Raw genomic sequence first — 115,343 nt, forward strand, 5'->3', positions numbered from 1 at the left:
ACTCGGCCCACGTCCGGTCCGGGTCCTCGGCGATGTGCAGCAGCGGCGTCTCGGCCTCCGGCATCATCGTCCAGCCCTCGGTGCCGTACTCCACCAGCCGCTCCTTGTAGTACGCCTCCAGCTCCGGCAGATGGGCGCTCGGGAAGAACGGCAGGCCGAGGCGGGCCGCGCGGCGGGCGGCAGCCCGGGAGGAGCCGCCGACCAGCAGCAGCGGGTGCGGCGTGGTGCCGGGGCGCGGGGTGACCCGCACGGTACGGCCCCGGTAGTCGAACTCCTCACCGGTCCACGCCTTCAGCAGCGTCTCCAGGAGTTCGTCCTGGATCCGGCCGCGGCGGCGGAAGTCGATCCCCGCGCGGGCGTACTCCTCGGGGCGGTAGCCGATGCCGGCCACCGTGACCAGCCGGCCGCCGCTGAGCAGGTCGAGGACCGCGATGTCCTCGGCCAGGCGCAGCGGGTCGTGCAGCGGCCCGATCACCGCCGAGACGGTCACCGCGACGGTCCGGGTCGCCCCGAAGACCGCGCCCGCGAAGGCGAAGGGCGACGGCAGCCAGTTGTCGTCGACGCCGTGGTGCTCCTCGGTCTGCACGGTGGTCACCCCGTGCCGGTCCGCGTAGGCGGCCATCTCCACGGCCGCCCGGTAGCGGGCGCCGAGCGAGGCGGGGGTGGCGCCGGGCTCGACCAGGTTGAAACGCACGACCGTGACGGGCATGGCGGGTCCCCCTTCGGACGGTGGCTGCGGAGCAGGACCGTAGCTGACGGAGCGTCAGACGGCCAGAGGCGCGGACCCGCGGCGCCCCGAGGGAAAACGGTCGCCCCAGGGGTACGGCACAACTGGGCCCGTCGGGGGCCATGGCCGATACTGGTCGGGTTATGGAAACCGTCATCCTTGCTGTAGTCATCGCCGTGGTCGTCCTCGGCGCGATCGGCGGGCTCGTCGTCGGCAGCCGTCGCAAGCGGCCGCTGCCCCCGCCCCCGCCCACCGCGCCCGACATCACCGCCCCTCCGGCCGAGCCGCACGTCGGCGACGAGGCCGAGGAGCCGAGCGACGAGTCCCGTCGGACGATAGAGGAGGTCGGCCTCCCGGACGGCTCGGCCCCCGTCGTCGTCGAGGAGCCGCCCACCGAAGCGCCCCCGATCGAGATCCCGGAGCCCGCGGCCGGCCGTCTCGTCCGGCTGCGCAGCCGCCTCTCCCGCTCCCAGAACGCCCTCGGTCAGGGGCTGCTCACGCTGCTGTCGCGCGAGCACCTCGACGAGGACACCTGGGAGGAGATCGAGGACACCCTGCTCACCGCCGACGTCGGTGTGCTGCCCACCCAGGAGCTGGTCGACAACCTGCGCGAACGCGTCAAGGTGCTCGGCACCCGCACCCCCGAGGAACTGCGCGCCCTGCTGCGCGAGGAACTGCTCAAGCTGGTCGGCACCGACGTCGACCGCGCCGTGCGCACCGAGCCCGAGGGCCGCACGCCCGGCATCGTGATGGTCGTCGGGGTCAACGGCACCGGCAAGACCACCACCACGGGCAAGCTCGCCCGGGTCCTGGTGGCCGACGGCAGGACCGTCGTCCTCGGCGCCGCCGACACCTTCAGGGCCGCCGCCGCCGACCAGTTGCAGACCTGGGGCGAGCGGGTCGGTGCCCACACCGTGCGCGGGCCTGAGGCGGGCGACCCCGCCTCCGTCGCGTTCGACGCGGTGAAGGAGGGCAAGGAGATGGGGGTCGACGTCGTCCTCATCGACACCGCGGGACGGCTGCACACCAAGACCGGTCTGATGGACGAGCTGGGCAAGGTCAAGCGGGTCGTCGAGAAGCACGCGCCGGTCGACGAGGTGCTGCTCGTCCTCGACGCCACCACCGGGCAGAACGGCCTGGTCCAGGCGCGGGTCTTCGCCGAGGTCGTCGACATCACCGGGATCGTCCTGACCAAGCTGGACGGCACGGCCAAGGGCGGCATCGTGGTCGCCGTGCAGCGCGAGCTGGGCGTGCCCGTCAAGCTGGTCGGACTCGGCGAGGGCGCCGACGACCTGGCGCCGTTCGAGCCCGAGGCGTTCGTGGATGCCCTTATCGGAGAGTGACACCGCACCCCGTCCTCGCGCAGTGGCGCCCGCCCCCGAGCACCGTCGGGGACGGGCGCTTCGCCGTGTGGGGCGGTGGCTGCCGGGGCCGGGCGCGCGGCCCGCGGGTCAGGCGCGGGAGCGGTGGGCCAGGTAGGCGAGGGTGCCCAGGAGCAGCCGGGCGGCCGGCGGGCGGGTGGCGGTGTCCAGGGCGGGGGCGCGCAGCCAGCGGACCGGGCCGAGGCCGCCGCGGTCGGAGGGCGGGGCCGTGACGAACGTGCCGGGGCCGAGTCCGCGCAGGTCGAGCGAGGTCGGGTCGTCCCAGCCGGTCCTGTAGAGCAGCTCGGGCAGTTCGGCGGCGGCGCCGGGGGCGACGTAGAACTGGGCGCGGCCCTCCGGGGTGGCGGCGACCGGGCCGAGCGGGAGGCCCATGCGTTCCAGGCGGACGAGGGCGCGGTGGCCGGCGGGTTCCGCCACCTCGATGACGTCGAACGCGCGGCCCACCGCCAGCATCACCGACGCGCCGGGGAACCGGGCCCACGCCTCGGTCACCTCGTCGAGCGTCGAGCCGGCCGGCAGCCGGGGGGCGAACTCCAGCGGGTGGGCGCCGGGCGCGGGACAGTCCGTGCGGCCGCAGGAGCAGGCGCCGCCCGCGGCCCGCGCGCCCCGCACCACGTCCCAGCCCCAGAGTCCGGTGAACTCGGCGACGGCCACGCACTCCGAGGAGCGAGCGCGTCGACGAGAGCCGGAGCGGATCTCCCGGATGCCGCCGATCGTGAAACCCATGCCCCCTCCAACGGGTCCGCCGCGCCGCCGGTTACGGCGCGGATGCGTCATGTGACTCTCTGTCTCCACCTGCCCGGTCCCGTGCGCTTCAGACGGCGCTCAGAAGGGTTCGGAGTGGTGAACTCGGCGGCGTGCGCCCCCTGGTGCATCGTTGCGCCCGCTTCCGTTCGTCATGTGTCAAGTGAATCGTTAACAGGCGTCCGCCAGTTCATTCGATGGGGTGGCGAATGGTGGCGTTTCCAGGACCGTCGCGGCCGAAGGGGTGATCGTAGGATTACTTTGAGTACACGAGTCCTGGGGCGCGCGTACTCGTGGGTATGCCGGAGGCAAGGCGGTTTTCCGTTCGACGGGTGACAACGTGCGGACGCGGAGCCCTATTTACCGGCATTCTGATAGGGCTTGGCGCAAGCGGCGACAAGTGGTCTCAGGAATGGGGGCGTTCCAGTGAGCGGCAACGGCGGAAGCGGGACGAACGTGACGGACACGTCCACCGCGACCAGCGCGACGGGTGCGTCCGGCGCGTCCGGCGCGGAGAAGCGCCCCAACGAACTGCTCACCTCCTGGTTCGTGCGCAGCGGCTGGTCGAAGGGCGAGCTGGCCCGCCAGGTCAACCGCAGGGCACGCCAGTTGGGCGCCAACCACATCTCCACGGACACCTCGCGGGTGCGCCGCTGGCTGGACGGCGAGAACCCCCGCGAGCCGATCCCCAGGATCCTGTCCGAGCTGTTCTCCGAGCGGTTCGGCTGTGTCGTCGCGGTCGAGGACCTCGGCCTGCGCACCGCCCGCCAGTCACCCTCCGCGTCCGGCGTCGACCTGCCGTGGACGGCCCCGCAGACGGTGGCGCTGCTCAGCGAGTTCTCGCGCAGCGATCTGATGCTCGCCCGGCGCGGCTTCCTCGGCAGCTCGCTCGCGCTCTCCGCGGGCCCGGCCCTGATCGAGCCCATGCAGCGCTGGCTGGTGCCCTCGCCGCAGCCGCCGCGCGCCGAGCCCGACCCGGCGCCCTCCGCCCGGCGCGTCGGACGGCTCTCGCAGCCCGAGCTGGATCTGCTGGAGTCGACCACGATGATGTTCCGCCAGTGGGACGCCCAGTGCGGCGGCGGCCTGCGCCGCAAGGCGGTCGTCGGGCAGCTGCACGAGGTCACCGACCTGCTCCAGGAGCCCCAGCCGCAGGAGACCACCCGCCGGCTGTTCAAGGTCGCCGCCGAGCTGGCCGAGCTGGCCGGCTGGATGTCGTACGACGTCGGGTTGCAGCCGACAGCGCAGAAGTACTTCGTGCTGGCCCTGCACGCGGCCAAGGAGGCCGGCGACAAGCCGCTCGGCTCCTACGTCCTGTCCAGCATGAGCCGGCAGATGATCCATCTGGGGCGGCCCGACGACGCCCTGGAGCTGATCCATCTCGCCCAGTACGGCAGCCGGGACTGCGCGAGCCCGCGCACCCAGGCGATGCTGCACGCGATGGAGGCCCGCGCCTACGCCAACATGGGGCAGCCCGGCCGCTGCAAGCGCGCGGTCCGGATGGCGGAGGACGTCTTCGCCGACGCCGACGAGTGGGACGAGCCCGACCCCGACTGGATCCGCTTCTTCTCCGAGGCCGAGCTGCACGGCGAGAACAGCCACTCCTTCCGCGACCTCGCCTATGTGGCGGGCCGCAGCCCCACCTACGCCTCGCTGGCCGAGCCCCTGATGCGGCGGGCCGTCGAGCTGTTCGCCACGGACGGCGAGCACCAGCGGTCGTACGCGCTCAACCTGATCGGCATGGCCACCGTGCATCTGCTCCAGCGGGAGCCCGAGCGCGGCGCGGCCCTGGCCGAGCAGGCGATGGCGGTCGGCAAGACGGTTCGCTCCGAGCGGGTCAACACCCGCATCCGCAAGACGGTCGACACGGCCGTGCGGGACTTCGGCGGGCTCGCCGCCGTCGTCGACCTCACCGACAGGCTCGCCGTCGAGCTGCCCGAGGCGGCGGAAGCCGTCTGACCGCCGCGCGGACCGCGCGAACCCCCAGCCCCGGCCGCGGCCGGCCCTCCCGAACCGCCCGACTCGGCTCCCCCCTGTGCCAGGTCATCGGAAGGCCGTCGCGGCCGGTTCCGCGGTTGCTGCGGCAAGCGATCGGGGCCTGGTCGGTTTTCGGCCACCTCGGCGGGGGCCGAGCAGGGACGTTTGGCCGACCGGTGCCCGAAAGCCACTTTCCGTCGGGGCGCGGCTTCGCACACAAGGCGGGTGTGAAGGTCCGGTGTCCTGGCGGCCCGCGGCCGTGATCGGGCGGCTGCGGCGGCCGTGACCGTCATCCGGCCGTAACGTCGCGGACAACTTCGTCACGCGCGGGAAACACATCTAAGCCTTACGTGAAATCGGTTTGAGCCAGTCTCCTCAGCACAGCCGGCCCGTTGTCACAGGCATCCGCACAGGGCCGTTCCGCCGAAGGAGTCACAAGGCCTTGAATGTTGGAGATACCGGATTCGTACTGATCAGCGCTGCTCTGGTCATGGTCATGACGCCGGGCCTCGCCCTGTTCTACGGGGGCATGGTCCGCACCAAAAGCACCCTGAACATGCTCATGATGTCCTTTGTGTCTCTGGGCATCGTGAGCGTGCTCTGGGTGCTCTACGGTCACTCGCTCGCCTTCAGCGGTGACGTCGGGGGTTTTGTAGGCAACCTCGACCTCATCGGCCTGAAGGGCGTCACCGGTGACACCCTCATGGAGAACTTCGCCGGACGGAAGATCCCGGTCTTCGCGTTCTCCCTCTTCCAGATGCTGTTCGCGGTCATCACCCCGGCCCTGATGAGCGGCGCGCTCGCCGACCGGGTGAAGTTCGGCTCCTGGATGGTCTTCGTCGGCCTCTGGGTCACCGTGGTGTACTTCCCGGTCGCCCACTGGGTCTGGGGCGGCGGCTGGCTCGCCAAGCTCGACCCGGCCATCATCGACTTCGCGGGCGGCACGGCCGTCCACATCAACGCCGGTATCGGCGCCCTGGCCGCGGTCCTCGTCGTCGGCAAGCGCGTCGGCTTCAAGCGCGACCCGATGCGCCCGCACAACCTGACGATGGTCCTGATCGGCACCGCGCTCCTGTGGTTCGGCTGGTTCGGCTTCAACGCGGGCTCCGAGCTGGCCGCCGACGGCACCGCCGCGGGCATGGCCCTCAACACCCAGGTCGCCACCGGTGCCGCCATGCTCGGCTGGCTCGCCTACGAGCGCATCAGGCACGGCGCCTTCACCACGCTGGGCGCCTGCTCGGGCGCGGTGGCCGGTCTGGTCGCCATCACCCCCTCGGGCGGCAACGTCAACGTCTTCGGCGCGATGCTCATCGGCGTGGTCGCCGGCGCCGTCTGCTCCTGGGCGGTCTCCCTCAAGTTCAAGCTCGGCTACGACGACTCCCTCGACGTGGTCGGCGTCCACCTGGTCGGCGGTGTCATCGGCACCCTGCTGGTCGGCTTCCTCGCCATCAACGGCGCCGGCGGCTTCAAGCAGTTCGTGTCGCAGGCGATCGGCGCCTTCTCGGTCATGGGCTACACCTTCGTGGTGACGTTCATCCTCGCCTGGGTGATCCAGAAGACCATCGGCTTCAGGGCCAGCGAGGACGACGAGGTCACCGGCCTCGACCAGACCTCGCACGCCGAGACCGCATACGACTTCGGCGGGGCCGGCGGCGGCCTCTCCGGCGCCGTCCCGTCCGCGACCGTCGCGAGCAAGAAGGTGGACGCATGAAGCTCATCACCGCAGTCGTCAAGCCCCACCGGCTCGACGAGATCAAGGAAGCCCTCCAGGCCTTCGGCGTCCACGGACTGACGGTCACCGAGGCGAGCGGCTACGGTCGTCAGCGGGGGCACACCGAGGTCTACCGCGGTGCCGAGTACACGGTCGACCTGGTGCCCAAGATCCGCATCGAGGTCCTGGCCGAGGACGACGACGCCGAACAGCTCATCGACGTCATCGTCAAAGCGGCCAGAACCGGCAAGATCGGTGACGGCAAGGTCTGGTCCCTGCCCGTGGAGACGGCCGTACGCGTGAGGACCGGCGAGCGCGGTCCTGACGCGCTCTAGGAAAAGAACGAACAGGAGTCGCCGGGTGACGAGCACGGACGTGCGGAACGAAGCAGAGGACTCGGGACCCAGCGGCTACGCGGCGGCCCGGCTGCGCCTCCTCCAGGAGGGGGCGCGGTCCGGGCCGCCGCGCCGTTTGGCCCTCTCCGAACTGACGGACGAATGGCTCTCCGGGCTGTTCACCGCGGGCACCGAGGGCCTGCGCGGGGTCTCCCTGGTCGCCGTCGGCGGCTACGGCCGCGGCGAGCTGTCCCCGCGCAGCGACCTCGACCTGCTTTTGCTGCACGACGGCGCCGACAACGCGGCCGTCGCCGCCCTCGCCGACCGCATCTGGTACCCCGTCTGGGACCTCGGCCTGGCCCTCGACCACTCCGTGCGCACCCCGGGCGAGGCCCGCAGGACCGCGGGCGACGACCTCAAGGTCCAGCTCGGCCTGCTCGACGCCCGCCACCTCGCGGGCGACCTCGGCCTCACCGCGTCCCTGCGCACCGCCGTCCTCGCCGACTGGCGCAACCAGGCACCCCGACGCCTCCCCGAACTCCAGGAGCTGTGCGCCGAACGCGCCGCACGCCAGGGCGAGCTCCAGTACCTCCTCGAACCCGACCTCAAGGAGGCCCGCGGCGGCCTGCGCGACGCCACCGCGCTGCGCGCCGTCGCCGCCTCCTGGCTCGCCGACGCCCCCCGCGAGGGCCTCGACGACGCCCGCCGCCGCCTCCTCGACGTCCGCGACGCCCTGCACCTCGCCACCGGCCGCGCCACCGACCGCCTCGCCCTCCAGGAACAGGACCAGGTCGCCGCCGAACTCGGCCTCCTGGACGCCGACACCCTGCTGCGCCAGGTCTACGAGGCCGCCCGGGTCATCTCCTACGCCAGCGACGTCACCTGGCGCGAGGTCGGCCGGGTGCTGCGCTCGCGCTCCGTGCGGCCCCGGCTGCGCGCCATGCTCGGCGGCGGCAAGCAGACCGCCGAACGCTCCCCGCTCGCCGAGGGCGTCGTCGAGCAGGACGGCGAGGTCGTCCTCGCCCGCGCCGCCCGACCCGACCGCGACCCCGTGCTGCCGCTGCGCGCCGCCGCCGCGGCCGCCCAGGCCGGCCTGCCGCTCTCCCTGCACGCCGTGCGCCGCCTGGCCGGCTCGGTACGCCCGCTGCCCACCCCCTGGCCCGCCGAGGCCCGCCAGGAACTGGTGACCCTGCTCGGCTCGGGACGCCCCACCGTCGAGGTGTGGGAGGCGCTGGAGGCGGAGGGCCTGATCACCCGGCTGCTGCCGGACTGGGAGCGGGTGCGCTGCCGGCCGCAGCGCAACGCCGTGCACGTCTGGACCGTCGACCGGCACCTCATCGAGACCGCCGTGCGCGCCTCCGAGTACACCCGCCGGGTCAGCCGCCCCGACCTGCTGCTGGTCGCCGCGCTGCTGCACGACATCGGCAAGGGCTGGCCGGGCGACCACTCGGTGGCCGGCGAGATCATCGTCAAGGACGTCGCCGCCCGGATCGGCTTCGACCGCGCCGACGTCACCGTCCTGTCCACGCTGGTCCGCCACCATCTGCTGCTCGTCGAGACCGCCACCCGCCGCGACCTCGACGACCCGGCGACCGTCCGCGCCGTCGCCGACGCGGTCGGCAGCCAGAGCACCCTGTACCTGCTGCACGCCCTCACGGAGGCCGACGCCCTCGCCACCGGACCCGCCGCCTGGTCCTCCTGGCGCGGCTCGCTCGTCGCCGACCTGGTCAAGCGGGTCGCCGCGGTGCTCGCCGGGGAGGAGCCCGACGAGCCCGAGGCCGCCGCCCCCACCGCCGAACAGGAGCGGCTCGCCATCGAGGCGGTCGCCACCGGCAGCCCCGTGCTGGCGCTGCGCGCGCAGACCGAACCACCGGCGGGCGAGCAGCCGCCCGGCGGCCCCGAGCCGCTCGGCGTCGAACTCCTCATCGCCGTACCCGACCAGGCCGGTGTGCTGCCCGCGGTGGCCGGTGTGCTCGCCATGCACCGGCTGACCGTGCGCACCGCCGAACTGCGCTCCCTCGACCTGCCCGACGGCGTCGACGGCGCCGTCCTGCTGCTCGACTGGCGGGTCGCCGCCGAGTACGGCTCACTCCCGCAGGCCGCCAGGCTCCGCGCCGACCTGGTGCGCGCCCTCGACGGCTCCCTCGACATCGCGGGCCGGCTCGCGGAGCGGGACGCCGCCTATCCGCGCCGTCGCGGCTGGGTGGCGCCGCCGCCCCGGGTCACCGTCCACCCGGCCGCCTCCCGGCTCGCCACCGTCATCGAGGTCCGCGCCCAGGACGCCCCCGGCCTGCTGTTCCGCATCGGGCGGGCGCTGGAGGACGCCGACGTCCGGGTCCGCAGCGCGCACGCCTCCACCCTGGGCGCGAACGCGGTCGACGCCTTCTACGTGACCGGCGCCGAGGGCAAGCCCCTGCCGGCCGCGGAGGCGGACGCGGTGGCGCGGAAACTGGAGGAGATGCTCAGGGGATGACGCGGCATCCCGGTGTCGGGCCGAGCCGGGATACCCTGGAGGGCGATCCATCAGCAGCCACCGACCCCGAGGACCGACGCCGCCGTGTTCGATACTCTCTCCGACCGCCTCAGCGCGACTTTCAAAAACCTCCGCGGCAAAGGCAGGCTGAGCGAAGCGGACATCGACGCCACGGCGCGTGAGATCCGCATCGCACTCCTCGAAGCCGATGTGGCCCTCCCCGTAGTCCGCACGTTCATCAAGAACGTCAAGGAGCGGGCGCTGGGCGCCGAGGTCTCCAGGGCGCTCAACCCCGCCCAGCAGGTCCTCAAGATCGTCAACGACGAGCTGGTCACCATCCTCGGCGGTGAGACCAGGCGACTGCGCTTCGCCAAGACCGCGCCGACGGTGATCATGCTGGCCGGCCTCCAGGGCGCGGGCAAGACCACCCTCGCGGGCAAGCTCGGCCACTGGCTGAAGGAGCAGGGCCACTCGCCGCTGCTCGTCGCCTGCGACCTCCAGCGCCCCAACGCCGTCAACCAGTTGAGCGTCGTCGCCGAGCGCGCGGGCGTCGCCGTCTACGCGCCCGAGCCGGGCAACGGCGTCGGCGACCCGGTCAAGGTCGCCAAGGACTCCATCGAGTTCGCGAAGTCCAAGGTCCACGACATCGTCATCGTGGACACCGCCGGACGCCTCGGCATCGACCAGGAGCTGATGCGGCAGGCCGCGGACATCCGCGACGCCGTCTCGCCCGACGAGATCCTCTTCGTCGTCGACGCCATGATCGGCCAGGACGCGGTCAACACCGCCGAGTCCTTCCGCGACGGCGTCGGCTTCGACGGCGTGGTGCTCTCCAAGCTCGACGGCGACGCCCGCGGTGGCGCCGCCCTCTCGATCCGGCAGATCACCGGCAAGCCGATCATGTTCGCGTCGAACGGCGAGAAGCTCGACGACTTCGACGCCTTCCACCCTGACCGGATGGCCTCCCGCATCCTCGACATGGGTGACCTGCTCACCCTGATCGAGCAGGCGGAGAAGACGTTCAGTCAGGAAGAGGCCGAGAAGATGGCCTCCAAGCTGGCGTCCAAGAAGGGCCAGGACTTCACCCTGGACGACTTCCTGGCCCAGATGGAACAGGTCAGGAAGATGGGCAGCATCAGCAAGCTGCTCGGCATGCTCCCCGGCATGGGCCAGATCAAGGACCAGATCAACAACCTGGACGAGCGGGACGTCGACCGCACCGCCGCGATCATCAAGTCGATGACCCCGGGCGAGCGCCAGGACCCCGCGATCATCAACGGCTCCCGCCGCGCCCGTATCGCCAAGGGCTCCGGTGTCGAGGTCAGCGCCGTCAAGGGCCTGGTCGAGCGGTTCTTCGAGGCCCGCAAGATGATGTCCCGGATGGCGCAGGGCGGCGGCATGCCCGGGATGCCGGGGATGCCCGGCATGGGTGGCGGCCCCGGCCGGGCCAAGAAGCAGCAGAAGAAGGCCAAGGGCAAGCAGCGCTCGGGCAACCCGATGAAGCGCCAGCAGCAGGAGGCGGAGGCCGCGGCCCGCCGCGCCGCCGGACCCCAGGGCGGCGACGCCCTCGGACTGCCCGGCCAGCAGGCGGGACAGGACTTCGAGCTGCCGGACGAGTTCAAGAAGTTCATGGGCTGACGGCTCCCGCAGCCGCCGGGCGCCGCGCGTAAACGCGACGCCCCGCCGAGGCCGCCGACGCCGGGGGCGCCCCTCACCCGAGGGGCGCCCCCGGCGTCGTCCATCCGCGTGCCCGCACGGCCTTCCTGTCGTAACGTCCCGGTATGAGCAACCCCGCCCCCTCGCGCAAGTCGCCCGAGCAGCCATGGCGCACCGAGGGCGCTCCCGACGAGCCGAAGAGGACGCCGCCGGGCGGACGGCGGATGCGCGGCGGCTGGTGGAGCCTCATCCTCACCGCGCTGATCGTGTACCTGATCGCCAACCTGGTGCTGTCGTTCTTCAACGAGGGCGACGAGCGGACGATCTCCTACACCGAGTTCAGCAGACAGGTGGACGCCGGGAACGTCAGCAAGATCTACGCCAAGGGCGACGCGATCCAGGGGCAGCTCAAGAAGAAGCAGAAGAACCCCGACGGCGGCGCCGAGTACACCAAGTTCAAGACCGAGCGGCCGACCTTCGCCGACGACCAGCTCTGGGAGGACCTGACCAAGCACCGCGTCACGGTCACCGCCGAGCCGGTCGTCCAGCACCGCAGCTTTCTCGCCAATCTGCTCCTCGCACTCGCCCCGATGGTGCTCCTGGTGGTGCTGTGGATCTTCATCGCCCGCCGGATGAGCGCGGGCCTCGGCGGCGCGGGCGGCATGCTCGGCCGCAAGGCCCCGCCCCGACCGGTCGAACTGGAGCCCGGCGCGGTCCGCACCACCTTCGAGGACGTGGCCGGCATCGACGAGGTCGAGGGCGAGCTGAACGACGTCGTCGACTTCCTGAAGAACCCCGACGCCTACCGGCGGATGGGCGCCAAGATGCCCCGCGGCGTGCTCCTGTCCGGGCCGCCCGGCACCGGCAAGACACTGCTCGCGCGGGCCGTCGCCGGCGAGGCCGGGGTGCCGTTCTTCTCGGCCTCCGCGTCCGAGTTCATCGAGATGATCGTGGGCGTCGGCGCCTCCCGGGTGCGCGAGCTGTTCGCGGAGGCCCGCAAGGTCGCGCCGTCGATCATCTTCATCGACGAGATCGACACCATCGGCCGGGCCCGCGGCGGCGGCTCCGGCATGGGCGGCCACGACGAACGCGAACAGACCCTCAACCAGATCCTCACCGAGATGGACGGCTTCTCCGGCTCCGAGGGCGTCATCGTCATCGCCGCCACCAACCGCGCCGACGTCCTCGACCCGGCGCTGACCAGGCCGGGACGGTTCGACCGGGTGGTCACCGTCTCACCGCCCGACCGGGGCGGCCGCAAGGCCATCCTGGAGATCCACACCCGTGGCATCCCGCTCGCCCCCGACGTCAACCTCGCCCAGGTCGCCCGCACCACCCCCGGCATGACCGGCGCCGACCTGGCCAACCTCGCCAACGAGGCCGCGCTGCTCGCCGTCAAGCACCAGCAGGACCAGGTGACCCAGGCCAACCTCTCGGAGGCGCTGGAGAAGGTCCAGCTCGGCGCCGAACGGCCGCTGGTGATGCCCGAGGAGGAGCGAAGGCGCACCGCCTTCCACGAGAGCGGCCACGCCCTGCTCGGCATGCTCCAGCCGGGCGCCGACCCGGTCCGCAAGATCACCATCGTGCCCCGCGGCCGGGCCCTCGGCGTCACCCTCTCCACCCCGGACGCCGACAAGTACGCGTACACGGAGGAGTACCTGCGCGGCCGGATCATCGGCGCCCTCGGCGGGATGGCCGCCGAACAGGTCGTCTACGGGGTCGTCACGACCGGCTCGGAGAGCGACCTCGAGCAGGTCACCGGCATCGCCCGCGGCATGGTCGCCCGGTGGGGCATGAGCGAGGCCGTGGGCCGCCTCTCCGCCCTCCCGAACGACGCCCAGCAGGCCTACGGCCTCGCCGCCGCCCCGCAGACGCTCGACGTCATCGACACCGAGATGCGCCGGATCGTCGACGCCTGCTACGAGGAGGCCTGCCGCAAACTCCGCGACCACCGCCCCCAGTTGGACGCCCTCGCCGCGGCCCTGCTGGAGAGCGAGACCCTGGAGGAGACGGACGCGTACCGGATCGCGGGCATCACCCGGCTGACGAAGGACACCGACACCGACCTCTAGCGGCCCCGCCCCGCCGACCGCCGCGTCTACGGCACCCGCGCGACCAGGTAGCGGAAGATGTTCGGCATCCACACCGTGCCGTCCGGGCGCAGGTACGGATGCAGGGACTCCGTCAGCTCCTTCACCACCTGCGTCCGGTCGGTCGCCGCGACCGCCCCGTCGAAGAGGCCCGTGGACAGCAGACCGCGCACCGCGCTCTCCCGGCCCGCGTAGCCGAACGGGCAGGACACCCGGCCCGATCCGTCCGGGCGCAGCCCGGCCCGGTGCGCGATCTCCTCCAGGTCGTCGCGGCGCGCCCCCGCGCCCGCCTGCGCCCCGGCCGCCGCCCGCACCACCGCCGAGGTGGCGCAGCGCTCGGGCGGCCCCCAGCCGGTCAGCACCACGGCCGCCCCGCGCGCGGCGAGCGCCACCGCGGACCGCAGCCGTTCACCGAGCCGCCGCGCGTCACCGGCCAGGCACCCCACCGGGTCGAAGGCGGTCACCACGGTGAACGCGGGGGTCCGCGCGTCGGCCGCGTCCCCGGGCGAGCCGAAGACCAGCCGGGCCCCGGCCGGCGCGGTCGCCGCGCGGTCGGGCAGCAGCCGCCGGCGCGCGAGCGCGAGCAGTTCGGGAGAGTCGGACTCGACGCCGGTGACCCGCGCGCCTCTGGCCGACGCCATCAGCAGGGCGAGCCCCGAGCCGCAGCCGAGGCCCAACAGGCGCGTCTGCGCACCCACGTCAAGGCGCTCGTGGACGGCCTCGACCAGCGGGACCAGCATCCGCTCCTGGATCTCGGACCAGTCACGCGCGCGGGCGCACGGGTCCACGCGGGCCCGCTGCCGCACATGAGCCGGGTGCTGACGCACGAGCGTAGGTGTCATCTAAAGCGCCCCAATCCGCAGCGAGTTCGCTGTGCTCGTTTCGGTGGCCCCCTGACAAGCGGTCGCACTCCCTCCCCGTATGCCAGGTAACTCCGCGCCACCGGCCGCGTCCAGGGTTTGTGGCGCCTCGTTGCCGCCCGCTGTCGCGAGTGGCGAGAATTCACATTCCGGCAACGTGGACCCGTACCATCGCGCCATGGCAAAGCCCCCCGTTCTCACCCCGCGGGCCGACGACTTCCCGCGCTGGTACCAGGACCTGATCAACAAGGCGGAACTGGCCGACAACGGCCCGGTGCGCGGCACCATGGTCATCCGACCGTACGGCTACGGCCTGTGGGAGCGGATGCAGCAGGAGATGGACGCGCGCATCAAGGAGGCCGGCGCCCAGAACGCCTACTTCCCGCTGTTCATCCCGCAGTCCTACCTGACCAGGGAGGCCGAGCACGTCGAGGGCTTCGCGCCGGAACTCGCCGTCGTCACGCACGGGGGCGGCAAGGAGCTGGAGGAGCCGGTCGTCGTCAGGCCGACCTCCGAGACGATCATCAACGAGTACTTCTCCAAGTGGGTGCAGAGCTACCGCGATCTGCCCCTGCTCATCAACCAGTGGGCCAACGTGGTCCGTTGGGAGCTGCGCCCGCGGGTCTTCCTGCGCACCACCGAGTTCCTCTGGCAGGAGGGCCACACCGCCCACGCCAGTCGCGAGGACGCCCGCGACTACGCGGCCCACATCCACCGCGACGTCTACGCCGACTTCATGGAGAACGTCCTCGCCATGGACGTCGTAGCGGGCCGCAAGACGGTCAGGGAGCGGTTCGCCGGAGCGATCAACACCCTCACCCTCGAAGGCATGATGGGCGACGGCAAGGCGCTCCAGCTCGCCACCAGCCACGAGTTGGGCCAGAACTTCGCCAAGGCCTTCGACACCCGGTACCTCTCGAAGGACGGCGGCCAGGAGTACGTCTGGCAGACCTCCTGGGGCTCCACCACCCGGATGATCGGCGCCCTGGTGATGACGCACGGCGACGACAACGGCCTGCGGGTGCCGCCCCGGCTCGCCGCGGTCCAGGTGGTCGTCGTGGCCGTCAAGGAGGACGAGGCGGTTCTCGCCGCGGTCCGCGAGCTGGCCGACCGGCTGACGAAGGCCGGCGTCCGGGCCCGGGTGGACGTCCGCACGGACACGCCGTTCGGCCGCCGCGCCGTCGACTGGGAGCTGAAGGGCGTGCCGGTCCGGATCGAGATCGGACCCCGCGACCTGGCGAGCGGCACCGCGATGCTGGTGCGCCGCATCCCCGGCGGCAAGGAGCCGGTCTCCGTCGAGTCGCTCCCCGGTCTGCTGCCCGGCGTCCTGGAGGCCGACCAGGCGCTGCTGCTCGCCCAGTCCCGCGAGCGCCGGATCTCCCGGACGAGCGAGGTGGCGACGTTCGACGAGGCGGTCGAGGTGGCCACCGGCGGCGGCTGGGCGCGGCTGCCGTGGTCGGCGCTCGGTCCCGAGGGCGAGGCGCGACTGGGTGAGCACGGGGTCACCGTGCGCTGTCTCGTCGCCGAGGACGGGTCGGTGCCCGCGGCCGACGACAGCCCCGGTAACGTCGCTGTCGTGGCACGCGCCTACTGACCCGGGGCGGTGCGCGAGGAGAGCGGCCGAAAGCCGCCTTGCGCACCGGCCGATCGGTCTCGCACCGGCGCGTGGACACCGTCTACGCGCCGGTGCGTACGGAGGACTACGCACCAGCTTGGACCGAGCTGTGCGGCTTCTCCGCAGATCAGCGCACCCGCCCTCGTCAGGACGCATCAGCGGCAACTGACGGGTACGTGCAAATTATTTGGGATGGCCCGGAATAGGAACACAGCGGTACCCCCGCTCGTTGTCATTACGTGAGCACGACACAGACACCACCTGTTCTCGCCGCGGAGCTGGCGCAGGCGTGGGCCGACATTCAGCGGTACCACCCCGAGCTGCCAGATCTCGCCGCGCCAGAGTCCCTGATCGGGGAGTCCTCGTCCGCATGCGGTCACGAGCTCTCCTTCGAGCGACTGCTCCATGAGGCAGTCCACGGCATCGCCGCCGCACGCGGCGTGCGCGACACCTCCCGGGCCGGCCGGTACCACAACCGCAGATTCCTCGCGATCGCCGAGGAACTGGGCCTCGACCACCCCGAGGAACCGCATCCGAGCAGCGGCTTCTCCCTCGTCACACTGAACCCCGAGGCCAAGCGCCGCTACCGGCCCACCATCGAACGCCTCCAGCGCGCGCTGAAGGCCCACACGGCGGCCACCTCCTCCGACACCGCGCGCTCCTTCCGGGGTCCGGCCGCCCGGCACGGCTCCTCCGGGGGCGGCGTCCGGGTCAAGGCCGTCTGCGACTGCGGGCGCAATGTACGGGTCGTCCCGTCCGTGCTGGCCCAGGCCCCGATCGTGTGCGGAGGCTGCGGGAAGCCGTTCCGGATCCCGGAGGTCGTGGGCGCGGCGTGAGGAGGCGGCTGTTCGTGGCAGCCGCCTCCTGGCCTTCCTAGCGACCCGTCGCCCCGCTCCCAGGACGTGCGCGGCCTGCGGGCACCCGAGACGTCGGGTGCCCCCCCAGGCGCGTCCCCGTCCGTCCTGGCGCCGTTCCCGCGGCCTCCCCGTCCCCCGGGTCGCGCCCCCCGTTCCCCCCGGTGAGGGGCGTCCCCCGTGTGTGGCACAATGGCAAGCTGTACTCGACAGTCGAACAGGACCCCTCTCTCCTCCGACTGACGCGTCCATCGGGCACTCGGGTACCGCAACCCCACGCGGCCGACCTGCCGTGCCCCATCACGTCAATCCAGGAGAACCCACTCCCGTGGCAGTCAAGATCAAGCTGAAGCGTCTGGGCAAGATCCGTTCGCCTCACTACCGCATCGTCGTCGCCGACTCCCGTACCCGCCGTGACGGCCGGGCCATCGAGGAGATCGGCCTGTACCACCCGGTGCAGAACCCGTCGCGCATCGAGGTCGACGCCGACCGCGCCGCGTACTGGCTCTCCGTCGGCGCGCAGCCGACCGAGCCCGTCCTCGCCATCCTGAAGAAGACCGGCGACTGGCAGAAGTTCAAGGGCGAGCCCGCCCCGGCGCCGCTGCTCCAGCCGGCCCCGAAGGCGGTCCGTCCGTCGTTCGAGGCTCTGGGCGGCGACGACGAGGGCAAGGGTGAGGCCATCACCCAGAAGAAGAAGGCCGAGAAGAAGGACGAGGCCGCCGCTGAGTCCTCTTCCTCCGAGTCGACCGAGGCCTGAGCATGCTCGAGGAGGCTCTCGAGCACCTCGTGAAGGGCATCGTCGACAACCCTGACGAAGTGCAGGTCGCCTCGCGCACCCTGCGTCGCGGGCGCGTGCTCGAGGTCCGGGTCCACCCCGACGACCTCGGCAAGGTGATCGGCCGCAACGGCCGCACCGCGCGCGCTCTGCGCACCGTCGTGGGTGCCATCGGCGGTCGCGGAGTCCGGGTCGACCTCGTCGACGTGGACAACGTCCGCTGACGTCGAACGCAGCACCGGCTCGGGCCGGGGAAGGCCACTGGCCGTCCCCGGCCCGTAGTCGTTCCAGAACAGGAGAACGTCACAAGTGCAGCTGGTAGTCGCACGGATCGGCCGTGCCCACGGACTGCGGGGCGAGGTCACCGTCGAGGTCCGCACCGACGAGCCGGAGCTGCGGCTCGGGCCCGGCGCCGTCCTCACCACGGAGCCCGCCTCGACGGGCCCGCTCACCATCGAGACCGGCCGCGTGCACAGCGGCAGGCTGCTGCTGCGCTTCGCGGGCGTCACCGACCGCACCGGCGCGGACGCCCTGCGCAACACCCTGCTGATCGCCGAGATCGACCCGGAGGAACTGCCGGACGGCGACGACGAGTACTACGACCACCAGCTGATGGACCTCGACGTGGTCACCGAGGACGGCACCGAGATCGGCCGCATCACCGAGATCTCCCACCTGCCCTCCCAGGACCTCTTCATCGTCGAGCGCCCCGACGGCACCGAGGTGATGATCCCGTTCGTCGAGGAGATCGTCGTCGAGATCGACCTCCAGGAGCAGAAGGCCGTCATCGCCCCGCCGCCCGGCCTCATCGACGACCGCGCCGACGTCGCCTCAGACCGGGACGAGCCCTGATGCGGCTCGACGTCGTCACGATCTTCCCCGAGTACCTCGAACCGCTGAACGTCTCACTGGTCGGCAAGGCCCGCGCGCGCGGCCAGCTCGACGTCCACGTGCACGACCTGCGGGAGTGGGCCTACGACCGCCACAACACGGTCGACGACACCCCCTACGGCGGCGGACCCGGCATGGTCATGAAGACCGGCCCGTGGGGCGACGCCCTCGACTCCGCGCTCGCCGACGGCTACGAACGCGGCGTCGGCAGCCCCGCGCTGATCGTGCCCACCCCGAGCGGACGCCCGTTCACCCAGGAACTCGCCGTCGAGCTGTCCGAACGGCCCTGGCTGATCTTCACGCCCGCCCGCTACGAGGGCATCGACCGGCGGGTCATCGACGAGTACGCGACCCGGATGCCGGTTTACGAGGTGTCCATCGGCGACTACGTGCTGGCCGGCGGCGAGGCGGCCGTCCTGGTCGTCACCGAGGCCGTGGCCCGGCTGCTGCCCGGCGTCCTCGGCAACGCCGAGTCGCACCGCGACGACTCCTTCGCGCCCGGCGCCATGGCCAACCTGCTGGAGGGCCCCGTCTACACCAAGCCGCCCCTGTGGCGCGGCCGGGACATCCCCGAGGTGCTGCTCAGCGGCCACCACGGGAAGATCGCCCGCTGGCGCCGCGACGAGGCGCTCACCCGCACGGCCGCCCACCGGCCCGACCTGATCGAGCGCTGCGCCCCCGAGGCCTTCGACAAGAAGGACCGCGAGATGCTCTCCATCCTCGGCTGGGCGCCCGATCCCGAGGGCGCCGCCCACGGCCGATTTTGGCGCAGGCCACCGGCCGTGGAAGAATAGAACGCTGCCGTCCGGCCGTCCGGTGAACGCCCCTGCCACAGGGGGAGACGACGTCCGCCCCGACCCGTACGACAGTCCTCCTGACCGTAATAGATGCCGTTGATGACCTGTGGCATCAGCGAAGAAAGCAGACAAAAAATGTCTCACCTGCTCGACACCGTCGACTCCGCGTCGCTGCGCAGCGACGTCCCGGCGTTCCGCCCCGGCGACACCGTCAACGTCCACGTGCGCGTCATCGAGGGCAACCGCTCCCGTGTGCAGCAGTTCAAGGGCGTCGTCATCCGCCGTCAGGGCGCCGGCGTGCGCGAGACCTTCACGGTCCGCAAGGTCTCCTTCTCCGTCGGCGTCGAGCGCACCTTCCCGGTGCACACCCCGATCGTGGAGAAGATCGAGCTCGTCACCCGCGGTGACGTGCGTCGCGCGAAGCTGTACTACCTCCGTGAGCTGCGCGGCAAGGCCGCGAAGATCAAGGAGAAGCGCGACAACTGAGCGCTTTCCCGGAGTCGCGCCGGGGGCCGATAACATCGGTCCCCGATGGACACCGAAGCACAGTCGACGGAGCGCGACCGCTCCTCCCGCCCTTCCGCACCCGGGGACCCCTCGGACGCGGCAGGACCGGAGGGACGGTCGCGTTTCGCGTTGCACCACCGGATCTCCGCGGTCCTGCCCGGCGGCCTGATCAGCCTCACCCTCCTGCTCGGGCTGGTCCTCCTGCTGCTGCTGAACACGTTCGTGGTGCAACCGTTCCAGATCCCGAGCGGATCCATGGAACAGGGATTGAGGATCGGGGACCGCGTTCTCGTAGATAAGTTGGCGTACCGTTTCGGTGCCGAGCCGCGCCGCGGTGATGTCGTCGTCTTCGACGGCACCGGGTACTTCGGGGACGCCGACTACATCAAACGCGTCGTGGGTGTGGGGGGAGACCGGGTGGTCTGCTGCGACGAGGACGGGAGGATCAAGGTGAACGGCCGGGCGGTCGACGAGTCGACGTTCCTGTTTCCGGGCGACAGCCCCTCCTCGGTCCCCTTCGACGTGGTCGTGCCCGCCGGGACCCTGTTCCTGCTCGGCGACCACCGCGGCGACTCCAGCGACTCCCGCGACCACCTCGGCTCCCCGGGCGGCGGGATGATCCCGCTCGGCGCCGTCGTCGGACGGGCCGACTGGATCATCTGGCCCCGCACGCACTGGACCCGCCTGCACCGTCCCGCCGCCTACGCGCGCGTGCCCGGTGCCGCCGCCGGCGGTGCCCATGGGTAACCGCGGCAGACCGCGCGGGGTGCCGACCAGCGCGGCCGAGAACCTGCTGCCCACCGGGGTCAGGCGCACCAGCGGCGGAGGCGGCGGCGGGCAGGGCGCCGGCCGCACCCGCGCCGACCGCCGCAGGCTCCAGCGCAAGGTCAAACGACGGCGGCGGCGCAGCGCGGTCAAGGAGATACCGCTCCTGGTCGGCGTCGCGGTCCTGATCGCGCTGGTCCTGAAGACGTTCCTGCTCCAGGCGTTCGTGATCCCGTCGGGCTCCATGGAACAGACCATCCAGATCGGCGACCGCGTCCTGGTCGACAAGTTCACACCGTGGTTCGGCTCCAAGCCTCAGCGCGGCGACGTCGTCGTCTTCAAGGACCCCGGCGGCTGGCTCCAGGACGAGCAGAGCACCACCAAGAAGAACGACCCGATCGTCGTCAAGCAGGTCAAGGAGGGGCTCACCTTCATCGGCCTGCTGCCCTCCGACAACGAGAAGGACCTCATCAAGAGGGTCGTCGGCGTCGGCGGCGACCGCGTCACGTGCTGTGACGCGCAGGGCCGGGTGACCGTCAACGGCGTTCCGCTCGACGAGGGCGCCTACCTGTATCCCGGCAACGCCCCCTCCACGCAGGCGTTCGACATCACCGTCCCGCGGGGGCGGCTGTGGGTGATGGGGGACCACCGGGCCAACTCGGCGGACTCCCGCGCCCACCAGGACACCGACTACGGCGGCACCGTCTCCGAGAACTCCGTGGTGGGACGCGCGATGGTCATCGCGTGGCCTTTCGGACACTGGAACACCCTCAAGGAACCTAAAACTTTCTCCTCGGTCTCCAACTCCGTGTCGGGGGCGACCGCCGTTCCCCAGGTGTCGCATAGGGTTGCCCCCGACGATCCGAACGGATCGATCCGACTCCCGACCCCTGCGGAACTCCCGCTCGTTATGGGAGTGGTGGGCCTGCGCCGTGTGTGGCGCGGGCGGTGGCACGGAGTAAGGAGTTGGCGTGGGGGATGTGGCGGTTGGCGCACGGTCCGGACACGACGGCGAGGAGCACCGCGGACGTCCCGTGGACGCGGCGGACCCGGCCGGGAACGGCGCCGTGAACTCCGGGAGTGACACCGGACGACCTGCCGACGAGGTCCCCGGGCCCGACGCGCAGACCGGGTCCGACGGCCAGGGGCCGGGCGACGACGCTCCCCCGCAGCGGCAGCAGCGCTCCTTCTGGAAGGAACTGCCGATCCTGATCGGCATCGCGCTGGTGCTCGCGCTGATCATCAAGACGTTCCTGGTGCAGGCGTTCTCGATCCCGTCGGACTCGATGCAGAACACCCTCCAGCAGGGCGACCGGGTCCTGGTGGACAAGCTCACCCCGTGGTTCGGCTCCGAGCCCGAGCGCGGCGAGGTCGTCGTCTTCCACGACCCGGACAACTGGCTGGCGGGCGAGCCCACGGCCAACCCGAACGCCCTCCAGAAGGTCCTCAGCTGGATCGGCCTGATGCCGTCCGCCGAGGAGAAGGACCTCATCAAGCGGGTCATCGGGGTCGGCGGCGACACCGTCTCCTGCAAGAACTCCGGCCCGCTGAAGGTCAACGGCAAGGCGCTCAACGACGCCTCGTTCGTCTACCCGGGCAACACCCCGTGCAGCGTCGACGACCAGGGCGGCCAGTTCACCGTCAAGATCCCCAAGGGCTACCTCTGGGTGATGGGCGACCACCGGCAGAACTCCCGCGACTCCCGCTACAACCAGGACGACGCGCACCACGGCATGGTCCCGGTGAAGGACGTCGTCGGCCGCGCCATCGTGATCGCCTGGCCGGTCAACCGCTGGAGCACCCTCCCGGTCCCCGACACCTTCGACCAGCCCGGCCTGAGCGACCAGAAGACGTCAGCGGCGCCCCTGACGGTCGCGCCGAACGCCGTCGCCCTCGTCGGCGCGGTCCCGGTGGCCCTGTGGTGGCGCCGGCGCAGGATCGCGCCTGAGGTCACGAAGGGCTGACCGGCCCACGTACCGCCGGGTAGGGTGCGGATCCATGGGTGGCGAGAGCACGACACGTACGGCCCCGCACGGCGGCGGCACCGGCACCGCGCGGGCGGGCGGCAGGCTCGGACAGCGGCTGTCCGGCCTCGCGGTGGGACTCGGCATCGTGATGTTCCTCGGCGGATTCGCCTGGGGAGCGGTGCTCTACCGGCCCTACACCGTGCCGACCGGCTCCATGTCGCCCACCATCGCCGCCGGTGACCGCGTCCTGGCCCAGCGGATCGACGGCGACGAGATACGCCGGGGCGACGTCGTCGTCTTCGACGACAGGTCCTGGGTCACCAACGCGTCCGTCGTCAAGCGTGTGGTCGCGGTCGGCGGCGACACGGTCGCCTGCTGCACCGACGGCAGGCTGACCGTCGACGGCAAGCCGATCGACGAGCCCTACCTGCCCAAGGGCAGCCTCGCCGAGACCACCGGCTTCCCCACCGTGAAGGTCCCCGAGGGACGGCTGTTCCTGCTCGGCGACGAACGCCAGGGCTCCCTCGACTCCACCGCCCACCTCACCGACGCCGCCGGCGGCACGGTCGCGCGCGGCGCCGTGAAGGCCCGCGTGGACGCCGTGGTCTGGCCGATGGACGGCATGCTCCCCAAGCCCACCGGCTTCGAGACCCTCGGCGCCCTCTCAGAGCCGGGCCCGCTGCGCCCGATCGTCGCGCTGATCGTCGCGGGCGCGGTGCTGGTGCTCGGCGGCGGCGCCTACGGGCCGCTCGCCGGACTGTTCGGCCGCCGCCGAGGCGCGGCCCGCACCCGGACGGAGCCCGTGGGTGCCCGCTGAACCCGCCGACACCCCGGGCGACGGCGTGCGCACGGTCGCCCGAGTGGTCCTGCTCGACCCCGACGACCGCATCCTGCTCCTGCACGGGCACGAGCCGGACGACACCTCGGACGACTGGTGGTTCACCCCCGGCGGCGGTGTCGAGGGCGACGAGACCTTGGAGGAGGCCGCCAGGCGGGAACTCCGCGAGGAGACCGGGATCACCGAGATCGAGCTGGGCCCGCTGGTGTGGCGCCGCCGCTGCTCCTTCCCCTTCGCGGGACGGCGCTGGGACCAGGACGAGTCGTACTTCCTGGCCCGCACGGCCCAGACCGCGACCGAGCCGGCCGGGCTCACCGAACTGGAACGGCGCAGTGTCGCCGGAGCGCGCTGGTGGACGTGTCGGGAACTGACCCGGGCCCATGAGACGGTGTATCCGACCAGACTCGCCGAGATGCTGACCAGACTGCTCGACGACGGTCCACCGGCCACACCCGAGATCCTTGAGACGGAAATCGTCTAGAGGCTCCCGGTACTGGCGCACAATGGTGGGATCGCACGGCTGAAGGGGAACATGCCATGAGCGCCGAGGACCTCGAAAAGTACGAGACCGAGATGGAGCTGAAGCTCTACCGGGAGTACCGCGATGTCGTCGGTCTGTTCAAATACGTGATCGAGACCGAGCGGCGTTTCTATCTCACCAACGACTACGAGATGCAGGTGCACTCGGTCCAGGGTGAGGTCTTCTTCGAGGTGTCGATGGCGGACGCCTGGGTGTGGGACATGTACAGGCCGGCCCGCTTCGTGAAACAGGTTCGGGTCCTCACGTTCAAGGACGTGAACATCGAAGAGCTGAACAAGAGCGACCTGGAGCTTCCGGGGGGCTGACGGGCGGAGCGTGGACGACCGTCACTCGTGAGGGTGGCGGAGTTGTCCACAATCACCGAGCCGTCCACCAAGATCCACATCTTGGGTGCGGTCGCGTGACATTGGGCGCCGGAGGTGGTGCCCACATGAGCACATACGGCAGGACACAGGACAGCACGGACGGCGGGACACACGGACCCGCGAACGCGAACGCGACCGCGAACGCGACCACGAACGGCGACGCGCGCCGTGGCGCGCTGGGCAGGTACGGCGAGGAGCTGGCCGCCCGGCGGCTCGCCGAGGCCGGGATGACGGTCCTTGCGCGCAACTGGCGCTGCGGCAGGACCGGCGAGATCGACATCGTGGCCGGCGACGGCGACACCCTCGTCGTCTGCGAGGTCAAGACCCGCAGGGGCGGCTCCTACGAGCATCCGATGGCCGCGGTGACCCCCGACAAGGCGCGGCGGCTGCGGGACCTCGCCGAGCGCTGGATCCACACCCACGGCGGGGCCCCGCCCGGCGGCGTCCGGATCGACCTGGTCGGGGTCACCCTCCCCGACCGCGGCGCACCCGTGGTCGAGCACGCGCGGGGGGTGGCCTGACATGGGGTTCGCACGGACCTGCTCGGTGGCGCTGGTCGGCGTCGAGGGAGTCGTCGTCGAGGTCCAGGCCGACCTGGAGCCCGGGGTGGCCGCGTTCACGCTGGTCGGGCTGCCGGACAAGAGCCTGAGCGAGAGCCGGGACCGGGTACGGGCGGCGGTGGTCAACTCCGGGACGGCGTGGCCGTCGAAGAAACTCACCGTGGGGCTGAGCCCGGCCTCGGTGCCCAAGGCCGGCTCCGGGTTCGACCTCGCCGTCGCCTGCGCGATCCTCGGCGCCGCCGAGCGGATCGACCCCCGCGTGATGGTGGACCTCGTGATGATCGGGGAGCTGGGTCTCGACGGGCGGGTGCGGCCGGTCCGGGGCATCCTGCCCGCGGTGATCGCCGCCGCCGACGCGGGCTACGACCAGGTCGTCGTGCCCGAGTGCGCCGCCGCCGAGGCGTCGCTCGTGCCCGGGGTCTCGGTGCTCGGGGTGCGCAGCCTGCGGCAGCTCATCGCCGTCCTCGCCGACGAACCGGTGCCCGAGGAGGAGCCCGACGACCTCGGCCGCCCCGATCCGCTCATGGCGGGCCTCCGGGTCCCGGGCACCGGCGCGGCCACCGGGATGCACGCGGCGCCCGACCAGGGGCACGACCTCGCCGACGTGGTCGGCCAGCTGTCGGCCAGGACGGCCGTCGAGGTCGCCGCCGCCGGAGGCCACCACCTCTTCCTGGAGGGTCCGCCGGGCGCGGGCAAGACGATGCTCGCCGAACGGCTGCCCGCGATCCTGCCCGCCCTCGGCCGCCAGGAGTCCCTTGAGGTCACCGCGGTCCACTCGGTGGCGGGGCTGCTGCCACCGGGCAAACCCATGATCGACGTCGCCCCGTACTGCGCCCCGCACCACTCGGCCACCATGCAGGCGCTGGTGGGCGGCGGACACGGAATCGCACGGCCGGGCGCGGTGTCCCTCTCCCACCGGGGCGTGCTCTTTCTCGACGAGACCCCCGAGTTCAGCGGGCAGGCGCTCGACGCGCTGCGCCAGCCCCTGGAGGCGGGACATGTCGTCATCGCGCGGAGCGCGGGCGTCGTGCGGTTCCCGGCGAAGTTCCTGATGGTGCTCGCGGCCAACCCCTGCCCGTGCGGCCGGTTCACCCTCGCGGACGACTTCTGCGAGTGCCCGCCGTCCGCGATCCGCCGCTACCAGGCCCGCCTCTCCGGGCCGCTGCTCGACCGGGTCGACCTCCGGGTCCAGGTGGACCGGGTGACCCGGGCCCAGCTGACCGAGCGCGGGGCCAGGGGCGAGTCGACGGCGGCGGTCGCCGACCGGGTCAGGGCGGCGCGGGAACGGGCCGCGGCCCGCCTCGCCGGCACCCCGTGGCGCTCCAACAGCGAGGTGCCGGGACGCGAGCTGCGCAGCCGGTGGCACGCGGAGCGGGGCGCCATGGACGAGGCCGAGGGCGGTCTCGAACGGGGCGTCCTCACCGCCCGCGGGCTCGACCGGGTCCTGCGGGTCGCCTGGAGCGTCGCCGACCTGGTCGGCCACGCCAGGCCCGACGCGACGGACGTGGCGCTGGCACTGCAACTGCGCACGGGGGTGCCCCGAGGGGTGCCGATGGCCATCGGGGGATTGCGGTGAGGGGCGCCGGGGGACGGGACGGAGCGGACGCGGGAGACGCGGGAGACGGGGGAGGCCACTGGGGTCGGGGCGGCTTCGGTTCGGATGACGGGGGAGAAGGGAGAGACGACGGAGGCACGGGAGGTCCGTGGGGTGCGGGCGGCTCCGGTGCGGGGTGTGACGGTGGCGGTGGCCTCGGCGACGGCGACCACGCGCTCGGTTCGGACTCCGGGGCCCGTGCCTTCCTCACCCGGGTGCTCGAACCCGGGGACGAGGTGGGCGGGCGGTGGCTCCGGGAGTGGGGGGCCGTCGAGGTGGCGCGGCGGCTGCGGGACGGCGGGCCGCAACTCGTCGGGGTGACCGACCGGCGGTGGGCCGGGCTGCTGGCACGGGCGCGGGACGGCGGGGCGCGACGGGATCTCGACACCGCCCGCCGGGCGGGCGTGCGGTTCGTGTGCCCGGGGGACGTCGAGTGGCCCCGGCAGCTGGACGACCTCGGGGACGGCCGGCCGCTGGGGCTGTGGGTGCGGGGGCGGCCCAGCCTGCGGATGTGGGCGCTCAGATCCGTCGCCGTGGTCGGCGCCCGCGCCTGCACCGAGTACGGCGCCCAGGTGGCCGCCACCCTCGCCTCCGGCCTCGCCGAACGCGGCTGGGTGGTGGTGTCCGGCGGTGCCTTCGGGGTCGACGGCGCCGCGCACCGGGGCGCCCTCGGGGCGGGCGGCGCCACCGTCGCCGTGCTGGCCTGCGGGGTCGACCGGCCCTACCCGCGCGGGCACACGGAGTTGTTCGCCAGGATCGCGGAACAGGGACTGGTGATCGGCGAGTTGCCGCCCGGCGAGCATCCGACGGCCAGCAGATTCGTCGTCCGCAACCGGGTCATCGCCGCCCTGACCAGGGGCACCGTCGTCGTGGAGGCCGCCCACCGCAGCGGCTCCCTGTCCACCGCGCGGGCCGCGCTGCGGCTCGGGCGGCACACCATGGGGGTGCCGGGTCCTGTCACCAGCGGGCTCTCCGCCGGGGTGCACGAACTGCTGCGCGCGGACGCCGTGCTGGTCACCGGCGCGGCGGAAGTCGTCGAGCTGGTGGGGGAGATGGGCGACCTCGCACCGGTGGGACAGGGGCCCGTGCTCCCGCGCGACCTGCTCGAACCCGCCGCCCGGCAGGTCCTCGCCGCGCTGCCGGGCAGCGGCACGGCCGGGGTCGCCCTGATCGCCCGCGGGGCGCAGACCACCGAGGACGACGCGGTCGCGAGGCTGTACGAGCTCCGCTCACTCGGGTACGTCGAACGACATGGCGACGGCTGGAAGTTGACACGCCAGGCGGTGATCTCGGTCCGCGCGCCCCGAAGTCGGCGCGGACCGGGCGGGCTGGGCCGTCCGGGGGAAGCCTGACACCGTTGCAAATTCCCGCAGTTGACGTCGGGACCGGGTCGCGCGGCGCGATCGGCGTGACCCGGCGGGGGTGTCAACAGGAACGTATCTGCGCACGCCTCCCGCCGGGCTCCTCGCGCACTGCGACGTGTCAGTCACGCTACGCTCACAAGGATCGCGACCAAGGCGGCCAACTCGACAGCAGACCGACACCTCACCAAGGCACCCCCACTTCACGGCAGAACGGCACAAGGCGACGAATGCCTCAGCACACCTCCGGGTCCGACCGGGCGGCCATCCCCCCAGCCGCCCGTGACGGTGGCGGCGTCCGGCCGCCGGCGCCGTCGACGCTCGACGAACTGTGGCGGTCGTACAAGACGACGGGCGACGAGCGGTTGCGGGAGCAGCTGATCCTGCACTACTCGCCGCTGGTGAAGTACGTCGCGGGCCGGGTGAGCGTCGGCCTGCCGCCCAACGTCGAGCAGGCCGACTTCGTCTCCTCCGGGGTGTTCGGGCTGATCGACGCGATCGAGAAGTTCGACGTCGACCGGGAGATCAAGTTCGAGACGTACGCGATCACCCGGATCCGGGGCGCGATGATCGACGAGCTGCGCGCGCTCGACTGGATCCCGCGATCCGTGCGGCAGAAGGCGCGGAACGTGGAGCGGGCGTACGCGACCCTGGAGGCGCGGCTCAGGCGCACCCCCTCGGAGGGCGAGGTGGCCGCCGAGCTGGGCATCGCGGTCGACGACCTGCACGCGGTGTTCAGCCAGTTGTCGCTGGCCAACGTAGTGGCGCTGGAGGAACTGCTGCACGTGGGCGGCGAGAGCGGCGACCGGCTCAGCCTCATGGACACCCTGGAGGACACCGCCGCCGACAACCCGGTGGAGGTCGCCGAGGACCGGGAGCTGCGGCGGTTCCTGGCGCGGGCCATCAACACGCTGCCCGACCGTGAGAAGACCGTCGTGACCCTCTACTACTACGAGGGGCTCACGCTCGCGGAGATCGGCAACGTGCTCGGGGTCACCGAGAGCCGGGTCAGCCAGATCCACACCAAGTCCGTGCTCCAGCTGCGCGCCAAGCTGGCGAGTTTCGGCCGCTGACCGGAACGGGTCGCGGTCCGTACCGGTGCAGCGACTCCCGCCGGAGGCGGTCCGTCCGTAGAGTGGTCGACGTGCCAAGGATTCGAGCGGCCTCCGTGGCCGAGCACCGGACGATGCAGCGAGCCGCCCTGCTGGACGCGGCGCGGTCCCTCCTGTCCGAGGGCGGTACGGAGGCGCTGACCTTCCCCGCGCTGGCCGAGCGGACGGGGCTCGCGCGGTCCTCCGTGTACGAGTACTTCAGGTCGCGGGCGGCCGTGGTCGAGGAGCTGTGCGAGGTCGACTTCCCGGTCTGGGCGGCCGAGGTCTCGCTGGCGATGGAGCGGGCCGGGACGCCGGAGGGCAAGGTCGAGGCGTATGTGCGCCGGCAGCTCGCGCTGGTCGGCGACCGCCGCCACCGGGCCGTCGTCGCCATCTCCGCGAGCGAGCTGGACGCCGGCGCCCGGGAGAAGATCCGGGCCGCGCACGGCGGGCTCGTCGCGATGATCGTCGAGGCCCTCGCGGAGCTGGGGCACGCCGAACCCCGGCTCGCCGCGATGCTCCTCCAGGGCGTCGTGGACGCGGCGGTCCGCCGTATCGAGCTGGGCGCGGCGGAGGAACCGGAGACGATCACGGAGGCGGCGGTCGCGATGGCCCTGCGGGGCGTGCGGGGCTGACCCCTCCCACGGTCCGTGGCCGTGGCCGTGGCCTGGGTGCGGGCAGGGCTCGCGCCCGAGCCCCCGGGTACCAGCAGGGCTCGCGGTCGTGTCCGGGGCGCCGGTAGGGCTCGCGGTCGCGCCTCCCGAGCTGCCGGTAGGGCTCGCGGTCGTGTCCGGGGTGCCGGTAGGGCTCGCGGTCGCGCCTCCCGAGCTGCCGGTAGGGCTCGCGGCCGTGTCCCGGGTACCGGCAGCAGTCTCGACGGGCCGGAGTTTCGCAGCCACGGCGGGAGCAGTGCCAGCGGGTCGAGATAGGTCTCGCCGCTGAGCAGGCCCCAGTGCAGGCAGGCCGTCGCGCAGTGCGAGCCCGTCGCCTCCACCGTGCCGACGACGGCGCCCGCCGCCACCTCGTCGCCCACCAGGACCGTGGCGCTGACCGGCTCGTACGTGGTGCGCAGCGAGGTGCCCGCCAGGGCCACCGACACCACACCCCGTCCGGCCACCCGGCCCGCGAAGGTCACCCGGCCCGCCGCCACCGCCCTGACCCGCGCCCCCGCCGCCGTCGCCAGGTCCACGCCCCGGTGCCCCGGCCCGTAGGCCGTCGCCGGGGGCTCCCAGCCGCGCGTCACCGGCGGCCGTGTCCCCACCGGCCAGGCGGTCGCGATCATCGGGACCACCGGGGCGGCGGCGGGCACCGTGCCGCGGCCGGCCGCGAGGCCTCCCGGCGTCGGCCGAGCGGGCGGCGGTACCGCGTGGAGAAGCAACAGCAACAGCAACAGCAACAGCAGCAGGGGCACCAAGGGCAGCACGGGCAGCGGGCCGGCCCCGCCGGCGCCCGGCCGCGCCCCCGTCCCGCGTCGGTCGGCGACCGCCGGCCCGGTTTTCGCCGCGCGTCGGTCGGCGACCGCCCGCCCGGTCCCCGTCGCGCGTCGGGGCGCGCACCACTTCGTTCGTCGCATGCTCGTACCGTGACGGGAAACGGGCGAGCGCGGCCCGGCCCTGTGGAGTACTCGTCGGTTGTGGACAACGGCGTCACCCGGTACCTCGCGGGTCCCGTACACTTCTTCTGGCGATCCGGGTCACCGGGTCGACTTCGCACGCCCCGGCACGAGGCCCTCACCGGCCCGTGTCAGCGCCCCTCGGTCCTTCGTGGCAGGGCGCACGCGGGCGTCAGGCGCGGAAGCCGTCCGGCATCCGCGGCACAACCGAGAAATCCAAGGAGAACGGCCATGGCCGTCGTCACGATGCGGGAGCTGCTGGAAAGCGGCGTCCACTTCGGTCACCAGACCCGTCGCTGGAACCCGAAGATGAAGCGCTTCATCTTCACCGAGCGCAACGGCATCTACATCATCGACCTGCTCCAGTCGCTGTCGTACATCGACCGCGCCTACGAGTTCGTCAAGGAGACCGTCGCCCACGGCGGCACGGTCATGTTCGTCGGCACGAAGAAGCAGGCGCAGGAGGCCATCGCCGAGCAGGCCACCCGCGTCGGCATGCCCTACGTCAACCAGCGCTGGCTGGGCGGCATGCTCACCAACTTCTCCACCGTCTACAAGCGTCTGCAGCGCCTCAAGGAGCTTGAGCAGATCGACTTCGACGACGTCGCCGCGTCGGGTCTCACCAAGAAGGAGCTTCTCGTGCTGTCGCGCGAGAAGGCCAAGCTGGAGAAGACCCTCGGTGGTATCCGCGAGATGCAGAAGGTGCCCAGCGCCGTCTGGATCGTGGACACCAAGAAGGAGCACATCGCGGTCGGTGAGGCCCGGAAGCTCAACATCCCGGTCGTCGCCATCCTCGACACCAACTGCGACCCCGACGAGGTCGACTACAAGATCCCGGGCAACGACGACGCGATCCGCTCCGTCACCCTGCTCACCCGCGTGATCGCCGACGCCGTCGCCGAGGGCCTCATCTCCCGTTCCGGCGTCGCCACCGGTGACAAGGGCGAGAAGGCCGCCAGCGAGCCGCTGGCCGAGTGGGAGCGCGACCTGCTCGAGGGCGAGAAGAAGGCCGACGACGCCGAGGTCCAGACCTCCGCCGAGACCGAGAAGGTCGCCGACGCCGAGCAGGCCGAGGCTCCGGCCGAAGCCGCCGTCGAGGCCCCTGCCGAGGAGGCCGCCGAGGCCCCCGCCGAGGCCCCGGCCGCGGACGCCGAGCAGGCCTGACCCCCTCACCCCTTCGGGTTGTGAACGGCGGGGGCCGCGAAGCCCCCGCCGTTCGGCCCGTAGATCTTCAGACTTCGAGAGAGATTCCAGGAATCATGGCGAACTACACCGCCGCCGACGTCAAGAAGCTCCGCGAGCTCACGGGCGCCGGCATGATGGACTGCAAGAAGGCGCTGGACGAGGCCGAGGGCAACGTCGACAAGGCCGTCGAGGCGCTCCGGATCAAGGGCCAGAAGGGCGTCGCCAAGCGCGAGGGCCGCTCCGCGGAGAACGGCGCCGTGGTGTCCCTCATCGCCGACGACAACACCTCCGGTGTCCTGGTCGAGCTGAAGTGCGAGACGGACTTCGTCGCCAAGGGCGACAAGTTCCAGACCGTGGCCCGGCAGATCGCCGAGCACGTCGCCAAGACCTCCCCGGCCGACCTGGAGGCGCTGCTCGCCTCCGAGATCGAGGCCGGCAAGACCGTCCAGGCGTTCGTCGACGAGGCCAACGCCAACCTCGGCGAGAAGATCGTCCTGGACCGCTTCGCGCAGTTCTCCGGCGGCTTCGTGAGCGCGTACATGCACCGCACGATGCCCGACCTGCCCCCGCAGATCGGTGTCCTCGTCGAGCTGGACAAGCCGAACGCCGAGATCGCCAAGGGTGTCGCCCAGCACATCGCCGCCTTCGCGCCGAAGTACCTGGCCAAGGACGACGTCCCGGCCGACGTCATCGAGTCCGAGCGGCGCATCGCCGAGGAGACCACCCGCGCCGAGGGCAAGCCCGAGGCCGCGATCGCCAAGATCGTCGAGGGTCGTCTCAACGGCTTCTTCAAGGACGCCACGCTGCTCGGCCAGCCGTACGCGCTCGACAACAAGAAGTCGGTCCAGAAGGTTCTGGACGAGGCCGGTGTCACCCTGAAGCGCTTCTCGCGCATCAAGGTCGGCATCTGAGTCCGTACCGCGACCGGCGCCCACTCCCGATAGGGTCGAGGGCACACGCGCGTGACGGACGCCAGTAGATCTGACGAGGAGGCCATTGCCGAGCATGGGATGCGAACGACACCCCAGCGGCAATGGCCTTCTTGGTATGTGCACCAGCGTGAAAGAGGCGGGAACTCGACGATGACCACCAAGCCCCAGAAAAGCGACGACGGCAAGGTACGCGGACGGTTTCTGCTGAAGCTGTCAGGAGAGGCGTTCTCCGGCGGCGGCGGCCTTGGCGTCGACCCCGACGTGGTGCACAAGATCGCCCGTGAGATCGCGGCCGTCGTCCGCGACGGCGCCGAGGTCGCCGTCGTCATCGGCGGCGGCAACTTCTTCCGCGGCGCCGAACTCCAGCAGCGCGGCATGGACCGGGCCCGCTCCGACTACATGGGCATGCTCGGCACCGTGATGAACTGCCTCGCCCTCCAGGACTTCCTGGAGAAGGAGGGCATCGACAGCCGCGTCCAGACCGCCATCACCATGGGCCAGGTCGCCGAGCCGTACATTCCGCTGCGCGCCGTGCGGCACCTGGAGAAGGGCCGTGTCGTCATCTTCGGCGCGGGCATGGGCATGCCGTACTTCTCCACCGACACCACCGCCGCCCAGCGCGCCCTGGAGATCGACGCCGAGGCGCTCCTCATGGGCAAGAACGGCGTGGACGGGGTCTACGACTCCGACCCCAAGACCAACCCCGACGCGGTCAAGTTCGACGCGCTCGGGTACGGCGAGGTCATCACCCGTGACCTCAAGGTCGCCGACGCCACCGCCGTCACGCTGTGCCGCGACAACAAGCTCCCGATCCTCGTCTTCGAGCTTCTGGCCGAGGGCAATATCGCCCGCGCCGTCAAGGGTGAGAAGATCGGCACGCTTGTGGGTGACCAGGACGGTCGGCACTGACGGACGACACCCGCGGAGCCTGACCGGGGGATGGACAATGTCCCGCCGGTCGGGAACCGTGCAGGAACAAGACGCGACGCAGCCGGCCGCCGCCCTGACCAGGAACAGCAGCCGGGCCTCACTCAAGACACGCAGGAGCAAGTGGTGATCGAAGAGACCCTCCTCGAGGCCGAGGAGAAGATGGAGAAGGCCGTCGTGGTCGCCAAGGAGGACTTCGCCGCGATCCGTACCGGCAGGGCGCACCCGGCGATGTTCAACAAGATCGTGGCCGACTACTACGGCGCACCGACGCCGATCAACCAGCTGGCCTCGTTCTCCGTGCCGGAGCCGCGGATGGCCGTCGTGACCCCGTTCGACAAGACGGCCCTGCGCAACATCGAGCAGGCCATCCGCGACTCGGACCTGGGCGTCAACCCCAGCAACGACGGCAACATCATCCGCGTGGTGTTCCCCGAGCTGACCGAGGAGCGCCGCCGCGACTACATCAAGGTCGCCAAGGGCAAGGCCGAGGACTCCAAGGTGTCGATCCGCTCCGTGCGCCGCAAGGCCAAGGACGCCATCGACAAGCTCGTCAAGGACGGCGAGGTCGGCGAGGACGAGGGCCGCCGCGCGGAGAAGGAGCTCGACGACACCACCGCGAAGTACGTCGCCCAGGTGGACGAGCTGCTCAAGCACAAGGAAGCGGAGCTGCTCGAGGTCTGATGAACGACTCTTCCTGGGGAGCGCCGCAGCAGACCGGGTACTGGGGGCCGCCCGACCAGCGGCCGGTCCAGGGGGCTGCCCCGGCGGGTCCCGCGTACGATGCGCCGCAGGCGCAGCAGACTCGCCCCATGCCCATCGTGCCCGAGGGACCCGCGTCCGGCGGAGACCAGGATGACGACCGGGGGGCCGCTCCGTGGAGCGGTCCCCCGTTCCGCGACGACACGCCGCACGCGCCGCCCCACCCGGCGGCCCAGCAGAATCCGGAGCCCATGCCCGACGCCCCGCAGCCGGCGCCCGCACCGCAGAAGAAGAGCGCGGGCCGTGACCTGGGCGCGGCCATAGGGGTCGGGGTCGGACTGGGTGTGGTGATCGTCGCGTCCCTGTTCTTCGTCAAGGCGGCGTTCGTCGGTGTCATAACGGTCGCGGTGGTCGTCGGGCTCTGGGAGCTGACCAGTCGGCTCCAGGAGCGCAAGGGCATCAAGGCGCCCCTGGTGCCGCTGGCGGTCGGCGGTGCCGCGATGGTCGTCGCCGGGTACGTCAGGGGCCCCGAGGGCGCCTGGGTGGCCATGGCGCTCACCGCGCTCGCCGTGCTCGTCTGGCGGATGACAGAGCCCCCCGAGGGCTACCTCAAGGACGTCACGGCCGGTGTCTTCGCCGCGTTCTACGTGCCGTTCCTCGCCACGTTCGTCGCGATGATGCTCACCGCCGACGACGGTCCCTGGCGGGTGCTGACGTTCCTGGTGCTGACCGTCGTCAGCGACACCGGCGCCTACGCCGTCGGCTGGCGCTTCGGCACCCACAAGCTCGCCCCGCGCATCAGCCCGGGAAAGACCCGCGAGGGTCTCATCGGCGCGGTCACCTTCGCCATGGTGGCCGGTGCGCTGTGCGTGCAGTTCCTGATCGACGACGGCACCTGGTGGCAGGGTCTGGTGATCGGCTTCGCGGTCGCCGCCACCGCGACCCTGGGCGACCTCGGCGAGTCCATGATCAAGCGGGACCTCGGCATCAAGGACATGGGCACGCTGCTGCCGGGCCACGGCGGCATCATGGACCGGCTCGACTCCCTGCTGCCGACGGCACCGGTGGTCTGGCTGCTCCTCGTGCTGTTCGTCGGTTCCGGCTGACCCGGCCGCCACCTGCGCGAACGAGACCCCGGCGAGCGATTTCGCCGGGGCTCTCGCATGCCGGGGGGCCCGTTGTCCACAGGGCGCGCGGGGCATTCCGTCGGATCTGCGACACTGGGACGACCATGCCCAAGCCCGGAGAACTCACATTCGTCGCCCCGCGCGCCGCCAAGAAGCCGCCGCGGCATCTCGCCGACCTCACGCCCGCCGAGCGCAAGGACGCCGTGGCCGAGATCGGGGAGAAGCCGTTCCGCGCCAAGCAGCTCTCGCAGCACTACTTTGCGCGCTACGCCCACGACCCGGCCGAGTGGACGGACATCCCGGCCGGCTCCCGCGAGAGACTGCGCGAGGCGCTGCTGCCCGAGCTGATGACCGTCGTGCGGCATCTGTCGACCGACGAGGGCGCCACCCGCAAGACCCTGTGGCGCCTCTTCGACGGGACGCTCGTCGAGTCGGTGCTGATGCGCTACCCGGACCGGGTCACCATGTGCATCAGCTCGCAGGCCGGCTGCGGGATGAACTGCCCGTTCTGTGCGACGGGGCAGGCCGGTCTCGACCGGAACCTGTCGACCGGCGAGATCGTGCACCAGATCGTCGACGGCATGCGGGCGCTGCGTGACGGCGAGGTGCCGGGCGGGCCCGCGCGGCTCTCCAACATCGTCTTCATGGGCATGGGCGAGCCGCTCGCCAACTACAAGCGGGTCGTCGGCTCGATCCGCGCCCTCACCGACCCCGCCCCCGACGGCCTCGGCCTCTCGCAGCGCGGCATCACCGTGTCGACGGTCGGTCTGGTCCCGGCCATCAACCGGTTCGCCGACGAGGGCTTCAGGTGCCGGCTCGCGATCTCCCTGCACGCCCCCGACGACGAGCTGCGCGACACCCTCGTCCCGGTGAACACCCGCTGGAAGGTGCGCGAGGTCCTGGACGCCGGGTTCGAGTACGTCGAGCGCTCCGGGCGGCGCCTCTCCATCGAGTACGCGCTGATCCGGGACATCAACGACCAGGCGTGGCGCGGTGACCGGCTCGGGCGGCTCCTGCGGGGCAAGCCCGTGCACGTCAACCTGATCCCGCTGAACCCCACGCCGGGCTCGAAGTGGACCGCCTCGCGGCCCGAGGACGAGAAGGCGTTCGTGGAGGCCATCGCCGCCCACGGGGTGCCGGTGACCGTCCGGGACACCCGCGGGCAGGAGATCGACGGTGCCTGTGGTCAGCTCGCCGCCACCGAGCGGTAACCTGGGCCCGTAATCCAGCCATCTCACATCTTCATATTCCGACAGGGGAGCGCCACAGCGCTGAGAGTGCGGCAACCGGGCCGCAGACCCTCTGAACCTCGCCCAGGTCATTCTGGGTAGGAAGTTCGGACACTACTCATGCTGTTGCGCCCTGCCCGGGAGCCGTCCGCGGTTTCCCGGGCAGGGCCGCGTCTCTTCCTGGTCACCCCCAGGAGGAATCCAGTGCAGACCAAGAAGCTCACGGCACTCGCCGTCGGCATCGGCCTCGTCACGCTCTCCGCGTGCGGCGGCTCGGGCGGCGGCGCCGCGGCCGACAGCAAGACCGTCACCCTCGTCAGCCACGACTCGTGGGCCGTCTCCAAGAAGGTCGTCGCGGACTTCGAGAAGCGGTCCGGCTACACGCTCAAGGTCCTCGAGGACGGCGACGCGGGCCAGGCCGTCAACAAGGCGATCCTCACCAAGGACAACCCGCAGGGCGACGTCTTCTTCGGCGTCGACAACACCCTGCTCTCCCGGGCCCTCGACAACGGCCTCTTCCAGCCGTACACGGCGAAGGGCGCCGACACGGTCGAGGCGCGCTACCGCGCCGACCAGGACAAGCACCGCGTCACCCCCATCGACTCGGGCGACATCTGCGTCAACTACGACAAGGCGTACTTCAGCGCCCACAAGCTGACCCCGCCGACCTCCTTCGACGACCTGACCAAGCCCGCCTACAAGAACCTCCTCGTCACCGAGAACGCCGCCACCTCCTCGCCCGGCCTCGGCTTCCTGCTCGGCACCGCCGCCCGCTACGGCGACGGCGGCTGGCCCGCCTACTGGAAGAAGCTGAAGGCCAACGGCGTCAAGGTCGTCGACGGCTGGGAGCAGGCCTACAACGAGGAGTTCTCCGGGTCGGCCGGCGGCAGGAAGGCCAAGGGCGACCGCCCGCTCGTCGTCTCGTACGCCTCCTCGCCGCCCGCCGAGGTCGTCTACGCCGACCCGCGGCCGGCCACCGCGCCCACCGGCGTCGCCACCGGCACCTGCTTCCGCCAGACCGAGTACGCGGGCCTGCTCAGCAACGCCCGCAACACCGCGGGCGGCAAGGCGCTGATCGACTTCCTGATCGGCAAGGAGTTCCAGCAGGACATGCCGCTCAATATGTTCGTCTACCCGGTGGTCGAGGGCGCGAAGGTGCCCGCCGTCTTCACCGAGTACGGTCCGCAGGCCGGCGACCCGCAGACGCTGGCCCCCGACCGGATCGCCGCACACCGCGACCAGTGGGTCAAGACGTGGACGTCACTCGTACTGAAGTAGCCGGCGCCCCGGCCGGCCCCCGCGGCCGGAAGGGGAACGCGGCGCGGCTCGGTCTGATGGCCCTGCCCGTCGCGTTCTTCGGGGTGTTCTTCGCCTACCCGGTCGCGGCGATCGTCGCGCGCGGACTGCGGGTCGACGGGGTCTGGCGGCTCGGGCGGATCGCGGACGTCCTCGGGCAGTCGGGCATCCGGCACGTCCTGTGGTTCACCACCTGGCAGGCGCTCGCCTCCACCGCCCTCACCCTGCTGGTCGCGCTGCCCGGCGCCTACGTCCTGGCCCGCTACGACTTCCCCGGCCGGCACCTGGTGCGGGCCGTGGTGACGGTCCCGTTCGTGCTGCCGACGGTCGTCGTCGGCACGGCGTTCCTGGCGCTCGTCGGCCGCGGCGGACTCCTCGACGAGCTGTGGGGCGTCCGCCTCGACACCACCGTCTGGGCGATCCTGCTGGCGCACGTCTTCTTCAACTACGCCGTCGTCGTCCGGACCGTGGGCGGGCTGTGGGCGCAGCTCGACCCGCGGCAGGAGGAGGCGGCCCGGATGCTGGGCGCCTCGCCGTTCGCGGCCTGGCGCAAGGTGACGCTGCCCGCGCTCGGACCCGCGCTGGCCGCCGCCACCCTGATGGTGTTCCTGTTCACCTTCACCTCCTTCGGCGTCGTCCAGATCCTCGGCGGTCCCACCTTCTCCACCCTGGAGGTGGAGATCTACCGGCAGACCTCCGAGATCTTCGACCTGTCGACGGCCGCCGTCCTCACCCTCGTCCAGTTCGCCGCCGTCGGCGCGATCCTCGCCGTGCACGCCTGGACGGTACGGCGCCGGGAGAGCGCGCTGCGCCTGGTCGACCCGGCGCTGACCGCCAGGCGGCCGCGCGGCGCCCGCCAGTGGACGCTGCTCGGCGCGGTCCTCGCCACCGTCGCGCTGCTGGTCGTGCTGCCGCTCGCGGTGCTGGTGCGGCGCTCCCTCGACGCACCCGGGCTCGGCTACTACCGGGCGCTGACCCGCGACGACGGCGGGACCTTCCTGGTGCCGCCGATCCAGGCGGTCGGCAACTCCCTCCAGTACGCCCTCGCCGCCACCGCCATCGCCGTGTTGATCGGCGCGCTGGCCGCCGCCGCGCTGGCCCGCAGGGACGCGGGACGGCTGGTGCGCGGCTTCGACGCGCTGCTGATGCTGCCGCTCGGGGTGTCCGCGGTGACCGTCGGCTTCGGGTTCCTGATCGCCCTCGACGAGCCGCCGCTCGACCTGCGGTCCTCCTGGATCCTGGTGCCGCTCGCGCAGGCCCTGGTGGGTGTCCCCTTCGTGGTGCGGACCATGCTGCCCGTGCTGCGCGCGGTGGACGGCAGGCTCAGGGAGGCCGCCGCGGTCCTCGGGGCGTCGCCGTGGCGGGTCTGGCGCGAGGTCGATCTGCCGCTGGTGCGGCGGGCGTTGCTGGTCGCGGCCGGCTTCGCGTTCGCGGTCTCGCTCGGTGAGTTCGGGGCGACGGTGTTCATCGCCCGGCCCGACAACCCGACGCTGCCGGTCGCCGTGGCCCGGCTGCTGGGCCGCCCCGGCGATCTCAACTACGGCCAGGCGATGGCCCTTTCGACGATTCTCATGGTGGTGTGCGCGGTGGCCCTGCTGGTTCTGGAACGGCTGCGCACCGACCGGAGCGGGGAGTTCTGATGCTGCTCAGCCTCGACGACGCGACCGTCAGGTTCGGCGGCCGGGCGGTGCTCGACACCGTCGGCCTCGAGGTCGCCGAGCACGAGACCGTCTGCGTGCTGGGCCCCAGCGGCAGCGGGAAGTCGACCCTGCTGCGGGCGGTCGCGGGGCTGCAACCCCTGTCGGACGGACGGGTGTTCCTCGACGGACGTGACCAGTCGGGGGTGCCCGCGCACCGGCGCGGGGTCGGCCTCATGTTTCAGGACCACCAGCTGTTCCCGCAGCGGGACGTGGGCGGCAACGTCGCCTTCGGACTGCGGATGCGCGGCGCGGGCAAGGGCGAACAGGAGCGCCGGGTGGGGGAGTTGCTCGACCTGGTCGGGCTGCCTGGCGCCGCCCGCCGGGCCGTCGCCGCGCTGTCGGGCGGTGAGCAGCAGCGGGTGGCGCTCGCGCGGGCGCTCGCGCCGTCGCCCCGGCTGCTGATGCTGGACGAGCCGCTCGGCCAGCTCGACCGCTCGCTGCGGGAGCGGCTCGTCGTCGAACTGCGGGAGCTGTTCGGCCGGTTGGGCACCACCGTGCTCGCCGTCACGCACGACCAGGGCGAGGCGTTCGCGCTCGCCGACCGGGTGGTGGTGATGCGGGACGGACGCATCGCCCAGTCCGGCAGCCCGCTGGAGGTCTGGCAGCACCCGGCGGACGCGTTCGTGGCCCGCTTCCTCGGCTTCGAGAACGTGGTGGAGGCCACCGTCGCGGGCACCGCGGCCGTCACCCCCTGGGGCAAGCTCGCGGTCCCCGAGGGCGCCCCCCAGGGCCCCCGCACCCTGCTGGTGCGCCCGGCCGGCGTCCGGCTCGTCCCGGCCGACGAGGGCCTGCGCTGCACGGTCACCGCCCGCACCTTCCGCGGCACCCATGTCGCCGTCCATCTCCAGCCGCGGGACGCGCCGCGCCTGGAGGCGGCCTGCCCGCTGCGCCTCGCGCCGGGGACGGGGGACGCGGTCGGGGTGGAGTTCGACCCGGCGGAGATCCTGGTCCTGGACTGACCGGCGTCCCGGGCCGCCACGGGCGCCGTACGTCCTCGCGCGGGCCGGACACACGTGCGGCCCGCCCCTGGACGGGACGGGCCGCACGCGCACGCTACGAGGGGTCAGCTACCGCTGTTGGCCCCACGGCGACGCATGCCGAAGAACACGGCACCGCCACCGATGACGACCAGCGCGGCGGCCAGACCGGCGATGAGGCCGGTGTTGGAGTTCGCACCGGTCTCGGCGAGGTTGGAGTCACCGACCGCGGGGGACGGCGCGTTGCTCGCCGTGCCCGCCGGGGCGGTGGTGCTCTCCGACGGCGACTTCGACGGAGCCGGGGACTCCGTCTCCTCGGCCGGCGGGGTCGCCGACTCGGAGGGCGACGGGGTCTCCGACGGTGCCGGGGTCTCGTCCTTCTTGCAGGCCTCGGACGGGGTGGTCAGGTTCGGCTTGATGTCCTCGTCGACCAGGTTCCCGGCCTTGACGTGGATGCGGTACTCGGCGTTCGGCTTCCAGTCCTCGGTGAACGTCACCGTGGTGCCCTGGCGGGAACCCTTGATCTCCTGCGCTTCGCCGACCTGGTGGGCGTCGGCGCCGTTGTTCTCCAGGAAGACCGTGATGACGGCCGCCTGACCCGAAGCGTCCTTGTCGGTGACGACGATCTGACCCTTTTCGCCGACACAGCTGGCTTCGGCCGAGAATTCGCGGATGTTGCAGGCCAGCGCTGTGTTGGTGACACCCAGAGCGAGCGCCACGGTAGCGGAGGCAACACCCAGAACGCGCACGGTACGGCGTGCGCTGCGGCGAGTTATGGACACGTTTGTCCTTTACATGCAGAACTGCGGGGGGCTGAGGGGGAGATGAGGCGATCGCGTGACCGACCTTCACCGTCCCCAGGAGTCTCACAGGTCTATAAGCGTTCGATAAGGAGTGTCAACGCATATGCGGGTTCGGGCCGTTGGCTTTGCCTGGTTATTAACGACGGGGACGTTTCAGGGCCTCCGGAGTCTCCTCGATCCGGTCACCGCGTGCGATACGGGACGCCGTCGGCCGTTCCCGGGCGAGAGGCGGCAAGAGGGGCCGCCGGGACGGCCGTCGGGGCCGATGCGCCGGACGAACGGCTTTCGGCCACCGCGGGCGGCGTCATGGTGACGGACCGTCAGTCTTCGACGGCCGTCGGGTCCATCCAGGTGATCTCCCAGGTGTGGCCGTCGAGGTCGTCGAAGCCGCGGCCGTACATGAAGCCGTGGTCCTGGACCCGGCCGGTGTCCGTGCCGCCCGCCTCGATCGCCCGGCCGACCAACTCGTCGACCTTCTCCCGGCTTTCGGCGCTCAGGCAGACCAGCACCTCGCTGGTCTTCGCCGCGTCCGCTATCTCCTTGTCGGTGAAGGTCGCGTAGAACGGCTTGGTGAGCAGCATCGCCACGATCGTGTCACTGATCACGACCGAGGCCGCGTTCTCGTCGCTGAACCGGGCGTTGATCGAGTAGCCCAGCGCCGTGAAGAACCTCTTCGAGGCGTCGAGGTCGTTCACGGCCAGGTTCACGAAGATCATCTGCTGGTACATCGAAGGTCTCCCTCGGTCAACTCTGTCGTGCTGTCGGGAGGGAAGACCAGGGCCCGCGCCGAAACTCATCGGCGCGGGCCCCTTCGATTCCGGCGGGTGCGCGGGCACCCGGCGGGTCAGCGGGTCAGCGGCATCGCCGCCAACTGCGCGACGGCCAGCGTCAGCGGGCCGAACAGGGCCAGCAGGGCACCGGCCCTGACGGCCGCCGCGCTGCGCAGCGTGGCGGCCGGGGCGCCCAGCCGCACCAGGGCGGCGGTGGTGTCCGCGCGGGACTGCCGGGCCTCGACGGCCGCGGTGAACAGGGTCGCGACCGCGCACCCCCCGACCAGCAGGGTGCCCAGCAGGGTGAGCGGTCCGAAGGCCGGGCCGCTCGGGTCGTACAGGGTGCTCATCGCGTACCCGCCGGAGGCGACCGCGCAGACGACGCCCAGCGGGCGCCCGATCCGGCTCGCCTCGTCCATCAGCACCCGCCCGGCCAGCAGCCGCAGCGCACCCGGGCGGAACGCCTGGAGCAGCCGCCCGCACAGGTGGGTGAGGCCGGGTCCCGCCAGGGCGAGGCCCGTCGCGGTGAGGACCCAGCCGAGGAGCACGGCGGGCGCGCCACCGGCCAGGCCGCCGGGCATCGGGAGCGCGGAGCCGGCGGCGGCCCGGCCCGCGTAGGACTCGACGGCCAGCCCCGCGGCGAGCGTGGCGATCCCCCAGGGCAGACCGGAGGGCGCCGGGCGGGGGGCGGCCGGGAGGTCGGTGAGGCCGACGATGGCCTGAACGGCGTCCGGGCGGGGAGCGTCGGCGGGGTCGGCGGTGGTGGCGGGGCCGGCCTGGTGGTCGGTGCGGGTGGTGCCCGGGGCGCCGTTGGTGTGAACGGTGCCGATGGTGCCGGTGGTGCCGTTGGTGTGACCCGCGCCGGCGGTGCTCGGGGTGCCATCGGTGTGGCCGGTGCCGGTGGTGCCGGTGGTGCCGGTGGTGCCAGTGGTGCCAGTGGTGCCGGTGGTGCTGTTCGTGCCGGTGAGGGCCTTGGTGCTCGCGGTATCTGAGAGGCCGTGAGAGTCCGGGAGGCCGGGGACGCCGTGGTGGCCAGGGGTGCTGGTGAGACCGTGGGAGTCCGCGGTACCGGAGACACCGTGGTGGCCAGGGGCGCTGGTGAGGCCGTGGGTGCCGCTCCCGGCCGTCGGGCCGCCGACGCCGTCCACGACCGCCCGGACGCCGTCCGCCCCGGCCGTCGTCGCTGCCGTCGTCCCCGTCATTGCGGTCGTCGTCGTCATCGCCACCGCCGGCGCCGTCGTCGCGGGTGTGCCGGTGCGGGGGCCTCGGCGACGGGCGCCGAAGCGGCCGTAACTGCCGAAGCTCTCGTGGTGGTCGGCTCTGCCGTAGGCGCCGAACCGGCCGAACGGCCTGGCCTGCGCCGGTGTCCGGGGCTCCCGCGGGCGCAGCGCCAGCGCGACCGTCAGCGACGCGGAGGCGGGGACCAGGACCAGCAGGGTCAGGGCCGCGGGCAGCGGCAGCGGGCGTCCCGCGGCGAGGAACTGGGCGGCCGCGCCGTCGAAGGGCATGCCGTTGAGGTCGCCGCGCAGATGCAGGAAGACCAGCATCGCGAGGAGCGATCCGAGCACGCAGGACAGGGCCGTGGTGACCGCCGAGACGGCCATCAGACCGGCCGGGCCGAGGCCGACCGCGGCGAGTCCCGAGCGGGGCCTCGCGCCCGGGTCGGTGCGGGCCACGGCGACCGCGAGGTAGACGGTCGCGGCCAGCGGCGTCAGACACCAGGCGAGCCGCAGCAGGGCCGCCGTCGAGGCGTCGTCCGGGTGGCCCATCGCGTAGCCCATCGTGCACAGCAGCAGGAAGCCGGTGCCCGCCGAGGCCGCCACCACCATCAGGCGGCGCAGTTGGACGGCCGGGTGGGCGCCGCGGCTCAGACGGAGAGCGAGCACGCCGGGCGACCTTCCGAGTCGGGGACCGGGGGCAGATGGACGGTGGTGACGCGCCGTCCGTCGAGCAGCGGGACCGTGCGGTCGGCGAGCGCCGCCGTCTCCGCGTCGTGGGTGGCCAGCACCACCGTGATGCCGTGCGAGCGGGCCGCCGAGGTGAGCGTGCGCAGCACCCGGGCGCGGTCGGCACGGTGCAGGGGCGCCGTCGGTTCGTCCGCGAAGAGCACGCCCGGGGTGGGGGCGAGCGCGCGGGCGATGCAGACGCGCTGGCGTTCGGCGTGGGTCAGCTCGTGCGGCCGTCTGCGGGCCCGGTCGGCGAGGTCGAGGCGGTCGAGCCACTCCATGGCGGCCGTCCTGGCGGCGGCGCGGCCGGTGCCGCGCAGCATCAGGGGGAGGGCGGCGTTCTCCCAGACGGTCAGCTCGGGGACGAGCGAGGGCGCCGGGTCGATCCAGCCGAAGCGGTCGCGGCGCAGCCGTTCCCTGGCGATGCGGCCCATGGTGTGCAGCGGGACGCCGGTGAACCAGACCTCGCCGCGCTGGGCGGTCGTCAGTCCGGCGAGGCAGCGCAGCAGCGTCGTCTTGCCGCTGCCCCGGGGGCCGACGACGGCCAGGATCTCGCCCTCCTCGACGCCGAGCGAGACGCCGCCGAGCGCGGGCGAACCGTCCTTGTGCCGGAAGTACAGGGCGCGTGCCCAGAGCACGTCGCTGTCGGGCGGGGCCACCATGGGCGTACACCTCGGTTCGGATCAGAGACGCCGTGCGCGGTTCGCGGGCTCCCCCGAGCGGGGGAACGAAGTCGACGAAGGCAGGGCCGATCGGTCACTGGCACGCTAGGCAGCGTCGGCCGGGAGGCCGGACAGCACACGGCCCCGGGCGCCCGTTTCTCACTCGAACGGGCGGCACCGGGGCCAGTGTTGATCAGCTGATCGGAGGAGTGCGGGTCAGAGCTTCGTCCACGCCTCCGTGAGCGTCGCGCGCAGGATCTGCTCGATCTCGTCGAAGGTCTCCTGGCGGGAGATCAGCGGCGGGGCGAGCTGGATGACCGGGTCGCCCCTGTCATCCGCACGGCAGTACAGGCCGTTGTCGAACAGCGCCTTGGAGAGGAAGCCGTACAGGACGCGCTCCGTCTCCTCGTCGTCGAACGACTCCTTGGTGTGCTTGTCCTTGACCAGTTCGATGCCGTAGAAGAAGCCGTTGCCGCGGACGTCGCCGACGATCGGCAGGTCGTTCAGCTTCTCCAGGGTGGCCCGGAAGGCGCCCTCGTTGTCCAGCACGTGCTGGTTGAGGCCCTCGCGCTCGAACAGGTCGAGGTTGGCGAGGCCGACCGCCGCGGAGACCGGGTGGCCGCCGAAGGTGTAGCCGTGCAGGAAGGTGTTGTCGCCCTTGTAGAACGGCTCGGCGAGCCGGTCGGAGATGATGCAGGCGCCGATCGGGGAGTAGCCCGAGGTCATGCCCTTGGCGCAGGTGATCATGTCCGGGACGTAGTCGAACTTGTCGCAGGCGAACATCGTGCCGAGGCGGCCGAAGGCGCAGATGACCTCGTCCGACACGAGCAGCACGTCGTACTGGTCGCAGATCTCGCGCACCCGCTGGAAGTAGCCGGGCGGCGGCGGGAAGCAGCCGCCGGCGTTCTGCACGGGTTCGAGGAAGACCGCGGCGACCGTCTCGGGACCCTCGAAGAGGATCTGCTGCTCGATCTGGTCGGCGGCCCAGCGGCCGAACGCCTCCGGGTCGTCGCCGAACAGCGGGGCGCGGTAGATGTTGGTGTTGGGCACCTTGTGCGCGCCCGGCACCAGCGGCTCGAACGGGGCCTTGAGGGCCGGCAGGCCGGTGATGGACAGGGCGCCCTGCGGGGTGCCGTGGTAGGCGACCGCGCGCGAGATGACCTTGTACTTGGTCGGCTTGCCGGTCAGCTTGAAGTACTGCTTGGCGAGCTTCCAGGCCGTCTCGACGGCCTCGCCGCCGCCGGTGGTGAAGAAGACCTTGTTCAGGTCGCCCGGCGCGTGGTGGGCGAGGCGCTCGGCCAGCTCCACGGCCTTGGGGTGCGCGTACGACCAGACCGGGAAGAAGGCCAGCTCCTGGGCCTGCTTGAACGCGGTCTCGGCCAGCTCGGTGCGGCCGTGCCCCGCCTGGACCACGAACAGGCCCGCGAGACCGTCGAGGTAGCGCCTGCCCTTGTCGTCGTAGATGTAGGTGCCCTCGCCGCGCACGATCGTCGGCACGGGGGCGTTCTCGTACGAGGACATGCGGGTGAAGTGCATCCACAGGTGGTCGTACGCGGTCTTGCTGAGGTCCTTCTGGCTCACGGTTATCGGGTTCCCCACATGTAGGTCTGCTTCTTGAGCTTCAGGTAGACGAAACTCTCGGTGGAGCGCACGCCGGGCAGTGTCCGGATGCGTTTGTTGATGACGTCCAGCAGGTGGTCGTCGTCCTCGCAGACGATCTCGGCGAGGAGGTCGAACGAGCCCGCGGTCATCACCACGTACTCGACATCCGACATGGCGGTCAGCGCGTCGGCGATCTTCTCGACATCACCCTCGACGTTGACACCGACCATCGCCTGCCGGCGGAAGCCCACGGTGAGCGGGTCCGTGACCGCGACGATCTGCATCACGCCCTGGTCGAGCAGCTTCTGGACGCGCTGGCGGACGGCCGCCTCGGAGAGCCCGACGGCCTTGCCGATCGCGGCGTACGGTCTGCGGCCGTCCTCCTGGAGCTGCTCGATGATGGCGAGGGAGACGGCATCCAGGTGCGGGGTGCCGTTCCTGGACTCCCTGGAGTCCCTCGGTTCTGCGCTTCGACTGACCACTCCCTCACTGTGCACGACGTCTCGACGGTTCCGCAAGGGCAGAGCGATGAAATCCGTTGTCTATGTGACCGTGACCTACGGATTTCGCAGCGTTGGCGCGATCAGGGGTGTTGAAAACGTGGGCCGACCGCTTACGGTAGTCGTCCATTCCACCGCTTCACCGACAGGAGGCCGGCAGTGAGCACCGAGCTGCGTCGTCTGCGCAATCACATCGACGGTGAGTTCCGCGACGCCGCCGACGGACGGACCACCGAGGTGGTCAACCCCGCGACGGGCGAGGCGTACGCGACCGCGCCGCTGTCCGGCGCCGCCGACGTGGACGCCGCGATGGCCGCCGCCGCGGCGGCCTTCCCCGGCTGGCGGGACACCACACCGGCCGAACGGCAGCGGGCCCTGCTGAAGATCGCGGACGCGTTCGAGGAGCGGGCCGAGGAACTGATCGCGGCGGAGGTGGAGAACACCGGCAAGCCGATCGGGCTGACCAGGTCCGAGGAGATCCCGCCGATGGTCGACCAGATCCGCTTCTTCGCGGGCGCGGCCCGGATGCTGGAGGGGCGCTCGGCCGGCGAGTACATGGACGGGATGACGTCGATCGTCCGCCGTGAGCCGGTCGGGGTCTGCGCGCAGGTCGCGCCCTGGAACTACCCGATGATGATGGCTGTCTGGAAGTTCGCGCCGGCCATCGCGGCCGGCAACACGGTCGTCCTGAAGCCGTCGGACACCACCCCGGCGTCCACCGTCCTGATGGCCGAGATCATCGGCGGGATCCTGCCGAAGGGCGTCTTCAACGTCGTCACCGGCGACCGCGACACCGGCCGCCGCATGGTCGAGCACCCGACCCCGGCGATGGCCTCCATCACCGGCTCGGTACGGGCCGGCATGTCGGTCGCCGAGTCCGCGTCCCGCGACCTCAAGCGGGTCCACCTGGAACTGGGCGGCAAGGCGCCGGTCGTCGTCTTCGCCGACACCGACCTCGCCAAGGCCGTCGAGGACATCTCGGTCGCGGGCTTCTTCAACGCGGGCCAGGACTGTACGGCGGCCACCCGGGTCCTCGTCCAGGAGTCGATCCACGACGAGTTCGTGGCCGCGCTCGCCAAGGCGGCGGCCGAGACGAAGACCGGGCAGCCCGACGACGAGGACGTCCTGTACGGCCCGCTCAACAACCCGAACCAGCTCGAACAGGTCTCCGGTTTCGTGGCGCGGCTGCCCGCGCACGCCAAGGTGGAGGCGGGCGGCCACCGGGTCGGCGAGAGGGGCTACTTCTACGCGCCGACCGTGGTGTCCGGGCTGAAGCAGGACGACGAGATCATCCAGAACGAGGTGTTCGGACCCGTCATCACCGTCCAGTCCTTCACCGACGAGGACCAGGCCGTGGAGTGGGCCAACGGCGTCGACTACGCGCTGGCCTCCTCGGTGTGGACCAAGGACCACGGCCGCGCCATGCGGATGTCCAAGCGGCTCGACTTCGGCTGCGTGTGGATCAACACCCACATCCCGCTGGTCGCCGAGATGCCGCACGGCGGCTTCAAGAAGTCCGGCTACGGCAAGGACCTGTCCGGGTACGGGTTCGAGGACTACACGCGGATCAAGCACGTGATGACGTCGCTGGACGCGTGAGCCGAGGAGACGGAGAGGGCGGCTCCGCAGTCTTGGACGGTCCCTGACAGCTCCGGGCGGCCCCCGACGACGGCCCCGGACGGCGAGAGCCGTCCGGGGCCGTCGCGCGTCGGCGTCGGGGCCGTCGCCGTCACCGGCGCGTGGGACGGCCTTGACCCTGGCGCTGGACAAGGTGTCCTGCCTGCGGGATCGCGCTCGACGCAGCGTCGATTGTCCGGCCGGGCGGGGGAGTTGCATGCTGCCGCAATGGCCCTGACACCGAAGACCCGCCCGCCCTCCCGCCGGACCCTGCTGCGCGCGCTGGGCGGGGGTGCGGTGCTCGGCGGGCTCGCCGGATGCGGGGTGCCGGCCGCGTACGTGGCGCCCGGCGACCGCGCGGTGGCCGACGTCTCGGAGCGGGACAGGCGGCTGCGGTTCGCCAACTGGCCGCTGTACATCGACACCGACGACAACGACGCGACGAAGCGGCCGACGCTGGACGCGTTCGAGAAGCGGACCGGGATCGCCGTCGACTACGTCGAGGAGATCAACGACAACGACGAGTTCTTCGGCAAGATCAGCCCCGCGCTGATGAACCACCAGCAGACCGGCCGGGACCTCATCGTCATCAGCGACTGGATGTGCGCGCGGTTCGTGCGGCTCGGCTGGGTCCAGCGGATGGACCGGTCCCGGCAGCCGAACCTCGCCAAGTCCCTCGACCCGCTGCTGAGTTCACCCGCCTTCGACCCGGGCCGCCGCTTCACCGTGCCCTGGCAGTCGGGCATCACCGGCATCGCCTACGACCGCCGCAGGGTGGGCCGGGAGATCCGCCGGGTCTCCGACCTGTGGGCCAAGGACCTCAAGGGCCGGGTGACCCTGCTCTCCGGGCTCGACGAGGCGTTCGCGCTGCTGATGCAGGGCAACGGCGTCGACATCAGGAAGTGGCGGGCGGACGACTTCCACCAGGTCTGCGACCAGGTCCAGAAGCATGTCGCCGAGGGCCAGATCCGCCGCTTCACCGGCAACGACTACACGAAGGACCTGGTCAGCGGGGATGTCCTGGCCTGCCAGGCGTACTCGGGCGACGTGATCCAGCTCCAGGCCGACAACCCCGACATCCGCTTCGTCGTCCCGGAGGAGGGCGCGGAGCTGTGGTCGGACTCCCTGATGATCCCGAACCGCGCCCGCCACAAGGGGAACGCGGAGCGGCTGATCGACTACTACTACGAGCCGGAGGTAGCGGCGGAGCTGGCGGCCTGGGTCAACTACGTCTGCCCGGTCCCCGCCGCCCGGGACGTCCTGGCCGCGTCCAAGGACAAGGAAACCGCCGAACTCGCGGAGAACCCCCTGATCTTCCCGGACGGCGGGATGCGCGAGCGGCTGGTGATCGCGCGGGACATCGCGGCACAGGAGCGGGTGGAGTTCGCGAAGCGGTGGAACCGGATCGTGGGCCTGTGACCGGCGGTGCCCGCGTTCGGACGGCGGCCGGTCAGACCTGGTTCTCGCCGCCGTCCACGTACAGGTTGGCGCCGAGGACGAAGCTGCTCTCGTCCGAGGCGAGGAACGCCACCACCGCGGCGATCTCCTCCGGCCGGCCCATCCGGCCCGCCGCGATGGCGGACCCGAGGTTCTTCCTGGCGTCGGCCGCGTTCTCCTCGCCGAAGACGGACGTGATGCCGGGGGTGTCCACCGGGCCGGGTGAGATCGCGTTGACCCGGATGCCGCGGCCGACGAGTTCGTTGGCCCAGGTCCGCGCGTAGGAGCGGACGGCGGCCTTGGACGCCGCGTACGTGCCGAACGCCCGGGTGCCGTGGTCGGCGGCGGTGGAGGCGTTGAGGATCACCGAGGCGCCGTCGTTGAGCAGCGGCAGGGCCTTGCGCACGGTGAGGACCGTGCCGCGCACATTGACCCCGAACGTCTGGTCGAAGTGCTCCTCGGTGCCCTCCTCCAGGGTGGCGAACTCGGCGTAGGCCGCGTTGGCGAACACCACGTCCAGGCCCCGGCCCCGGGCGCGGACCGCGTCGTACAGCCGGTCCAGATCGGCCGGGTTCGAGACGTCGCCGGGTACCGCGGTGGCCCGGTCGGGGCCGATCTCGGCGACGGCCGCCTCCAGTTCGGCCGCGCGCCTGCCGGTGACGAAGACGTGCGCGCCCTCGGCCGCCAGCCGGACGGCGCTCGCCAGACCTATCCCGGTGCCGCCGCCCGTGACGACGGCGGTCCTGCCCGCCAGCCGCCCTGTGCCGGTGCCGCCCGCTGTGTCCATGCCCATGGCCATGCCCTCCCTGAGTTCGGTACCGATCGGTACTGAATGCTGTCAGGGGTGACCGTAACACCTTCCGAACCGATCGGTACAGAAAGAGTAGGATGGCGTCATGGAGATCCACCGCAAGGCGCCGGCCGGCCGGCCGAGAGGGTTCGACGCCGACGAGGCGCTCGAACGCGCCGTGCACGTCTTCTGGGAGCAGGGCTACGAGGGCGCCAGCCTCACCGACCTCACCAGCGCCATGGGCATCACCCGCACCAGCATGTACGCGGCCTTCGGCAACAAGGAGGAGCTGTTCCGCAAGGCCCTGGAGCGCTACTCCGAAGGCCCCGCCGCCTACCTCGGCCGGGCGCTGCGGGAACCGACCGCCCGCCAGGTGGCCGCCGCCTTCCTCGACGGCTGCGTGCGGGCCACCACCCGGCCTGGCTGCCCCGCCGGATGCCTGGGTGTCCAGGGCTCCCTGGCCGCGGGCGAGCCCGGACGCAACGCCCGCGACGCCCTCGTCGCCTGGCGCAACGAGGGCGTCGTGCAGCTCCACGAGCGGTTCGCACGCGCCCTGGACGAGGGCGACCTGCCGCCCGGCGCCGACCCGCTGCTGCTCGCCCGCTACCTCATGACCGTCGCGAACGGCGTCGCCGTCCAGGCCGTGGGCGGTGCCGGTTCCGACGAACTGCACCGAGTGACCGACCTGGCTCTGCGAAACTGGCCGCCCACCTGACGACGGCCCCCGGAGCAGCCCGTGACCGCAGACCGACCCCCGTCGTTCGAGCAGCGGTTGCGGACCGTCGTCGCCTCCGAGCGGGCGCCGGCGCGGCTGCGGGCCTACTTCGCCGCCCGGTCCGAGAGCGGCGTGATCCCCTACACGGGGAGCCGCTTCGAGCACCTCGGAGGCGGCGGCGACCGGCCCCAGGTCATGAACACGGTCACCGCCGAGGACCTGCTCGCGGTGCAGACCCTGTCGGTGACCATCCCCTCGCAGGTCGCCCTCGACCTCCTCGAAGGCGACCTCGGGCGCCGGATCTCCGCACTGCTGAGCCGGATTCCCCACGATCTCGACATGGTCGACGCCGACGCCGCCGACCTGGAGCCCGGGTCCCCGGCCGATGACGCCTGGCGTCTGCTGCTCAAGCAGGACGGGATCGGATGGGTCAAGGCCGGCAAGCTGCTCGCGCGCAAGCGTCCTCGGCTGCTCCCCGTCTACGACGAGGTCGTCAAGTGCCTCGTCGGCCGGCCGAAGTCCTACTGGCTCGGGCTGCACGGCGCGCTCCGCGCCGACGACCGCGCGCTCCACCGCGAGCTGCTGGAGCTGCGGGCTTCCGCCGGGCTTTCGGAGACCGTCAGCGCGCTGCGCGTCTGTGACGTCGTCCTCTGGACGCACCACCGTGACGACCACCGGAGGCGTGGCTGCGCCGGGGGATGACACCCCGGCCGCTCACGTCGCCGTCTCCGCGAGGCGGGCCGCCCGGGTGCGGGGGCCGAAGACCGCGAGGACCACGGCGCCGGTCAGCCAGGTGCCCGCGATGAAGTAGAAGACGCTGCGGTAGCCGTGGTTCGTGTAGAGGGACGCCACGATCAGCGGGCCCGCCGCGTTCGAGAGGCGGCCGAGGCCGTAGGAGACGCTGGTGCCCAGGGAGCGGCCCCGGGTGTCGAAGACCTCGGGCGAGTAGGCGTAGCCGAGGGCCGTGTAGCCGCGTTCGAAGAGGTTGACCAGGAAGCCGAAGACGATGATCAGGACCGGGCTGAACGTCAGGCCGTACAGGAGCCCGCACACCGCGATCACCGTGCCGAAGCCGACCAGGCACCACTTGCGTTCGAAGCGGTCGGTGACCAGCGCCGCCAGGTAGGAGCCGAGCGGGGCGCCCACCGTGGTCAGGGCCACGTAGAAGACGGACTTCTCCACGCTGAAGCCCTCCTTCGCCAGCAGCGTCGGCGCCCAGCTCGAATAGCCGAAGAAGCCGATGGTCTGGGTCACCCAGACGACCGTGAGCAGCAGCGTCGGCAGCAGGTACTTGCGCTGGAGGAGCAGCCGCAGCGGTGCCTTGGTGACCGGCGCCTCGGTCACCGGCGGGGCCGGTTCGGGCAGCGGACCCTTCTCCGCCGCCACCTGCGCCTCGATCGCGCGCAGCACCTCGTCGGCCTTCTCGTGGTCGCCCCTGCTCTCGTACCAGCGCGGCGACTCCTTGAGGTGCCGGGTGAACAGGATGAGCAGCAGGCCGAGCGAGCCCCAGAGGTAGACGAGCCGCCACGACCAGTCGCTGAGCGGGACCACCACGCTGGCGATGAGGTTGGTGACCGGGGTGCCGCAGATGCCGATGACGATCGCGTACGCCTGGTACTTGCCGCGGACCGCGGCCGGATACATCTCGTTGATGTAGACGACGCCGACGACCGTCATCGCCGACAGGCCCGCCGACGTCAGCACCCGGAACACGCCGAGGGAGACCAGGTCCCAGGAGAAGACGGAGACGAGGGAGAAGAGGCCGAAGAACATCGTCGTCCGCACCAGGGCCCGTTTGCGGCCCCAGCGGTCGGCGAGGGCGCCGCCGGCCAGCGAGCCGACGAACATGCCGACGAATGACAGGGAGGTGACGTAGGCGACGTGGTCGACCGTCACGCCCCACAGGTCGATCAGCTGGGGCGCGGTGGTGGCGAAGCTGTTGATGTCCGCGAACTCGAAGAAGTACGCGAAGGAGACGGCCAGCAGCATGGTCTTGTGGAAGCCGGAGACCGGGAGCCGGTTCATCCGGTTCATCGCGTTGGCGTTCCGCACGGGCGGCCCTTCGGATCGGAGGGAGGGATGGGGGAGGGGGGAAGGGGGCTCGGGCCCGCCGTCACGGCCAGTACAGGGCCATCGGGTTGGTGACCAGCAGCTTCTGGCGGTGTTCTGGCGTCGGCGTCAGGTGGTCGACGTGGTCCGCGAGCAGGCCGTCGTCGGGCATGTGGTCCGTCAGGTTGGGGTGCGGCCAGTCGGTGCCCCACAGGACGCGGTCGGGGAACTCCGTCACCACCCGGCGGGCGAACGGCACCACGTCGGTGTACGCATGGCGTTCGCCGTCGAGGGCGGGCGGGCCGCTCACGCTGAGGCGTTCGGGGCAGGTCACCTTCACCCAGACGTCGTTGTCGTCGACGAAGCGCAGGAAGCGGCTGAACTCCGGTCCCCCGACCGGCCCGGTGACGTCGGGGCGGCCCATGTGGTCCACCACCAGCGGGGTCGGCAGCGAGGCGAAGAAGTCCTCCAGGTCGGGCAGGTCGGCGCTCTCGAAGTACAGGACGATGTGCCAGCCCAGCCGGGCGATCTTCCTGGCGATCGTCGTCAGGTCCGCCTCGGGCGAGGAATCGACCAGGCGGCGCACGAAGTTGAAGCGGACGCCCCGCACCCCGGCCGCGTCGAGGGCGCGGAGTTCGGTCTCGCCGATGTCGGGGCGGACCGTCGCGATGCCGCGGGCCAGGCCGTCGGAGGCGCGGACCGCGTCGAGCATCGCCGCGTTGTCCGCGCCGTGGCAGGTGGCCTGCACGATGACGTTCCTGGCGATGCCCAAGTGGTCGCGGAGGGCGAAGAGTTCGTCGCGTCCGCCGTCGCAGGGCGTGTACTTGCGCTCCGGTGCGAAGGGGAAACGGGCCTGCGGGCCGAAGACATGGCAGTGGGTGTCCACCGTGCCGGGCGGGAGGGCGCGGCGCGGCGCGGACGGATTCGGGTACCAGTCGAGCCAGCCGGGGGACTTGGGGGACAGCGGGGGCTGCGGGGACAGCGGGGGCAGCGGGGTGGGCATCGCGGACTTCTCCTGCGGGTGCGGGTGCGGGTGCGGGGGTCGGGACCGGGGCCGGGTGCGAGGGTCGGGACCGGGGTCGGGTGCGAGGACCGGGGCCGGGTGCGAAGGCGGGGCCGGGTGAGAGGCGTGAGGGGGCGGGGCGGGGCCGAGCTTGGCGGCTCAGCGGTTCTGGCTCCTCAACAAGGCGTCCAGGCGCGGGTACACGGCACGCGCGTTGTGCTCCTGGACCGCCGCCAGGTCGGCCGCCGACAGCCCGGCCGCCTCGACATAGCGGCGGGTGTCGTCGAAGTGGTGGCCGCTGCACGGGTCGATGTCCCGGACGGCGCCGATCATCTCCGAGGCGAACAGGATGTTGCGCGTCGGCACCACGTCGAACAGCAGGTCGGCGCCCGGCTGGTGGTAGACGCAGGTGTCGAAGTAGACGTTGCCCAGCACGTGTTCCTCCAGTGGCGGCCTGCCGAGCGCCATCGCCAGGCCGCGGAAGCGGCCCCAGTGGTAGGGCACCGCGCCGCCGCCGTGCGGCACGACCAGCCGCAGCGTGGGGAAGTCGGCGAACAGGTCGCCCTGCACGAGCTGCATGAACGCCGTGGTGTCCGCGTTGAGATAGTGCGCGCCCGTGGTGTGGAACGCCGGGTTCACACTGGTGCTGACATGGATCATCGCCGGCACGTCGTACTCGACGAGCTTCTCGTAGACCGGGTACCAGGAGCGGTCCGTGAGCGGCGGCGCGCTCCAGTGGCCGCCCGACGGATCGGGGTTGAGGTTCACCGCCACCGCGCCCAACTCCTCCACCGCGCGCGTCAGTTCGGGGACGCAGGTGGCCGGGTCCACGCCCGGTGACTGTGGCAGCATCGCGGCGGGCGCGAACCGCTCCGGGTACAGCCGGCTGACCCGGTGGCAGAGGTCGTTGCAGAGCGCGGCCCAGGCGGCGGAGGTGGCGAAGTCCCCGACGTGGTGCGCCATGAACGAGGCGCGGGGCGAGAACACCGTGAGATCGATGCCCCGTTCGTCCATCAGCCGCAGCTGGTTCGGCTCGACGCTCTCCCGCAACGCGTCGTCCCCGACGCGCAGTTCGGCGCGGGACGGGGTGAGCGAGGAGTCGGCGAGGGCGGCGATCTGCCGGTCGCGCCAGGCCGCGACGGCGGGCGGCGCGGTCGTGTAGTGACCGTGGCAGTCGATGATCAAGGGGTGCCTCCTCGGGGTGCGGATGCCGTCGACCGCCGCAGCCTCGCGCCGCCCTCGAGGTACCCGCGAGACACCCGGGCACAGAACTAACCGTCCCTTAACATTGCCGCCCCGCTGACCGTCCGTGCGTGCATCGTCGCAGGTGGTAGGCGGTGTGTGTGGTTTACATTCGGAGGCGGGCGGGGGTGCGGCACGGCCCGGGACCGACGGGTCGCGGCGCGGGACGACAGGAGGTCGCGGGGTGCAGATACTGCTGGCCGAGGACGACGACGGCGTCGCCTCGGCGCTGGTGGAGGTCCTCTACGACCACGGGCACGTCACCCGCCGGGTGCGGCACGGCCGGGACGTCCTCACCTACCACCGCAGCTCCGACCTGCTCCTGCTCGACCTCGGCCTGCCCGACATGGACGGCCTCGACGTCCTGCGCGCCCTGCGGGCCGTCAGCGACCTCTCGGTGCTGGTGCTCACCGCGCGCGGCGACGAGCGCTCCGTCGTGCGCGGACTGCACCTCGGCGCCGACGACTACCTGGTCAAACCGGTCAGGCTCGCCGAGCTGCTCGCCCGTATCGACGCCGTCACCCGCCGCAACCGGGGCCGCGGCGGACCCGGGGCGGGCGCGGTGCGCGTCGGCGACGTCGAGATCGACCTCGACGTCCGCCGCGTCGACGTCGGCGGCGCCCGCGTCGAGCTGACCACCAAGGAGTTCGACATCCTCGCCGTCCTCGCCGCCCGCGCGGGCACCGCCGTCAGCCGCGAGCAGCTCCTCGACGCGGTGTGGGGCGACGCCTACCACGCGGTCTCGCGCTCCCTCGACGTCCACCTCACCCAGTTGCGGGCCAAGCTGCGCCGCCCCGAACTCCTCACCACCATCCGGGGTTTCGGCTACCGGCTCGGGGAGTGAACGCGGCGTGCGCACCCGGGTCCAGGCCGTGCTGCTGATGTTCGTCGTGCTTGCGGTGGCCGCCTTCGCCGTCCCGCTGCTGCTGTTCACCGCCTCCGACCGCACCCAGGAGTGGGCCCTCGCCCGCAGCTCCGACCTCGACCGCTTCGCGTCCCTCGCCGACCAGGCGGCGGCCACCGGCGACACCTCAGCGCTGACCGCCGAGGCCCGCCGCTACACCCAGCTCTACGGCGAGGGGCTCGTCGTCACCGACACCCGGCGCCGGCCCCTCGTCGAGACCGGCGGCGTACGGGCCGGCGAACCCGCCGTCGCCCGCCTCCTCGACGCCGCCCTGCGCAACCAGACCGCGCACCCCTCGGGCGCGCTGCGCCCCTGGTCGCACGGGCAACGGGGGTTCGCCGAACCGGCCGGATCGGGGACGAGGGTCTCGGGCGCCGTCGTGCTGCGGGCCTCGGTCGGCACCGCCGCGCACGACATCGCCCGCCGCTGGGCCGCTGTCCTCGCCGGGACCGCCCTGGTCGCGGTGGCCTGCACGGTCCTCGCGCGCGCGGCGACCGGCTGGGTGGTCAGCCCGCTGCGCCGCCTCGACCGTGCCGTCGGACAGCTCGCCGCGGGGCTGCCGCCGGAGCAGACCCGGGCCGGCGGGCCGCCCGAACTGCGCCAGCTCGCCACCGGGTTCAACCGGATGGCCGGCACGGTCACGGCGGCGCTCGAACAGCAGCGGCGGCTCGTCGCCGACACCTCGCACCAGATGCGCAACCCGATGGCCGCGCTGCGGCTGCGGGTCGATGCCCTCGACCCGCATCTGCCCGCCTCGGCCGGCCGCACGTACACCGCCGTCACCACCGAACTCGACCGCCTCGAGACCCTCCTCGACGATCTGCTGGCGCTGGCCGCGGCCGAACACCGGGCCGGTGAACTGGCCGTGACCGACGGGCCCGACGTGCGGTGCGAGGTCGCGGCGGTGGTGGCCAGGGAGTGCGGGCGGTGGGAGCCGGTCGCGCGGCGGGCGGGAGTGCGGCTCACGGCGGACGACGCGCCCCCGCCGGTCGTGGCCCTCTGCACGGACGGCGAACTGGCCCAGGTCGCCGACATCCTGCTGGACAACGCGATCAAGTACGCGGGCCGCGGCGCCACCGTCACCCTCGACTGCGGCACGGACGGCGGGTGGGCGGTCCTCACCGTCACGGACGACGGACCGGGCCTGAGCCCGGCCGAACTCGCCCTGGCCACCACGCGGTTCTGGCGCTCGGACGCCAACTTCGCGACGGGCGCGATGGACGAGAGGGACGCGACGGGCGCGACGACCGCGTCGGACGCGATGGGCATGACGGGCGCGTCGGGCGCGGCGGACAGGACGGGCGCGATGAACAGGACGAACACGACGAAGGGCACGGGGTTGGGTCTGGCCATCGCGGAACAGCTCCTCGTGGCCCGCGGCGGCCGACTGGAACTGACCCTCGCCCACCCGAACGGCCTGCGGGCACGGGCGCTGCTGCCACGGGGGAGAGGGGGCACGCGATGAGGCGGGACGGCCGGGGGAGACCTCGTGACCCGGGGGACGCGGGCGGCCGGTGCGACGACGCGCAGGGCTCGCCCGACCCGCACGCCTCGCCCGATCCGCATCACCTGGAAGACGCGGGTGGCCGCTGCGACCCGCACACCCCACGGGACCCCCATGTCCCGCCGGACCCGCACACGCCACCGGACTCGCACGTCCCGCCGGGCCCGCACGTCCCGCCGGGCCCGCACACGCCACCGGACCTACACGTCCCGCCGGGCCCGCACACGCCACCGGACCCACACGTCCCGCCGGACTCCCACACCCCGCCGGACTCCCACACCCCACCGGACCCGCACACCCCGCCGGACCCCCACGTCCCGCCGGACACCCACGCCCCACCGGACCCGCACACCCCGCCGGACCCCCACGTCCCGCCGGACACCCACGCCCCACCGGACCCGCACGCCCCACCCCCCATCCCCCGCCCCGCCCCTCCCCGGCGGGTCGCCCTCCGTGCCGGGCTCGGGGTCGTCCTCGGAGGGATGGTGGGCGGCGTCGTGGCCGGGGACGCGTCGCGGCAGGACCCCGGGCCGAGCGGGGAGCTGCGGATCGCGACCGGGGAACCCACCGCGTTCTACGCCGCGTTCGGACGGCTGCTCGCCGCCGAGATCGAGGCCGCCCACCCCCGGCTGACCTGCCGGGTCCGCACCACGCCCGGCAGCCTCACCAACATCGAGCTGCTGCGCGACCGGCGTGCCGACCTCGCCCTCGTCCTCACCGACACCGCGCGGTCCGTCAAGGTCGCGGGGCCGCTGCCCGAGGCGGTGCCGCTGCGGGCCATCGGCCGGGTCTACGAGACGTACCTCCAGTTCGCCGTGCGGGCCGACTCGCCGGTGCGCACGGTGGCCGACCTCGCCGGGCACACCGTCTCGCTCGGCGCCACCGGATCGGGCGCCGCCGAACTCGGGGAGCGGCTGCTGCACGCGGCCGGGCTCTCCCTCGGTGACGTCCCCGTCCGCCACCTCCCGCTGGAGACGGCCGCCGACGCCATGCGGACCGGCGCGATCGAGGGGCTCCTCGTGGCGGGCGGTGTCCCGCTGCCCACCCTCTCCGACCTCGACGACCGTCCCGGGCTGCGGTTCCTGCCGCTGGGCGGGCTGCTGGCCAGGCTCGGTGGCGCGGACGGGCGGGCCGGAGCCGGACTCGAAGAGGTGTCGCTGCCGCAGGGCGCGTACCGGGCGGCGGCGGGCGTCGCCACCATCGGCGTCTCCAACCTGCTGGTCTGCCGTCCCGACCTGGACCGCAGGGTGGCCGAGACGCTCACCCGGCTGCTGGTGCTGCGCGCGGGCGCCCTGGTGCCTGGCAACGCGGTCGGCACCCAGTTCCTCGACGTCCGCAGCCTCATCGGCACCGGCGGGATCGCCCTGCACCCGGGCGCGGTGACCGCGTACCGGGCGCTGCACGGCTGACCTCCACCGGCCCACGAACCCGGCCGCCGACCCGCCAAACGCGACTTTGCCATCTCTTTACAACCTGTGCCCCGCCTGTCTCGTCTCTCCGCTCGATTCCTTCCCGCCAACGAGAGAGAGCCACTTCATGCGTCGAACCTTCCTCGGTGCCGCGGCAGTCGGCTGCGCCGCCGTCCTGCTGAGCACCGTCCCCGCGTTCGCCGACGGGACCACCCCGTCGACCCGCCCCTCCCAGGCGGCGTCGCCGGTCCCGACCGCCGCGCCGGGCGACCGCGCCTCCGAGGCGTCGCCGGTCGCGAGCGCCGCGCCGACCCGCGCGGCGAGCGCCGCCCCCGCGCCCGCCCGTGACCAGGTCTCCGTGGTGCCGGCCGGTGCGCCGAACACCGGTGTCACGGGCACCGCGTCGGACTCCGGCAGCCCGGCCGCCGCGATCGGCGGGGCCGCCGCCACCGCGCTGCTGGCCGGCGCCGCCGGTGTCTTCGTCGTACGGCGCCGGCGGGCGACCGGGGCATGAGTCCGTTCTCCAGGCGCGCGTTCCTCGGCGCGGCCGCGGTGTCGCTGGTCGCGGGCTGCGGACCGGGCGACGGCACCGGCGTCCGCACGGAGGGACCGGGCAGCGCGAACGCCACGGGCAAGGGCGCGGGTGCCGGTTCCCTCGGCGCGCCGTCCACGCCCGCCGAGTCACCGCGCCCGCTGCCGCGGTCGGTGCCGGTACGGCTGCTGATCCCGGCCATCCACGTCGACACGCCGCTGCTGCGGCTCGGTCTCGCCGCCGACGGCACCGTCCAGGTGCCGCCGGTCACCGCGCACGACCGGGCCGGCTGGTACCGGCACTCACCGACCCCGGGTCAGACCGGACCGTCGGTGATCCTCGGCCATGTCACCGTCGGCTCCTACGGCGACGGAGTCTTCCGTCACCTCTCCGAGCTGCGCAAGGGCGACCTGATCGAGGCGCGTCTGGAGAAGGGCGGCCCGGCCCGTTTCGCGGTCACCGCCGTCCGCACGGTCGCCAAGTCCGCCTTCCCCTCCGACGAGGTGTACGGCGACGTCGACCGGCCGGAGCTGCGGCTCATCACCTGCGGCGGCGCCCGCAGCGGTGACGGCTACGCCGACAACGTGATCGTCTTCGCCGCGTCGGCAGCCGACCGAACCTGATCCGCGTGCACAGGATGCCGGGCCGCGGAACGTACGCCGTCGGCCCGGCATCCTTCCCCACGTGCCCCCACGACCATGGAGAGCGTTGAAACGGTCCCGTGACAGGGCTGCGTCCGAGCTGTTCGCCGCCCTCTACCCACGCCTGGCCGGCTGGTGCCGACGGCTCGTCGACGACGACGAGACGGCCCACGAGATCGCCTCGGAGGCGTTCACCCGGCTCTGGGCCCGCTGGACGTCCGTGGACGAACCCCGAGGATTCCTCTACGTCACCGCGGCCAACCTGGTCCGGGACCACTGGCGCAAACTGGAGCGCGAGCGGCGGGCGATGCGCCGGGCCACCACGGAGGCCGCCGTCCGCCCGCACCCCGAGCAGGCCGACCCCTCGGTCCGGTTGCTCGTGCAGTCGCTCCCGGAGCGACTGCGGGTCCCGATCCTGCTGCACTACTACGCTGACATGCCGATCCGGGAGGTGTCCGCGCTGACCGGGCGGAAGGAAGGAACCGTCAAGGCCGACCTCCACGCGGCCAGAGAACTGCTCCGCGTCCATCTGAGGAGAAGCCTTGACCACACCCCCTGAGGACAGCGTGGGACCCGACCCGCAGGACCCGCAGGATCCCCTGACCGTCATCCTGCGGCCCCCGGACGAGTTCCTCGGCCCGCCGGCCGGCCGCTACCGGGAGATCCGCCGCACCGCCGGCCGCCGCAAGGCGCTGCGCGCCGTCACCGCCGCCGGGGTGACCTGCGCCGTCGCCGTCCTCGTCGCGCTGCCGCTGCGCCTGTCGGCGCCCGCGGCCCCCGGTACCCCCGCGGTCCCGATGGCGCCGCCGCCGGCGGGACGGCCCTCGACGGCGCCGCCGTCCCCGCGGTCCCCGGTGTCCCCCGTGCCCGAACGGCGCGGCGACCCCGCCGACACCACGAGCAGGCCGGTCCCCTCGCCGCCGACCAGGCGCTCGGCGTCCCGGCCCCGGCAGACGACGCCGGCCACCTCCGCGTCGGAGGCGCCGACCCCTACATCGCCGTCGGGCGCGTCCGTCGCGCCGACCGAGAGTTCCCGAGCCACGGCGGTTCCGTCAACGGACGACCCCCGCGACCCGCGGGCCACGCGCCGCTCGTAACGCCCACCGCCGGGCGCGGGCGGCAGGCCCCGGAACCCGCCCGCGGGTCACCGGCCGCGCGAAAAGGTGTCGCCGTCGGTCAGCACCCTTCCGCGCGGGACGCCGGCGAGTCGGCCGGCCACCTCGACCGGGCGGGACCGCTGGAGGCGACGGCGGCCCCGCTGATCCGGCTCCGGGCGGGCGAGGGCGCCGACGCTCAGGCCGTCGCCCCGCCCCTCGACCGTGCCGGGCCCGCCGGCGTGGCCCGACTCCGCAGCGCGTGCAGGGTGTCGACCCGGTTCGTGGTGATCGAGTCGACGCCGAGGCCGATCAGTCTGCGCATCGAGCGGCGGGTGTCGGGGGTCCACACCGACAGCAGACAGCCGGCCTGGTGGACCCGTTCCGCCAGAGCCCGGTCGACCAGCGCGAAACGGTAGTTGAGCCAGCGCGGCTTGATCGCGTCCAGCAGCCCCGCGCGCGCCGGGGCCAGCGTCGTCCGGGTCAGGGCGATCTCGGCGGACGGGTCGGCCGCGCGCACCGCGAGCATCGTCGGCGCGTCCCCGGTGTAGTAGACGCGCTCGGCGGCCCCGGCCTCGCGGGCCGCCGCCACGATCCTGGCCACCGCGCGGGCGTCGGGCTCGCCCGGCAGGTCGATCATCACCCGGCTGCCGTCGGTCGCGGCGAGCGCCTCGGCCAGCGTCGGCACCCCGCCGTCGGTCACCGCGCGCACCTGGTCCGCGGACAGCGACCTCAGCGGCTTGTCGTGTTCCCACAGCCGGTCGAGGGTCTCGTCGTGCAGCAGCACGGGCACGCCGTCCCGGGTGAGTCGTACGTCGATCTCCACCGCGTCCGCGCCCAGGCGGAGCGCGGAACGCAGTGATTCGAGCGTGTTCTCACGGGCGTGGTATGGGGCGCCGCGATGGCCGACGGCCGTCAGAGTCTGCATGCGCCCATTGTGGTGGTGCTCAGGAGGAGAGCCACCGCGAGGTGTACGTGTCGATCTCGGCGGCCAGCCGGGCCTTGCCCGCCTCGTCCCAGAACGACGCCTCGACCGCGTTCTTCGCCAGGTCGGCGACGCCGCGCTCGTCCAGGTCGAGCAGGCGGGCGGCGACCGCGTACTCGTTGTCGAGGTCGGTGTTGAACATCGGCGGGTCGTCGGAGTTGATCGTCACCACCACACCGGCCTCGACGAACTGCTTGAGCGGGTGCTCGTCGAGGGTGGCGACGGCGCGGGTGGCGATGTTGGACGTCGGGCACACCTCCAGCGGAATGCGCCGCTCGGCGAGGTGGGCGAGGAGCTTCGGGTCGCGGAAGGAGCTGGTGCCGTGGCCGATGCGCTCGGCGCCGAGCTGGGTCAGCGCGTCCCACACCGTCTCGGGACCGGTCGTCTCACCGGCGTGCGGCGCCGACCGCAGCCCGGCCGCGATGGCCCGGTCGAAGTACGGCTTGAACTGCGGGCGCGGCACGCCGATCTCGGGGCCGCCGAGCCCGAACGACACCAGGCCCTCCGGGCGCAGCCGGTCGTCGGTGGCGAGCCGCAGGGTCTCCTCGGCGGCTTCGAGGCCCGCCTCGCCCGGAATGTCGAAGCACCAGCGCAGCACGGTCCCGAAGTCGGCCTCGGCCGCCTTGCGGGCGTCCTCGATCGCGTCCATGAACGCACGCTCGTCGATGTTGCGACGGGTCGACGACCAGGGTGTGACGGTCAGTTCCGCGTACCGCACCTGCTGGCGGGCCAGGTTCCTCGCCACCTCGTAGGTGAGCAGCCTGACGTCCTCCGGAGTGCGGACCAGATCCACCACGGACAGGTACACGTCGATGAAGTGCGCGAAGTCCGTGAAGGTGAAGAAGTCCGCGAGGGCCTCGGGGTCGGTGGGGACCTTGGAGTCGGCGTGCCGGGCGGCCAGTTCCGACACGATGCGCGGGGAGGCGGAGCCGACGTGGTGGACGTGCAGTTCGGCCTTGGGCAGTCCGGCGATGAACGCGTGCAGATCGCGCGGCGCCGACGCGGACTCGAAACGGTGGTCGGTCAAGGGTTCCTCCCCGGAACGGCGTCCCCGGCGGGTCGGCCGGACGGGACGCGGGTGATCGGCTGATCGGTGACTCGAGGATCATCGTAGGCCCGGACCACACGGGTTCGACGGGGGCCGTAGCATGACAAGACGTTCGACAGAGGGGGTCCCGGGCATGTCCGACGACGCGCAGACGCCGGCAATACCGGAGAACGACGCCGTACCCGCCCCGCGGCGGCAGACGCCCAGCGTCCCCCTGTCCAAACGAGCCGAACCGGCTGACGCGGGCGCGGGGGCGACCCCGGCACCCGCGTCGGACCCCTGGGCGGGCCGCGACGTCACCGAAGGAACGGGGCCCGGGGGAACGGGACCCGGGGGAGCGGTGACGGGCGGAACGGTGCCGGGCGGAGCGGTGACGGAGGGAACGGCGGCCGAGGGTTCGGCGCCGTGGGCCGGGAGCGCGCCGGCCGCGGACCCCTGGGCCGGGCGGGATGTCTCGGCGGGGGTGTCCGGGACGACCGGCGCGACCCCGAACCCCTGGGCCACCCAACTCGACGCCGCCGGCCCCGCGGACCCGGCCCCGCCCACGCCCGACCCATGGGCACCGCCCGTCGCCGACGCGCCGCCACCCGGCGCGGGGCACACCGTCGTCGAGAGCGCGGGTGACTTCGGGACGCCGGGGACGAAGGTGCCGGGACCGGGATCAGAAACGGGACCGGGATCAGCAACGGGATCAGGGTCGGGAGCGGGAGCAGGGCCGGGGTCGGGATCAGATCCACGGCAGGGTGAGTCGGTGAGCGTCGACGCGCCCAAGTCGTCGCCTGGAGACGCGCCCAAGTCGTCGCCTGGAGACGCGCCGTCAGACCCGGCCGCGGCGGTACCCCAGCCATGGGCCCACCCCGCCGCACCACCGGCCCCGGACCGGCCCGGCCAGGCCGACGCGAACCCGTACGCCCCGCCGGCCCCCGGCGACCGGGCGCCCTACGCGCAGCCGGCCCCAGGCCCCCTGCCCACCTACGGTCAGCCGGCCCCCGGCGCCCACCCCCCGTACGGCGAGCCCACCCCCGGCGCCCACCCCCCGTACGCCCAGCCCGCGCAGGGCACCCCGCCTCCCTACGCCCCGCCCGCGACCGGCGGCGGATCAGGGCTGCCCTACGCGCCCCCGCTCGGCCACCCCGGTGAGCCGGTGCCGCCGCCCCCGATAGCCCCGGGCGGCCCCGGGCAGCCCGCGTACGGCTACCCGGGCGGCTACGGCTACCCGACCGCACCCGGCTACGGCGCCCAGGGCGTCGGCGGCTACCCGGCCTGGGCGGGCGGGATGACGCCGCCGCCCAGCAACGGCATGGGCACCGCCGCCCTGGTCCTCGGCATCCTCGCGGCCGTCGGCTTCTGCTTCTGGCCGCTGGCGATCGTGCTCGGGGTCCTGGCCCTGATCTTCGGCGGTATCGGCCGGGCCAAGGCCACCAGGGGCGAGGCGACGAACCCGGGCGTGGCCCTGGCGGGGATGATCTGCGGCGGCTTCGGCGTCCTGTTCGGCATCGGCATGTTCACCCTGGTGTTCGCCAGCTTCTGACGCCCGGAGAACCCGACCCGCGCCCCAGGACGCCCACCCCCCTAATCCGCCGCGCGCGCCCGCGCCTCCATCAGTGCGAATCCCAGCAGGTTCTGGCCGCGCCAGCGGGCCGGGTCGTGGGCCGCCTCGTCGGCCGTGGTGAGGCCGATGCCCCAGATCCGGTCCACCGGGCTCGCCTCCACCAGGACCCGGTCCCCGGTGCCGAGCAGAAACCGCCGCAGCTCCTCGTCGGCCGTGAACTTGTGGACGTTGCCCTCGACGACGATCTTGAAGCGTTCCCGCCGCCAGGTCTCCTCGTCGAAGCCCCGCACCTGCGCCCCGGCCTTCTTGGCCTCGGCCGGGTGCGTCGCCGCCAGCGCGCGCCGTTCCCCTTCCGGGTCGCCGAACAGCCGGGCCTTGGCGGCCATCATCCAGTGCTCGGCGGTCGCGTACGCCACCCCGTCGACCGTGAACGGCGACGGCCACCACTGGCTGAGGCAGCCGGGGCCGAGCCGTCCTGAGGGCGGCGGCCGGTGGCCCCAGAAGTGCAGGTACTTGACCGTCGCCCCCGCGCGGACGGCCTTGACCAGCGCCTCTCGTGAATCGATCTTCCCCGTGGTTCCTTCCATGCACGCGAGTGTGACAGCGACCACGGACACTCCGTCCTCCCTTTTCCGCGCCCACTCGACACCTGGTCGACAGATTCCGTCGCGTAACCAAAAGGCAACAACGGAATCACTTGTTGGACGCCCTTGGCTCTGTCAGGATCGGCACTCAAATCGAGCTGGAGCTACGCCATCCGGCCCCGTGCCGCGGGGCGCCGGCGGAGGAGAGCGACATGCACAACCCGGGCACTGCCACCCCGGACCGATTCCCCGCGCAGGACCGGTTCGCGGCCGGCGCGCAGTACATCGCCGGACGTCTGGTCACGGGCACGTCGGGCCGCACCCACAGGGTCGTCGACCCGGCCACGGGCGAGGGCTGCTACACCTACGAGCTGGCCGGGCCCGCCGACGTGGACGCGGCCGTCGCCGCCGCCCGCGCCGCGTTCCCCGGCTGGGCGGGCGCCACCCCGGGCGAGCGCTCGGACGCGCTGCACCGGCTCGCCGGGGTGCTCGCCGACCGCGCCGAGGACTTCGCCCGCGCCGAGTCCCTCCAGTGCGGCAAGCCGCTCAAGCTGACCCGCGAGTTCGACGTGCCGGGGACGGTCGACAACGCCGCGTTCTTCGCCGGTGCCGCCCGCCACCTCCAGGGCCAGTCCGCCGGTGAGTACTCCGGCGACCACACCTCGTACACCCGCCGCGAGCCCATCGGCGTCGTCGGCTCCATCGCGCCCTGGAACTACCCGCTCCAGATGGCCGCCTGGAAGATCCTCCCGGCCATCGCCGCGGGCAACACGATCGTGCTGAAGCCCGCCGAGCTGACCCCGCTGACCTCCCTGCTGTTCGCGCAGGCCGTCACGGACGCCGGCATCCCCGACGGGGTCGTCAACATCGTCACCGGCACCGGACGGGAGGCGGGCGAACACCTCGTCGGCCACCCGGACGTCGCCATGACCTCGTTCACCGGCTCCACCGCCGTCGGCAAGCGGGTCGCCGAGATCGCCACCGCCACCGTCAAGCGGCTGCACCTGGAACTGGGCGGCAAGGCGCCCTTCCTGGTCTTCGACGACGCCGACCTGGAGGCCGCCGCCCACGGCGCGGTCGCCGGCTCGCTCATCAACACCGGCCAGGACTGCACGGCCGCCACGCGCGCGTACGTGCAGCGAGGGCTGTACGAGGCGTTCGTCGAGCGCACCGCCGCCCTGATGGCGGGCGTCAGGCTCGGCGACCCGTCCGCCCCAGGCACCGACCTCGGCCCGCTGATCTCGCACGCCCACCGCGACCGGGTGGCCGGCTTCGTCGACCGGGCCCGCGGCTACGCGCGCGTGGTGACCGGCGGCGAGACACCCCTGGGCGATCTGGCCAACGGCGCGTACTATCTCCCCACCCTGATCGCCGACGCGGCGCAGGACAGCGAGGTCGTCCAGTCCGAGATCTTCGGACCGGTGCTCGTGGTGCTCCCCTTCGACAGCGACGACGAGGGGATCGCCCTCGCCAACGACACCCCCTACGGACTCGCGGCCTCCGCCTGGAGCCGTGACGTCTACCGGGCGAACCGCGCCACCCGGGAGATCAAGGCGGGCTGTGTGTGGGTCAACGACCACATCCCGATCATCAGTGAGATGCCGCACGGCGGCTACAAGTCCTCCGGCTTCGGCAAGGACATGTCGGTGTACTCGTTCGAGGAGTACACGCAGGTGAAGCATGTGATGTTCGACAACACCGCGGTGGCGAGGAAGGACTGGCACCGCACGATCTTCGGGGACCGCTAGCGACGGCCGGCCACCGGCCGGACCCACGTGGCAGACACGGACCGACCCTCCCGAAAGGGCATCAAGCGCATGGAGCAGTACGAGCCCGACCGCCTGTCCCCGGCCCAGGTGGCCGCCATGCGGCGCAGCTTCCGCAACGGCAGGGCCGCCCTCACCCGGCGGTCGCTGCTGCGCGCCTCCGCCGGCGGCGCCCTCGCGGTCGGCGGCCTCGGCGCGCTGACCGCCTGCGGTATCCCGGCGGCAGGCCGGACCGAGGGCGGCACCTCGGCGGAGGACCGCTCCGCCACCGAGAAGACGGTGAACTTCTCCAACTGGACCGAGTACATCGACGTCGACGACAGCGGCAAGAGCCACCCGACCCTCGACCAGTTCAGGCGGCGGACCGGCATCGCCGTCAAGTACACCGAGGACATCAACGACAACAACGAGTTCTTCGGCAAGATCAAGCCGCAGCTCGCCGCGGGCCAGGCCACGGGCCGTGACCTGATCGTCCTCACCGACTGGCTGGCCGCCCGGCTGATCCGGCTCGGCTGGGTCCAGAAACTGGACCCGTCCCACCTGCCGCACGCCTACAGCAACCTGTCGGCACAGTTCCGCGACCCCGACTGGGACCCGGGCCGCGCCTACTCCTACGTCTGGCAGGGCATCTCGACGGTCATCGCCTTCAACAGGAAGGCGCTCGACGGCGTCGAGGTGAAGTCGGTCTCCGACCTGCTCGACAAGCCCGAGCTGAAGGGCCGGGTCGGGTTCCTCTCGGAGATGCGCGACAGCATCGGGATGACCCTCCTCGACATGGGCAAGGACCCGCGGAAGTTCACCGACGACGACTACGACGCGGCCGTCGCCCGCATCCAGAAGGCCGTCGACAAGGGCCAGATACGCCGCTTCACCGGCAACGACTACACGTCCGACCTTACCAAGGGCGACATCGCGGCCTGTGTCGCGTGGGGCGGTGACATCGTGCAGCTCCAGGCGGACAGCCCGGACGTCGACTACATCATCCCGGACAGCGGCTACATGACGTCGACCGACAACCTGCTGATCCCCAACAAGGCGCGGCACAAGACCAACGCCGAGCGGCTCATCGACTTCTACTACGAGCCGGAACCGGCCGCGGAACTCGCCGCGTACGTCAACTACGTGAGTCCCGTCGACGGCGTCAGGCCCTACCTCACCAAGATCGACAAGGGGGCCGCGGACAATCCGCTGATCCTCCCCGACAAGGCCATGGCCGCGAAGTCCCACGCCTTCCGCGCACTGAGCGCGGAAGAGGAGACGGCCTACGAAGCGAAGTTCGCGAAGCTCACAGGGGCGTGACGACGATGACGACAACCACCGACGGCGGCGGCGACGTGCGCCTCTCCGGCATCAGCAAGACCTACGGCTCCTTCACCGCCGTGCACCCGCTGGACCTGACCGTCCCGCAGGGCTCGTTCTTCGCCCTGCTCGGCGCGTCCGGCTGCGGCAAGACCACCACCCTGCGGATGATCGCGGGCCTTGAGGAGCCCTCGGCGGGCTCCGTCCACCTCGGTGACCAGGAGGTCACCCACCTGCCGCCGTACAAGCGGCCGGTGAACACCGTCTTCCAGTCCTACGCCCTCTTCCCGCACCTCGACATCTTCGAGAACGTCGCCTTCGGGCTGCGCAGGCGCGGCATCAAGTCGGTGAAGAAGCAGGTCGAGGAGATGCTTGAGCTGGTGCAGCTCGGCGAGCAGGCGCGCAAGAAGCCGCACCAGCTCTCCGGCGGCCAGCAGCAGCGCGTGGCCGTCGCCCGCGCCCTCATCAACCACCCCAAGGTGCTCCTGCTCGACGAGCCGCTCGGTGCCCTCGACCTCAAGCTGCGCCGTCAGATGCAGCTGGAGCTGAAGCGCATCCAGACCGAGGTCGGCATCACCTTCGTGCACGTCACGCACGACCAGGAGGAGGCCATGACGATGGCCGACACGGTCGCCGTGATGAACGCGGGCCGGGTCGAGCAGCTCGGCGCCCCGAGCGACCTGTACGAGAACCCGACCACCACGTTCGTCGCCAACTTCCTCGGCACCTCCAACCTGATCGAGGCCGAGGTCGACACCAGGAGCGGCGACGACATCGTCCTGAAGGCGGGCGGCGGCAAGCTGGTGCTGCCCGGGGCGCGATGTTCGGCGCGGGCGGCGGCCGGCGGCAAGGTGCTGGTCGGGGTGCGGCCGGAGAAGATATCCCTCGCGCACGCCGACGAGGCGGGCGCCGTACCCGAGGGCCGCAACCGGATCACCGGCCGGATCACCGACTCCAGTTTCATCGGCGTCTCCACCCAGTACGTGATCGACAGCCCGGCCTGCCCGAAGGTCGAGGTCTACGCGCAGAACATCGACCGGGACACCCGGCTGGTGCCCGGCGCCGAGGTCGTCCTGCACTGGAACCCCGCGCACACCTTCGGCTTCGGAGCGGACCGGTCCGCCACCACCGGCACCGACGCGGGCGCGGACGAGGTGGCCGCCTGATGGCCGCCGCCACCGAGGCGCCACCCCTGGTGCCGGGCTCCGACAGGCCGAAGCCGCCGCGCAAACGGGGCCGCTGGACGCCGTACCTCCTGCTGCTGCCGGGACTGCTGTGGCTGGTGGTCTTCTTCGCGCTGCCGATGATCTACCAGGCGTCCACCTCGGTGCAGACCGGCTCCCTGGAGAACGGCTACAAGGTCACCTGGCACTTCGTCACCTACTGGGACGCGCTGTCCGAGTACTGGCCGCAGTTCCTGCGCTCGGTCCTGTACGCGGCGGCCGCGACGATCCTGTGCCTGCTGCTCGGCTACCCGCTGGCGTATCTGATCGCCTTCCGCGCGGGCCGCTGGCGCAACCTGATCATGATCCTGGTGATCGCGCCGTTCTTCACCAGCTTCCTGATCCGCACCCTCGCCTGGAAGACGATCCTCGCGGACAGCGGGCCCGTGGTCGGCGTCCTCAACACGCTGCACGTCCTGGACGTCACCAGCTGGCTCGGCTGGACGGCGGGCGACCGGGTCCTCGCCACCCCGCTCGCGGTGGTCTGCGGCCTCACCTACAACTTCCTGCCGTTCATGATCCTGCCGCTCTACACCTCCCTCGAACGGATCGACGGGCGGCTGCACGAGGCGGCAGGCGACCTCTACGCGAAGCCGTTCACCACCTTCCGCAAGGTCACCTTCCCGCTGTCGATGCCGGGCGTGGTCTCCGGCACGCTGCTGACCTTCATCCCCGCGACGGGCGACTACGTCAACGCCGAACTGCTCGGCTCCACCGACACCCGCATGATCGGAAACGTCATCCAGACGCAGTTCCTGCGGATCTTGGACTATCCGACGGCCGCGGCCCTCTCCTTCATCCTCATGGCCGCGATTCTCCTCATGGTCACCTTCTACATCCGCAAGTCCGGGACGGAGGATCTGGTCTAAATGCCCTTCGTCAACTGGCTCAAGCGGCATCTCGTCGTCATCGCGGGACTGGTGACACTCGGATATCTGCTGCTGCCCAACATCGTCGTCACGGTCTTCTCCTTCAACAAACCGAAGGGCCGTTTCAACTACGCCTGGCAGCAGTTCTCCCTGGACGCCTGGAAAGACCCGTGCGGGGTCGCCGACATGTGCGGATCGCTCTCGCTCAGCCTCCAGATCGCCTTCTGGGCGACGGTCGGCGCCACCGCCCTCGGCACGATGATCGCCTTCGCGCTGGTGCGCTACCGCTTCCGGGCCCGCGGCGCCGTCAACTCGATGATCTTCCTGCCGATGGCGATGCCCGAGGTCGTGATGGCCGCCTCGCTGCTCACCCTGTTCCTCAACATGGGCGCCCAGCTGGGCTTCTGGACGATCCTGATCGCCCACATCATGTTCTGCCTCAGCTTCGTCGTGGTCGCCGTGAAGGCCCGGGTGATGTCGATGGACCCGCGCCTCGAACAGGCCGCCCAGGACCTCTACGCCGGACCCGCGCAGACCTTCCTGCGGGTCACACTGCCCATCGCCGCACCCGGCATCGCCGCGGGCGCGCTGCTCTCCTTCGCGCTCTCTTTCGACGATTTCATCATCACCAATTTCAACGCGGGTTCGACCGTCACCTTCCCCATGTTCGTCTGGGGCTCGGCGCAGCGCGGAACGCCCGTTCAGATCAATGTCATCGGTACGGCCATGTTCCTCATCGCCGTACTGTTCGTGCTGGCGTCGATGATCGTCACTCGTCGCCGCACCAGGCAGAAGGCCTGACAGAGAAGCCGGGACGACCCGGAGAAGCCCTGTAGGGAGTTGAAATCATGGCCCCGAGCGCCATGACCCGTTGGACCGAATCCCTTTCCGAAGCGCAGCCCGTGCCGTACTGGCTCGACGACCCCGGCAGGCCCCGCCCCGAACCCGCGCTCACCGCCGCCGAATCCTGCGACCTGCTGGTCGTCGGCGGCGGGTACAGCGGCCTGTGGACGGCGCTGATCGCGAAGGAGCGCGACCCGGCCAGGGACGTCGTCCTGCTGGAGGGCCGCGAGGTGGGCTGGGCCGCCTCCGGCCGCAACGGCGGTTTCTGCGCCGCCTCCCTCACCCACGGCCTGCCCAACGGCCTCGCCCGCTGGCCGGGGGAGATCCACCGCCTCCAGGAGCTGGGCGCCCGCAACCTCGACGAGATCGAGGCGGCCGTCGCCCGCCACGGCATCGACTGCGACTTCGAGCGCACCGGTGAGATCGACGTGGCGACCGAGCCCTACCAGGCCCGCGAGCTGCGCGCGTGGTACGAGGAGAGCGAGCGGGCCGGCCTCGCCGACGGCGTCGAGTACCTGGACGCCGACGCGGTCCGCGACCAGGTCGACTCGCCGACCTTCCAGGCGGGCCTGTGGGACCGCAGGGGCGTCGCCATGCTCAACCCGGCCAAGCTGGTCTGGGGCCTGAAGGCGGCCTGCGTCCGGCTCGGCGTCCGCGTCTACGAGCACACCCCCGCCCTCGCCCTGCGCGGGCACGGCGCCGGTCTCGCCGTCCGCACCCCGTACGGCTCGGTCCTGGCCCGCAAGGTCGCGCTCGGCACCAACATCTTCCCGAACCTGATCAAGCGGGTGCGCGCCTACACCGTCCCGGTCTACGACTACGCCCTGATGACCGAGCCGCTCACCGAGGGCCAACTGGCCTCGATCGGCTGGCGGAACCGGCAGGGCCTCGGCGACTCGGCCAACCAGTTCCACTACTTCAGGCTCTCCGCCGACAACCGCATCCTGTGGGGCGGCTACGACGCGGTCTACCCGTACGGCGGCCGGGTGCGCGCCGAGTACGACGACCGCCCGGAGACCTACGCCAAGCTCGCCGGGCACTTCTTCACCTGCTTCCCGCAACTGGAGGGCGTCCGCTTCTCGCACGCGTGGGGCGGCGCGATCGACACCTGCTCGCGCTTCTCCGCCTTCTTCGGCACCGCCCACCGCGGCGGCGTCGCCTACGCGGCCGGGTTCACCGGGCTCGGGGTGGGCGCCACCCGGTTCGGCGCGGACGTGATGCTGGACCTGCTGGACGGCGCGGACACCGAGCGCACCCGGCTGGAGATGGTCCGCAGGAAGCCGCTGCCGTTCCCGCCGGAGCCGTTCGCCTGGACCGGCATCGCCCTCACCAAGTGGTCGCTGGCCCACGCGGACAGCCACGACGGCCGCCGCAACCTGTGGCTGCGCACGATGGACCGGATGGGCCTCGGCTTCGACAGCTGACCCGTACGGCGGGACGACGGGACCACGGGACCACGGGACGGCGGCTGGATCGTCGAGTGTGATCCGGTTCACCCTCACGGGATGCCGCAACCCGCGTAATGATCGACCCGGGACCTCCCTCTCTCCCGTGACGCGACCGCGTCGACGTGAGACAAGGGAGGTCCCCTCATGACTGGGGAGAAGACGGCCGTCGAGTGGCTGGCCTCGGTGGCGCCCGAGCCCGGGGCGTGCCGGTGGGAGTGGGAGCGCAATCCGCTCGGGGTGGCGCTGCTGCCCGCGGGCAAGGCCTGGGACGTGCTGATCCTGCCGGCCACGCTGGGCTATCCGACGCTCGACGTGCTCACCCGGGTCATCGACCGGCCCGGCCCGGTGCTGGTCGACTTCGGCGACGCCCGGATGGGTTTCTTCGTGCCGCCGGGCACCGCCGCGCGGTGGCTCGGCACCGGTATCCGCACCGCCGGGTCGGGCACCTGGATCGTGGTGCCGTACCCGGGGCGGTCCACCGGCGGGGTGCGCTGGCTGGTCGTGCCCGACGGCTCGGGAACCCTCACCGATCCGGCGCTGCTGGAGCTGGCGATGCACGAGGCGGCGGCGGGACTGGCCGGGGAGGGAGGTGCGGGGTGACCGCGTGAGGTCTTGACAACAGGATTGGTCTGGACCAAATTGGGCGCGCTCCACCCCTCCAATTCCCCCATGCCCGGAGGCACTTGTGGATCGCTTCAGACCTGTCCTCGCCGTGCTGACGGCCGCTCTGCTGGCCGTGCCCGGCATCACCGCGCTCTCGTCGGCCGCCCGTGCGGCCGACGCGGACCTCGCGAGGAACGGAGGCTTCGAGACCGGTCTCGACGGCTGGACCTGCCCGGCGGGCACCACCGTCAACACCCCTGTGCACAGCGGCGGTTCCGCGCTGCGGGCGACCCCGGCCGGCAGCGACAACGCCCAGTGCGCGCAGCGGGTCACCGTGCGCCCCGACTCGCAGTACACGCTGAGCGGCTACGTCCGCGGCTCCTACGTCTACCTCGGCGCGAGCGGCACCGGCACCACGGACGTCTCCACCTGGACCCAGTCGGCCCCCGACTGGCAGCGGCTCACCACGACCTTCCGCACCGGCCCCGCCACCAGCAGCGTCACCATCTACACGCACGGCTGGTACGGCACCGGCGCCTACTACGCCGACGACCTCACCCTGACGGGCCCGGGAGTCGACGCGGGCCAGCCGCCCGCCGCCCCGACCGGCCTACGCACCGGCACGGTCACCTCCACCAGCGTCGCCCTCTCCTGGACGGCGGTCCCGGGCGCCACCGGCTACGCCGTCTACCGCGACGGCGTCAAGACCCAGACGGCAGGCGGCACTTCGGCCACCGTCACCGGCCTCACGGCCGCCACCGCCTACTCCTTCCAGGTCACCGCCACCAACGACACGGGCGAGTCCGCCCGGTCGGCCACCGTCACGGCCACCACGGCCACCGGCTCAGGCGGCGGCGACGGCGGATCGTCCGGCCTCCCCGCGCACGCCCTGGTCGGCTATCTGCACGCCAGTTTCGCCAACGGCTCCGGCTACACCCGCCTGGCCGACGTCCCCGACAGCTGGGACGTCATCGACCTGGCCTTCGGCGAACCCACCTCGGTCACCTCGGGCGACATCCGCTTCGACCGCTGCCCGGTCACCGAGTGCCCGACCGTGGAGAGCGACGCCGACTTCAAGGCCGCGATCAAGGCCAAACAGGCGGCGGGCAAGAAGGTGCTGATCTCCATCGGCGGCGCCAACGGCCAGGTCCAGCTGACCACCACCGCGGCCCGCGACACCTTCGTCTCCTCCGTCTCGAAGATCATCGACGAGTACGGCCTCGACGGCCTCGACATCGACTTCGAGGGCCACTCGCTCTCCCTGAACACCGGCGACACCGACTTCAGGAACCCGACCACCCCCGTCGTCGTCAACCTGATCTCCGCCCTGAAGACCCTGAAGGCCAGGTACGGCGCCCGGTTCGTGCTGACCATGGCCCCGGAGACCTTCTTCGTCCAGATGGGCTACCAGTACTACGGCACCGGCAAGTGGGGCGGCCAGGACCCGCGATGCGGCGCCTATCTGCCCGTCATCCACGCCCTGCGCGACGACCTCACCCTGCTGCACGTCCAGGACTACAACTCGGGCCCGATCATGGGCCTCGACAACCAGTACCACTCGATGGGCGGCGCCGACTTCCACACCGCCATGACCGACATGCTCCTCACCGGCTTCCCGGTGGCGGGCGACCCGGACAACGTCTTCCCGCCGCTCCGTCCCGACCAGGTCGCCATCGGCATGCCCGCGTCGGTCAACGCGGGCAACGGGTACGTGGCCCCCGCCGAGGTCACCAAGTCGCTCGACTGCCTGACGAAGCGCACCGGCTGCGGCACCTACACCCCGCACGGCACCTGGCCGGCGCTGCGCGGCCTGATGACGTGGTCGGTCAACTGGGACCGGTTCGCGGGCTGGGAGTTCCAGCGGATGTTCGACGGCTACTTCGGCTGACCGGTCGCGGCGTCCCGCCGCCCGGCTCCGCGCCCTCGGCCGGTCCTGTCGATCCGGCCGAGGGCGAGCGCCGTCAGGGTCAGCAGCATCGTGGCCAGGCACCAGCTCGCGACCACGTCGAGGGGCCAGTGGTAGCCCCGGCGGACCAGGCCGTAGGAGACCGCGAGGACCAGGGCCGCGCACCCGCAGCACAGGGCCCGCCGGGCGGCGGGCGTCCGCAGGTGGGGAAGGAGCAGCAGGGTGGCGGCGCCGTAGGCGACGGCCGCCGTCGCCGTGTGTCCTGACGGGAAGTAGCCGGTCGCGGGCGGTACCGCGGGGGTGCCCTGGCGGTCGGTCCACACCTTGAGCGGTACGACCAGTGCCGGGACCAGCGCCATCGGCACGGCGCCCGCGAGGGGCGGCAGCCACCAGTGGTCTGTACCGGAGGACCGGCCGCGCAGGGCGACCAGGCCGAGGACGGTCACGAGCACCGGGATCGCGATCTGGACATTGCCCAGGTCGGAGAGGAGTTCGGAGGGCCGGTCGGGGTGCAGGAGCGCGGCGTCGACCCGCTCGTCGAGGCGGAGCAGGGGGCCGTCGGCCACGACCTGCCAGGTGATCAGCGCGAGGAGCAGGGCGGAAAACCCGAGAAGCCCGAGGAGCCGGAGGCGGCTGCGAAGAGGGGGAGAGGAGGTCGGCCGCCCCGGAACAGGGGGGGTGGTTCCGGGGCGGCCGACCGGACCGGATCGACGCCCACCCCGGGGGGTTTGGGGTGAGCGACTGTCCGATCGGTGAGGAGAACCGGAGCCGGAGACTCCGGGTGTGTGCGCGAGGGCACGGCCAGGTCGAGGCTGGGGAGGCTCCGACCTGTTGTCGCCCACAGTCCCCTGTGGGCGGGGTGTATCTCTCATCTGGGAAGAACTTACGACAGCCGCGAGGCCCGCGACAGCCGCAACCGCGTCCCGCCATCTACCTCGCACACCTTCTTCACACCCTCTGCCGCAGCCCGCCGCGGTACCCCGGGCGGGCTGCGGCAGAGGGTGCCGGGGTGCCTCAGCCGGCCGCGAAGGCCTGCTCGATGATGTCGAGGCCCTCGTTCAGCAGGTCGTCGCCGATCACCAGCGGCGGCAGGAACCGCAGCACGTTGCCGTAGGTGCCACAGGTCAGGACCAGCAGCCCCTCCTGGTGGCAGGCCTTGGCCACGGCGGCGGTCGTCGCCGCGTCCGGCTCCTTGGTGGCCCGGTCCTTGACCAGCTCGACGGCGATCATCGCGCCGCGGCCCCGGATGTCGCCGATGACGTCGAACTTCTCCGCCATCGCGGTCAGGCGGCCCTTCATGACCGACTCGATGTGCTTCGCCCGCGCGTTGAGGTCGAGCTCCTTCATCGTCTCGATGGCGCCCAGCGCACCGGCGCAGGCCACCGGGTTGCCGCCGTAGGTGCCGCCGAGGCCGCCGGCGTGCGCGGCGTCCATGATCTCGGCGCGGCCGGTCACCGCGGCCAGCGGCAGACCGCCCGCGATGCCCTTCGCCGTCGTGATCAGGTCGGGGACGATGCCCTCGTCCTCGCAGGCGAACCACTGGCCCGTGCGGCAGAACCCGGACTGGATCTCGTCCGCGACGAAGACGATGCCGTTGTCCTTCGCGAACCGGCTGATCGCCGGCAGGAAGCCCTTCGCCGGCTCGATGAAGCCGCCCTCGCCGAGCACCGGCTCGATGATGATCGCGGCCACGTTGTCCGCGCCGACCTGCTTGCTGATCTGGTCGATGGCCTGCGCGGCGGCCTCGGGACCCGCGTGCTCGGCACCCGTCGGCCAGCGGTAGCCGTAGGCCACCGGCACCCGGTACACCTCGGGCGCGAACGGCCCGAAGCCGTTCTTGTACGGCATGTTCTTCGCGGTCAGCGCCATCGTCAGGTTGGTGCGGCCGTGGTAGCCGTGGTCGAAGACGACGACCGCCTGGCGCTTGGTGTAGGCGCGGGCGATCTTCACCGCGTTCTCGACGGCCTCGGCGCCCGAGTTGAACAGGGCGGACTTCTTCGCGTGGTCGCCCGGGGTCAGCTCGGACAGCGCCTCGGCGACCGCCACGTACCCCTCGTAGGGGGTGACCATGAAACAGGTGTGGGTGAAGTCGGCGAGCTGCGCGGCGGCCCGCCGGACGACGGCCTCGGCGGAGGCGCCGACGCTGGTCACGGCGATGCCGGAACCGAAGTCGATCAGCCGGTTGCCGTCGACGTCCTCGATGATCCCGCCGCCCGCGCGGGCCGTGAAGACGGGCAGCACCGAACCCACGCCCTGCGCCACCGCGGCGGCGCGGCGGGCCTGGAGTTCCTGCGACTTCGGGCCGGGGATGGCGGTGACGAGCCGGCGCTCCTGCGGAAGTGCGGTCATGGGGGGCTCCCTGAGATCGTGCGTTCCGGACGGTTCCGGGGCGGTGCCTTTTCGGACGCTTGCGTTCTTTTCTCGCAGGCTAGGGCGGGGAAAGGGAGGTGGGCATGCTCCATGTGGGCGTTGTCGGCGGGTCGCGTTGTCCGCCGTGGACATAGCAGGGCGGTCGCGCGCTGCGCCCATCCCGGCCGCGTAAACGGTGAACTCCCCTTGCCGGGGCGTTAGATTGGCCGCAGGCGGTGGACGGAACGGCTGGTCAGGGGAGCGGACGCGATGGACAGCGACGGGACGCAGGACGCGCGGGGCACACAGGCGAACCCGGTACTGCGTCCGGCCGGGCCTCCCCTGATCCCGGCGATGCCCCCGAGGCCACCGGCCGAACAGGCGCCACCTCCCCGACCGGACGGCACGGCGTTCCTGACCTGGCTGCGGACACCGCGGCCTGAGGCGCTGCCGGGGGTGTGGCGGTTCGCCCACCGGGCCAGGCCCGAGGAGGAACCCGAGGTCGTCCCGGCCCGCCAGCTGTTCAGCGGCGCGGTCATCGCGTTCCTGGTGGGCTGGCTGATCTGGTCGCTGCTCTGGAACGGCTACCTCGGCGGCTGGTGGCTGCTGCCCCTCTACGCGATGATCCCCGACTCCTGGGCCCAGCCGCACAGCGTCGCCTCCGTCGTGGTCGTCTACGCCTACTACGTCCTGATCGCGCTCGTCATCCTGGTCGGCGTCGGCCGGCTCGGCCGCTGGGGCGAGATCTGGCGCCGCTTCGGACCGCCCGCCTGGACCCGCACCGCCCCCCGCGCCGAACCCCCGCCCGCCCCCGCCGAGGACCCCGCCGAATGGCCCCAGCTGCGGGCCGCGGGCGCCACCGACGCCGCCGACCGCCTCGCGGGCGACGCCCGCGCCGGGCTCATGCGGGACGTCGACCACGCCCGGATCTCCCGGGCCTGGCAGGGCGTCCGCACCGGGCGGCACCCGCTCGCCACCTTCACCGGTGCCGTCCTCAAGGACGGCGCCGCCGCCTGCGCCCACCCGTCGGGCGCCCGCGACCTGCCCGCCAGGCTGGCCAGCCACGACCTGGTCACCGGGCAGGTACGGCTCGGCGCCACCGCCGACGACGCCCGCAACCCGTACGCCTACCGGGGCGCGGGGCTCGGCCTCGGCCCCGATCTGCTCGGCACCTCGCTGCTGGCCGTCGGCCCGCCGGGGTCGGGCAAGACCGGCGCGGTGGTCAGGCCGCTCGCCGAGTCGCTGTGCCTGAACGCCCTCGCGGGACGGGCCGCCGTCGTGGTGGTCGGCGCGGCGGGCGCCGGGCTCGGACCGGCCGACGCGTACGACGTCGTCGTCCGGATCGGGAACCCCGACTCGGAGTACGACCTCGACCTCTACGGCGGCACCGGCGACCCCGACGAGGCCGCGGCCGTCCTCGCCGAGGCGCTCGTCGGCGACCTCACCGACCCGCACCCCAGCGGCGACAGCCGCCGCTCCACCACCGTCCTCGCCCAGCTCCTCGGGCCGTTCCGCGCGGTCCACAGCCGGTTCCCCTCGGTGCCCGAGCTGCGTCAGCTCCTCGACATGGCGCCAGGACCCTGGGACGCGCTGCGCACCGGGCTCCAGGGATCCGGGCACGAGTCGCTGCTGCGCGAGCTGGACGCGAGGGAGCGGCAGGCGCGGCAGCCGGGTGACGTCGCGGCGGTGCTCGCCGACCGGGTGGCGCTCCTCGACCGGCCCGCCTTCGCCGGTTTCTTCGACACCTCGGGACGCTCCCGCCCCTTCTCCCTCACCGCCCTCGACCACCCCGTGCGGGTCCGCGTCGACCTGCCCGAACGCGGGCACGCGGACGCCTCCCGGATGCTGGCCCGGCTGGTGCTCGCCCAGTTCACGGCGAGCGTCGCGGCCCGCGAGGACCGGTCCCTCTTCGCCTGCCTGGTGCTCGACGACGCCTCCGCGGTGGTGACGCCCGAGGCGGTGCGCGGCATCCAGCGGCTGCGGTCCGCCAACGCGGGCGCCGTCCTCACCCTGCGCACCCTGGACGACGTGCCGCGCCCGCTGCGCGGACCGCTGCTCGGCGCCACCGGCTGCCGGATGGCGCTCTCCGGGCTCACCCCCTGGGACGGCCAGGACTTCGCCGAGGTCTGGGGCAAGGAGTGGATCGAGGCACGGGACGTCACCGACCGCCAGATCATCGCCGAGACCCCGGCGGGCAAGGCCGTCCACATGCTGCGCCGGGTGATCACCGGCAAGGCGCCGACCGCGCGGGCCGTGACCGTGCGGCAGGTGGAACGGGAGCGCTGGTCGGCGTCCGAACTGGCCCACGGGGTGCCGCCCGGCCACGCGGTGCTCTCCCTGACGACGGTGACAGGCGAGCACGCCCCACCACTGCTGGTCGACCTGCGGGGCTGAGACGGGGGAGGGGGCCGGGGCCGTGGGGCGCGGCTCGGTCCGGCGCGGCTCGGCTCGGTCCGGCCCGACCCAGCGCGACCCGGCGCGGCGCGGCCCGTTCAGGTCGGGACCGCCCGGTCCGATCCGGGGAGGCCCGGCTTGGTCTGGCTCGGTCCGGCTCGGCTCGGTCCGGCTCGGTCCGGCGCGGCTCGGCGCGACCCGTTCAGGTCGGGCCCGACCCAGCGCGGCCCGGCGCGGCGCGGCCCGTTCAGGTCGGGACCGCCCGGTCCGATCCGGGGAGGCCCGGCTTGGTCTGGCTCGGTCCGGCTCGGCTCGGTCCGGCTCGGTCCGGTCTGGCTCGGTCCGGGCAGGCTCGGTCCGGCCTGGCTCGGTCCGGCCTGGCTCGGCCCGGCCCGGCCCGGCCCGGCTCGGTCCGGCGCGGCTCGGCGCGACCCGTCCAGGTCGGGCCCGCCCCAGCGCGGCCCGGCCCGCCCCAGCGCGGCCCGGCCCGCCCCAGCGCGGCCCGGCCCGCCCCAGCGCGGCCCGGCGCGACCCAGCCCGGTCGAGACCTCCCGGTCCGGCCCGCCCGCCCCGGCCCAGCCCGACTCGCCCCGGCCCAGCCCAGCCCGCCCCGGCGCGAGCCGTCGGGCGTGTTCGCCTCGTACGGTGAGGCAGAATCGGAAGGGTCCGTTCATACGCGGCGGACAAAGGATCACCCCGGCCGCCACCACCACCGCCGTCCGGCGGTGATCCGAGCGCCCGCTGCCGCCCGCCCCCTCCCGACGTCCCTGAAGGCCCCATGCCCCCGACGCTCGCCTCGCTCGTCCACCACACCGCGCTCAAGCTGACCGTGCGCGCCGGTGCGGACCGGCTGGATGTGTCCGTCCGCTGGGCGCACGCCAGCGAGCTGGCCGATCCGGTGCCCTACATGGAGGGCGGCGAGCTGCTGCTGATCACCGCGCTCAAGCTGGACGCCGAGGATCCCGAGGCCATGCGCCGCTACGTGAAGCGGCTGGTCGGGGCGGGCGTCGTCGGGCTCGGGTTCGCCGTCGGGGTGCACTACGAGGAGATCCCGGGCGCGCTCGTCGACGCGGCCCGCGACCAGCACCTCCCGCTCCTCGAAGTGCCGCGCAGGACGCCGTTCCTCGCCATCAGCAAGGCCGTCTCCGCCGGGATCGCCGCCGAGCAGTACCAGGCGGTCACCGCGGGATTCGCCGCCCAGCGCGAACTGACCAGGCAGGCCCTCACCGAAGGCCCCGACGGGCTGCTCGCCGCGCTCGCCTCCCAGGTCGACGGCTGGGCGGCGCTCTACGATGCGTCCGGCGCCGTCGTCGCAACCGCGCCCGAGTGGGCCGGACGGCGGGCCGCCAGGCTCACCGCCGACGTGGAACGGCTGCGGGAGCGGCCCGCCCCGGCCTCCGCCGTGGTGGGCGGCCCCGCCGGCGAGGACCGCGTCGAACTGCACTCGCTCGGCACCGGACGCCGTCCGCGCGCCGCGCTCGCCGTCGGCACCGCGGCCACCCTCGGCACCGCCGAGCGGTACGCCGTCCACTCCGCGATCGCGCTGCTGACCCTCACCACCGAACGGTCCCGCTCGCTCCAGGCCGCCGAGCAGCGGATCGGCGAGGCCGTGCTGCACATGCTGCTCGCCGGCCAGCCCGACCCCGCGCGCGCGGTCGCCGGCGACCTGTACGGCGGGCTCCTGGACGCGCCGTTCCGGATCGTCCTCGCCGAGCCGGGGACCGCCCGCGCCTCGGGCGGCGATCCGCTGGCCGGGCTCACCGAGGCCGTCGAGTCCGCCGCCGCGCGCGCCGGGGAGCCGCTCCTCGTGGTCCCGGGCGGCGCGCGGCTCGTGGTGCTCGCCGCCGACGGGGGCGCCGCGCTCACCGCCTGCGCCACCTACGCGACGGCGCTGGAGGCGGCCAGGGCGGCCGGGGAGCGGCCCGCGGCCGACGAGGACACGCTCGTCGTGGGCGTTTCCGCGCCGGTCGGCCCGGTCGCCGCGGCGGCCGGGCACCGACAGGCCGAGCAGGCGCTGTCGGTGGCCAGGCGGCGCGGCCGGGTCTGCGTGGAGCACGAGCAGCTCGCCGCCGGCTCGGTGCTGCCGCTGCTCGCCGACGACGCGGTGCGGGCCTTCGCCGACGGGCTGCTGCGCCCGCTCTACGAGCACGACGCGACCGGCCGCGGCGACCTGGTCGACTCCCTGCGGGCCTGGCTCTCCCGGCACGGCCAGTGGGACGCGGCCGCCGCCGACCTGGGCGTGCACCGGCACACCCTGCGCTACCGGATGCGCCGGGTCGAGGAGATCCTCGGCCGCTCCCTCGACGACGCGGACGTCCGGATGGAGCTGTGGCTCGCGTTGAAGACGGCCGGCGGCACCGCGTGACGGCTTCCCGCCTATCTGGAGTGCGCGCCACCGGCACTGCTACACCCCGGACAAACGCGTCCGCGCCGCCGCGCGCCTACCGTGGACCGGGCAACCGCAAGCACACCCCCCAACGTGGAAGGGCCGGGACTCGCACATGACTTCCAGCTACGCCTTCTGGCTCGCCGGCCGCCAGGCCACCGGCGAGGACACCTTCGACGTCACCTCCCCGTGGGACGGACGTCTCGTCGGCACGGTGTCCGTCCCGACGGACGCCCAGGTCGAGGAGGCCGTGGCCGCCGCCCACGCGGTGCGCGAGGAGTTCGCCGCGACCCCGGCGCACGTCCGCGCCGCCGCCCTCGACCACGTCAGCCGGCGACTCGTCGAGCGCACCGAGGAGTTCGCGCAGCTCATCTCGGCCGAGAACGGCAAGCCCGTCAAGTGGGCCCGCGGCGAGGTCGGCCGCGCGGTCTCGGTGTTCCGGTTCGCCGCCGAGGAGGCCAGGCGGTTCAACGGCGGCGAGGCGCAGCGCCTCGACACCGACGCGGGCGGCCAGGGCAGGCTCGCCCTCACCCGCCGCTTCCCGAAGGGCGTCGTGCTGGGCATCGCGCCGTTCAACTTCCCGCTGAACCTCTGCGCCCACAAGATCGCCCCGGCGATCGCGGCCGGCGTCCCGATCATCCTGAAGCCCGCTCCCGCCACCCCGCTCTCCGGCCTGATCATCGGCGACCTGCTCGCCGAGACGGAGCTGCCCGCCGGGTCGTGGAGCATCCTGCCGGTCGCCAACGACAAGATGCCCGCCCTGGTCAAGGACGAGCGGCTGCCGGTGATCTCCTTCACCGGGTCGGAGAAGGTCGGCTACGCGATCATGGACTCGGTGCCGCGCAAGCACTGCACCCTGGAACTGGGCGGCAACGGCGCGGCCGTGGTCCTCGCCGACTGGGCGAGCGACGCCGACCTCGACTGGGCCGCCACCCGCATCGCGACCTTCTCGAACTACCAGGGCGGCCAGTCCTGCATCTCGGTGCAGCGGGTGATCGTCGACGCGGCCGTCCACGACCGGCTGGTGCCGCGCATCGTCGCCGCCGTCGAGGCCCAGGTCACCGGCGACCCGTCCGACCCGAAGACCGACGTGGGACCGCTGGTCAGCGAGGACGCGGCGCGGCGCGTCGAGTCGTGGGTGTCGGAGGCGGTCGGCGCCGGGGCCGAGCTGCTCACCGGTGGCGAGCGGGACGGCGCGAGCTACACGCCGACCGTCCTCACCGACCTGCCCGCCGACACCACCCTCGCCCGCGAGGAGGTCTTCGGGCCGGTCCTGAGCATCGTCAAGGTGGACGGCGAGGCGGAGGCGTTCGCCGCCGTCAACGACTCCAAGTACGGCCTCCAGGCAGGGGTGTTCACCCATGACCTGCAGGCCGCGTTCCGTGCCCACCGGGCGCTCGAGGTCGGCGGTGTGATCGTCGGCGACGTGCCGTCCTACCGCGCCGACCAGATGCCGTACGGCGGCGCCAAGCAGTCGGGCGTCGGCCGCGAGGGCGTCAGGTTCGCGATGGACGACTACACCTACGAGCGCGTCATGGTCCTCACCGGCATCGACCTCTGACCCCGGTCGACCCGTTCTCGAAGGGGCCCGGCACCGCTGCCCAGCGGGTGCCGGGCCCCTTCTCGCGTCGGCGGCCCCGGACCCTCAGCCGGAGAAGCCGACGTGCGCGAGCCGCAGCGGGCCGCGCAGCCTCAGCCGGACGTCGCGCACTCCTTCGGCGACGATCCCGGCGCGGACGGTGGTGTAGTCGTAGGGGCCGCGCGGCTCGTCCGGCCTCAGGGTGAGCGAGGCGAGCACCGGGCCGCCGTCCAGGGCGAGTTCGAGGGTGCCCTCGCCGGCCAGCGCGGCGCCGACCTCGGTGGCACCGTCCTCGAAGTCGCAGGCACGGAAGACGAGTTCGGCGCTGCGGCCGGACGCGGGCGTCACCGCGTCGCCCGCCGTCCTGCTCCGGTCGACGATCGCCGCGCCGCTCTGCTCGTCGAAGTCGGCCGCGTCCAGGCCCCGGCGCAGAACGGGCCGCGGGGCGGCGGGAGTTCCCTCCAGCGGCACCGTCGTGCGCAGCCTGATGTCCTCGCTCGACGCGCCCACCAGCAGTTCGTAAGGACCCGGCTCCAGGCGCCAGTCGCCCCTGGCCACGTCCCAGAACGCGAAGGCGGAGAGCGGGACGTCGAAGGCGAGCGCGGTCCGGGCGCCGGGGGCCAGGGTGATCCTGCGGTGCGCGAGCAGTTCGCGGCGCGGCCGGGGCACCGACCCCGCCACCGCCCGCGTGTAGAGCTGGGCGACCTCGTCGGCGGTGACGTCCCCGGCGTTGGTCACCGTGAAGGACACCCGGACGCTGCCGTCGTCGACCCGGGCCGACAGGTCCGCGTAGCCGAACGTCGTGTAGGAGAGGCCGTGTCCGAACGGGAACAGCGGGCTCCCCTCGAAGTAGAGGTAGGTCTGCCGGCCGCCGATCACGTCGTAGTCGAGGAGGTCGGGCAGGTCGGCGTCGCTCCCGTACCAGGTCTGCGGCAGCCGCCCGGCGGGGGAGACGTCACCGGCGAGGACCCGGGCCAGCGCGGTGCCCGCGGCCTGCCCGCCGTGCGCGGTCCACAGCACGGCGGGCGGCGCGGGCGTCTCGACGGTGTACGGGTAGGCCGACACCAGCGCGAGGACGGTGCGCGGGTTCGCGGCCCGCGCCGCCCGCAGCAGCCGCCGCTGGTGCTCGGGCAGCCGCAGCGTCGAACGGTCCTCGGTCTCCCGGCCGCCTATGTGCGGGTCGTTGCCCGCGACCACCACGACCACGTCCGCCGCCCCCGCGGCGCGGGCCACCGCGTCCTCGCCGCGCTCGACGACCACGATCTCGAAGACCTCGGGCCGCTCGTCGGCAACCCGCACGCCCTCGGCGGCGACTGACACGGGACGACCCGTACCGAGGTGCCGGAGGAGGTGGCCGCCCGCGTGGGGTTCGAGACGGAACGTCTCCTGGACGACCCAGCCGCCCGGCTGGTCGGCGGAGGCGCGCACCAGGCCGTCGTCGGCGACCGAGAGGTAGCGGCCGTCGGGCGCGCGCAGGGTCCAGACGCCGTCGCCCCAGCCGATCAGGGCGAGTTCGGTGCCGGTGGCGTCGGTGGTCAGCGGCGGCAGGTCGGTGCGGCCCGCGAGCAGCGCGGGGTCCAGGGCGCCGTCCGCGCCGCGGGTCTCCTCGGGGGCGTCGGGGGCGGCGGGCACGTGCAGGAAGGTGCCGGCGGCGGTCCTGAGGCGGACGCGGTCGACGCCCTCGGCGAAGGTGACGCGGTCGGCGCCGAACCGCTCGTACAGGCCCTCCAGCGGGGTGCTGCGGTGGATCAACGTGCCGCTGTACCAGTCGAGTTTGCACTCGTCGGCGAGGAGTCCGACCACCGCGACCCGGGTGTCGGGGGCGAGCGGCAGCAGTCCGTCGTTGCGCAGCAGCACGATGGCCTGCTCGGCGGCCTCCCGCGCGAGCGCCCGGTGCGCGGGGGTGTCGAAGGCCGCGTCGTCCCGGTACGGGTCCTCGCCCGGGTCGAACTCCCCGAGCCGCAGCCGCACGGCGAGCTGTCTGCGCACCGCCGTGTCGAGGTCGGCCTCGGTCAACAGGCCCTGATCGAGGGCGCCTTGGACGCGGGCGACGATGTGCGAGGAGTCCGTGCCGTGGTCGGTGAAGCTGTCCACGCCCGCCCGCAGGGCCGCCGCCGTCGCCTCCTCGTGGGTGTCGAAGTAGTGCTCGGAGTCGACCAGGTTGGAGGGCGCCCCGGCGTCCGAGCAGACCAGCAGCTCCTGGTCGGTCCAGGTCCGCAACTGCTCGCGCAGATACGGCGAGACGTGGTTGGGGCGGCCGTTGACCAGGTTGTAGGCCGGCATCACCCCGGCCACCGCGCCCGCCTCGACGGTCTCCTTGAAGGCCCGCAGGTCGTACTCGTGCAGTACCCGGGGCCGTACCGTGCTCGACGACGTGTCCCGGTCCCGCTCGTTGTTGTGGGCCAGCCAGTGCTTGAGGACCGGCGCGGTGCGCCAGTACACCGGGTGGTCGCCGCGCAGGCCGCGGGTGTACGCCGTCGCGATGGCGGAGGTCAGCCGGGGGTCCTCGGAGTAGCCCTCCTCGTTGCGGCCCCACAGCGGGTGGCGCAGCAGGTTGACGGTGGGGGACCAGACGTTCAGGCCGACCCGGTCGTCGTGCGCGCGCATCGCGCGGGCCTCGCGTCCGACGGCCTCGCCGATCCGGCGCACCAGGTCGGTGTTCCAGGTCGTGCCGAGGCCGACGGCCTGCGGGAACACCGTCGCCGGGCCCATCCACGCCACCCCGTGCAGGGCCTCCTGGCCGGTGCGGAACGCGGCGATGCCCAGGCGGTCGACGGCGGGCGTGTACTGGTGCAGGAAGGAGACCTTCTCGGCGGGCGTGAGCCGGGCCAGCAGGTCGTCGATGCGCTTCGCGAACGGCAGCCGCGGATCGCGGAACGGCGGCGTGGGCGGCGTCTGTGCGGTCACGTGAGGGTCCCCTTGCGATGGAGCGTCGGAACTCTTTCGAAGCGCTTCGATGCTCATTCGACGGACCACCGGGTGTCAAGACATCCCCCCGCAACACCTCCGACTTTTCCCGGCATCGCAAGCCTCATATGAACGCGCGCCAAACCCGCACACCTCGGAGGAATCTTGGGAGCGACCCTTGTGCGCCCCTTGCCCTTCACTTAACCTCGCAGCAACATCGAAGCGCTTCGACTCCTGGGTGGCCACCGCACAGGGTGCGTGTCCCGGCACAGACGTCGGAGGACCGCTTCGGCTCAGCAGTTCCACTCACGACACCGCAGCCGACGTCCCCACCGCCGGGTGTCCTGGTGCGCCATGAAGGGTTGACGCAATGACGCCGAACGCCGCTTCCCGCTCCGGTGGTTCCTCAGGACCGAGCCGCCGCAGCTTCCTCGCCTCCACCGCGGTCGCCACCGCCGCGGTCGCGGGCGGGCTGCCGCTGCTCTCCGCGTGCGGCGGCTCGGACAGCGGGTCGGGAGGAGGGTCGTCGGCGGGCAAGGGCGCGAAGAAGCTGCTGCCCTCCTACACCGCGGGCGGTGTGGTCACCCCGGACATCCCCGCCAAGAACGGCTCGGCGGCCGGCTTCACCGCCGAACTCGACATCGCGGGCCTGAAGACGTCGGTGCCCGAGAAGCTCGGCAAGGGCGGCAAGGTCACCGTCATGTCGCCGTTCTGGGGCTCGCCGCCGGGGAACGACAACGCCTACTACCGGGCGATGAACGAGCTGACCGGCGTCGACGTCGTCTGGCAGAACCAGGACGGCAACACCTACGACCAGAAGCTCGGCGCGGTCCTCGCCTCCAGCGACGTACCGGACGTGGTCGTCGTCCCCGGCTGGAACATGGGCGGCAAGATACCCAGCGCCATCACCGGCAAGTTCGCCGACCTCGGGCCCTACCTCTCCGGCGACAAGGTCGAGCGGTACCCGAACCTCGCGGCGATCCCCACCGACGCCTGGCAGCGCTGCATCTTCGGCGGCAAGCTGCGCGGCCTGCCGATGCCGTCGTCGTACGTCACCAACATCGTGCCCCTCTACCGCAAGGACATCTTCGACAAGGAGGGCTACGAAGTCCCGCGCTCCGCCGCCGAGTTCATGGCGCTCGCGAAGGACATCACCAACGCGCGGGCGAAGCGCTGGGCCTGCCAGGACATGAAGTGGACGGCGTTCAACACCTTCGGCGTGCTCTCCGGCGGCGAGAAGCCGCTCGGCTGGAACCTCGTCGACGGCAAGCTCGTCTACCGCGTCGAGACCGACGCCTACCTCGAAGCCCTGGAGTGGACGCGCAAGCTGTTCGCCGCGGGCGTCGTCCACCCGGACGCCATGCTGGGCAAGAGCAGCGCCACCGACCCCGGCCCCAAGTTCGCGGCCGGCGAGTTCCTCATCTACAACCAGGACATCTCGCAGTGGTGGAGCCGCTCCGCCGAACAGGCCACCCAGAACCCCGCGTACAAGATCTGGGGCATGGACATCTGGGGCCACGACGGCGGCGACCCGACGATCTGGGCCACCCAGCCCGCCAACATCTTCGCCTTCATCAGCAAGAAGGCGTCCGAATCGGTGATCAGGGACGCGCTGGCCGTCGCCGACGTCACGGCCGCGCCGTACGGCACCAAGGAGTACATGCTCACCAACTACGGTGTGCAGGGCACCCATTACACCGTCAAGGACGGCGTGCCCACCAAGACCAAGCAGGGCAACATCGACGTCCTCAACGCCTTCGTGATGGTGGCGAGCCCCGCCCCGACCATCGCCCACCCGGACTTCCCCGACGTCACCAGGGCCATGGTCGAGTGGCAGCAGCGGATGGGCGCCTTCACCAAGAAGTCCACGTTCTACGGCCAGCAGATCACCGAGCCGACCCGCTACACCAACCTCTCCAACGACTTCGAGCAGTTGGAGGACGACATCGTGCGCGGCCGCAAGAAGGTCTCCGACATGCAGCAGGCCGCCTCCGACTGGAAGAACAAGGGCGGCGACAAGCTCCGCGACTGGTACCAGAAGCTGCTCGACGACAACGGCTCGGCCACGAGCTGACCGGCACCGAGGCAAGGAGAACGGCCGTGTCCCACAGCACGGTGCCTCGCGACAGGGCCGAGGCCGACACCACAGGGACCAACCCGCAGGCACGGGACGACGCCACCGGGCCCCCGCGCACCGACCGCCCCGGCAGGGTGAGCCTCCGCGTCCGGCTGCGCCGCGACCGCGTCCTGCTGCTGATGACCCTGCCGGCACTCCTGCTGGTGCTGCTGTTCAACTACGTCCCGATCCTCGGCAACATCGTCGCCTTCCAGGACTACGACCCCTACATCAGCGACAACGGCGTCGTCTCGATCCTGCACAGCCCCTGGGTCGGCGTCGAGAACTTCCAACGGATCGTCGCGGACTCGGCGTTCTGGAACGCGGTGACGAACACACTGCTGCTGTTCTTCCTCCAGCTCGTGCTGTTCTTCCCGCTCCCGATCCTGCTCGCGCTGCTGATCAACAGCGTCGTCAGACCCCGGGTGCGGGCGCTGTCGCAGGCCATCCTCTACCTGCCGCACTTCTTCTCCTGGGTGCTGGTCATCGCCGTCTTCCAGCAGCTGTTCGGCGGCGCGGGAATCCTCTCCCAACTCCTGCGCCAGCACGGGTACGACGGGCTCGACATCATGACCGACCCGGACACCTTCAAGTTCCTCATCACCGCGCAGAGCGTCTGGAAGGACGCCGGCTGGGGGATCATCGTCTTCCTCGCCGCCCTCGCCTCCGTCAGCCCCGACCTGTACGAGGCCGCCGCGATGGACGGCGCGGGCCGCTGGCGCCGCATGTGGCACGTCACCCTGCCCGCGCTGCGGCCGGTGATCGCGCTGCTCCTGGTGCTGCGCGTCGGCGACGCCCTCACCGTCGGCTTCGAACAGATCCTGCTGCAACGCGACGCCGTCGGACCGGGGGCGTCGGAGGTCCTCGACACCTTCGTGTGGTGGAACGGTGTCCGCAACCAGGACTTCGGATACGCGGCCGCCGCCGGTCTGGTCAAGGGCGTGGTCAGCCTCGGGCTGGTCCTCGCCGCGAACAAGGTCGCCCATCTGATGGGCGAGCAGGGGGTGTACAAGAAGTGAGCGCCGTCGTCGACAAGCCGCCCGCGCGCCCGCCGTCCCGGTGGGCCGCGCCGCCCCGGCCGGTGTGGGAGGAGAAGCCCCGCGCGACCGGCCTCGCGGGCAAGGGCCTCGTCCTCGCCCTCGCCTGCCTCGGCATCCTCTTCCCGCTCTGGATCGTCGTCGTCACCAGCCTCTCCTCGCGCCGCGCCATCGACGAGGCCGGCGGCCTCGTGATGGTGCCCCACGACCTCACCTTCGTCGCCTACCGCGAACTCCTCAGCGGCGGCCAGGTCACCCGCGCCACCGTCATCAGCGTCCTCGTCACCCTGGTCGGCACCGCGTTCTCGATGACCGTGTCGGTGCTCTGCGCCTACGGACTCTCCCGGACGACGTCGGTCGGCCACCGCTGGCTGCTGATGACGCTGCTCGCCACGATGTTCTTCAGCGCGGGCCTGATCCCCACCTATCTGCTGGTGCAGTCCCTCGGCCTCACCGACAGCTATCTCGCGCTGATCCTGCCGAGCGCCATCAGCGTCTTCAACATCCTGGTGCTGCGCGGGTTCTTCATGGGCATCTCGCAGGAACTCACCGACAGCGCCCGCATCGACGGCGCAGGCGACTTCCGCATCCTGTGGCAGATCGTGATGCCGCTCTCCCGCGCCGTGCTCGCCGTGATCACGCTGTTCTACGCCGTCGGCTACTGGAGCGCCTGGTTCAACGCGTCGCTGTACCTCAACGACCAGGACATGATGCCGCTGCAGAACGTCATGATCCAGCTGGTGCAGAAGCAGGAGGCGCCGGTGGGGCTCGGACAGGCCATCAAGACGGGGGAGCTGTCGGGGCTCGCCGTGCAGATGGCGGTCATGGTGATGGCGCTGCTGCCGGTCGCGGTGCTCTCGCCCTTCGTCCAACGCCACTTCAGGAAGGGCATGTTGACCGGGGCGGTCAAGGGATGAGCCGCGCCCCGCAGCCCCGGCCCGGCCTCGGCACGGTGACCCGCGGCCGGATCCTGTTCGGCGGCGACTACAACCCGGAGCAGTGGCCCGAGGAGACCTGGCGGGAGGACGTCCGGCTGATGCGTGACGCCGGCGTCAACTCCGTCACCGTCGGCGTCTTCTCCTGGGCCAGGATCGAACCCCGCCCGGACGCACGAGAGTTCGGCTGGCTGGACCGGCTGATGGAGCTGCTGCACGACCACGGCGTCGGGGTCGTGCTCGCCACCCCGACCTCCGCGCCACCGCCCTGGCTCGGCAGGCTGCACCCCGAGACCCTGCCGCGCGACGAGGACGGGCGCGTCGAGTGGTGGGGCGGACGCCAGCACTTCTCGCACTCCAGCGCCGCCTACCGGCGCCGCGCCGCCGCCGTCACCGAGGACCTCGCCGCCCGCTACGCGGACCACCCCGCCCTCACCCTGTGGCACATCAACAACGAGTACTGCACCTACGACTGGGGCGACGAGGCCGCCGCCCGGTTCCGTACCTGGCTGCGCGCCAGGTACGGCGACCTCGACGGCCTCAACTCCGCCTGGGGCACCGCGTTCTGGAGCCAGGGCTACGGCGAGTGGGCGGAGGTCATGCCGCCCAGGCACGCCCACTACCTGAAGAACCCCACCCAGGTCCTCGACTTCAAACGGTTCACCTCCGACATGCTCCTCGAGTGCTACACCGCCGAGCGCGACATCGTGCGCGGCCACACCCCGCACCTCCCGGTCACCACCAACTTCATGCCGCTGTGGGCAGGCCAGGACGCCTGGCGGTGGGCCGAGGAGGAGGACGTCGTCTCCGTCGACCTCTACCCGGACCCGCGCGACCCCTACGGCGCCCAGCACGGCGCGCTCGTGCAGGACATGACCCGCTCCCAGGCGCGCGGCCCCTGGATGCTGATGGAGCAGGCGGCGGGACCGGTCAACTGGCGGGGCGTCAACCACCCCAAGCCACGCGGCCTCAACCGGCTCTGGTCCCTCCAGGCGGTCGCCAGGGGCGCCGACGCCGTCTGCTACTTCCAGTGGCGCCAGTCCCGGCAGGGCGCCGAGAAGTTCCACTCCGGGATGCTCGGCCACGCGGGGGAGGAGGGCCGCACCTTCCAGGAGGTCAAGCAGATCGGCGCCGAACTGGCCTCCCTGGCACCACACGTGACGGACCGTCACTACATCGCGGACATCGCCGTGCTGCACGACTGGCACGCCTGGTGGGCCGGCGCCCACGAGGGCCGGCTCTCCATCCACGTCGACCACGCCGACCTGCTCACCACCTGGCACCGCGCCCTGTGGCGGGCCCACCTCACCACCGACTTCGCCCACCCCGAACACGACCTCAGCGCCTACAGGCTGGTCGTCGTCCCGCAGCTGTACGCCCTCACCGACCGGGCCGTCGACAACCTCGTCGGCTATGTGCGCGGCGGCGGCACCCTGGTCAGCGGCTTCCTGACCGGCGTCGCCGACCGGGACGACCGGATCAGACCGGGCGGCATGGACGCGCGGCTGCGCACCCTCTTCGGCATCCGCGTCCTGCACGAGTGGTGGCCGCTCGACGCCGGCGAGACCGTCGCGACGGACACCTTCGACGGCACCCTGTGGTCGGAGGAGATCGACCCGGCGCCGGACGCCGTCGCCGAGGCCGTCTACCGCGGCGGCGAACTCGACGGCCTGCCCGCCGTGCTGCGCAGGGGCCGCGCCTGGTACCTCTCCACCCTCCCCGCACCCGACGCCCTGCGCACCCTGCTCACCGGGATCGCCGAGTCCGCGGGAATCCACCCGGTCCTCGCCGGACTCCCCGCCGAGGTCGAGGCGGTGCGCCGCGGCGACCTGCTGTTCCTGCTCCACCACGGGCGCGAACCGGTCACCGTGGAGGTGCCCGGCAGCCACCGCGACCTGCTCACCGGCGCTGTCGTCACCGACCGCGTCACCCTCGGCCGGTACGGAGCGGCGGTGCTCGCGCCATGACGACGACCCACGCCCGCGTCCGGCTCCCGGTGGCGGTGCCGCCGTCATGACCCTCGCCCACGGCACCTGGGAACCGCGCCCCGCCGCCCGCTGGGAGGACGGCTTCCTGAGCGGCAACGGCCGCCACGGCACCCTCATGTTCGGCGACCCGAACGACGAGCGGGTCGTCGTCACCCATCACGCGCTGGTCCGCCCCAACGGCGGCGAACACGCGCGGCCACCCGCGCTCGCCGCCGAACTCCCCTCCCTCCAGGACCGGTTGCTCGCCGGTGACCTGTTCGCCGCCGAGACCTTCACCGACGGACGCCCCCTCCAGTGGGTGCAGCCCTTCCACCCCGCCTTCCAGACCCGGGTGCGCCGCCCGGCCGCCGCACCGGGCCCCTACCGGCGCTCCGTCGACTTCACCACCGGCGTCACCGCGTCGGTCCACGGCCACCTCGACAGCCGGGTCTTCGTCTCCCGCGCCGACGACGTGATCGTCCACCGGATCACGGGACCCGACCTCGACATCGTCCTCGACCACCGGCTGCCCGGAGCGCCGCGCGGCCTCGCCGTCGGCGAGAGCGCCGTCCTCACCTCCGACGGCGCCCTGCTCAGCCTGCGGGTCCGTTACCCCGGCGGCGACCGCGCCTACACCGGCCTCACCCTGGTGGTGGCCGCGGGCGGCCGGGTCCGGCTGACACCCCCCGGCGTCCACGTCACCGGCGCCCGCTCGGTACTGCTGCTCACCCGGGTGCGACGGCACACCGGCGAACCGGACCCCACCGCCGACGGCCGGGCCCTGCGCGCCCTGCTGCCCGACGACCCCGACCCGTACGCCCGCCTCCTCGACCGGCACACCACCGCGCACACCACCGCCTACCGGCGCGTCACCCTCGACCTGCACGCCGATCCCGCCGAACGCGCTCTGCCGGGCTCCGAGTTGCTGACCCGCCCCGGCAGCCCCGCCCTGCTGGAGCGGCTGTTCGCGGCCGGCCGCTACCACCTGCTCAGCGCCAGCGGCCTCAACCCGCCACGCCTGACCGGCCTGTGGACGGGCGACTGGGACACCGCCTGGTCAGGCGCCTTCACCAACGACGCCAACCTCAACCTCCAGACCGCCTCGGCCACCGCGACCGACCTCCCCGAGGTGACCGAGGCCCACGCGTCCCTGATCCACCGCCAGGCCGACGACTGGGCCGAGAACGCCCGCACCGTCTTCGGCGCCCGGGGCATGGTGGCGCCCGCCCACAGCGACGGCGACAGCGGCCTGAGCTACCACTTCAGCCGCGAGTACCCGCTGCACCTGTGGACCGCGGGCGCCGACTGGCTGCTCACACCGCTCGTCCACCACGACGAGACCCGAGGCACCCGCGACCCGCGCACCGCCGCCGCCCTCGCCCGGGTCGCGCTGTTCTACGAGGACTTCCTCACCCGCACCGACGCCACGGGACGGCTCGCCCTCGTCCCCTCCTACTCGCCCGAGAACCGGCCCGCGGGCGGCAGTTGGGGCGCCATCGACGCGGCCATGGACCTCTCCGCCGCCCGGCACGCCCTGCGCACCGCCGCCGCCTACCACCCGGGACCCGACGCCGAGCGCTGGAGAGCCCTCGCCGACCGGCTCCCACCGCACCGCGTCAACGCCGACGGCGCCCTCGCCGAATGGGCCCGCGAGGGCCTGGGCGACCGCTACGACCACCGTCACCTCAGCCATCTCTACGGCGTCTGGCCGCTCGACGAGATCAACCCCTACGACACCCCCGCCCTCGCGGCCGCCGCGCACCGCGCCCTCGCCCTGCGCGGCGCCGAGAACGACTCCGCGCACGGCCACCTCCACCACGCCCTGATCGCCGCCCGGCTGCGCGACGCCGACCGGGTCAACCACGCCCTCGGCCAGGTGCTGCGCGGCGACTTCTTCCACGACTCCCTGATGAGCGCCCACTACCCGGGCCGCGACGTCTACAACGCGGACGCCGCCCACACGCTGCCCGCCGTCGTCGTCGAGTCGCTCGTCCAGTCGACGCCCGACCGGCTGGTCCTGCTGCCCGCGCCGGTCCGCCCGAGCGGCCGGCTGCTCGGCGTCCGCACCCGGTTCGGGGCCGCACTCGACCTCACCTGGACCCCCGACGGCTGCACCGCGGTGCTCCGCCCCACCCGGACCCACCGCGTCGAACTCAGGACTTCCTCCGGCGCCCGGCCGCTCGATCTCGTCGCCGGAGAAGACCGCGTCCTCACCCTGGGGGCGCGCTGACCCGGTACCTCCCCCCACCCATGGAAGGGACACCATGGCACCCACCACCCCGAGCAGGATCGCCAGGATCCTGCTGACCCCCGCCCTCGCGCTCGGCTTCACCGTCGGCGTCGCCTCCGCGCCCGCCTCGGCCGCCGTCTGGAACTCCTGCGACCAGTGGGGCAACACCACGCTGAACGGCTACACGCTCTACAACAACATCTGGGGCTCGGGCGCCGGCAGCCAGTGCGTCTGGGCCAACTCCGGTACCAACTGGGGCGTCTGGGCGAACCACCCCAACACCGGCGGCATCAAGTCCTACCCGAACTCCAAGAAGGTGATCAACAAGTCGATCACCTCGCTCGCCTCGCTCACCAGCAGCTACAACGTCACCGTCCCGTCGTCGGGCGCGTACAACACGTCGTACGACATCTGGGACACCGACTACGACTACGAGATCATGCTCTGGGTCAACAAGACCGGCGCGGTCGGCCCGCTCGGCACCTCGCAGGGCAACCTCACCCTGGGCGGCCACACCTGGACCGTCTACAAGGGCGACAACGGCGCCAACCAGGTCTTCTCCTTCGTCCGCACCTCCAACTCGACCTCCGGCACGGTCGACGTCCTGCCGATCCTGAAGTGGATCAAGGACACCAAGGGCTGGTTCGGCAACGAGACGATCGGCGACGTGCAGTTCGGCTACGAGATCACGTCGTCCTCGGGCGGCCTGGACCTTACCACCAACAACCTGACGGTCAGCAGCAGTTGAGCGGAGCCGGGGGCGGGGTCCGCGCGGTTCCCCGCCCCCGGCGCGCTACTCGCCCACCGGCAGCGACGCCCCGTCCCGCAGGAACAGCGGGATCCGCTCCAGCGGCGCCTCGACGGTGACCGTCGCGCCGCCCTCGTACCCGCGGCCGGTCCACGCGTCCGTCCAGGTCGCCCCGGCCGGCAGCCGCACGGCGCGGGTCCTGGCGCCCGCCTCCAGGACCGGCGCGACCAGCAGATCGGGGCCGAGCAGATAGGCGTCGTCCACCGACCAGGCCGCCGGGTCGCCGGGGAACTCCAGGAACAGCGGGCGCATCACCGGCAGCCCCTCCTCGTGCGCCTGCCGCATCACGTCCAGGACGTAGGGGCGCAGCCGCTCCCGCAGCCGCAGGTACCGCTCCAGGATCGCGCCCGCCCGAGGTCCGTACGACCAGACCTCGTTGGGGCCGCCGGTCATCTCGGGGCCGAGCGGCATGCCCGGGTCGCGGAAGCCGTGCAGCCGCATCAGCGGGGACAGCGCCCCGAACTGGAACCAGCGGACCATCACCTCCCGGTACGCCGGGTCGTCCGGGTCGCCGCCGTGGAAGCCGCCGATGTCCGTGTTCCACCACGGGATGCCGGACAGCGACGTGTTGAGCCCCGCCGCGATCTGCCGCCGCAGGGTCGGGAAGTCGGTGCCGATGTCACCGGACCACACCGCGGCGCCGTAGCGCTGACTGCCCGCCCAGGCCGAGCGGTTGAGGGTGATCACCTCGTCGTGCCCCGACGCCCGCAACCCCTCGTGGAACGTACGGGAGTTCTCCGCCGGGTACGCGTTGCCGACCTCGAGGCCGGGACCCGCCCAGTAGCGCAGGTTCTCCTGGAACCCCGGCTTCAGCTCAGGCTCGCAGGCGTCCAGCCAGAACGCCGTTATCCCGTACGGATCGAGGTAGTTCTCCTTGATCCTGGACCAGAGGAAATCACGCGCCCGCGGGTTCGTCGCGTCGTAGAACGCGACCTGGACCGTGGAGGCGACCCCCTTGTCCGGCCAGTCGGCGTGCGCCGTCGGACCGTACTCCGTGCCGATGAAGTGGCCGCGCTGCTCCATCAGTTGATGGTTCTCGCTGAGCGGCGACACCGACGGCCACACGCTCACCACCAACGTGATGCCCAGCTCGTCGAGTTCGCGCACCATCGCCGCCGGGTCGGGCCACTCGGCGGGGTCGAACTTCCACTCGCCCAGATGCGTCCAGTGGAAGAAGTCGCAGACGATCGCCGAGATCGGCAGTCCGCGCCGCTTGTACTCCCGTGCCACGGCGAGGAGTTCGTCCTGGGTGCGGTAGCGCAGCTTGCACTGCCAGAACCCGGCCGCCCACGCGGGCAGCATCGGGGTGCGCCCGGTGACCGCGCTGTAGCGGCGCTGCCCGTCGGCCGGGGCGCCCGCGGTGATCCAGTAGTCGATCTGCCGGGCCGAGTCGGCCACCCAGCGGGTGCCGTTGCCCGCCAGCTCCACCCGGCCGATCGCCGGGTTGTTCCACAGCAGGGTGTAGCCGCGGCTGGAGGAGAGCACCGGGACGGTGATCTCGGCGTTGCGCTGCACCAGGTCGACCACCAGCCCCTTCTGGTCGAGCCGCCCGTGCTGGTGCTGGCCGAGGCCGTACAGCTTCTCGTCGTCGTAGGCGGCGAACCGCTGCTCCAGGCGGTGGCTGCCGCCCCCGACCGGGGTGTAGAGGCGCGGGCCGGGCCACCAGAAGTGGGCGCGCTGCTCGGCGAGCAGCTCCGAGCCGTCGGCGGTGCGCAGGAACCGGAGCTGCCCCTCGGCGTCCACCTCCACGGTGAGCGCGCCGACCGTCAACCGACCGTGCCCCGCGCCGGTCTTGACGCTCGACGAGGCCGGCGGCGGGGTGTCGAGCAGCGCGCCGGGCAGGTTCTCCAGGAGGGGGCCGCCGAGGCGGGCCCTGACCCGGACCGCGTCCGGGCCCCACGGCTGGATCCGCACGGTCTCCTGACGGCCGCTCCACTCCAGCGCGCCGTCCCGCTCGCGGAAGGTGCCGACGGTGGGCGACGACTGCGCCAGGCTGACCGTGCCCCTGGACTGGTGCGAGGCAGGCTGATTCACGTGGGGTGCTCCTGATGACGTGGAGACAGGGGGGTGCCCCGGAGGGCGCGGGGGCGGTGCGCGGAAGGTCGGGGGAGGGTGCGGGGCGGTGCGCGGACGTCAGGCGGGGGCGCCGGCGGGCGCCGGACCCGTGCTCGCCCTGACCGTCAACTCGGGTGCGATCAGCACGACATCGTCGAGGTCGCGGCCGTCGAGCTTGGCCATCAGCTGTTCGACGGCGCTGCGGCCCATCTCCTGGGCGGGGATGGCGACGGACGTCAGCCGCACGGACGCCTGCACGGCGACCTGCTCCGGGCAGATGGCGACCACCGACACGTCCTCGGGCACCGCCCTGCCCTGCTGGCGCAGCAGGGCGAGCAGCGGCTCCACCGCCGACTCGTTCTGCACCACGAACCCGGTGGTGCCCGGCCGTTCGTCCAGCACCCGGGCGAGGGTCGCGGCCATCGCGGCGTAGCCGCCCTCGCACGGCCTGTGCAGCAGCCGGATGCCCAACTCCCGTGCCCGGGACCTGAGTCCGTCCAGGGTGCGTTCGGCGAAGCCGGTGTGCCGCTCGTAGACGGCGGGTGCCTCGCCGATGACAGCGATGTCACGGTGGCCGAGCAGCGCCAGATGCTCGACGCAGAGCGCGCCCGTCGCCCGGAAGTCGAGATCGACGCAGGTGAGCCCCGTGGTGTCGGCCGGCAGCCCGATCAGCACCGACGGCTGCTCGTCCCCCGGCCTCGCCCCCGCTCGGCCCAGGGTGCCGCCGCCGCGCAGCAACGGCAGCCGCTCGTCGTCGAGTTCGACGTCCATCAGGATCATCGCGTCGGCCAGGCCGCTGCCGGTGACCCGGCGGACCGCGTCCGGGCCCTCCTCGCCGGTGAGCAGCAGGACGTCGTAGCCGTGGGTGCGGGCCGTGGTGGCGACCGCGATGGCGATCTCCATCATCACCGGCACGTACATGTCGGTGCGCAGCGGCACCATCAGCGCGATGATGTTGGACCGGCTGCTGGCCAGCGCCCGCGCCCCGGCGTTCGGGTGGTAGCCGAGCTCCTTGATGCTCTCCTCCACCCGCAGCCGGGTGGTCGTGGAGATGGACCGCTTGCCGCTGAGGACATAGCTCACCGTGCTCGCCGAGACTCCGGCGTGCTGGGCGACCTCGGCGAGGGTGACCATCCAGCTCTCCCAGCGGTGTGAAGCGCTTCGACAGTGCGCAAGGTGTACAGGGGCAGGTGAGGGTGGTTCGACAGTAGCTTCCCGCCGAGAGGGTGTCCATAGGGTGTCGAAGCGCTTCGACACCAATTCCCGGCGAACCGGCGAACCGGCGACCGGCGACCGGCGAACCGGTTACCGGGCGCTCCGCCCGGCCGGTTCTCGTCACGCCCGTCCCGCGCGCCCGTCCCGCCCGCCCGTCCGGGGCGGCCGGCCGCTGGGCCGAACGGCTGCGCGCGGGGTGGTGGCCCCGTCCGGGATCAGGTACATACGTTCAGGTAGCACCCGTCGGTAGTCAAACAGGACCATGATCCCGATCCGCGACGAGGTGGACCCATGTCCGCACCACCCAGCAGCAAGCCCACCGTCTCCGAGCGCGAGGCCCGCGAGGTGGCCGAGGCGGCCCGCGACCAGGAGTGGCGCAAGCCGAGCTTCGCCAAGGAACTCTTCCTCGGCCGCTTCCGGCTCGACCTGGTCCACCCGCACCCCACCCCCGCCGCCGAGGACGTCGGACGCGGCGAGGAGTTCCTCGCCCGGCTGCGCGCCTTCTGCGAGACACGCATCGACGGCGCCCTCATCGAGCGCGAGGCGCGCATCCCCGACGAGGTGGTCGCGGGACTCAAGGAACTCGGCGCCCTCGGCATGAAGATCGCCCCCGAGTACGGCGGCCTCGGCCTCACCCAGGTGTACTACAACAAGGCGCTCGCCCTGGTCGGCTCGGCCTCGCCCGCGGTCGGCGTGCTGCTCTCGGCCCACCAGTCGATCGGCGTGCCGCAGCCCGTGAAGCTGTTCGGCACCGACGAGCAGAAGCGGGCCTTCCTGCCCCGCTGCGCCCGCACCGACATCAGCGCCTTCCTGCTCACCGAGCCCGACGTCGGCTCCGACCCGGCCCGCCTGGCCGCGAGCGCGGTCCCCGACGGCGACGACTACCTCCTCGACGGCGTGAAGCTGTGGACCACCAACGGCGTCGTCGCCGACCTGCTGGTGGTGATGGCCAGGGTGCCCAGGAGCGCGGGCCACAGGGGCGGCATCACCGCCTTCGTCGTGGAGGCCGACTCGCCCGGCATCACCGTCGAGAACCGCAACGCCTTCATGGGCCTGCGCGGCATCGAGAACGGCGTCACCCGCTTCCACCGGGTCAGGGTCCCGGCCGCGCACCGGATCGGCCCCGAGGGCGCGGGCCTGAAGATCGCCCTGACCACTCTCAACACCGGCAGGCTCTCGCTGCCCGCGTCCTGCGTGGCGGCGGGCAAGTGGTGTCTGAAGATCGCCCGCGAGTGGTCGGCGGCCCGCGAGCAGTGGGGCAAGCCGCTCGCCCACCACGAGGCGGTCGGCGCGAAGATCTCCTTCATCGCCGCCACCACCTTCGCCCTCGAAGCCGTCCTCGACCTGTCGAGCCAGATGGCCGACGAGGACCGCAACGACATCCGCATCGAGGGCGCGCTCGCCAAGCTCTACGCCTCCGAGATGGGCTGGCGGATGGCGGACGACCTGGTCCAGCTCCGCGGCGGGCGCGGCTTCGAGACCGCGGCCTCCCTCGCGGCCCGCGGCGAACGGGCGGTCCCCGCCGAGCAGCTCCTGCGGGACCTGCGCATCAACCGCATCTTCGAGGGCTCCACCGAGATCATGCATCTGCTGATCGCGCGGGAGGCCGTCGACGCCCACCTCGCCGTGGCCGGGAACCTCATCGACCCCGAGGCGACCCTCCAGGACAAGGCGAAGGCGGGCGCGAGCGCCGGGGTCTTCTACGCCAGGTGGCTGCCCAAGCTCGTCGCGGGGCAGGGCCAACTACCGGGCGCCTACCCGGAGTTCCGCCGCGAGGTGGACCTCTCCAAGCAGTTGCGCTACGTCGAGCGCACCGCCCGCAGACTGGCCCGCGCCACCTTCTACGGGATGTCCCGCTGGCAGGGCCGGATGGAGACCAAGCAGGGCTTCCTCGGCCGGATCGTCGACATCGGCGCGGAGCTGTTCGCGATGAGCGCGGCCTGCGTACGGGCCGAACTCCTGCGCTCCCGGGGCGACCACGGTCGCGAGGCGTACCAACTCGCCGACGCCTTCTGCCGCCAGGCCCGCATCCGGATCGAGGAACTCTTCGGACGGCTGTGGACCAACACCGACGATCTGGACCGCACAGTCGTCAAGGGTGTCCTCGCGGGCACCTACAGCTGGCTGGAGGACGGCATCGTCGACCCCTCGGGGGAGGGCCCGTGGATCGCGGCGACCGACCCAGGGCCCTCCGAGAAGGAGAACGCGCACCGCACGATCCGGTGAACGCCCCCGGCGGCGGGTGCCGTCAGCAGTACGTGTCGCTGGGGTCCCGCGTCGTCCAGGAGCAGGAGTCGGCCTTGCCGCCGCTCGCCTTGAGCAGCGTCGCCGTGTCGCTGGTGTTGTTCCAGACGTACGCGGCCCGGTTCTGGAACGTGTTCGACGCGGTGTCCGAGCCCTTGCCGGTCCGTACCTTCAGGGTCTTGCCAGCGCCGATCTTGATGTTCTTGAAGGTGTAGCGGTGGTTCGAGGCGTCCTTGAGGACCCAGCCCTTCAGTGTGATCGCGGAGCGGCTGGTGTTCTTGATCTGCACCCACTCCGCGTTCAGGCTCTTGTTCGACCGGTCGTCAGGACCCGGGCTGTCGAACCAGACGTGGTGGATGACGACCCCGCCGGCGGCTTCGGCGGGTGAGCTGAGCAGGGTGCCGGTCAGGACGGCGGCGCCCGCGAGAGCGGGCAGAGCGGCGCGCATGCGCATGGAGATCCCCCCGGATGTCCGTTCGCCGGTCGATCGTCCACCGACCGGTGAGAGAAGTGTTACCACATGATCTTCACCTGGGTTTCACAAAGGAGGTTTTCCCTGCAATCGACCCAAGGAGCGACAAGCCACCCGCCCGAGGGACGCCCTGTCCCGCCACCCTCCCGATACGGCAACAATGGGGGAATGAGCGACAGTCCAGCACCCCTCGCCGACCCCCACGTCGTCTACGATCCCGTGGCGGGCGGCGGCCCCAAGGATCTCGTGATCCTCGGATCCACCGGGTCGATCGGCACCCAGGCCATCGACCTCGTGCTGCGCAACCCCGACCGCTTCACGGTCTGTGGCATCTCCGCCGACGGCGGGCGGGTCTCCCTGCTGGCCGAGCAGGCCCACCGGCTGCGGGTGCGGACCGTCGCCGTCGCCCGGGAGAGCGCCGTACCTGCCCTGCGCGAGGCGCTCTCCGCGCGCTACGGCACGGGCGAGCCGCTCCCCGAGATCCTCGTGGGCCAGGACGCCTCCACCGACCTGGCCGGCTCCCCCTGCCACACCGTGCTCAACGGCATCACCGGCTCCATCGGCCTCGCCCCCACCCTCGCCGCGCTGACCGCGGGCCACACCCTCGCGCTCGCCAACAAGGAGTCGCTCATCGTGGGCGGCCCGCTGGTCAAGGCGCTGGCCGAGCCGGGCCAGATCATCCCGGTCGACTCCGAGCACGCGGCCCTCTTCCAGGCGCTCGCCGCCGGCACCCGCGCCGACGTCCGCAAACTCGTCGTCACCGCGTCGGGCGGCCCCTTCCGCGGCCGCACCAGGGCCGACCTCGCGCGGGTCACCGTCGAGGAAGCCCTCGCCCACCCCACCTGGGCGATGGGCCCGGTGATCACCATCAACTCCGCGACCCTCGTCAACAAGGGGCTGGAGGTGATCGAGGCGCACCTCCTCTACGACATTCCCTTCGACCGCATTGAGGTGGTCGTGCATCCCCAGTCGTATGTCCACTCGATGGTTGAGTTCACGGACGGATCGACACTGGCCCAGGCGACGCCCCCCGACATGGGCGGCCCGATCGCCATCGGCCTCGGCTGGCCCGAACGGGTACCGGACGCGGCCCCCGCGTTCGACTGGAGCAAGGCGTCGACGTGGGAGTTCTTCCCGCTCGACGACGAGGCGTTCCCCTCGGTGAGCCTCGCCCGGCACGTGGGCGGGCTCGCGGGGACCGCCCCGGCGGTGTTCAATGCCGCCAACGAGGAGTGCGTCGAGGCCTTCCGCGCCGGCGCGCTGCCGTTCAACGGGATCATGGACACCGTGACCCGGGTGGTCGAGGAACACGGCACCCCGGACCCGGGAACCTCGCTCACCGTTCAGGACGTCCTCGAAGCGGAGACCTGGGCACGAGCCCGTGCCAGGGAACTGACAGCGCAGACGGCGACCGCGGAGGCGCGTGCATGACGTCCTTGATGATGATCCTCGGCATAGTCGTCTTCGCGTTCGGCCTGCTGGTCTCGATCGCCTGGCACGAACTGGGCCACCTGTCCACGGCGAAACTCTTCGGCATCCGGGTCCCGCAGTACATGGTCGGCTTCGGCCCGACGATCTTCTCCCGCACCAAGGGCGACACCGAGTACGGCATCAAGGCCGTCCCGCTCGGCGGCTACATCCGCATGATCGGCATGTTCCCGCCCGGCCCCGACGGCCGCCTGGAGGCCCGCTCCACCTCGCCCTGGCGCGGCATGATCGAGGACGCCCGCTCGGCCGCCTTCGAGGAACTGCGCCCCGGCGACGAGACCCGCCTCTTCTACACCCGCGCCCCGTGGAAACGGGTCATCGTGATGTTCGCGGGCCCCTTCATGAACCTGATCCTCGCGGTGGCGCTGTTCTTCACCGTCCTCATGGGCTTCGGCGTCTCCCAGCAGACCACCACCGTCAGCTCCGTCTCCCAGTGCGTCATCGCGCAGAGCGAGAACCGCGACAGCTGCCGGACGGGCGACGCCGCCTCCCCGGCCGCCGCCGCCGGACTCAAGGCGGGCGACAAGATCGTCTCCTTCGGCGGGGTGAGGACCCAGGACTGGGACAGGCTCTCCGACCTGATCCGCGCCAACCCCGGCAAGGACGTCCCGATCGTCGTCCAGCGCGACGGCAAGGACCTCACCCTGCACGCGACCATCGCCACCAACCAGGTCGCCAAGAAGGACTCAAGCGGCGCCATCGTCCAGGGCCAGTACGTCAAGGCCGGCTTCCTCGGCTTCAGCGCCGCCACCGGCATCGTCCGCCAGGACTTCGGCGACTCCGTGACCTGGATGAGCGACCGCGTCGGCGACGCCGTCGACTCCATCGTGGCGCTCCCCGGCAAGATCCCCGCCCTCTGGGACGCCGCCTTCGGCGACGGCAAGCGGGCGGCTGACTCCCCGATGGGCGTGGTCGGCGCGGCCCGCGTCGGCGGTGAGATCTTCACCCTCGACATCCCCGCCAGCCAGCAGCTCGCGATGTTCGTCATGCTGGTCGCCGGCTTCAACCTCTCGCTGTTCCTCTTCAACATGCTCCCGCTGCTCCCGCTGGACGGCGGCCACATCGCCGGCGCCCTCTGGGAAGGGCTGCGCCGCAACCTCGCGAAGCTGCTGCGCCGCCCCGACCCCGGCCCCTTCGACGTGGCGAAGCTGATGCCGGTCGCCTACGTCGTCGCCGGGATCTTCGTCTGCTTCACCATCCTGGTGATGATCGCGGACGTGGTGAACCCGGTACGGATCTCATGATCCGGTGACCGCGGTCACCGCGTGGGTCGCGGGGGTCGCGTGATCGCGCGATCGCGCGATCCACGCGGTTCCCCTCCCGGACACCCCCGGTTCACGGCGGCCCGGCACCCTCGGTGCCGGGCCGCCCCCGTCGGGTGGGTTTCCCGCTGTGATGTGCTCGGGCCAAGCCATGTGTCGTAATCTCGAAGCCTGGAGCCCGATGACCGCGGGACCGGAGCCTGATCCACGACTTGGGGTTGCACAGCAGATGACTGCGATTTCTCTCGGCATGCCGTCCGTCCCGACCCGGCTCGCCGAGCGCCGGAAGAGCCGGCAGATCCAGGTCGGCTCCGTGGCGGTGGGCGGCGACGCCCCGGTCTCCGTCCAGTCGATGACCACGACCCGCACCTCCGACATCGGCGCCACCCTCCAGCAGATCGCCGAGCTGACCGCCTCCGGCTGCCAGATCGTGCGGGTGGCCTGCCCGACGCAGGACGACGCGGACGCCCTGTCGACGATCGCCCGCAAGTCGCAGATCCCGGTCATCGCCGACATCCACTTCCAGCCGAAGTACGTGTTCGCGGCGATCGAGGCCGGCTGCGCCGCCGTCCGCGTCAACCCGGGCAACATCAAGCAGTTCGACGACAAGGTCAAGGAGATCGCGGGCGCCGCCAAGGACCACGGCACGCCGATCCGCATCGGCGTCAACGCCGGCTCCCTCGACCGGCGCCTGCTCCAGAAGTACGGCAAGGCCACCCCGGAGGCGCTCGTCGAGTCGGCGCTGTGGGAGGCGTCCCTCTTCGAGGAGCACGGCTTCCGGGACATCAAGATCTCGGTGAAGCACAACGACCCGGTCATCATGATCGAGGCGTACAAGCAGCTCGCCGCCCAGTCCGACTACCCCCTCCACCTCGGCGTCACCGAGGCGGGCCCGGCCTTCCAGGGCACCATCAAGTCGGCCGTCGCCTTCGGCGCCCTGCTCTCCCAGGGCATCGGCGACACCATCCGCGTCTCCCTCTCGGCGCCGCCCGCCGAGGAGGTCAAGGTCGGCATCCAGATCCTGGAGTCCCTCAACCTCAAGCAGCGCGGCCTGGAGATCGTCTCCTGCCCGTCCTGCGGCCGCGCCCAGGTCGACGTCTACAAGCTCGCCGAAGAGGTCACCGCCGGCCTGACCGGCATGGAGGTCCCGCTCCGGGTCGCCGTCATGGGCTGCGTCGTCAACGGTCCGGGCGAGGCCCGCGAGGCCGACCTCGGCGTCGCCTCCGGCAACGGCAAGGGCCAGATCTTCGTCAAGGGCGAGGTCATCAAGACCGTCCCCGAGTCGAAGATCGTGGAGACCCTCATCGAGGAGGCCATGAAACTGGCCGCGCAGATGGAGGCCGACGGCATCACCTCGGGCGAGCCGTCGGTGGCGGTCGCCGGCTGACGAAGCCCCGCCGGCCGGGTCCCCGGGGGATCCGGCCCGTTCCGGCCCCCGCCGGGCGGACCCCCGTCCGCCCGGCCCACGTCCCGCGCCCGCGGCCCGTTCCGCCGCCCGGCCCCGGCCGCCCCGGTGAACAGCCGGAACACCGAGACCCGCGCCGCCTCGTCCCGCGCCGGCGCCTGCCGGCAGGCGACGAACAGCGGCACGAGCCGGACCAGTTGACCCTCTACGGCACGAGAACGGCGCCGGCCGGCTCAGGACGATCTCCCCGGACGACGGGGATGGCGTCGCCGTCCGGGCCCTGCACCGGCTGGTCACCGATCTCAGCTCCGAAGTACGCGACCTCAGGGAACGGCTCGACGGCGCCCCACCCGCTTGATCAGGCCGCCCTCGACCAGCCCTTCCACAGGGGGCGGCGCCGCACAAATTCGGCGGGTACAGTGCGGAGATCAGCAGAACCCCAGGGTGAGGCCCCGCACGTGTTGACCCAGACCACCTCCCGGGTGCTCGAACCGAGCGACCTTGACGCCGCGCTCGCCATCCTCGACCGCGAGCCGGTCACGAATGCCTTCGTGACCTCCCGGGTCCAGGTCGCCGGGCTCGACCCCTGGCGACTCGGCGGCGAGATGTGGGGCTTCTACGAGGACGGCATGCTGACGTCGCTCTGCTACGCGGGCGCCAACCTCGTCCCGATCTGCGCCACCCCGCGCGCCGTGCGCGCCTTCGCCGACCGGGCCCGTCGGGCCGGCCGCCGCTGCTCCTCCATCGTCGGACCCGCCGGACCCACCACCCAGCTCTGGCGTCTCCTCGAACCCAGCTGGGGCCCGGCCCGCGAGGTCCGCGGCCACCAGCCCCTCATGGTCACCGACCGGATGCCCGCCGACATCGCCCCCGACCCGTACGTCCGTCGCATCCGCAAGGACGAGATGGAGACGATCATGCCGGCCTGCGTGGCGATGTTCACCGAGGAGGTCGGCGTCTCCCCGATGGCAGGGGACGGCGGCCTGCTCTACCAGGCCAGGGTCGCCGAACTGGTCGGCTCGGGACGCTCCTTCGCCCGCGTCGACGACCGCGGCAAGGTCGTCTTCAAGGCCGAGATCGGCGCCGCCACCGCGCGCGCCTGCCAGATCCAGGGCGTCTGGGTGGCCCCCGAGTACCGGGGCCAGGGGTACGCCGCCCCCGGCATGGCGGCCGTCCTGCGCTACGCCCTCGCCGACGTCGCACCCGTGGCCAGCCTCTACGTCAACGACTTCAACACCGCGGCCAGGCGCACCTACCGCCGGGTCGGCTTCCAGGAGATCGGCGCGTTCACGAGCGTGCTGTTCTAGGGGCGAGCCCGGCTCCGGGGATCAGCGGCGGGCTGTTCTGGGGGCGAACCCGCCTCCGGGGAATTGGTGCCCGGTGTTCTGAAGGGGAGCCCGTCTTCAGGGGCCGAGGGGCGTGCCGTTCCAAGGGCACACGGCTTCGCGCGCCCCCCCCGGCACGGAGAACGGCCGCGCCCGCGCCCCCCCGCTCCCCGGAGTCGCCGACCGCGCAGCCCCCTGCTCCCGGAGGGGCCGCCCGCGCAGCCCCCGCTCCCCGGAGGGGCCGCCCGCGCAGCCCCCGCTCCCCGGAGGCGCCGCCCGCGCAGCCCCCGCTCCCCGAAGGCGCCGCCCGCGCAGCCCCCGCTCCTCGAAGGCGCCGCCCCCGCCGTCCGCGCCGCCCGTCGTCGCGGAACGTCCCGTCCGACGCCCCGTCCGACGCCGGGGCCGCTACCCCTGTACCCTCCCCGCATGGACCTCGTCATCGGCCCCCTCGACCTGTCCGCCCACGTCGACGAGGCCCTCGCCGTCCAGGCCGTCGCGTTCGGCCTCGGCTCCGACGAAGTGGCCGTGCGCCGCCAGATCGTCCTGCGCCACATGACCTACCCGGGCGCCCGCGCCCTGGGCGCCACCGAGGGCGGCCGTCTCGTCGGCTTCGTGTACGGCATGCCCAACGACCGCGGCCACTGGTGGTCCACCGTCGTCGAGCCCTACCTCCGCGCCCAGGACCTCGACGGCTGGCTCGACGACTCCTTCGTCATCACCGAACTCCACGTCCACCCCCACCACCAGAACCGGGGCGTCGGCCGCGCCCTCATCACCCGCATCACCGACAGCGCCACCGAGCCCCGCTCGATCCTGTCGGCCATCGACATCGAGAGCCCGGCCCGCGGCCTCTACCACTCCCTCGGCTACCAGGACCTCGCCCGCAGGGTGCTGTTCCCGAGCGCCCCGCGGCCCTACGCCGTGATGGGCGCCCCCCTCCCGCTGCGCCGCCGGTGACCGATTTCCACCCGCACAGCGGCCCCGGCTAACCTCCTAGCCATCACCCTTTCCCGGCAGGAGTACGAGAACCATGGCGAACGCACCGGTCCAGCGCATGTCCCGTTTGATGGCGAAGACGCTGCGCGACGACCCGGCCGACGCCGAGGTCCTCAGCCACAAGCTGCTCGTCCGCGCCGGGTACGTCCGCCGCACCGCGGCCGGCCTCTGGAGCTGGCTGCCGCTGGGCAAGCGGGTGCTCGCCAACATCGAGCGCATCGTCCGCGAGGAGATGGACGCCATCGGCGCCCAGGAGGTGCTGCTCCCCGCCCTGCTGCCGCGCGAGCCCTACGAGGCGACCGGCCGCTGGGAGGAGTACGGCCCCGAGCTGTTCCGCCTCCAGGACCGCAAGGGCGGCGACTACCTCCTCGGCCCCACCCACGAGGAGATCTTCACCCAGCTGGTGAAGGACCAGGCGTCGTCCTACAAGGACCTGCCGGTCATCCTCTACCAGATCCAGCACAAGTACCGTGACGAGGCCCGCCCCCGGGCCGGCATCCTGCGCGGCCGCGAGTTCCTCATGAAGGACTCCTACTCCTTCGACACCGAGGACGAGGGCCTCGCCCACTCCTACGCCCTGCACCGCGCGGCCTACCAGCGGATCTTCGAGCGCCTCGGCCTCGACTACCGCATCTGCGCGGCCACCGCGGGCGCCATGGGCGGCTCCAAGTCGGAGGAGTTCCTGGCCCCCGCCGCGGCGGGCGAGGACACCTTCGCGGACTGCCCGCACTGCGACTTCGCCGCCAACACCGAGGCGATCACCTACCCGCTCGCCCCGGTCGACGCGTCCGCCGTGCCCGCCGTCGAGGAGCTGGCCACCCCCGACACCCCGACCATCGAGTCCCTCGCCGCCTTCCTCGACGTCCCCGCCTCCGCCACCCTGAAGAACCTCCTGGTGAAGGTGGACGGCGAGATCGTCGCCGTCGGCGTCCCCGGCGACCGCGAGGTCGACCTCGACAAGGTGGAGGCGCACTTCGCCCCGGCCGCCGTCGAGCTGGTCACCGCCGAGGACTTCACCGGCCGCCCCGACCTGGTGCGCGGCTACGTCGGACCGCAGGGCCTGGAGAAGGTCACCTACATCGCCGACCCGCGGATCGCCCCCGGCACCTCCTGGATCACGGGCGCGAACAAGGCGGGCACCCACGCGAAGAACGTCGTCGCCGGCCGCGACTTCGACGTCGACACGTACATCGACGTCGTCGTCGTCCAGGAGGGCGACCCCTGCCCGAAGTGCGGCACCGGCCTCACGCTGGACCGCGCCATCGAGATCGGCCACATCTTCCAGCTCGGCCGCAAGTACGCCGACGCCCTCAAGCTCGACGTCCTCGGCCGGCAGGGCAAGCCGGTCCGCGTCACCATGGGCTCCTACGGCATCGGCGTCTCCCGCGCGGTCGCGGCCCTCGCCGAGCAGACCGCCGACGAGCACGGGCTGGTCTGGCCCCGCGAGGTCGCCCCGGCCGACGTCCATGTGGTCGCCGCGGGCAAGGCCGTCCAGACCGAACTCGCCCTGGACGTCTCGGAGAAGCTCCGCGAGGCCGGCCTGCGGGTCCTGGTCGACGACCGCGCCGGGGTCTCGCCCGGCGTCAAGTTCACCGACGCGGAACTCATCGGCGTCCCGCACATCCTGGTCGCGGGCCGCCGCTCCGCCGAGGGCGTCCTTGAGCTGAAGGACCGCAGGACCGGCGAGCGCGAGGAACTGACGGTGGACGAGGCGCTCGCCCGCCTCTCCGCCCTCTGACCGACCGCGCGGAGCGTCCTTCCGAGGCGCGCGCCGGCGCCTCACCGACGCCGCTCAAGCCGTTCCCCGACCGCGGTACGTGACCCGGCGTCACGCGGGAGGGGAACGGCCGTGACCGGCAACTCGCCCCGCCGGGAGCCCCGTTCGGACGCGCGGGCACCCGGCCCCGGGGGACCGTCGGCCGGAGACCCCCTAGAGCCACCCGGCTACAGCCACCCGGCGAACTCCAGCAGGAGTTCCGCGTCCTTGGGGCGGCCCACCCGCAGCGCCCGCACCCCCGACTCCACCGCCCGGAACAGCGCCCAGCCCCGCAGCCGGTCCTGGTCCACGTCGAGGGACTCCGCCAGGCGCTTCACCCGCCGTCTCGCCGTCGACGCGCCGGACGGCACCGCGATCAGGTCCTCCACCCGGTCGCGCACCAGCCGCGCCAGGTCGAACGCGCACTCCCCGACCACCGGATCGGGGCCCACCGCGAGCCACGGCGAACGCTCACCCGCGAGCACCTTGCTCTGCCGGAACGTCCCGTGCAGCAGCCGCCGTTCCTGTTCGACGAGGAGCAGCTCGTCGCGGGCCATCAGCGCCGCGTCGACCAACTGCGCCACCTCGGGACGCGCCCCCGCGGTGGCCAGCATCGCCGCGGCCTGCCGGCCGGTGCGCTCGGCCACCGTCTCGAAGGAGTGGTCGGCCGGCGGCTCCACCCACAGCCTGCGCAGCGTCCCGGCCGCCTCCAGCAGCGCCCGCGCCTCCGGCAGCGACCGCACCGAGACGTCCGGGTGCAGCCGTTCGAGGAGCAGCTCGCCCTCGGCCTCGAACGGTTCGAGCAGCCGCACGGCACCGCGCCCCGCCCAGTGCGCCAGCGCGGCCCGCTCGCTCTCCGGGCGAGCCCGCGGCGGCGCCAGCTTCAGCACGGCGGGGGTGCCGTCGGCGAGGCGCACCAGCACCACCAGGCTGCTCCGTCCGCCGGGCGCCTGCACCCGCTCCACCGTCGACCCGCGCCGCTCGACCGCGTGTTGCGCCGTGCCGGGCAGCCTCGCCAGCCAGTCGTCACCCTCGGGCGCCGCCGTCTCCCCGAGCGCCCGGAGCAGCCGTCTGGGCGGTTCGAAAGCCATGCGCGAGTCGTTCCCTTCGTGTCGTTTCCCCGGCCGGGGGCGCTTCGTCCGGCGGTCCGCCGCCGGCGCAGAGGCTCACGACGGCGCGCGCGTCACCCCTTCGGGGTCGCCGGGGCCGCGCCTGCGGACGCCCGTTCGGCCAGCCCAGGGAAGGCTACGCTCTCCCCGCGCCAGCGCACCGCCCGCACCGCGGCCTCCCGCAGCCCCTCGGCCGCGGCGCGCCGCCTCTCGCCCGACGACGCCCGCACCAGGTCCGAGTAAACCCCGGCCACCCGGTCCTCCAACTCGGCGGCCAGCCGCACCGCGCCGTCCGAGTCGCTCACCGCGAACGGCAGCGCGTACCCGGCCGAGGCGGCCACCGGCGTACCGCCGAGGTCCCGCACCTGACGCGCCAGCGCGTCCCGCCTGGCCCGGTGCGCCTCGTACGCCTGCCGGGCCTCGGAGCGCTGCGCGGCCCTGACCTGCCCGCCGACCACGCCGTATCCGTACACCGCCGCGTGCTCGGCGCCCAGCGCCGCCTGCAACGCCGTCAGCACCCGCTGGTCGCGGTCGCTCACCGGCCGCCCTCCGTCCGCTCGTTCGCCGTGTTCACTTCGCGTTCCCGCTCTCCGTCAGCAGATACACGTGCGCCGCCCCGGCCGCCGCCACCGACGCAAGCAGCCGGGCCGGTTCGCCGGGAACGTCCTGGAGAGCCGCGGTCCGCCGCTCGGCCAGGGTCCGTTCGGCACCGGCGAGCGCGGCGAGGGCATCCTTCTCGGTCCCGGCGGACGGGGAGGGCGACACCGGGGCCACCGACGAGGGGGCGGACGGCGTGCGGGTCGCCTCCGTGCCTCCCGCGTCCGGGGTCCGCCCGCCGCCGCTGTGCGGTGTCCAGCCGAACGCCCGTGCGTGCCGGTCGACCTCGGCCCGCAGCGGCGCCAGCCGCACCGCGAGCGCGGGGAACGCGGCGATCGTCGCGTCGTACCGCTCCCGCAGCGCCACGCTGTCCCGGGCGGCGCGCTCCTGCGCCCGCAGGGCGGCCGAACTGCCGTCCGTGCTCTCGTCGTCGCCGTCGGGGCCCGACGAGCAGCCCGCCAGCAGGGCGGCCCCGACGGCCGCGGCGAGCACGGATCTTCTGCGCGGACCCGCGAGGGTGCGCGGCGGTGAGGGGTACGGCACGGCAGGCGTCCTCGGGGCTCGTACGAACATACGGGCGGGGAAGGGCGGCCCGCCGTGATCACCGTACCCGCGCCCCCGCCGATCGCCGCTCATCGGCACCGCACGTCCCCGGGGTGGACGGCAACACACCCTGCGACCGGATACCCTTTGACCAGACACGCGACCATCCCACAACAGCACACGCGGCCGAGGAGTCACCCGGATGAGCACCACCCAGAGCGAGAGGCTGCGAGCACTGCTGGAACCGCTCGTCGGCTCCCAGGGACTGGATCTCGAAGAGGTCGCGGTGGACTCGGTCGGGCGCAAGCGGGTGCTGCGGGTGGTCGTCGACTCGGACGACGGCGCGGACCTCGACCGGATCGCCGATGTGAGCCGCGCGCTCTCGGCGAAGCTCGACGAGACCGACGCGATGGGCGACGGCGAGTACACGCTGGAGGTCGGCACCCCGGGCGCGGAGCGGCTCCTCGAGGAGCACCGCCACTACCGGCGCGCCGTGGACCGACTGGTGAAGTTCCAACTGACCGACGGCGCCGAGCTGGTGGCCAGGATCCTGGCCGTCGACCCCGACGACGACGCGCTCGACGTCGAGGTGCCCGGCGTGAAGGGGCGCAAGCCCACCGCCAGGCGCCTCGCCCTCGCGGACATCGACAAGGCACGCGTGCAGGTCGAGTTCAACCGCAAGGACAAGAACGACAACGACGACAAGGAAGAGGAGGCGTAGCCGTGGACATCGACATGAGCGCCCTGCGGGGCTTGGTGCGGGAGAAGGAGATCTCCTTCGACCTGTTGGTCGAGGCGATCGAGTCCGCCCTCCTCATCGCCTACCACCGCACCGAAGGAAGCCGCCGCCGCGCGCGCGTGGAGCTCAACCGGGACAGCGGGCACGTCACCGTGTGGGCGAAGGAGGACCCCGAGGACCTGGAGGAGGACCAGCAGCCGCGCGAGTTCGACGACACCCCGTCGGACTTCGGCCGCATCGCCGCGACCACCGCCAAGCAGGTCATCCTCCAGCGGCTGCGCGACGCCCAGGACGACGCGACGCTCGGTGAGTACGCCGGCCGCGAGGGCGACATCGTGATGGGTGTCGTCCAGCAGGGCCGCGACCCGAAGAACGTGCTGGTCGACATCGGCAAGCTGGAGGCCATCCTGCCGGTGCAGGAGCAGGTGCCGGGCGAGACCTACCAGCACGGCATGCGGCTGCGCTCGTACGTCGTCCGGGTGGCGAAGGGCGTGCGCGGCCCGTCGGTGACCCTCTCGCGCACACATCCCAATCTGGTGAAGAAACTGTTCGCCCTCGAGGTGCCCGAGATCGCCGACGGCTCCGTCGAGATCTCCGCCATCGCCCGCGAGGCCGGCCACCGCACCAAGATCGCGGTCCGCTCCACCCGGTCGGGGCTGAACGCCAAGGGCGCGTGCATCGGCCCGATGGGCGGCCGGGTGCGCAACGTGATGGGCGAGCTGAACGGCGAGAAGATCGACATCGTCGACTGGTCGGACGACCCGGCCGAGATGGTCGCCAACGCGCTCTCCCCGGCCCGCGTCTCCAAGGTCGAGGTGGTGGACCTCGCCGCCCGCTCCGCGCGGGTGACGGTCCCCGACTACCAGCTCTCCCTGGCCATCGGCAAGGAGGGCCAGAACGCCCGGCTCGCCGCCCGGCTCACCGGCTGGCGGATCGACATCAGGCCGGACACCGAGGAGCAGGACCAGTCCGAGGACTAGATCAGCTGATCGGTTCCGAGGTTCCGAAGATCGGTTCCGAGGTTCCGAAGATCAGGTGCGAGGAATAGATCCAAGCCGCCGGTCGCTGAGATCACGACAGTTATGGCGCAGCATGTGTTCGATTGTTGCCCCGAACGGGTGAGGTCGGCGCGGGGAGGTAGACTTGACGGTGTCTGGCCGGACGCGAGCCCGCGCATGCCCTGAACGCACCTGTGTGGGGTGCAGGCAGCGAGCGGCCAAGCAGGATCTACTGCGCATCGTGGCGGTCGAGGGTGAGTGTCTCCCCGATCATCGCGGTACGCTGCCCGGCCGGGGTGCCTACTCGCACCTCGCCCTGGTCTGTCTCGACCAGGCGGTACGCCGCCGGGCGTTCCCGCGGGCACTGCGCGCACCGGGAACGCTCGACACAAAGGCGTTGCGCCGATACGTCGAGCAGGCAACCGTCGCCGAGCAGGCGACACCGTAAGAACTTGCCGTACGGATCCCCCCGTGCGGCCTGGTACCTCGCGAGTCGAAAGCAGGTCGAGATTGCGATGAGCACTCGATGAGTACGCGATGAGTACGCCCATGAACTAGCGACGGTCCGGACGCAACCCGGACCTCAGAGGAGTGAAGTGGCTAAGGTCCGGGTCTACGAACTCGCCAAGGAGTTCGGCGTGGAGAGCAAGGTCGTCATGGCCAAGCTCCAGGAACTCGGTGAATTCGTCCGTTCGGCGTCTTCGACGATCGAAGCGCCCGTAGTACGCAAGCTGACCGACGCCTTCCAGGGCGGCAACGGCAAGTCCGCCGGCAAGCCCGCCCCGCGCAAGGCCGCCCCCAGGCCCGCCGCGCCCCAGGCGCAGGCGGCACGTCCGGCTGCCCCCAGGCCGCCGGCCCCGCCCCGGTCCGAGACGGCGCAGCAGCCGTCCGCCCCGGCGGCGTCCGCACCCGCTCCGGGTCCGCG

The 115,343-nt window shown here is 72.4% G+C and carries 98 protein-coding genes and 2 pseudogenes (2 of these 100 running past the window's edge); 74 read left to right on the top strand and 26 right to left on the bottom strand.

Annotated features, from left to right (window positions below; genetic code table 11):
• A protein-coding gene (locus tag DDJ31_RS27140) for an LLM class flavin-dependent oxidoreductase (RefSeq protein WP_127177759.1) crosses the window boundary here: on the bottom strand, nt 1-709 show its 5' portion. 263 nt of this gene lie to the left of the window's left edge; only the first 709 of its 972 coding nucleotides appear in the window; its start codon is at nt 707-709; its stop codon lies off the left edge, out of view.
• A gap of 161 nt (nt 710-870) precedes the next feature.
• On the opposite strand from DDJ31_RS27140, the gene ftsY reads away from it, so the two are divergent.
• Nucleotides 871-2,070, top strand: a complete 1,200-nt coding sequence (gene ftsY, locus DDJ31_RS27145) for a signal recognition particle-docking protein FtsY (protein WP_127177758.1) — start codon at nt 871-873, stop codon at nt 2,068-2,070.
• A 108-nt stretch (nt 2,071-2,178) separates the two neighbouring features.
• On the opposite strand, the gene DDJ31_RS27150 is transcribed toward ftsY, so the two are convergent.
• On the bottom strand, nt 2,179-2,835 hold the full coding sequence (locus DDJ31_RS27150; protein ID WP_127177757.1) for a bifunctional DNA primase/polymerase: 657 nt from the start codon (nt 2,833-2,835) through the stop codon (nt 2,179-2,181).
• Between the two features lie 444 nt (nt 2,836-3,279).
• Between DDJ31_RS27150 and nsdA the strand changes: the two genes are divergently transcribed.
• The 6 genes from nsdA (at nt 3,280) to ftsH (ending at nt 13,074) form a co-directional block, all read left to right on the top strand.
• Entirely contained in the window at nt 3,280-4,809 is a 1,530-nt protein-coding gene (gene nsdA, locus DDJ31_RS27155) for a transcriptional repressor NsdA (RefSeq protein WP_431027190.1), read from the top strand.
• 460 nt (nt 4,810-5,269) lie between these two features.
• The gene (locus DDJ31_RS27160) at nt 5,270-6,538 is read left to right on the top strand and encodes an ammonium transporter (RefSeq protein WP_127177755.1); all 1,269 of its coding nucleotides are present in this window, start codon (nt 5,270-5,272) and stop codon (nt 6,536-6,538) included.
• Nucleotides 6,535-6,873, top strand: a complete 339-nt coding sequence (locus DDJ31_RS27165; RefSeq protein ID WP_003997576.1) for a P-II family nitrogen regulator — start codon at nt 6,535-6,537, stop codon at nt 6,871-6,873. Before DDJ31_RS27160 ends, DDJ31_RS27165 begins: the two co-directional genes overlap by 4 nt.
• 25 nt (nt 6,874-6,898) lie before the next feature.
• On the top strand, nt 6,899-9,346 hold the full coding sequence (locus DDJ31_RS27170) for a [protein-PII] uridylyltransferase (protein ID WP_127177754.1): 2,448 nt from the start codon (nt 6,899-6,901) through the stop codon (nt 9,344-9,346).
• An 84-nt stretch (nt 9,347-9,430) separates the two neighbouring features.
• Nucleotides 9,431-10,984: a signal recognition particle protein gene (gene ffh, locus DDJ31_RS27175; RefSeq protein ID WP_127177753.1), complete on the top strand. Its 1,554-nt coding sequence runs from the start codon at nt 9,431-9,433 to the stop codon at nt 10,982-10,984.
• 143 nt (nt 10,985-11,127) lie between these two features.
• Entirely contained in the window at nt 11,128-13,074 is a 1,947-nt protein-coding gene (gene ftsH / locus DDJ31_RS27180) for an ATP-dependent zinc metalloprotease FtsH (RefSeq protein WP_127177752.1), read from the top strand.
• Between the two features lie 26 nt (nt 13,075-13,100).
• On the opposite strand, the gene DDJ31_RS27185 is transcribed toward ftsH, so the two are convergent.
• Nucleotides 13,101-13,934 carry an SAM-dependent methyltransferase gene (locus DDJ31_RS27185; RefSeq protein WP_127177751.1) on the bottom strand — a complete coding sequence of 278 codons (834 nt, stop codon included), beginning with the start codon at nt 13,932-13,934 and terminating at the stop codon, nt 13,101-13,103.
• A gap of 196 nt (nt 13,935-14,130) precedes the next feature.
• Here DDJ31_RS27185 and proS point away from each other — a divergent pair, with 196 nt between their 5' ends.
• The 18 genes from proS (at nt 14,131) to DDJ31_RS27275 (ending at nt 29,108) form a co-directional block, all read left to right on the top strand.
• Nucleotides 14,131-15,546, top strand: coding sequence for a proline--tRNA ligase (gene proS, locus DDJ31_RS27190; protein WP_127177750.1), 1,416 nt, complete (start codon nt 14,131-14,133; stop codon nt 15,544-15,546).
• Nucleotides 15,547-15,806: 260 nt separating this feature from the next.
• Nucleotides 15,807-16,403 carry a hypothetical protein gene (locus DDJ31_RS27195; RefSeq protein ID WP_127177749.1) on the top strand — a complete coding sequence of 199 codons (597 nt, stop codon included), beginning with the start codon at nt 15,807-15,809 and terminating at the stop codon, nt 16,401-16,403.
• 346 nt (nt 16,404-16,749) lie between these two features.
• Nucleotides 16,750-17,178, top strand: a complete 429-nt coding sequence (rpsP, locus tag DDJ31_RS27200; RefSeq protein ID WP_127177748.1) for a 30S ribosomal protein S16 — start codon at nt 16,750-16,752, stop codon at nt 17,176-17,178.
• Between the two features lie 2 nt (nt 17,179-17,180).
• Entirely contained in the window at nt 17,181-17,420 is a 240-nt protein-coding gene (locus DDJ31_RS27205; RefSeq protein WP_093827906.1) for an RNA-binding protein, read from the top strand.
• Between the two features lie 85 nt (nt 17,421-17,505).
• Nucleotides 17,506-18,048 (top strand): ribosome maturation factor RimM, encoded by a 543-nt coding sequence (gene rimM, locus DDJ31_RS27210; protein ID WP_127177747.1) that lies wholly within the window; start codon nt 17,506-17,508, stop codon nt 18,046-18,048.
• Nucleotides 18,048-18,881: a tRNA (guanosine(37)-N1)-methyltransferase TrmD gene (gene trmD / locus DDJ31_RS27215; RefSeq protein WP_127177746.1), complete on the top strand. Its 834-nt coding sequence runs from the start codon at nt 18,048-18,050 to the stop codon at nt 18,879-18,881. The genes rimM and trmD overlap by 1 nt, the downstream gene beginning before the upstream one ends.
• 138 nt (nt 18,882-19,019) lie before the next feature.
• A complete protein-coding gene (gene rplS / locus DDJ31_RS27220; protein ID WP_010353847.1) occupies nt 19,020-19,370 on the top strand; it encodes a 50S ribosomal protein L19 in 351 nt (116 codons plus the stop codon).
• Nucleotides 19,371-19,415: 45 nt separating this feature from the next.
• The gene (gene lepB, locus DDJ31_RS27225; RefSeq protein WP_127177745.1) at nt 19,416-20,138 is read left to right on the top strand and encodes a signal peptidase I; all 723 of its coding nucleotides are present in this window, start codon (nt 19,416-19,418) and stop codon (nt 20,136-20,138) included.
• Nucleotides 20,131-21,240, top strand: coding sequence for a signal peptidase I (gene lepB, locus DDJ31_RS27230; RefSeq protein WP_127177744.1), 1,110 nt, complete (start codon nt 20,131-20,133; stop codon nt 21,238-21,240). The genes lepB (DDJ31_RS27225) and lepB (DDJ31_RS27230) overlap by 8 nt, the downstream gene beginning before the upstream one ends.
• Nucleotides 21,128-22,120 (top strand): signal peptidase I, encoded by a 993-nt coding sequence (lepB, locus tag DDJ31_RS27235; protein WP_127177743.1) that lies wholly within the window; start codon nt 21,128-21,130, stop codon nt 22,118-22,120. Before lepB (DDJ31_RS27230) ends, lepB (DDJ31_RS27235) begins: the two co-directional genes overlap by 113 nt.
• A gap of 34 nt (nt 22,121-22,154) precedes the next feature.
• Nucleotides 22,155-22,940: a signal peptidase I gene (lepB, locus tag DDJ31_RS27240; protein ID WP_127177742.1), complete on the top strand. Its 786-nt coding sequence runs from the start codon at nt 22,155-22,157 to the stop codon at nt 22,938-22,940.
• Entirely contained in the window at nt 22,930-23,442 is a 513-nt protein-coding gene (locus tag DDJ31_RS27245; RefSeq protein WP_127177741.1) for an NUDIX hydrolase, read from the top strand. The genes lepB (DDJ31_RS27240) and DDJ31_RS27245 overlap by 11 nt, the downstream gene beginning before the upstream one ends.
• Nucleotides 23,443-23,498: 56 nt before the next feature.
• Complete coding sequence (locus tag DDJ31_RS27250) at nt 23,499-23,807, top strand: DUF2469 domain-containing protein (protein WP_003965949.1); 309 nt, start codon at nt 23,499-23,501, stop codon at nt 23,805-23,807.
• A gap of 125 nt (nt 23,808-23,932) precedes the next feature.
• Nucleotides 23,933-24,388, top strand: coding sequence for a YraN family protein (locus DDJ31_RS27255; protein ID WP_127177740.1), 456 nt, complete (start codon nt 23,933-23,935; stop codon nt 24,386-24,388).
• Nucleotide 24,389: 1 nt separating this feature from the next.
• Complete coding sequence (locus tag DDJ31_RS27260; RefSeq protein WP_127177739.1) at nt 24,390-26,003, top strand: YifB family Mg chelatase-like AAA ATPase; 1,614 nt, start codon at nt 24,390-24,392, stop codon at nt 26,001-26,003.
• A gap of 233 nt (nt 26,004-26,236) precedes the next feature.
• Complete coding sequence (gene dprA / locus DDJ31_RS27265) at nt 26,237-27,373, top strand: DNA-processing protein DprA (protein WP_127177738.1); 1,137 nt, start codon at nt 26,237-26,239, stop codon at nt 27,371-27,373.
• A 239-nt stretch (nt 27,374-27,612) separates the two neighbouring features.
• Complete coding sequence (gene whiG / locus DDJ31_RS27270; RefSeq protein WP_127177737.1) at nt 27,613-28,455, top strand: RNA polymerase sigma factor WhiG; 843 nt, start codon at nt 27,613-27,615, stop codon at nt 28,453-28,455.
• Between the two features lie 95 nt (nt 28,456-28,550).
• Nucleotides 28,551-29,108, top strand: coding sequence for a TetR/AcrR family transcriptional regulator (locus DDJ31_RS27275; RefSeq protein WP_127182588.1), 558 nt, complete (start codon nt 28,551-28,553; stop codon nt 29,106-29,108).
• 218 nt (nt 29,109-29,326) lie between these two features.
• Here the strand turns inward: DDJ31_RS27275 and DDJ31_RS39325 are convergent.
• Nucleotides 29,327-29,875 (bottom strand): annotated as a pseudogene (locus tag DDJ31_RS39325) (M23 family metallopeptidase); the annotation flags it as partial.
• Between the two features lie 441 nt (nt 29,876-30,316).
• On the opposite strand from DDJ31_RS39325, the gene rpsB reads away from it, so the two are divergent.
• The 9 genes from rpsB (at nt 30,317) to DDJ31_RS27325 (ending at nt 40,142) form a co-directional block, all read left to right on the top strand.
• Nucleotides 30,317-31,249, top strand: a complete 933-nt coding sequence (gene rpsB / locus DDJ31_RS27285) for a 30S ribosomal protein S2 (RefSeq protein ID WP_127177736.1) — start codon at nt 30,317-30,319, stop codon at nt 31,247-31,249.
• A 95-nt stretch (nt 31,250-31,344) separates the two neighbouring features.
• A complete protein-coding gene (tsf, locus tag DDJ31_RS27290; protein ID WP_127177735.1) occupies nt 31,345-32,181 on the top strand; it encodes a translation elongation factor Ts in 837 nt (278 codons plus the stop codon).
• Between the two features lie 171 nt (nt 32,182-32,352).
• Complete coding sequence (gene pyrH / locus DDJ31_RS27295; RefSeq protein ID WP_127177734.1) at nt 32,353-33,111, top strand: UMP kinase; 759 nt, start codon at nt 32,353-32,355, stop codon at nt 33,109-33,111.
• A 144-nt stretch (nt 33,112-33,255) separates the two neighbouring features.
• Nucleotides 33,256-33,813 (top strand): ribosome recycling factor, encoded by a 558-nt coding sequence (frr, locus tag DDJ31_RS27300; RefSeq protein WP_093827946.1) that lies wholly within the window; start codon nt 33,256-33,258, stop codon nt 33,811-33,813.
• Nucleotides 33,813-34,937, top strand: a complete 1,125-nt coding sequence (locus DDJ31_RS27305; protein WP_127177733.1) for a phosphatidate cytidylyltransferase — start codon at nt 33,813-33,815, stop codon at nt 34,935-34,937. The genes frr and DDJ31_RS27305 overlap by 1 nt, the downstream gene beginning before the upstream one ends.
• 125 nt (nt 34,938-35,062) lie before the next feature.
• A complete protein-coding gene (gene rlmN, locus DDJ31_RS27310; RefSeq protein ID WP_127177732.1) occupies nt 35,063-36,169 on the top strand; it encodes a 23S rRNA (adenine(2503)-C(2))-methyltransferase RlmN in 1,107 nt (368 codons plus the stop codon).
• A 222-nt stretch (nt 36,170-36,391) separates the two neighbouring features.
• On the top strand, nt 36,392-37,465 hold the full coding sequence (locus DDJ31_RS27315) for a thiamine ABC transporter substrate-binding protein (RefSeq protein ID WP_240678067.1): 1,074 nt from the start codon (nt 36,392-36,394) through the stop codon (nt 37,463-37,465).
• A gap of 56 nt (nt 37,466-37,521) precedes the next feature.
• On the top strand, nt 37,522-39,123 hold the full coding sequence (locus tag DDJ31_RS27320) for an ABC transporter permease (RefSeq protein WP_127177730.1): 1,602 nt from the start codon (nt 37,522-37,524) through the stop codon (nt 39,121-39,123).
• Nucleotides 39,123-40,142, top strand: a complete 1,020-nt coding sequence (locus DDJ31_RS27325; protein ID WP_127177729.1) for an ABC transporter ATP-binding protein — start codon at nt 39,123-39,125, stop codon at nt 40,140-40,142. The genes DDJ31_RS27320 and DDJ31_RS27325 overlap by 1 nt, the downstream gene beginning before the upstream one ends.
• A gap of 104 nt (nt 40,143-40,246) precedes the next feature.
• Here DDJ31_RS27325 and DDJ31_RS27330 read toward each other — a convergent pair whose 3' ends face one another.
• The 6 genes from DDJ31_RS27330 to DDJ31_RS27360 form a co-directional block, all read right to left on the bottom strand.
• Entirely contained in the window at nt 40,247-40,942 is a 696-nt protein-coding gene (locus DDJ31_RS27330) for an LAETG motif-containing sortase-dependent surface protein (RefSeq protein WP_127177728.1), read from the bottom strand.
• Nucleotides 40,943-41,283: 341 nt separating this feature from the next.
• Entirely contained in the window at nt 41,284-41,691 is a 408-nt protein-coding gene (locus DDJ31_RS27335) for a VOC family protein (protein ID WP_127177727.1), read from the bottom strand.
• Between the two features lie 116 nt (nt 41,692-41,807).
• Nucleotides 41,808-43,619 carry a hypothetical protein gene (locus DDJ31_RS39330; protein ID WP_240678066.1) on the bottom strand — a complete coding sequence of 604 codons (1,812 nt, stop codon included), beginning with the start codon at nt 43,617-43,619 and terminating at the stop codon, nt 41,808-41,810.
• Nucleotides 43,601-44,341: an ABC transporter ATP-binding protein gene (locus DDJ31_RS27350; RefSeq protein WP_127177726.1), complete on the bottom strand. Its 741-nt coding sequence runs from the start codon at nt 44,339-44,341 to the stop codon at nt 43,601-43,603. Before DDJ31_RS27350 ends, DDJ31_RS39330 begins: the two co-directional genes overlap by 19 nt.
• 216 nt (nt 44,342-44,557) lie before the next feature.
• Complete coding sequence (locus DDJ31_RS27355) at nt 44,558-45,922, bottom strand: aspartate aminotransferase family protein (RefSeq protein WP_127177725.1); 1,365 nt, start codon at nt 45,920-45,922, stop codon at nt 44,558-44,560.
• A gap of 2 nt (nt 45,923-45,924) precedes the next feature.
• Entirely contained in the window at nt 45,925-46,440 is a 516-nt protein-coding gene (locus DDJ31_RS27360) for an Lrp/AsnC family transcriptional regulator (RefSeq protein ID WP_127177724.1), read from the bottom strand.
• A gap of 162 nt (nt 46,441-46,602) precedes the next feature.
• On the opposite strand from DDJ31_RS27360, the gene DDJ31_RS27365 reads away from it, so the two are divergent.
• Nucleotides 46,603-48,042 (top strand): gamma-aminobutyraldehyde dehydrogenase, encoded by a 1,440-nt coding sequence (locus DDJ31_RS27365; protein WP_127177723.1) that lies wholly within the window; start codon nt 46,603-46,605, stop codon nt 48,040-48,042.
• Nucleotides 48,043-48,288: 246 nt separating this feature from the next.
• Nucleotides 48,289-49,479 (top strand): polyamine ABC transporter substrate-binding protein, encoded by a 1,191-nt coding sequence (locus DDJ31_RS27370; protein ID WP_127177722.1) that lies wholly within the window; start codon nt 48,289-48,291, stop codon nt 49,477-49,479.
• Nucleotides 49,480-49,510: 31 nt separating this feature from the next.
• On the opposite strand, the gene DDJ31_RS27375 is transcribed toward DDJ31_RS27370, so the two are convergent.
• Nucleotides 49,511-50,290: an SDR family NAD(P)-dependent oxidoreductase gene (locus DDJ31_RS27375; RefSeq protein ID WP_240678065.1), complete on the bottom strand. Its 780-nt coding sequence runs from the start codon at nt 50,288-50,290 to the stop codon at nt 49,511-49,513.
• 103 nt (nt 50,291-50,393) lie between these two features.
• On the opposite strand from DDJ31_RS27375, the gene DDJ31_RS27380 reads away from it, so the two are divergent.
• Together DDJ31_RS27380 and DDJ31_RS27385 are read left to right on the top strand one after the other, a co-directional pair.
• Nucleotides 50,394-51,002, top strand: a complete 609-nt coding sequence (locus DDJ31_RS27380; protein ID WP_127177721.1) for a TetR/AcrR family transcriptional regulator — start codon at nt 50,394-50,396, stop codon at nt 51,000-51,002.
• Nucleotides 51,003-51,023: 21 nt separating this feature from the next.
• Nucleotides 51,024-51,704: a DUF6308 family protein gene (locus DDJ31_RS27385; protein ID WP_127177720.1), complete on the top strand. Its 681-nt coding sequence runs from the start codon at nt 51,024-51,026 to the stop codon at nt 51,702-51,704.
• A gap of 12 nt (nt 51,705-51,716) precedes the next feature.
• Here DDJ31_RS27385 and DDJ31_RS27390 read toward each other — a convergent pair whose 3' ends face one another.
• The 3 genes from DDJ31_RS27390 to DDJ31_RS27400 all read right to left on the bottom strand — a co-directional run bounded on the left by DDJ31_RS27390 (nt 51,717) and on the right by DDJ31_RS27400 (nt 55,239).
• The gene (locus tag DDJ31_RS27390; protein ID WP_127177719.1) at nt 51,717-53,054 is read right to left on the bottom strand and encodes an MFS transporter; all 1,338 of its coding nucleotides are present in this window, start codon (nt 53,052-53,054) and stop codon (nt 51,717-51,719) included.
• A gap of 61 nt (nt 53,055-53,115) precedes the next feature.
• Entirely contained in the window at nt 53,116-54,054 is a 939-nt protein-coding gene (locus DDJ31_RS27395) for an amidohydrolase family protein (protein ID WP_127177718.1), read from the bottom strand.
• Between the two features lie 159 nt (nt 54,055-54,213).
• Complete coding sequence (locus DDJ31_RS27400) at nt 54,214-55,239, bottom strand: amidohydrolase family protein (RefSeq protein WP_127177717.1); 1,026 nt, start codon at nt 55,237-55,239, stop codon at nt 54,214-54,216.
• A 241-nt stretch (nt 55,240-55,480) separates the two neighbouring features.
• Here DDJ31_RS27400 and DDJ31_RS27405 point away from each other — a divergent pair, with 241 nt between their 5' ends.
• The 7 genes from DDJ31_RS27405 (at nt 55,481) to DDJ31_RS27435 (ending at nt 61,383) form a co-directional block, all read left to right on the top strand.
• Complete coding sequence (locus DDJ31_RS27405) at nt 55,481-56,140, top strand: response regulator transcription factor (protein WP_127177716.1); 660 nt, start codon at nt 55,481-55,483, stop codon at nt 56,138-56,140.
• A 7-nt stretch (nt 56,141-56,147) separates the two neighbouring features.
• Nucleotides 56,148-57,665, top strand: a complete 1,518-nt coding sequence (locus DDJ31_RS27410) for a sensor histidine kinase (protein ID WP_127177715.1) — start codon at nt 56,148-56,150, stop codon at nt 57,663-57,665.
• A 521-nt stretch (nt 57,666-58,186) separates the two neighbouring features.
• On the top strand, nt 58,187-59,113 hold the full coding sequence (locus tag DDJ31_RS27415) for a TAXI family TRAP transporter solute-binding subunit (RefSeq protein ID WP_127177714.1): 927 nt from the start codon (nt 58,187-58,189) through the stop codon (nt 59,111-59,113).
• A gap of 127 nt (nt 59,114-59,240) precedes the next feature.
• A complete protein-coding gene (locus DDJ31_RS27420) occupies nt 59,241-59,627 on the top strand; it encodes a Tat pathway signal sequence domain protein (protein WP_127177713.1) in 387 nt (128 codons plus the stop codon).
• The gene (locus DDJ31_RS27425) at nt 59,624-60,268 is read left to right on the top strand and encodes a class F sortase (RefSeq protein ID WP_127177712.1); all 645 of its coding nucleotides are present in this window, start codon (nt 59,624-59,626) and stop codon (nt 60,266-60,268) included. Before DDJ31_RS27420 ends, DDJ31_RS27425 begins: the two co-directional genes overlap by 4 nt.
• A gap of 85 nt (nt 60,269-60,353) precedes the next feature.
• On the top strand, nt 60,354-60,845 hold the full coding sequence (locus DDJ31_RS27430) for an RNA polymerase sigma factor (protein ID WP_127177711.1): 492 nt from the start codon (nt 60,354-60,356) through the stop codon (nt 60,843-60,845).
• Nucleotides 60,829-61,383: a hypothetical protein gene (locus DDJ31_RS27435; RefSeq protein WP_127177710.1), complete on the top strand. Its 555-nt coding sequence runs from the start codon at nt 60,829-60,831 to the stop codon at nt 61,381-61,383. Before DDJ31_RS27430 ends, DDJ31_RS27435 begins: the two co-directional genes overlap by 17 nt.
• A 196-nt stretch (nt 61,384-61,579) precedes the next feature.
• Here the strand turns inward: DDJ31_RS27435 and DDJ31_RS27440 are convergent, their stop codons facing one another.
• A complete protein-coding gene (locus tag DDJ31_RS27440; protein ID WP_127177709.1) occupies nt 61,580-62,308 on the bottom strand; it encodes a glycerophosphodiester phosphodiesterase in 729 nt (242 codons plus the stop codon).
• 19 nt (nt 62,309-62,327) lie between these two features.
• A pseudogene (locus DDJ31_RS27445) lies at nt 62,328-63,490 on the bottom strand (adenosine deaminase).
• Nucleotides 63,491-64,164: 674 nt separating this feature from the next.
• Here DDJ31_RS27445 and DDJ31_RS39335 point away from each other — a divergent pair.
• Nucleotides 64,165-64,944 (top strand): hypothetical protein, encoded by a 780-nt coding sequence (locus DDJ31_RS39335; protein ID WP_240678064.1) that lies wholly within the window; start codon nt 64,165-64,167, stop codon nt 64,942-64,944.
• A gap of 41 nt (nt 64,945-64,985) precedes the next feature.
• Here DDJ31_RS39335 and DDJ31_RS27455 read toward each other — a convergent pair whose 3' ends face one another.
• The gene (locus DDJ31_RS27455; protein ID WP_127177707.1) at nt 64,986-65,552 is read right to left on the bottom strand and encodes an NADAR family protein; all 567 of its coding nucleotides are present in this window, start codon (nt 65,550-65,552) and stop codon (nt 64,986-64,988) included.
• A 209-nt stretch (nt 65,553-65,761) separates the two neighbouring features.
• Between DDJ31_RS27455 and DDJ31_RS27460 the strand changes: the two genes are divergently transcribed.
• The 8 genes from DDJ31_RS27460 to DDJ31_RS27495 all read left to right on the top strand — a co-directional run bounded on the left by DDJ31_RS27460 (nt 65,762) and on the right by DDJ31_RS27495 (nt 75,488).
• Nucleotides 65,762-67,297, top strand: coding sequence for a gamma-aminobutyraldehyde dehydrogenase (locus DDJ31_RS27460; protein ID WP_127177706.1), 1,536 nt, complete (start codon nt 65,762-65,764; stop codon nt 67,295-67,297).
• 69 nt (nt 67,298-67,366) lie between these two features.
• Nucleotides 67,367-68,614: a polyamine ABC transporter substrate-binding protein gene (locus DDJ31_RS27465; protein ID WP_127177705.1), complete on the top strand. Its 1,248-nt coding sequence runs from the start codon at nt 67,367-67,369 to the stop codon at nt 68,612-68,614.
• A 5-nt stretch (nt 68,615-68,619) separates the two neighbouring features.
• Nucleotides 68,620-69,780 carry an ABC transporter ATP-binding protein gene (locus DDJ31_RS27470; RefSeq protein ID WP_127177704.1) on the top strand — a complete coding sequence of 387 codons (1,161 nt, stop codon included), beginning with the start codon at nt 68,620-68,622 and terminating at the stop codon, nt 69,778-69,780.
• Nucleotides 69,780-70,706, top strand: coding sequence for an ABC transporter permease (locus tag DDJ31_RS27475; RefSeq protein WP_127177703.1), 927 nt, complete (start codon nt 69,780-69,782; stop codon nt 70,704-70,706). Before DDJ31_RS27470 ends, DDJ31_RS27475 begins: the two co-directional genes overlap by 1 nt.
• Complete coding sequence (locus DDJ31_RS27480) at nt 70,707-71,507, top strand: ABC transporter permease (RefSeq protein WP_127177702.1); 801 nt, start codon at nt 70,707-70,709, stop codon at nt 71,505-71,507.
• A gap of 47 nt (nt 71,508-71,554) precedes the next feature.
• A complete protein-coding gene (locus DDJ31_RS27485) occupies nt 71,555-72,973 on the top strand; it encodes an NAD(P)/FAD-dependent oxidoreductase (RefSeq protein WP_127177701.1) in 1,419 nt (472 codons plus the stop codon).
• 168 nt (nt 72,974-73,141) lie between these two features.
• Nucleotides 73,142-73,597 carry a hypothetical protein gene (locus tag DDJ31_RS27490; protein ID WP_127177700.1) on the top strand — a complete coding sequence of 152 codons (456 nt, stop codon included), beginning with the start codon at nt 73,142-73,144 and terminating at the stop codon, nt 73,595-73,597.
• A gap of 85 nt (nt 73,598-73,682) precedes the next feature.
• A complete protein-coding gene (locus DDJ31_RS27495) occupies nt 73,683-75,488 on the top strand; it encodes a chitinase (RefSeq protein WP_127177699.1) in 1,806 nt (601 codons plus the stop codon).
• On the opposite strand, the gene DDJ31_RS27500 is transcribed toward DDJ31_RS27495, so the two are convergent.
• Both DDJ31_RS27500 and gabT read right to left on the bottom strand, forming a co-directional pair.
• Nucleotides 75,476-76,072, bottom strand: a complete 597-nt coding sequence (locus DDJ31_RS27500; protein ID WP_346656271.1) for a phosphatase PAP2 family protein — start codon at nt 76,070-76,072, stop codon at nt 75,476-75,478. The genes DDJ31_RS27495 and DDJ31_RS27500 overlap by 13 nt on opposite strands.
• A gap of 448 nt (nt 76,073-76,520) precedes the next feature.
• On the bottom strand, nt 76,521-77,855 hold the full coding sequence (gene gabT / locus DDJ31_RS27505; RefSeq protein ID WP_127177697.1) for a 4-aminobutyrate--2-oxoglutarate transaminase: 1,335 nt from the start codon (nt 77,853-77,855) through the stop codon (nt 76,521-76,523).
• Between the two features lie 270 nt (nt 77,856-78,125).
• Here gabT and DDJ31_RS27510 point away from each other — a divergent pair, with 270 nt between their 5' ends.
• The 3 genes from DDJ31_RS27510 to DDJ31_RS27520 all read left to right on the top strand — a co-directional run bounded on the left by DDJ31_RS27510 (nt 78,126) and on the right by DDJ31_RS27520 (nt 84,196).
• Nucleotides 78,126-80,249, top strand: coding sequence for an ATP-binding protein (locus DDJ31_RS27510; protein ID WP_127177696.1), 2,124 nt, complete (start codon nt 78,126-78,128; stop codon nt 80,247-80,249).
• Nucleotides 80,250-81,027: 778 nt separating this feature from the next.
• Nucleotides 81,028-82,614 (top strand): PucR family transcriptional regulator, encoded by a 1,587-nt coding sequence (locus DDJ31_RS27515; protein WP_127177695.1) that lies wholly within the window; start codon nt 81,028-81,030, stop codon nt 82,612-82,614.
• Nucleotides 82,615-82,750: 136 nt separating this feature from the next.
• Nucleotides 82,751-84,196 carry an aldehyde dehydrogenase family protein gene (locus DDJ31_RS27520; protein ID WP_127177694.1) on the top strand — a complete coding sequence of 482 codons (1,446 nt, stop codon included), beginning with the start codon at nt 82,751-82,753 and terminating at the stop codon, nt 84,194-84,196.
• An 84-nt stretch (nt 84,197-84,280) separates the two neighbouring features.
• On the opposite strand, the gene DDJ31_RS27525 is transcribed toward DDJ31_RS27520, so the two are convergent.
• On the bottom strand, nt 84,281-87,121 hold the full coding sequence (locus tag DDJ31_RS27525; RefSeq protein WP_127177693.1) for a glycoside hydrolase family 3 C-terminal domain-containing protein: 2,841 nt from the start codon (nt 87,119-87,121) through the stop codon (nt 84,281-84,283).
• A gap of 370 nt (nt 87,122-87,491) precedes the next feature.
• Here DDJ31_RS27525 and DDJ31_RS27530 point away from each other — a divergent pair, with 370 nt between their 5' ends.
• Genes DDJ31_RS27530 through DDJ31_RS27555 form a run of 6 tightly spaced genes read left to right on the top strand, consistent with a single transcriptional unit; the run spans nt 87,492 to nt 96,154 of the window.
• The gene (locus tag DDJ31_RS27530; RefSeq protein ID WP_127177692.1) at nt 87,492-89,195 is read left to right on the top strand and encodes an extracellular solute-binding protein; all 1,704 of its coding nucleotides are present in this window, start codon (nt 87,492-87,494) and stop codon (nt 89,193-89,195) included.
• Between the two features lie 26 nt (nt 89,196-89,221).
• Nucleotides 89,222-90,256, top strand: coding sequence for an ABC transporter permease (locus DDJ31_RS27535; RefSeq protein ID WP_127177691.1), 1,035 nt, complete (start codon nt 89,222-89,224; stop codon nt 90,254-90,256).
• The gene (locus DDJ31_RS27540) at nt 90,253-91,191 is read left to right on the top strand and encodes a carbohydrate ABC transporter permease (RefSeq protein WP_127177690.1); all 939 of its coding nucleotides are present in this window, start codon (nt 90,253-90,255) and stop codon (nt 91,189-91,191) included. Before DDJ31_RS27535 ends, DDJ31_RS27540 begins: the two co-directional genes overlap by 4 nt.
• The gene (locus DDJ31_RS27545) at nt 91,188-93,176 is read left to right on the top strand and encodes a beta-galactosidase (protein ID WP_127177689.1); all 1,989 of its coding nucleotides are present in this window, start codon (nt 91,188-91,190) and stop codon (nt 93,174-93,176) included. The genes DDJ31_RS27540 and DDJ31_RS27545 overlap by 4 nt, the downstream gene beginning before the upstream one ends.
• A gap of 46 nt (nt 93,177-93,222) precedes the next feature.
• Nucleotides 93,223-95,406, top strand: a complete 2,184-nt coding sequence (locus DDJ31_RS27550; protein WP_127177688.1) for a glycosyl hydrolase family 95 catalytic domain-containing protein — start codon at nt 93,223-93,225, stop codon at nt 95,404-95,406.
• A 34-nt stretch (nt 95,407-95,440) separates the two neighbouring features.
• Nucleotides 95,441-96,154, top strand: a complete 714-nt coding sequence (locus DDJ31_RS27555) for a glycoside hydrolase family 12 protein (RefSeq protein WP_127177687.1) — start codon at nt 95,441-95,443, stop codon at nt 96,152-96,154.
• 45 nt (nt 96,155-96,199) lie between these two features.
• On the opposite strand, the gene DDJ31_RS27560 is transcribed toward DDJ31_RS27555, so the two are convergent.
• Together DDJ31_RS27560 and DDJ31_RS27565 are read right to left on the bottom strand one after the other, a co-directional pair.
• Nucleotides 96,200-98,248: a glycoside hydrolase family 31 protein gene (locus tag DDJ31_RS27560; protein ID WP_127177686.1), complete on the bottom strand. Its 2,049-nt coding sequence runs from the start codon at nt 98,246-98,248 to the stop codon at nt 96,200-96,202.
• 99 nt (nt 98,249-98,347) lie between these two features.
• Entirely contained in the window at nt 98,348-99,403 is a 1,056-nt protein-coding gene (locus DDJ31_RS27565) for a LacI family DNA-binding transcriptional regulator (RefSeq protein WP_127177685.1), read from the bottom strand.
• A gap of 372 nt (nt 99,404-99,775) precedes the next feature.
• Between DDJ31_RS27565 and DDJ31_RS27570 the strand changes: the two genes are divergently transcribed.
• Nucleotides 99,776-101,710 carry an acyl-CoA dehydrogenase family protein gene (locus DDJ31_RS27570; protein WP_127177684.1) on the top strand — a complete coding sequence of 645 codons (1,935 nt, stop codon included), beginning with the start codon at nt 99,776-99,778 and terminating at the stop codon, nt 101,708-101,710.
• A 22-nt stretch (nt 101,711-101,732) separates the two neighbouring features.
• Here the strand turns inward: DDJ31_RS27570 and DDJ31_RS27575 are convergent, their stop codons facing one another.
• Nucleotides 101,733-102,182, bottom strand: coding sequence for a lamin tail domain-containing protein (locus DDJ31_RS27575; protein ID WP_127177683.1), 450 nt, complete (start codon nt 102,180-102,182; stop codon nt 101,733-101,735).
• A gap of 186 nt (nt 102,183-102,368) precedes the next feature.
• Between DDJ31_RS27575 and dxr the strand changes: the two genes are divergently transcribed.
• The 6 genes from dxr to DDJ31_RS27605 all read left to right on the top strand — a co-directional run bounded on the left by dxr (nt 102,369) and on the right by DDJ31_RS27605 (nt 110,414).
• Entirely contained in the window at nt 102,369-103,631 is a 1,263-nt protein-coding gene (gene dxr / locus DDJ31_RS27580) for a 1-deoxy-D-xylulose-5-phosphate reductoisomerase (RefSeq protein WP_127177682.1), read from the top strand.
• An 8-nt stretch (nt 103,632-103,639) separates the two neighbouring features.
• On the top strand, nt 103,640-104,932 hold the full coding sequence (locus DDJ31_RS27585; RefSeq protein WP_127182583.1) for a M50 family metallopeptidase: 1,293 nt from the start codon (nt 103,640-103,642) through the stop codon (nt 104,930-104,932).
• A gap of 247 nt (nt 104,933-105,179) precedes the next feature.
• Nucleotides 105,180-106,337: a flavodoxin-dependent (E)-4-hydroxy-3-methylbut-2-enyl-diphosphate synthase gene (gene ispG, locus DDJ31_RS27590; protein ID WP_127177681.1), complete on the top strand. Its 1,158-nt coding sequence runs from the start codon at nt 105,180-105,182 to the stop codon at nt 106,335-106,337.
• A 476-nt stretch (nt 106,338-106,813) separates the two neighbouring features.
• The gene (locus DDJ31_RS27595; RefSeq protein ID WP_127177680.1) at nt 106,814-107,662 is read left to right on the top strand and encodes a GNAT family N-acetyltransferase; all 849 of its coding nucleotides are present in this window, start codon (nt 106,814-106,816) and stop codon (nt 107,660-107,662) included.
• A gap of 444 nt (nt 107,663-108,106) precedes the next feature.
• Nucleotides 108,107-108,637, top strand: a complete 531-nt coding sequence (locus tag DDJ31_RS27600) for a GNAT family N-acetyltransferase (protein WP_127177679.1) — start codon at nt 108,107-108,109, stop codon at nt 108,635-108,637.
• Nucleotides 108,638-108,710: 73 nt separating this feature from the next.
• Nucleotides 108,711-110,414, top strand: coding sequence for a proline--tRNA ligase (locus DDJ31_RS27605; protein ID WP_127177678.1), 1,704 nt, complete (start codon nt 108,711-108,713; stop codon nt 110,412-110,414).
• A 206-nt stretch (nt 110,415-110,620) separates the two neighbouring features.
• Here the strand turns inward: DDJ31_RS27605 and DDJ31_RS27610 are convergent, their stop codons facing one another.
• The 3 genes from DDJ31_RS27610 to DDJ31_RS27620 all read right to left on the bottom strand — a co-directional run bounded on the left by DDJ31_RS27610 (nt 110,621) and on the right by DDJ31_RS27620 (nt 112,681).
• A complete protein-coding gene (locus tag DDJ31_RS27610) occupies nt 110,621-111,523 on the bottom strand; it encodes an aminoglycoside phosphotransferase family protein (RefSeq protein ID WP_127177677.1) in 903 nt (300 codons plus the stop codon).
• Between the two features lie 92 nt (nt 111,524-111,615).
• Complete coding sequence (locus DDJ31_RS27615; protein ID WP_127177676.1) at nt 111,616-112,080, bottom strand: ferritin-like domain-containing protein; 465 nt, start codon at nt 112,078-112,080, stop codon at nt 111,616-111,618.
• Between the two features lie 31 nt (nt 112,081-112,111).
• Nucleotides 112,112-112,681, bottom strand: a complete 570-nt coding sequence (locus tag DDJ31_RS27620; protein WP_127177675.1) for a hypothetical protein — start codon at nt 112,679-112,681, stop codon at nt 112,112-112,114.
• Nucleotides 112,682-112,883: 202 nt separating this feature from the next.
• Between DDJ31_RS27620 and rimP the strand changes: the two genes are divergently transcribed.
• From rimP to infB, 4 genes are all read left to right on the top strand, one after another.
• Complete coding sequence (gene rimP / locus DDJ31_RS27625; RefSeq protein ID WP_127177674.1) at nt 112,884-113,402, top strand: ribosome maturation factor RimP; 519 nt, start codon at nt 112,884-112,886, stop codon at nt 113,400-113,402.
• Nucleotides 113,403-113,404: 2 nt separating this feature from the next.
• On the top strand, nt 113,405-114,400 hold the full coding sequence (gene nusA, locus DDJ31_RS27630) for a transcription termination factor NusA (protein WP_127177673.1): 996 nt from the start codon (nt 113,405-113,407) through the stop codon (nt 114,398-114,400).
• Between the two features lie 169 nt (nt 114,401-114,569).
• Nucleotides 114,570-114,866 carry a YlxR family protein gene (locus DDJ31_RS27635; RefSeq protein ID WP_127182582.1) on the top strand — a complete coding sequence of 99 codons (297 nt, stop codon included), beginning with the start codon at nt 114,570-114,572 and terminating at the stop codon, nt 114,864-114,866.
• Nucleotides 114,867-115,014: 148 nt separating this feature from the next.
• Nucleotides 115,015-115,343, top strand: partial view of a translation initiation factor IF-2 gene (infB, locus tag DDJ31_RS27640; protein ID WP_127177672.1) — the 5' end (the start) only. 2,764 nt of this gene lie beyond the right edge of the window; only the first 329 of its 3,093 coding nucleotides appear in the window; its start codon is at nt 115,015-115,017; its stop codon lies off the right edge, out of view.

The organism is Streptomyces griseoviridis (assembly GCF_005222485.1).
Classification (GTDB): domain Bacteria; phylum Actinomycetota; class Actinomycetes; order Streptomycetales; family Streptomycetaceae; genus Streptomyces; species Streptomyces hintoniae.

Excerpts from the sequence above, each read along its gene's own strand:
- DDJ31_RS27185 (WP_127177751.1), bottom strand. The coding sequence starts at position 13,934 with ATGACACCTACGCTCGTGCGTCAGCACCCGGCTCATGTGCGGCAGCGG.
- DDJ31_RS27335 (WP_127177727.1), bottom strand. The coding sequence starts at position 41,691 with ATGTACCAGCAGATGATCTTCGTGAACCTGGCCGTGAACGACCTCGAC.
- DDJ31_RS27585 (WP_127182583.1), top strand. The coding sequence starts at position 103,640 with ATGATGATCCTCGGCATAGTCGTCTTCGCGTTCGGCCTGCTGGTCTCG.
- DDJ31_RS27150 (WP_127177757.1), bottom strand. The coding sequence starts at position 2,835 with ATGGGTTTCACGATCGGCGGCATCCGGGAGATCCGCTCCGGCTCTCGT.
- rlmN (WP_127177732.1), top strand. The coding sequence starts at position 35,063 with ATGCCCAAGCCCGGAGAACTCACATTCGTCGCCCCGCGCGCCGCCAAG.
- proS (WP_127177750.1), top strand. The coding sequence starts at position 14,131 with ATGGCAAAGCCCCCCGTTCTCACCCCGCGGGCCGACGACTTCCCGCGC.
- DDJ31_RS27520 (WP_127177694.1), top strand. The coding sequence starts at position 82,751 with ATGACTTCCAGCTACGCCTTCTGGCTCGCCGGCCGCCAGGCCACCGGC.
- DDJ31_RS27420 (WP_127177713.1), top strand. The coding sequence starts at position 59,241 with ATGCGTCGAACCTTCCTCGGTGCCGCGGCAGTCGGCTGCGCCGCCGTC.
- DDJ31_RS27485 (WP_127177701.1), top strand. The coding sequence starts at position 71,555 with ATGGCCCCGAGCGCCATGACCCGTTGGACCGAATCCCTTTCCGAAGCG.
- tsf (WP_127177735.1), top strand. The coding sequence starts at position 31,345 with ATGGCGAACTACACCGCCGCCGACGTCAAGAAGCTCCGCGAGCTCACG.
- DDJ31_RS27515 (WP_127177695.1), top strand. The coding sequence starts at position 81,028 with ATGCCCCCGACGCTCGCCTCGCTCGTCCACCACACCGCGCTCAAGCTG.
- DDJ31_RS27440 (WP_127177709.1), bottom strand. The coding sequence starts at position 62,308 with ATGCAGACTCTGACGGCCGTCGGCCATCGCGGCGCCCCATACCACGCC.
- DDJ31_RS27375 (WP_240678065.1), bottom strand. The coding sequence starts at position 50,290 with ATGGGCATGGACACAGCGGGCGGCACCGGCACAGGGCGGCTGGCGGGC.
- gabT (WP_127177697.1), bottom strand. The coding sequence starts at position 77,855 with ATGACCGCACTTCCGCAGGAGCGCCGGCTCGTCACCGCCATCCCCGGC.
- DDJ31_RS27470 (WP_127177704.1), top strand. The coding sequence starts at position 68,620 with ATGACGACAACCACCGACGGCGGCGGCGACGTGCGCCTCTCCGGCATC.
- dxr (WP_127177682.1), top strand. The coding sequence starts at position 102,369 with ATGAGCGACAGTCCAGCACCCCTCGCCGACCCCCACGTCGTCTACGAT.
- DDJ31_RS27605 (WP_127177678.1), top strand. The coding sequence starts at position 108,711 with ATGGCGAACGCACCGGTCCAGCGCATGTCCCGTTTGATGGCGAAGACG.
- lepB (WP_127177744.1), top strand. The coding sequence starts at position 20,131 with ATGGGTAACCGCGGCAGACCGCGCGGGGTGCCGACCAGCGCGGCCGAG.
- DDJ31_RS27395 (WP_127177718.1), bottom strand. The coding sequence starts at position 54,054 with ATGCCCACCCCGCTGCCCCCGCTGTCCCCGCAGCCCCCGCTGTCCCCC.
- ftsY (WP_127177758.1), top strand. The coding sequence starts at position 871 with ATGGAAACCGTCATCCTTGCTGTAGTCATCGCCGTGGTCGTCCTCGGC.
- DDJ31_RS27165 (WP_003997576.1), top strand. The coding sequence starts at position 6,535 with ATGAAGCTCATCACCGCAGTCGTCAAGCCCCACCGGCTCGACGAGATC.
- pyrH (WP_127177734.1), top strand. The coding sequence starts at position 32,353 with ATGACCACCAAGCCCCAGAAAAGCGACGACGGCAAGGTACGCGGACGG.
- DDJ31_RS27425 (WP_127177712.1), top strand. The coding sequence starts at position 59,624 with ATGAGTCCGTTCTCCAGGCGCGCGTTCCTCGGCGCGGCCGCGGTGTCG.
- DDJ31_RS27455 (WP_127177707.1), bottom strand. The coding sequence starts at position 65,552 with ATGGAAGGAACCACGGGGAAGATCGATTCACGAGAGGCGCTGGTCAAG.
- whiG (WP_127177737.1), top strand. The coding sequence starts at position 27,613 with ATGCCTCAGCACACCTCCGGGTCCGACCGGGCGGCCATCCCCCCAGCC.
- DDJ31_RS27610 (WP_127177677.1), bottom strand. The coding sequence starts at position 111,523 with ATGGCTTTCGAACCGCCCAGACGGCTGCTCCGGGCGCTCGGGGAGACG.
- ftsH (WP_127177752.1), top strand. The coding sequence starts at position 11,128 with ATGAGCAACCCCGCCCCCTCGCGCAAGTCGCCCGAGCAGCCATGGCGC.
- rpsB (WP_127177736.1), top strand. The coding sequence starts at position 30,317 with ATGGCCGTCGTCACGATGCGGGAGCTGCTGGAAAGCGGCGTCCACTTC.
- DDJ31_RS27370 (WP_127177722.1), top strand. The coding sequence starts at position 48,289 with ATGGCCCTGACACCGAAGACCCGCCCGCCCTCCCGCCGGACCCTGCTG.
- lepB (WP_127177742.1), top strand. The coding sequence starts at position 22,155 with ATGGGTGGCGAGAGCACGACACGTACGGCCCCGCACGGCGGCGGCACC.
- DDJ31_RS27255 (WP_127177740.1), top strand. The coding sequence starts at position 23,933 with ATGAGCACATACGGCAGGACACAGGACAGCACGGACGGCGGGACACAC.
- DDJ31_RS27250 (WP_003965949.1), top strand. The coding sequence starts at position 23,499 with ATGAGCGCCGAGGACCTCGAAAAGTACGAGACCGAGATGGAGCTGAAG.
- DDJ31_RS27555 (WP_127177687.1), top strand. The coding sequence starts at position 95,441 with ATGGCACCCACCACCCCGAGCAGGATCGCCAGGATCCTGCTGACCCCC.
- DDJ31_RS27530 (WP_127177692.1), top strand. The coding sequence starts at position 87,492 with ATGACGCCGAACGCCGCTTCCCGCTCCGGTGGTTCCTCAGGACCGAGC.
- DDJ31_RS27465 (WP_127177705.1), top strand. The coding sequence starts at position 67,367 with ATGGAGCAGTACGAGCCCGACCGCCTGTCCCCGGCCCAGGTGGCCGCC.
- DDJ31_RS27600 (WP_127177679.1), top strand. The coding sequence starts at position 108,107 with ATGGACCTCGTCATCGGCCCCCTCGACCTGTCCGCCCACGTCGACGAG.
- DDJ31_RS27320 (WP_127177730.1), top strand. The coding sequence starts at position 37,522 with ATGGCCCTGCCCGTCGCGTTCTTCGGGGTGTTCTTCGCCTACCCGGTC.
- DDJ31_RS27545 (WP_127177689.1), top strand. The coding sequence starts at position 91,188 with ATGAGCCGCGCCCCGCAGCCCCGGCCCGGCCTCGGCACGGTGACCCGC.
- DDJ31_RS27260 (WP_127177739.1), top strand. The coding sequence starts at position 24,390 with ATGGGGTTCGCACGGACCTGCTCGGTGGCGCTGGTCGGCGTCGAGGGA.
- DDJ31_RS27325 (WP_127177729.1), top strand. The coding sequence starts at position 39,123 with ATGCTGCTCAGCCTCGACGACGCGACCGTCAGGTTCGGCGGCCGGGCG.
- DDJ31_RS27510 (WP_127177696.1), top strand. The coding sequence starts at position 78,126 with ATGGACAGCGACGGGACGCAGGACGCGCGGGGCACACAGGCGAACCCG.
- DDJ31_RS27550 (WP_127177688.1), top strand. The coding sequence starts at position 93,223 with ATGACCCTCGCCCACGGCACCTGGGAACCGCGCCCCGCCGCCCGCTGG.
- DDJ31_RS27305 (WP_127177733.1), top strand. The coding sequence starts at position 33,813 with ATGAACGACTCTTCCTGGGGAGCGCCGCAGCAGACCGGGTACTGGGGG.
- DDJ31_RS27480 (WP_127177702.1), top strand. The coding sequence starts at position 70,707 with ATGCCCTTCGTCAACTGGCTCAAGCGGCATCTCGTCGTCATCGCGGGA.
- DDJ31_RS27575 (WP_127177683.1), bottom strand. The coding sequence starts at position 102,182 with ATGCGCATGCGCGCCGCTCTGCCCGCTCTCGCGGGCGCCGCCGTCCTG.
- trmD (WP_127177746.1), top strand. The coding sequence starts at position 18,048 with ATGCGGCTCGACGTCGTCACGATCTTCCCCGAGTACCTCGAACCGCTG.
- DDJ31_RS27490 (WP_127177700.1), top strand. The coding sequence starts at position 73,142 with ATGACTGGGGAGAAGACGGCCGTCGAGTGGCTGGCCTCGGTGGCGCCC.
- DDJ31_RS27415 (WP_127177714.1), top strand. The coding sequence starts at position 58,187 with ATGGTGGGCGGCGTCGTGGCCGGGGACGCGTCGCGGCAGGACCCCGGG.
- DDJ31_RS27460 (WP_127177706.1), top strand. The coding sequence starts at position 65,762 with ATGCACAACCCGGGCACTGCCACCCCGGACCGATTCCCCGCGCAGGAC.
- rimP (WP_127177674.1), top strand. The coding sequence starts at position 112,884 with ATGAGCACCACCCAGAGCGAGAGGCTGCGAGCACTGCTGGAACCGCTC.
- ispG (WP_127177681.1), top strand. The coding sequence starts at position 105,180 with ATGACTGCGATTTCTCTCGGCATGCCGTCCGTCCCGACCCGGCTCGCC.
- lepB (WP_127177745.1), top strand. The coding sequence starts at position 19,416 with ATGGACACCGAAGCACAGTCGACGGAGCGCGACCGCTCCTCCCGCCCT.
- DDJ31_RS27380 (WP_127177721.1), top strand. The coding sequence starts at position 50,394 with ATGGAGATCCACCGCAAGGCGCCGGCCGGCCGGCCGAGAGGGTTCGAC.
- DDJ31_RS27475 (WP_127177703.1), top strand. The coding sequence starts at position 69,780 with ATGGCCGCCGCCACCGAGGCGCCACCCCTGGTGCCGGGCTCCGACAGG.
- DDJ31_RS27205 (WP_093827906.1), top strand. The coding sequence starts at position 17,181 with ATGCTCGAGGAGGCTCTCGAGCACCTCGTGAAGGGCATCGTCGACAAC.
- rplS (WP_010353847.1), top strand. The coding sequence starts at position 19,020 with ATGTCTCACCTGCTCGACACCGTCGACTCCGCGTCGCTGCGCAGCGAC.
- DDJ31_RS27565 (WP_127177685.1), bottom strand. The coding sequence starts at position 99,403 with ATGGTCACCCTCGCCGAGGTCGCCCAGCACGCCGGAGTCTCGGCGAGC.
- DDJ31_RS27350 (WP_127177726.1), bottom strand. The coding sequence starts at position 44,341 with ATGGTGGCCCCGCCCGACAGCGACGTGCTCTGGGCACGCGCCCTGTAC.
- DDJ31_RS27570 (WP_127177684.1), top strand. The coding sequence starts at position 99,776 with ATGTCCGCACCACCCAGCAGCAAGCCCACCGTCTCCGAGCGCGAGGCC.